The 113296-nt window shown below is 67.4% G+C and carries 96 protein-coding genes, 1 tRNA gene, 4 pseudogenes and 1 riboswitch (2 of these 102 running past the window's edge); of the genes and pseudogenes, 64 read left to right on the forward strand and 37 right to left on the reverse strand.

Annotated features, from left to right (window positions below):
- A protein-coding gene (locus tag ACTTAG_RS05390; protein ID WP_444464509.1) for a prephenate dehydratase crosses the window boundary here: on the reverse strand, positions 1-327 show its start. Its footprint begins 513 nt before the window's first position; 327 of the gene's 840 nt are visible here — the first part of the coding sequence; it begins with the start codon at positions 325-327; the stop codon falls past the left edge of the window.
- A gap of 198 nt (positions 328-525) precedes the next feature.
- On the opposite strand from ACTTAG_RS05390, the gene ACTTAG_RS05395 reads away from it, so the two are divergent.
- The 6 genes from ACTTAG_RS05395 (at position 526) to ACTTAG_RS05420 (ending at position 8256) form a co-directional block, all read left to right on the forward strand.
- On the forward strand, positions 526-1122 hold the full coding sequence (locus ACTTAG_RS05395) for a c-type cytochrome (protein WP_444464510.1): 597 nt from the start codon (positions 526-528) through the stop codon (positions 1120-1122).
- Positions 1123-1246: 124 nt separating this feature from the next.
- On the forward strand, positions 1247-3139 hold the full coding sequence (locus tag ACTTAG_RS05400) for an extracellular solute-binding protein (protein WP_444464511.1): 1893 nt from the start codon (positions 1247-1249) through the stop codon (positions 3137-3139).
- Between the two features lie 47 nt (positions 3140-3186).
- Complete coding sequence (locus ACTTAG_RS05405; protein WP_444464512.1) at positions 3187-4338, forward strand: microcin C ABC transporter permease YejB; 1152 nt, start codon at positions 3187-3189, stop codon at positions 4336-4338.
- Positions 4338-5444, forward strand: a complete 1107-nt coding sequence (locus tag ACTTAG_RS05410) for an ABC transporter permease (RefSeq protein ID WP_444464513.1) — start codon at positions 4338-4340, stop codon at positions 5442-5444. Before ACTTAG_RS05405 ends, ACTTAG_RS05410 begins: the two co-directional genes overlap by 1 nt.
- Positions 5441-7033 carry an ABC transporter ATP-binding protein gene (locus tag ACTTAG_RS05415; RefSeq protein WP_444464514.1) on the forward strand — a complete coding sequence of 531 codons (1593 nt, stop codon included), beginning with the start codon at positions 5441-5443 and terminating at the stop codon, positions 7031-7033. The genes ACTTAG_RS05410 and ACTTAG_RS05415 overlap by 4 nt, the downstream gene beginning before the upstream one ends.
- Positions 7030-8256 (forward strand): glycosyltransferase, encoded by a 1227-nt coding sequence (locus tag ACTTAG_RS05420; protein ID WP_444464515.1) that lies wholly within the window; start codon positions 7030-7032, stop codon positions 8254-8256. Before ACTTAG_RS05415 ends, ACTTAG_RS05420 begins: the two co-directional genes overlap by 4 nt.
- On the opposite strand, the gene ACTTAG_RS05425 is transcribed toward ACTTAG_RS05420, so the two are convergent.
- Positions 8257-9165: a LysR substrate-binding domain-containing protein gene (locus tag ACTTAG_RS05425; RefSeq protein WP_444464516.1), complete on the reverse strand. Its 909-nt coding sequence runs from the start codon at positions 9163-9165 to the stop codon at positions 8257-8259.
- A 126-nt stretch (positions 9166-9291) separates the two neighbouring features.
- Here ACTTAG_RS05425 and ACTTAG_RS05430 point away from each other — a divergent pair.
- The 3 genes and pseudogenes from ACTTAG_RS05430 to ygiD all read left to right on the forward strand — a co-directional run.
- Positions 9292-9375: pseudogene (locus tag ACTTAG_RS05430) on the forward strand (hypothetical protein); the annotation flags it as partial.
- A gap of 106 nt (positions 9376-9481) precedes the next feature.
- Positions 9482-9865 (forward strand): DoxX family protein, encoded by a 384-nt coding sequence (locus ACTTAG_RS05435; protein WP_444465201.1) that lies wholly within the window; start codon positions 9482-9484, stop codon positions 9863-9865.
- The gene (gene ygiD, locus ACTTAG_RS05440; RefSeq protein ID WP_444465202.1) at positions 9772-10602 is read left to right on the forward strand and encodes a 4,5-DOPA dioxygenase extradiol; all 831 of its coding nucleotides are present in this window, start codon (positions 9772-9774) and stop codon (positions 10600-10602) included. Before ACTTAG_RS05435 ends, ygiD begins: the two co-directional genes overlap by 94 nt.
- A gap of 3 nt (positions 10603-10605) precedes the next feature.
- On the opposite strand, the gene ACTTAG_RS05445 is transcribed toward ygiD, so the two are convergent.
- Complete coding sequence (locus tag ACTTAG_RS05445) at positions 10606-11535, reverse strand: L-lactate dehydrogenase (protein WP_444464517.1); 930 nt, start codon at positions 11533-11535, stop codon at positions 10606-10608.
- A gap of 273 nt (positions 11536-11808) precedes the next feature.
- Between ACTTAG_RS05445 and ACTTAG_RS05450 the strand changes: the two genes are divergently transcribed.
- The 12 genes from ACTTAG_RS05450 to recN all read left to right on the forward strand — a co-directional run bounded on the left by ACTTAG_RS05450 (position 11809) and on the right by recN (position 25862).
- The gene (locus ACTTAG_RS05450) at positions 11809-12978 is read left to right on the forward strand and encodes a peptidoglycan glycosyltransferase FtsW (RefSeq protein WP_444464518.1); all 1170 of its coding nucleotides are present in this window, start codon (positions 11809-11811) and stop codon (positions 12976-12978) included.
- 11 nt (positions 12979-12989) lie between these two features.
- Positions 12990-14093 (forward strand): UDP-N-acetylglucosamine--N-acetylmuramyl-(pentapeptide) pyrophosphoryl-undecaprenol N-acetylglucosamine transferase, encoded by a 1104-nt coding sequence (locus ACTTAG_RS05455; RefSeq protein WP_444464519.1) that lies wholly within the window; start codon positions 12990-12992, stop codon positions 14091-14093.
- Positions 14090-15496: a UDP-N-acetylmuramate--L-alanine ligase gene (murC, locus tag ACTTAG_RS05460; protein ID WP_444464520.1), complete on the forward strand. Its 1407-nt coding sequence runs from the start codon at positions 14090-14092 to the stop codon at positions 15494-15496. Before ACTTAG_RS05455 ends, murC begins: the two co-directional genes overlap by 4 nt.
- 24 nt (positions 15497-15520) lie before the next feature.
- Positions 15521-15760, forward strand: coding sequence for a DUF2484 family protein (locus ACTTAG_RS05465; RefSeq protein ID WP_444464521.1), 240 nt, complete (start codon positions 15521-15523; stop codon positions 15758-15760).
- 191 nt (positions 15761-15951) lie between these two features.
- Complete coding sequence (murB, locus tag ACTTAG_RS05470; RefSeq protein WP_444464522.1) at positions 15952-16872, forward strand: UDP-N-acetylmuramate dehydrogenase; 921 nt, start codon at positions 15952-15954, stop codon at positions 16870-16872.
- A 112-nt stretch (positions 16873-16984) separates the two neighbouring features.
- Positions 16985-17863 carry a D-alanine--D-alanine ligase gene (locus ACTTAG_RS05475; protein WP_444464523.1) on the forward strand — a complete coding sequence of 293 codons (879 nt, stop codon included), beginning with the start codon at positions 16985-16987 and terminating at the stop codon, positions 17861-17863.
- The gene (locus ACTTAG_RS05480) at positions 17851-18825 is read left to right on the forward strand and encodes a cell division protein FtsQ/DivIB (protein WP_444464524.1); all 975 of its coding nucleotides are present in this window, start codon (positions 17851-17853) and stop codon (positions 18823-18825) included. The genes ACTTAG_RS05475 and ACTTAG_RS05480 overlap by 13 nt, the downstream gene beginning before the upstream one ends.
- Positions 18822-20150, forward strand: a complete 1329-nt coding sequence (gene ftsA, locus ACTTAG_RS05485; protein WP_444464525.1) for a cell division protein FtsA — start codon at positions 18822-18824, stop codon at positions 20148-20150. Before ACTTAG_RS05480 ends, ftsA begins: the two co-directional genes overlap by 4 nt.
- A 203-nt stretch (positions 20151-20353) precedes the next feature.
- The gene (gene ftsZ / locus ACTTAG_RS05490; protein ID WP_444464526.1) at positions 20354-22051 is read left to right on the forward strand and encodes a cell division protein FtsZ; all 1698 of its coding nucleotides are present in this window, start codon (positions 20354-20356) and stop codon (positions 22049-22051) included.
- 216 nt (positions 22052-22267) lie between these two features.
- Positions 22268-23185, forward strand: coding sequence for a UDP-3-O-acyl-N-acetylglucosamine deacetylase (gene lpxC, locus ACTTAG_RS05495; protein ID WP_444464527.1), 918 nt, complete (start codon positions 22268-22270; stop codon positions 23183-23185).
- 151 nt (positions 23186-23336) lie between these two features.
- Positions 23337-24182: an outer membrane protein assembly factor BamD gene (locus ACTTAG_RS05500; protein ID WP_444464528.1), complete on the forward strand. Its 846-nt coding sequence runs from the start codon at positions 23337-23339 to the stop codon at positions 24180-24182.
- A gap of 30 nt (positions 24183-24212) precedes the next feature.
- The gene (gene recN, locus ACTTAG_RS05505) at positions 24213-25862 is read left to right on the forward strand and encodes a DNA repair protein RecN (protein WP_444464529.1); all 1650 of its coding nucleotides are present in this window, start codon (positions 24213-24215) and stop codon (positions 25860-25862) included.
- A 167-nt stretch (positions 25863-26029) separates the two neighbouring features.
- Here recN and ACTTAG_RS05510 read toward each other — a convergent pair whose 3' ends face one another.
- Both ACTTAG_RS05510 and ACTTAG_RS05515 read right to left on the reverse strand, forming a co-directional pair.
- Positions 26030-26422, reverse strand: coding sequence for an SgcJ/EcaC family oxidoreductase (locus tag ACTTAG_RS05510; protein WP_444464530.1), 393 nt, complete (start codon positions 26420-26422; stop codon positions 26030-26032).
- Complete coding sequence (locus ACTTAG_RS05515) at positions 26419-27804, reverse strand: FAD-binding oxidoreductase (protein WP_444464531.1); 1386 nt, start codon at positions 27802-27804, stop codon at positions 26419-26421. The genes ACTTAG_RS05510 and ACTTAG_RS05515 overlap by 4 nt, the downstream gene beginning before the upstream one ends.
- A gap of 159 nt (positions 27805-27963) precedes the next feature.
- Between ACTTAG_RS05515 and ACTTAG_RS05520 the strand changes: the two genes are divergently transcribed.
- Both ACTTAG_RS05520 and ACTTAG_RS05525 read left to right on the forward strand, forming a co-directional pair.
- Complete coding sequence (locus ACTTAG_RS05520; protein WP_444464532.1) at positions 27964-29349, forward strand: bifunctional enoyl-CoA hydratase/phosphate acetyltransferase; 1386 nt, start codon at positions 27964-27966, stop codon at positions 29347-29349.
- On the forward strand, positions 29349-30518 hold the full coding sequence (locus tag ACTTAG_RS05525; protein ID WP_444464533.1) for an acetate/propionate family kinase: 1170 nt from the start codon (positions 29349-29351) through the stop codon (positions 30516-30518). Before ACTTAG_RS05520 ends, ACTTAG_RS05525 begins: the two co-directional genes overlap by 1 nt.
- A gap of 182 nt (positions 30519-30700) precedes the next feature.
- On the opposite strand, the gene ACTTAG_RS05530 is transcribed toward ACTTAG_RS05525, so the two are convergent.
- The 3 genes from ACTTAG_RS05530 to cobS are packed head-to-tail and all read right to left on the reverse strand — an operon-like array spanning position 30701 to position 35365.
- Positions 30701-32500, reverse strand: a complete 1800-nt coding sequence (locus ACTTAG_RS05530; RefSeq protein WP_444464534.1) for an aminopeptidase P family protein — start codon at positions 32498-32500, stop codon at positions 30701-30703.
- A gap of 6 nt (positions 32501-32506) precedes the next feature.
- The gene (gene cobT / locus ACTTAG_RS05535) at positions 32507-34381 is read right to left on the reverse strand and encodes a cobaltochelatase subunit CobT (RefSeq protein ID WP_444464535.1); all 1875 of its coding nucleotides are present in this window, start codon (positions 34379-34381) and stop codon (positions 32507-32509) included.
- A 9-nt stretch (positions 34382-34390) separates the two neighbouring features.
- The gene (gene cobS / locus ACTTAG_RS05540) at positions 34391-35365 is read right to left on the reverse strand and encodes a cobaltochelatase subunit CobS (RefSeq protein WP_444464536.1); all 975 of its coding nucleotides are present in this window, start codon (positions 35363-35365) and stop codon (positions 34391-34393) included.
- A 153-nt stretch (positions 35366-35518) separates the two neighbouring features.
- Here cobS and ACTTAG_RS05545 point away from each other — a divergent pair, with 153 nt between their 5' ends.
- The gene (locus ACTTAG_RS05545) at positions 35519-35890 is read left to right on the forward strand and encodes a DUF4177 domain-containing protein (RefSeq protein WP_444464537.1); all 372 of its coding nucleotides are present in this window, start codon (positions 35519-35521) and stop codon (positions 35888-35890) included.
- Positions 35891-36027: 137 nt separating this feature from the next.
- Positions 36028-36651 carry a J domain-containing protein gene (locus tag ACTTAG_RS05550; protein ID WP_013066582.1) on the forward strand — a complete coding sequence of 208 codons (624 nt, stop codon included), beginning with the start codon at positions 36028-36030 and terminating at the stop codon, positions 36649-36651.
- Between the two features lie 132 nt (positions 36652-36783).
- Here the strand turns inward: ACTTAG_RS05550 and ACTTAG_RS05555 are convergent, their stop codons facing one another.
- Positions 36784-37704, reverse strand: a complete 921-nt coding sequence (locus ACTTAG_RS05555; protein ID WP_444464538.1) for a manganese-dependent inorganic pyrophosphatase — start codon at positions 37702-37704, stop codon at positions 36784-36786.
- A 255-nt stretch (positions 37705-37959) separates the two neighbouring features.
- Between ACTTAG_RS05555 and groES the strand changes: the two genes are divergently transcribed.
- Both groES and groL read left to right on the forward strand, forming a co-directional pair.
- A complete protein-coding gene (gene groES, locus ACTTAG_RS05560) occupies positions 37960-38247 on the forward strand; it encodes a co-chaperone GroES (protein WP_444464539.1) in 288 nt (95 codons plus the stop codon).
- A 48-nt stretch (positions 38248-38295) separates the two neighbouring features.
- Entirely contained in the window at positions 38296-39933 is a 1638-nt protein-coding gene (gene groL, locus ACTTAG_RS05565; RefSeq protein WP_444464540.1) for a chaperonin GroEL, read from the forward strand.
- A 51-nt stretch (positions 39934-39984) separates the two neighbouring features.
- Here groL and ACTTAG_RS05570 read toward each other — a convergent pair whose 3' ends face one another.
- Positions 39985-40398, reverse strand: a complete 414-nt coding sequence (locus tag ACTTAG_RS05570) for a c-type cytochrome (protein WP_444464541.1) — start codon at positions 40396-40398, stop codon at positions 39985-39987.
- Positions 40399-40586: 188 nt separating this feature from the next.
- Between ACTTAG_RS05570 and ACTTAG_RS05575 the strand changes: the two genes are divergently transcribed.
- On the forward strand, positions 40587-43154 hold the full coding sequence (locus tag ACTTAG_RS05575) for a Hint domain-containing protein (RefSeq protein ID WP_444464542.1): 2568 nt from the start codon (positions 40587-40589) through the stop codon (positions 43152-43154).
- Positions 43155-43653: 499 nt separating this feature from the next.
- Here ACTTAG_RS05575 and ACTTAG_RS05580 read toward each other — a convergent pair whose 3' ends face one another.
- Together ACTTAG_RS05580 and ACTTAG_RS05585 are read right to left on the reverse strand one after the other, a co-directional pair.
- On the reverse strand, positions 43654-44397 hold the full coding sequence (locus ACTTAG_RS05580) for a helix-turn-helix transcriptional regulator (protein ID WP_444464543.1): 744 nt from the start codon (positions 44395-44397) through the stop codon (positions 43654-43656).
- Positions 44398-44588: 191 nt separating this feature from the next.
- Positions 44589-47423, reverse strand: a complete 2835-nt coding sequence (locus ACTTAG_RS05585; protein WP_444464544.1) for a sensor domain-containing protein — start codon at positions 47421-47423, stop codon at positions 44589-44591.
- A 357-nt stretch (positions 47424-47780) separates the two neighbouring features.
- On the opposite strand from ACTTAG_RS05585, the gene ACTTAG_RS05590 reads away from it, so the two are divergent.
- Complete coding sequence (locus ACTTAG_RS05590) at positions 47781-50108, forward strand: methyl-accepting chemotaxis protein (RefSeq protein WP_444464545.1); 2328 nt, start codon at positions 47781-47783, stop codon at positions 50106-50108.
- A gap of 36 nt (positions 50109-50144) precedes the next feature.
- Here the strand turns inward: ACTTAG_RS05590 and ACTTAG_RS05595 are convergent, their stop codons facing one another.
- Positions 50145-53930, reverse strand: coding sequence for a PAS domain-containing protein (locus tag ACTTAG_RS05595; protein ID WP_444464546.1), 3786 nt, complete (start codon positions 53928-53930; stop codon positions 50145-50147).
- Between the two features lie 185 nt (positions 53931-54115).
- Between ACTTAG_RS05595 and ACTTAG_RS05600 the strand changes: the two genes are divergently transcribed.
- Positions 54116-54190: transfer RNA gene (locus ACTTAG_RS05600), tRNA-Gly, on the forward strand.
- On the opposite strand, the gene rsgA is transcribed toward ACTTAG_RS05600, so the two are convergent.
- Complete coding sequence (gene rsgA, locus ACTTAG_RS05605) at positions 54179-55423, reverse strand: ribosome small subunit-dependent GTPase A (RefSeq protein WP_444464547.1); 1245 nt, start codon at positions 55421-55423, stop codon at positions 54179-54181. The genes ACTTAG_RS05600 and rsgA overlap by 12 nt on opposite strands.
- A 369-nt stretch (positions 55424-55792) precedes the next feature.
- On the opposite strand from rsgA, the gene ACTTAG_RS05610 reads away from it, so the two are divergent.
- Positions 55793-56365, forward strand: a complete 573-nt coding sequence (locus ACTTAG_RS05610) for a DUF2087 domain-containing protein (RefSeq protein ID WP_444464548.1) — start codon at positions 55793-55795, stop codon at positions 56363-56365.
- Between the two features lie 121 nt (positions 56366-56486).
- Here ACTTAG_RS05610 and purU read toward each other — a convergent pair whose 3' ends face one another.
- Positions 56487-57371, reverse strand: coding sequence for a formyltetrahydrofolate deformylase (gene purU / locus ACTTAG_RS05615; protein ID WP_444464549.1), 885 nt, complete (start codon positions 57369-57371; stop codon positions 56487-56489).
- A 394-nt stretch (positions 57372-57765) separates the two neighbouring features.
- The gene (gene fdxE / locus ACTTAG_RS05620) at positions 57766-58089 is read right to left on the reverse strand and encodes a ferredoxin FdxE (RefSeq protein WP_444464550.1); all 324 of its coding nucleotides are present in this window, start codon (positions 58087-58089) and stop codon (positions 57766-57768) included.
- A gap of 162 nt (positions 58090-58251) precedes the next feature.
- On the opposite strand from fdxE, the gene ACTTAG_RS05625 reads away from it, so the two are divergent.
- Entirely contained in the window at positions 58252-58830 is a 579-nt protein-coding gene (locus ACTTAG_RS05625; protein ID WP_444464551.1) for a peptidoglycan-binding domain-containing protein, read from the forward strand.
- Between the two features lie 52 nt (positions 58831-58882).
- On the opposite strand, the gene ACTTAG_RS05630 is transcribed toward ACTTAG_RS05625, so the two are convergent.
- From ACTTAG_RS05630 to ACTTAG_RS05665, 8 genes are all read right to left on the reverse strand, one after another.
- Entirely contained in the window at positions 58883-60403 is a 1521-nt protein-coding gene (locus tag ACTTAG_RS05630; RefSeq protein ID WP_444464552.1) for a DegQ family serine endoprotease, read from the reverse strand.
- A 121-nt stretch (positions 60404-60524) separates the two neighbouring features.
- Complete coding sequence (locus ACTTAG_RS05635; RefSeq protein WP_444464553.1) at positions 60525-60716, reverse strand: DUF2065 family protein; 192 nt, start codon at positions 60714-60716, stop codon at positions 60525-60527.
- Positions 60716-61618 (reverse strand): protease modulator HflC, encoded by a 903-nt coding sequence (gene hflC, locus ACTTAG_RS05640; protein WP_444465203.1) that lies wholly within the window; start codon positions 61616-61618, stop codon positions 60716-60718. The genes ACTTAG_RS05635 and hflC overlap by 1 nt, the downstream gene beginning before the upstream one ends.
- Positions 61615-62793: an FtsH protease activity modulator HflK gene (hflK, locus tag ACTTAG_RS05645; protein ID WP_444464554.1), complete on the reverse strand. Its 1179-nt coding sequence runs from the start codon at positions 62791-62793 to the stop codon at positions 61615-61617. Before hflK ends, hflC begins: the two co-directional genes overlap by 4 nt.
- Positions 62794-62858: 65 nt before the next feature.
- Entirely contained in the window at positions 62859-64211 is a 1353-nt protein-coding gene (gene gorA, locus ACTTAG_RS05650; RefSeq protein ID WP_444464555.1) for a glutathione-disulfide reductase, read from the reverse strand.
- Between the two features lie 46 nt (positions 64212-64257).
- On the reverse strand, positions 64258-64752 hold the full coding sequence (locus ACTTAG_RS05655) for a hypothetical protein (protein ID WP_444464556.1): 495 nt from the start codon (positions 64750-64752) through the stop codon (positions 64258-64260).
- A complete protein-coding gene (gene rpiA / locus ACTTAG_RS05660) occupies positions 64721-65506 on the reverse strand; it encodes a ribose-5-phosphate isomerase RpiA (RefSeq protein ID WP_444464557.1) in 786 nt (261 codons plus the stop codon). Before rpiA ends, ACTTAG_RS05655 begins: the two co-directional genes overlap by 32 nt.
- Positions 65507-65600: 94 nt before the next feature.
- The gene (locus ACTTAG_RS05665; protein ID WP_444464558.1) at positions 65601-66641 is read right to left on the reverse strand and encodes a Hint domain-containing protein; all 1041 of its coding nucleotides are present in this window, start codon (positions 66639-66641) and stop codon (positions 65601-65603) included.
- Positions 66642-66841: 200 nt separating this feature from the next.
- Between ACTTAG_RS05665 and ACTTAG_RS05670 the strand changes: the two genes are divergently transcribed.
- A complete protein-coding gene (locus ACTTAG_RS05670) occupies positions 66842-68221 on the forward strand; it encodes an L-serine ammonia-lyase (protein ID WP_444464559.1) in 1380 nt (459 codons plus the stop codon).
- A 204-nt stretch (positions 68222-68425) separates the two neighbouring features.
- On the opposite strand, the pseudogene purD reads toward ACTTAG_RS05670, so the two are convergent.
- Positions 68426-69689, reverse strand: a pseudogene (purD, locus tag ACTTAG_RS05675) (phosphoribosylamine--glycine ligase).
- 85 nt (positions 69690-69774) lie between these two features.
- Here purD and xseA point away from each other — a divergent pair.
- On the forward strand, positions 69775-71238 hold the full coding sequence (gene xseA, locus ACTTAG_RS05680; RefSeq protein WP_444464560.1) for an exodeoxyribonuclease VII large subunit: 1464 nt from the start codon (positions 69775-69777) through the stop codon (positions 71236-71238).
- Between the two features lie 112 nt (positions 71239-71350).
- Here the strand turns inward: xseA and ACTTAG_RS05685 are convergent, their stop codons facing one another.
- Together ACTTAG_RS05685 and ACTTAG_RS05690 are read right to left on the reverse strand one after the other, a co-directional pair.
- Entirely contained in the window at positions 71351-71761 is a 411-nt protein-coding gene (locus ACTTAG_RS05685; RefSeq protein ID WP_444464561.1) for a hypothetical protein, read from the reverse strand.
- A 70-nt stretch (positions 71762-71831) separates the two neighbouring features.
- Positions 71832-73175: an alkane 1-monooxygenase gene (locus ACTTAG_RS05690; RefSeq protein ID WP_444464562.1), complete on the reverse strand. Its 1344-nt coding sequence runs from the start codon at positions 73173-73175 to the stop codon at positions 71832-71834.
- A 352-nt stretch (positions 73176-73527) separates the two neighbouring features.
- On the opposite strand from ACTTAG_RS05690, the gene ftsY reads away from it, so the two are divergent.
- The 3 genes from ftsY (at position 73528) to ACTTAG_RS05705 (ending at position 76297) form a co-directional block, all read left to right on the forward strand.
- Positions 73528-75003, forward strand: a complete 1476-nt coding sequence (gene ftsY / locus ACTTAG_RS05695; protein ID WP_444464563.1) for a signal recognition particle-docking protein FtsY — start codon at positions 73528-73530, stop codon at positions 75001-75003.
- Between the two features lie 285 nt (positions 75004-75288).
- On the forward strand, positions 75289-75903 hold the full coding sequence (locus tag ACTTAG_RS05700; protein WP_444464564.1) for an inner membrane-spanning protein YciB: 615 nt from the start codon (positions 75289-75291) through the stop codon (positions 75901-75903).
- Positions 75904-76048: 145 nt separating this feature from the next.
- Positions 76049-76297 (forward strand): hypothetical protein, encoded by a 249-nt coding sequence (locus ACTTAG_RS05705; RefSeq protein WP_444464565.1) that lies wholly within the window; start codon positions 76049-76051, stop codon positions 76295-76297.
- A gap of 4 nt (positions 76298-76301) precedes the next feature.
- On the opposite strand, the gene rlmJ is transcribed toward ACTTAG_RS05705, so the two are convergent.
- Both rlmJ and ACTTAG_RS05715 read right to left on the reverse strand, forming a co-directional pair.
- On the reverse strand, positions 76302-77099 hold the full coding sequence (rlmJ, locus tag ACTTAG_RS05710; protein WP_444464566.1) for a 23S rRNA (adenine(2030)-N(6))-methyltransferase RlmJ: 798 nt from the start codon (positions 77097-77099) through the stop codon (positions 76302-76304).
- 480 nt (positions 77100-77579) lie between these two features.
- Complete coding sequence (locus ACTTAG_RS05715; RefSeq protein ID WP_444464567.1) at positions 77580-77783, reverse strand: DUF1127 domain-containing protein; 204 nt, start codon at positions 77781-77783, stop codon at positions 77580-77582.
- A 302-nt stretch (positions 77784-78085) separates the two neighbouring features.
- Between ACTTAG_RS05715 and ACTTAG_RS05720 the strand changes: the two genes are divergently transcribed.
- The 7 genes from ACTTAG_RS05720 to ACTTAG_RS05750 all read left to right on the forward strand — a co-directional run bounded on the left by ACTTAG_RS05720 (position 78086) and on the right by ACTTAG_RS05750 (position 85235).
- Positions 78086-79150, forward strand: coding sequence for an Mrp/NBP35 family ATP-binding protein (locus tag ACTTAG_RS05720; protein ID WP_444464568.1), 1065 nt, complete (start codon positions 78086-78088; stop codon positions 79148-79150).
- Positions 79151-79809: 659 nt separating this feature from the next.
- Positions 79810-80397, forward strand: a complete 588-nt coding sequence (mraZ, locus tag ACTTAG_RS05725) for a division/cell wall cluster transcriptional repressor MraZ (RefSeq protein ID WP_444464569.1) — start codon at positions 79810-79812, stop codon at positions 80395-80397.
- 1 nt (position 80398) lies between these two features.
- Positions 80399-81415 (forward strand): 16S rRNA (cytosine(1402)-N(4))-methyltransferase RsmH, encoded by a 1017-nt coding sequence (gene rsmH, locus ACTTAG_RS05730; RefSeq protein WP_444464570.1) that lies wholly within the window; start codon positions 80399-80401, stop codon positions 81413-81415.
- Positions 81412-81810 (forward strand): cell division protein FtsL, encoded by a 399-nt coding sequence (ftsL, locus tag ACTTAG_RS05735; RefSeq protein WP_444464571.1) that lies wholly within the window; start codon positions 81412-81414, stop codon positions 81808-81810. The genes rsmH and ftsL overlap by 4 nt, the downstream gene beginning before the upstream one ends.
- A complete protein-coding gene (locus ACTTAG_RS05740) occupies positions 81807-83606 on the forward strand; it encodes a peptidoglycan D,D-transpeptidase FtsI family protein (protein ID WP_444464572.1) in 1800 nt (599 codons plus the stop codon). The genes ftsL and ACTTAG_RS05740 overlap by 4 nt, the downstream gene beginning before the upstream one ends.
- Before the next feature lie 169 nt (positions 83607-83775).
- Positions 83776-84981: a GTP-binding protein gene (locus ACTTAG_RS05745; protein ID WP_444464573.1), complete on the forward strand. Its 1206-nt coding sequence runs from the start codon at positions 83776-83778 to the stop codon at positions 84979-84981.
- A 2-nt stretch (positions 84982-84983) separates the two neighbouring features.
- Entirely contained in the window at positions 84984-85235 is a 252-nt protein-coding gene (locus tag ACTTAG_RS05750) for a DUF6525 family protein (protein ID WP_444464574.1), read from the forward strand.
- Here ACTTAG_RS05750 and ACTTAG_RS05755 read toward each other — a convergent pair.
- Genes ACTTAG_RS05755 through exbB form a run of 3 tightly spaced genes read right to left on the reverse strand, consistent with a single transcriptional unit; the run spans position 85225 to position 87217 of the window.
- Positions 85225-86028, reverse strand: a complete 804-nt coding sequence (locus ACTTAG_RS05755) for an energy transducer TonB family protein (RefSeq protein ID WP_444464575.1) — start codon at positions 86026-86028, stop codon at positions 85225-85227. The genes ACTTAG_RS05750 and ACTTAG_RS05755 overlap by 11 nt on opposite strands.
- Positions 86025-86444 carry a TonB system transport protein ExbD gene (gene exbD, locus ACTTAG_RS05760; protein ID WP_444464576.1) on the reverse strand — a complete coding sequence of 140 codons (420 nt, stop codon included), beginning with the start codon at positions 86442-86444 and terminating at the stop codon, positions 86025-86027. The genes ACTTAG_RS05755 and exbD overlap by 4 nt, the downstream gene beginning before the upstream one ends.
- The gene (gene exbB, locus ACTTAG_RS05765) at positions 86444-87217 is read right to left on the reverse strand and encodes a tonB-system energizer ExbB (RefSeq protein ID WP_444464577.1); all 774 of its coding nucleotides are present in this window, start codon (positions 87215-87217) and stop codon (positions 86444-86446) included. The genes exbD and exbB overlap by 1 nt, the downstream gene beginning before the upstream one ends.
- A gap of 226 nt (positions 87218-87443) precedes the next feature.
- A riboswitch (cobalamin riboswitch) is annotated at positions 87444-87629 on the forward strand.
- A 96-nt stretch (positions 87630-87725) separates the two neighbouring features.
- Here exbB and ACTTAG_RS05770 point away from each other — a divergent pair.
- The 5 genes from ACTTAG_RS05770 to ACTTAG_RS05790 all read left to right on the forward strand — a co-directional run bounded on the left by ACTTAG_RS05770 (position 87726) and on the right by ACTTAG_RS05790 (position 92282).
- Entirely contained in the window at positions 87726-88103 is a 378-nt protein-coding gene (locus ACTTAG_RS05770) for a cysteine-rich small domain-containing protein (protein WP_444464578.1), read from the forward strand.
- Between the two features lie 145 nt (positions 88104-88248).
- The gene (locus ACTTAG_RS05775) at positions 88249-89226 is read left to right on the forward strand and encodes an SLAC1 anion channel family protein (RefSeq protein ID WP_444464579.1); all 978 of its coding nucleotides are present in this window, start codon (positions 88249-88251) and stop codon (positions 89224-89226) included.
- Positions 89227-89248: 22 nt separating this feature from the next.
- Complete coding sequence (locus ACTTAG_RS05780) at positions 89249-90412, forward strand: HlyD family efflux transporter periplasmic adaptor subunit (RefSeq protein WP_444464580.1); 1164 nt, start codon at positions 89249-89251, stop codon at positions 90410-90412.
- Positions 90409-91581 carry an FtsX-like permease family protein gene (locus ACTTAG_RS05785; protein ID WP_444464581.1) on the forward strand — a complete coding sequence of 391 codons (1173 nt, stop codon included), beginning with the start codon at positions 90409-90411 and terminating at the stop codon, positions 91579-91581. Before ACTTAG_RS05780 ends, ACTTAG_RS05785 begins: the two co-directional genes overlap by 4 nt.
- 8 nt (positions 91582-91589) lie before the next feature.
- Positions 91590-92282, forward strand: a complete 693-nt coding sequence (locus ACTTAG_RS05790; protein WP_444464582.1) for an ATP-binding cassette domain-containing protein — start codon at positions 91590-91592, stop codon at positions 92280-92282.
- Positions 92283-92293: 11 nt separating this feature from the next.
- On the opposite strand, the gene ACTTAG_RS05795 is transcribed toward ACTTAG_RS05790, so the two are convergent.
- Positions 92294-92923 carry a LysE/ArgO family amino acid transporter gene (locus tag ACTTAG_RS05795; protein ID WP_444464583.1) on the reverse strand — a complete coding sequence of 210 codons (630 nt, stop codon included), beginning with the start codon at positions 92921-92923 and terminating at the stop codon, positions 92294-92296.
- 71 nt (positions 92924-92994) lie between these two features.
- Here ACTTAG_RS05795 and ACTTAG_RS05800 point away from each other — a divergent pair, with 71 nt between their 5' ends.
- The 4 genes from ACTTAG_RS05800 to fghA are packed head-to-tail and all read left to right on the forward strand — an operon-like array spanning position 92995 to position 96188.
- On the forward strand, positions 92995-93918 hold the full coding sequence (locus tag ACTTAG_RS05800; protein WP_444464584.1) for a LysR family transcriptional regulator ArgP: 924 nt from the start codon (positions 92995-92997) through the stop codon (positions 93916-93918).
- A 36-nt stretch (positions 93919-93954) separates the two neighbouring features.
- Positions 93955-94221, forward strand: a complete 267-nt coding sequence (locus ACTTAG_RS05805) for a metal/formaldehyde-sensitive transcriptional repressor (RefSeq protein ID WP_444464585.1) — start codon at positions 93955-93957, stop codon at positions 94219-94221.
- Positions 94222-94239: 18 nt separating this feature from the next.
- Complete coding sequence (locus ACTTAG_RS05810; protein ID WP_444464586.1) at positions 94240-95349, forward strand: S-(hydroxymethyl)glutathione dehydrogenase/class III alcohol dehydrogenase; 1110 nt, start codon at positions 94240-94242, stop codon at positions 95347-95349.
- A gap of 8 nt (positions 95350-95357) precedes the next feature.
- Positions 95358-96188 (forward strand): S-formylglutathione hydrolase, encoded by an 831-nt coding sequence (fghA, locus tag ACTTAG_RS05815; protein WP_444464587.1) that lies wholly within the window; start codon positions 95358-95360, stop codon positions 96186-96188.
- Between the two features lie 69 nt (positions 96189-96257).
- On the opposite strand, the gene ACTTAG_RS05820 is transcribed toward fghA, so the two are convergent.
- Both ACTTAG_RS05820 and ACTTAG_RS05825 read right to left on the reverse strand, forming a co-directional pair.
- Positions 96258-96974 (reverse strand): Bax inhibitor-1/YccA family protein, encoded by a 717-nt coding sequence (locus ACTTAG_RS05820; protein ID WP_444464588.1) that lies wholly within the window; start codon positions 96972-96974, stop codon positions 96258-96260.
- 121 nt (positions 96975-97095) lie between these two features.
- Positions 97096-98055 (reverse strand): NADPH:quinone oxidoreductase family protein, encoded by a 960-nt coding sequence (locus ACTTAG_RS05825; RefSeq protein ID WP_444464589.1) that lies wholly within the window; start codon positions 98053-98055, stop codon positions 97096-97098.
- A gap of 345 nt (positions 98056-98400) precedes the next feature.
- On the opposite strand from ACTTAG_RS05825, the gene ACTTAG_RS05830 reads away from it, so the two are divergent.
- From ACTTAG_RS05830 to ACTTAG_RS05840, 3 genes and pseudogenes are all read left to right on the forward strand, one after another.
- Positions 98401-98763 (forward strand): helix-turn-helix domain-containing protein, encoded by a 363-nt coding sequence (locus tag ACTTAG_RS05830; RefSeq protein ID WP_013066617.1) that lies wholly within the window; start codon positions 98401-98403, stop codon positions 98761-98763.
- 69 nt (positions 98764-98832) lie between these two features.
- Positions 98833-99656: pseudogene (locus ACTTAG_RS05835) on the forward strand (inositol monophosphatase family protein).
- A gap of 99 nt (positions 99657-99755) precedes the next feature.
- Positions 99756-101094, forward strand: a pseudogene (locus ACTTAG_RS05840) (8-oxoguanine deaminase).
- A gap of 112 nt (positions 101095-101206) precedes the next feature.
- Here ACTTAG_RS05840 and guaD read toward each other — a convergent pair.
- Positions 101207-102490 (reverse strand): guanine deaminase, encoded by a 1284-nt coding sequence (gene guaD, locus ACTTAG_RS05845; RefSeq protein ID WP_444464590.1) that lies wholly within the window; start codon positions 102488-102490, stop codon positions 101207-101209.
- 129 nt (positions 102491-102619) lie between these two features.
- On the opposite strand from guaD, the gene mgtE reads away from it, so the two are divergent.
- From mgtE to ACTTAG_RS05875, 6 genes are all read left to right on the forward strand, one after another.
- Entirely contained in the window at positions 102620-104002 is a 1383-nt protein-coding gene (mgtE, locus tag ACTTAG_RS05850) for a magnesium transporter (RefSeq protein ID WP_444464591.1), read from the forward strand.
- Positions 103999-104559, forward strand: coding sequence for a 5-formyltetrahydrofolate cyclo-ligase (locus ACTTAG_RS05855; RefSeq protein WP_444464592.1), 561 nt, complete (start codon positions 103999-104001; stop codon positions 104557-104559). Before mgtE ends, ACTTAG_RS05855 begins: the two co-directional genes overlap by 4 nt.
- Positions 104560-105184: 625 nt before the next feature.
- Complete coding sequence (locus ACTTAG_RS05860; protein WP_444464593.1) at positions 105185-106915, forward strand: AAA family ATPase; 1731 nt, start codon at positions 105185-105187, stop codon at positions 106913-106915.
- Complete coding sequence (locus ACTTAG_RS05865; RefSeq protein WP_444464594.1) at positions 106902-107939, forward strand: hypothetical protein; 1038 nt, start codon at positions 106902-106904, stop codon at positions 107937-107939. The genes ACTTAG_RS05860 and ACTTAG_RS05865 overlap by 14 nt, the downstream gene beginning before the upstream one ends.
- Positions 107923-109713, forward strand: a complete 1791-nt coding sequence (locus ACTTAG_RS05870) for a patatin-like phospholipase family protein (RefSeq protein WP_444464595.1) — start codon at positions 107923-107925, stop codon at positions 109711-109713. Before ACTTAG_RS05865 ends, ACTTAG_RS05870 begins: the two co-directional genes overlap by 17 nt.
- 9 nt (positions 109714-109722) lie before the next feature.
- Positions 109723-110076, forward strand: coding sequence for a zinc ribbon domain-containing protein YjdM (locus ACTTAG_RS05875; RefSeq protein WP_444464596.1), 354 nt, complete (start codon positions 109723-109725; stop codon positions 110074-110076).
- 50 nt (positions 110077-110126) lie between these two features.
- On the opposite strand, the gene ACTTAG_RS05880 is transcribed toward ACTTAG_RS05875, so the two are convergent.
- Positions 110127-110708, reverse strand: a complete 582-nt coding sequence (locus ACTTAG_RS05880; RefSeq protein WP_444464597.1) for a CHAP domain-containing protein — start codon at positions 110706-110708, stop codon at positions 110127-110129.
- Positions 110709-111034: 326 nt separating this feature from the next.
- On the opposite strand from ACTTAG_RS05880, the gene ACTTAG_RS05885 reads away from it, so the two are divergent.
- Both ACTTAG_RS05885 and ACTTAG_RS05890 read left to right on the forward strand, forming a co-directional pair.
- Complete coding sequence (locus ACTTAG_RS05885; RefSeq protein ID WP_444464598.1) at positions 111035-111850, forward strand: TIGR00282 family metallophosphoesterase; 816 nt, start codon at positions 111035-111037, stop codon at positions 111848-111850.
- A 132-nt stretch (positions 111851-111982) separates the two neighbouring features.
- Positions 111983-113296 carry the 5' portion of an SLC13 family permease gene (locus tag ACTTAG_RS05890; RefSeq protein ID WP_444464599.1) on the forward strand. Its footprint extends 471 nt past the window's final position, so the window shows 1314 of its 1785 coding nt (coding positions 1-1314); it begins with the start codon at positions 111983-111985; its stop codon lies beyond the right edge, outside the window.

Below are 113296 nucleotides of genomic sequence, written 5' to 3' on the forward strand. Positions count from 1 at the left end.
CAGCACCAGATGCGCCCGCACATGTTTGATCTCGCTCAGCTTCGTGCCCGGCAGGCTCATCAGCGCGATGCGCACGCGCAGGAAATGCTCATCCAGGATATGCAGACCCGATTCCGGCAGCAGACGGTGAATGTCGGCGACGCGGCCATAGGTCGAATTTTCCACCGGCAGCATCGCCAGCTCCGCCCGGCCCTCGCGCACGGCCTCGATCACGTCCTCGAAGGTGGCGCAGGGCAGCGGTGTCAGTCCCGGCCGCGCCACATTCGCTGCCTCATGCGAATAGGAGCCCAATTCGCCCTGAAAGGCGATCACGCCGTTTCCTGCCATCTTCCCGCCTCCGGTGTTCGATCCGGCCCCTTGATGTCGCAAAGACCGGGCCAAGAAAAGCGCCGATATGCCGTCAAGGCCCTGATCCGCGCCTTTTTATCGCGGCCCAAACCCAAATTCGCGCGCGAATGAACCTTGAAATGTGCAAGGCGAAGCGCGTAGATGCGCCAACCGCAGATGCCAACCGCCGGGGGAGCCATGCTCGTCAAGACGCACATCACGAAGATTGGGGTCACGCTTTTCGCCGTGGCCCTGTTCTACGGGTTCATCTACATGCTTTCCAACTCGCTCTTTGCGACGCGGCCGGCCACCGCCGTCGCGGTCGGTGCGGACGGGAAGGCGCTGCTGCCCTCGGTCGACGAGGCGGCCATGCCCGCCAAGGCGCCCGTCGCCGCCGCGGCGGCCCCCGCGGCCGAAGCCGCCGCCCCGGCCGAGCCCGAGGCGCCGCCCGCCCCCGCCTATGTCGAGGTCGATCCGGCGATGATCACCGGCGACGCGAAAGCCGGCGAAGAAAAGTTCAACAAGACCTGCAAGGCCTGCCACAAGATTGATGGCAAGAACGCCGTCGGCCCGCATCTGAACGGGGTGATCGGCCGCGCCACCGCCACCGTCGAAGGCTTCAAATATTCGACCGCGATGAAGAACCATGGCGGCAACTGGACGCCGGATCGTCTGGACATCTATCTGGTCAGCCCGAAGGCCGAAGTGCCCGGCACCAAGATGTCCTTCGCCGGTCTGCCCGAAGCTGCCGACCGCGCCAATGTCATCGCCTATCTGAACTCGCTGCCGCGCTGAGCGTTGCAGACCGCATCGAAGGGCCGTGCCGCAGGGCGCGGCCCTTTCATTTTGCGCTCTCACATCTTTGCAACTTGCCCCGGCGCGGCCTTCGCCCTTTAGTGGGGCAAAAGGGGAGAGAACCATGGCGAAAGCGGCGGTGCAGGTGGTGGTGCGGGATCGGCGAGCGGCGATGGGGCGCGCCCTTGCGGGCGGGCTTCTTGCGATGCTTCTGGCAACGGGTTTGGCGGGGCCGTTGCGCGCCGGGGACACGATCACCGCTGCGGCCATCGCCACCCTTGGCACGGTGAAATATCCGCCCGATTTCAAGCATCTGGACTATGTGAACCCGGAGGCGCCGAAGGGCGGCGAGATTTCGGAATGGACCGGCTACGGCTTTGACAATTTCAACCCCTACACGATCGAGGGGCGGGCGGCGCCGCTCGCCTCGGCGCCGCAGGAAAGCATGCTGACCGGCACCTCGGACACGGTTGGGGAGGCCTATTGTCTGCTGTGCGAAAGTTTCGAATACCCGCCCTCGCGCGATTGGGTGATCTTCACCCTGCGCGAGGGGGTGACCTTTTCCGACGGCACGCCGATGACGATCGAGGATGTGCTGTTTTCCTATGAAACCATGCGCGACAAGGGCTTGTCGAGCTTCCGCGCGGTCGTGGCGCAGCAGATCGCCGCGGTCGAGGTGCTGGACGCGCGCCGGATCAAATTCACCTTCAAGCCCGATTACCTGCGTCGCGACATCATCCAGTCGGCGGGCGGGTTCCCGGTGTTTTCCCGGGCGCAGTTCGAACGCGACAAGATCGACCTGGCCAAGCCCGTGCCGGTGGCGCTGATCGGCTCGGGGCCCTACATGCTGGACAGCGTCAAGATGGGCCAGACCGTGGTCTGGAAGCGCAACCCCGCCTATTGGGGGGAAAAGCTGCCGATCAATGTCGGGCGCAACAATTTCGACCGCATCCGGGTCGAATATTACGGCGATTACCAATCCGCCTTCGAGGGGTTCAAGGCGGGCAGCTACACCTTCCGCAACGAGGCGAGCTCGATCATCTGGTCGACGCAATATGATTTTCCCGCGCTCAAGGCCGGGCATGTGGTCAAGGCGCAGCTGCATGATGGCAGCGTGGCAAGCGGGCAGGGCTGGGCGATCAACCTGCGCCGCGAAAAGTTTCAGGACATCCGCGTGCGCCAGGCGCTGGGGCTGATGTTCAACTTCGACTGGTCGAACGAGACGCTGTTTTACGGGCTTTATGCGCGGATCAATTCGCCTTGGGAAAACTCGGATCTGGCGGCCTCGGGCCCGCCCTCGGCGGAGGAGCTGGCGCTGCTTTCGCCGCTCGCCAAGGATCTGCCCGAAGGCGTGCTGACCGAACCGGCGGTGCTGGCGCCGGTCTCGGGCAAGCGCCAGCTGGACCGGGCGAACATGCGCAAGGCGGCGGCGCTGCTGGATGCGGCGGGCTGGGTCGTGGGCGCGGACGGGATGCGGCGCAATCCGAAGGGCGATCTTCTGCATGTCGAATTCATCAACGACAGCCAGACCTTTGATCGGGTGATCAATCCTTATGTGGAAAACCTGCGCGCTCTGGGGGTGGATGCGGTGCATTTGCGCGTCGATGATGCGCAGCATCAGGAACGCAAGGCCCGGCATGATTTCGACCTGATCACCGGCCATTTCGGCCAGGATCTGCTGCCCGGCGCCGATCTGCAGCAATATTTCGGCTCGGCTGCGACCGGGGATGCCTTCAACCTGGCGGGCATTGCCAATCCGGCCATCGACACGCTGATCCGCAAGGTCGAGGAAGCGACGAGCCGGGAAGAGCTGATCCCCCGCGTCCATGCGCTGGATCGGGTGCTTCGGGCGCTTCATTTCTGGGTGCCGCAATGGTTCAAGGACAGCCACACCGTCGCTTATTACGACATCTACGAGCACCCCGAGACGCTGCCGCCCTATGCGCTGGGCGAGCTGGACTTCTGGTGGTATAACGCCGAGAAGGCTGCAAAACTGAAAGCGGCAGGGGCACTTTAAGGCTTCAGGCCCGCCAGAATGTTGCAAAAGTGCAAGGCAAGGGAACGATGGGCGCCTATATCCTGCGGCGGTTGATGCTGGTTTTGCCGACGCTGTTCGGCATCATGCTGATCAATTTCGCGCTGACGCAATTCGTGCCGGGCGGGCCGATCGAAAGCATCATCGCCCGGGTGCAGGGCGAGTCCGATGCGACGCGCAACCTGACCGGCGGCGCCGACGCGGGGCAGGGCCAATCGGCCGAGGACATGGGCTATCAGGGCGCGCGGGGGATTTCCCCCGACCTGCTGGCGCAGCTTGAAGTGCAGATGGGCTTTTCGCGCATCACCTGCGCCGAGGGTTTCACCGGGGAGCCGAACTTGAAAGACCCGGCCTGCACGCGCGAAAAGATCCCGGCGCATGAGCGCTTTTTCAAGATGATGGGCGATTACCTCGTCTTCGATTTCGGCGAAAGTTTCTTCAAGAACAAGTCGGTGGTCGATCTGGTGATCGAAAAACTGCCGGTCTCGATCTCGCTGGGCCTGTGGTCCACGCTTCTGGCCTATCTGATCTCGATCCCGCTGGGCATCCGCAAGGCGGTGAAGGACGGCACCAGCTTCGACACCTGGACCTCGGCCGCGATCATCGTCGCCTATGCCATTCCGACGCTTGTGTTTTCCGTTCTGCTGATGGTGCTCTTCGCGGGCGGCAGCTACTGGAAGATCTTCCCCCTGCGCGGGCTGACCTCCGATGATTTCGACACGCTTTCGATGGGGGGGAAGGTGCTCGATTACCTCTGGCACATCTGCCTGCCCACCATTGCGATCACGCTTTCCAGCTTCGTCACGCTGACGCTTTTGACGAAGAACTCCTTCCTCGACGAGATCAACAAGCAATATGTGATGACCGCCCGCGCCAAGGGGCTGACCGAATCCCGCGTGCTTTACGGCCATGTCTTCCGCAACGCCATGCTGATCGTCATCGCCGGGTTTCCCGGCCTCTTCCTGTCGGTCCTCTTCTCCGGCTCGCTGATCATCGAGACGATGTTCTCGCTCGACGGGCTGGGCCTTCTGGGCTATCAGGCCGCGGTCGAGCGCGACTATCCCGTTGTTTTCGGATCGCTTTATGCCTTCGGGCTGATTTCGCTGGTGATCGGCATCGTCTCGGACATCACCTATACCCTTGTCGATCCGCGCATCGACTTCGAGCGGAGGGCCGGTTGATGGCTTTGTCGCCCCTTGCCCAGCGTCGGCTTCGCAACTTCCGCGCCAATCGCCGCGCCTTCTGGTCGCTGATCGTCTTTTCGACGCTGTTCATCCTGTCGCTTTTTGCGGAACTGATCGCCAATGATCACCCGATCATGGTGCGCTACCGCGGCGAATTCTTCTTTCCGGTCTATCAGTTCTACCCCGAAACCGCCTTTGGCGGCGATTTCCGCACCGAAGCGATCTACACCGACCCCGCCGTGCAATGCCTGATCGTCACCGGCGGGCGGCAAGAATGCTGGGATACCCCCGAGGAGACGCGCAAGGAAGCCGAGACCACCGGCACCGTCGCGGGCGAAGCCATTGAAAAGGGCTGGATGATCTGGCCGGTCATTCCCTATCACTACCGCACCATCAACGATGTCGGCACCGCGCCCTCGGCCCCCGACCGGAACCACTGGCTGGGCACCGACGACACCGCCCGCGACGTGGCGGCGCGGGTGATCTATGGCTTCCGCATCTCGGTCGCCTTCGCGCTGATCGTCGCCTCGGTCTCCTCGGTTCTGGGCATCGCGGCGGGGGCGGTGCAGGGCTACTTCGGCGGCAAGGTCGATCTGATCTTCCAGCGGCTTCTGGAAATCTGGTCCTCCACCCCGTCGCTTTACGTCATCATCATCCTGTTTGCGATCCTTGGCCGCAGCTTCTGGCTGCTCGTCGGCGTCACGATCCTGTTCGGCTGGCCCGCCCTGACCGGCGTTGTCCGGGCCGAGTTCCTGCGCGCGCGCAATTTCGAATATGTCCGCGCCGCCCGGGCCTTGGGGGTTTCTGATCGCGTCATCATGGTCCGCCACATCCTGCCGAATGCGATGGTCGCCACCATCACCATGCTGCCTTTCGTCATCACCGGGGCGATCTCGGGCCTCGCCACGCTGGATTACCTTGGCTACGGGCTGCCATCGTCCGCGCCCTCGCTTGGGGAACTGGCGCTGCAGGCGAAACAGCATCTGCAGGCGCCCTGGCTTGCTTTCACCGCCTTTGTCACCTTCGCCACCATGCTCTCGCTGCTGGTCTTCGTGTTCGAGGGCCTGCGCGACGCCTTTGACCCGCGCAAGGTGTTCAAATGACTGCCGTTCTGTCCGTCGAAAATCTGCGCGTGAGCTTCCGTCAGGAGGGCCGAGAGATCCCCGCCGTCAAGGGCGTCAGCTTCACCGTGGCCAAGGGCGAAACGGTGGCGCTGGTGGGCGAATCCGGTTCGGGCAAGTCGGTCACGGCGCTGTCCACGGTGGCGCTGCTGGGGGGCAATGCGCGGGTTCAGGGCTCGGTCAAATATCTGGGCCGCGAGATGGTGGGCGCCGATGAGCCCACCCTGCGCGACGTGCGCGGCAATGACATCAGCTTCATCTTTCAAGAGCCGATGACCTCGCTCAACCCTTTGCATTCGATCGAAAAACAGATCGGCGAAAGTCTGGCGCTGCATCAGGGGCTGACCGGCGCCCCGGCGCGGGCGCGGATTGTCGAATTGCTGACCCGGGTGGGCATTGCGGCCCCCGAAAGCCGTCTGGCCGACCTGCCGCATCAGCTTTCGGGCGGGCAGCGGCAGCGGGTGATGATCGCGATGGCGCTGGCGAACGGGCCGGAGCTCCTGGTGGCGGATGAGCCCACCACCGCGCTGGATGTGACGATTCAGGCGCAGATCCTGGAGCTTCTGGCGGAACTGAAACGCGATCTGGGCATGAGCCTTCTGTTCATCAGCCACGATCTGGGCGTCGTGCGCCGCATCGCCGACAAGGTCTGCGTGATGAGCCAGGGCGAGATCGTCGAACAGGGCCCGACCGAAGCGATTTTCGCCAATCCGCAGCACCCCTATACGAAGAAGCTGCTGGCGGCCGAACCTGTGGGCCGGGCCGAGCCGGTGCCCGAGCAGGCCGAACCGCTGCTGCAGGCCGAGGGGCTGAAGGTCTGGTTTCCGATCAAGCGCGGGCTCTTGCGCCGCACCGTCGGCCATGTGAAGGCGGTGAACGACGCAAGCCTGTCGGTGCGGGCGGGGGAAACCCTTGGCATCGTGGGGGAATCCGGTTCGGGCAAGACGACGCTGGCGCTTGCCCTGATGCGGCTCATTGAAAGCGAGGGCCCGATCACCTTTGCCGGGCAGGAGATTTCGCGCTGGCAATCGAAACAGCTGCGTCCGCTGCGCCGCGACATGCAGATCGTGTTTCAGGACCCGTTCGGCAGCCTGTCGCCGCGCATGACGATCGAACAGATCATCGCCGAGGGGCTGACCGTGCATGGGGTCGAACCAGGCCGCAACCGGCGCGAGATGGTGGCCGAGATCATGGCCGAAGTCGGGCTCGATCCGGCGGCGATGGCGCGCTATCCGCATGAATTTTCCGGCGGGCAGCGCCAGCGCATCGCGATTGCCCGGGCGATGATCCTGCGCCCGCGGGTGGTGGTGCTGGATGAGCCCACCTCGGCGCTGGACATGACGGTGCAGGTGCAGATCGTCGATCTCTTGCGCGATCTGCAGCGCCGCTACGGGCTCGCCTATCTGTTCATCAGCCACGATCTGCGCGTGGTGCGGGCGATGGCCCACAAGATCATGGTGATGAAGGCGGGCGATATCGTCGAAGCCGGACCCGCCGCACAGATTTTCGAACGCCCCGTTACCGATTATACCCGCGCGCTGATCGCCGCGGCTTTGGGAAAACCCGCATGAAAATCCTTTTCGTCCATCAGAATTTCCCCGGACAATTCCCCCATCTGGCCCCCGCGCTGGCGGCCCGCGGCCATGAGGTTCTGGCGCTGACCGCCGAAACGAACAACCGCCCCTCGCCGGTGAAAGTGGTGAAATACCGCAAGCCCGCCGAGGTGAAACTGGAGCCGCGGTTGACGAAAATGTATGCCGATGTCTGCGAGCGGGGCATGCGCGCGGCCTTTGCGGCGCGGCAGTTGCGCGACCAGCACGGCTATGTGCCCGACGTGATCTTCGGCCATCCGGGCTGGGGCGAGACGCTTTTCCTGCGCGAGGTCTGGCCCGAGGCGAAGCTGCTCGTCTATGCCGAGCTGATGTACAAGACCACCGGGCTGGATACCGATTTCGACCCGGAATTCGCCAAGCCCGGTCTGGAAAGCCGGATTTCCACCACCGCACGCTCGGCGCATCTGATCCAGTCGATCGTGCAGGCCGATGCGGCGCTCTCGCCCACGGAATTTCAGGCCTCGACCTTTCCGCCCGAATTGCGCGCCAAGATCACCATCTGCCATGACGGGGTGAACACGGCGCGGCTGACGCCCAACCCCGCGGCCAGCTATACCGTGCCGGGCACCAGCCTGACCCTGCGCCCGGGCGACGAGGTGGTGACCTTCATCAACCGCTCGCTTGAACCCTATCGCGGCTATCACAGCTTCATGCGCGCCCTGCCCGAGGTGCTGGCGGCGCGGCCCGCGGCGCAGGTGCTGATCATCGGCGAAGAGGGGCAAAGCTATGGCGCCGCCCCGCCCGAGGGGTCGTGGAAGCAGAAGTTTCTGGATGAGGTCAAGGATCGGCTGGATCTGGGCCGGGTGCATTTTCTGGGGCGGGTGCCCTATGCCGATTTCGTGTCGATCATGCAGATCGGCCGGGTTCATGCCTATCTGACCTATCCTTTCGTGCTCAGCTGGTCCTTGATGGAGGCGATGTCGGTGGGGGCGATGGTGGTGGGGTCGGATACCGCGCCCCTGCGCGAGGTGATTTCCGATGGCGTGAACGGGCGGCTGGTCGATTTCTTCGACATCAAGGGCTGGTCGGCGGCGCTGACCGATGCGCTGGCCCGTCCCGAAGCCTATCAGGAGATGCGCGAACGCGCCCGGGCCTCGGTGGTGGCGAAATACGATCTGGAAAGCCATTGCCTGCCGCAGCTGATCCGCTTTGTCGAAACCGCGGGCGGCACTTTGGGCTGATCAGCCCGGGGCATGCAGCACGCCCGCCTGTCGGATGTCCTCGGCGGCGAAGTCGATCAGCGCCCGCACCTTGCGCGGCAGCACCCGGCCTTCCAGATAGACGGCGCTGACCGGGCTGGGCGCGCTGGCAAAGCCGGTCAGGATCGGCACCAGCGCCCCGTTGGCCAGCGCCGCGCTCAGCGCGAAATAGGGCGCATGGGCGATGCCCAGACCCGCCACCGCCAGTTCCGAGGCCGCCCGCGCCGAATTGACGTGAAAGCGGCCCTGCACGGTCACGACATGTTCGGCCGTTCCGGCGTGAAACAGCCAGCGGCGCGGGTTTTGCCGGTTGGTATCGACGATGCAGCCGTGCTGCGCCAGATCCTCGGGCCGCTCGGGCGTGCCATGGGCGGCCAGATAGGCGGGGCTGGCCACCGTGATCGACCGGCTTTCGCCCAGCCGCCGCGCCTTCAGCGACAGCATCTCGGACCGGCCGATGCGAAAGGCCAGGTCGATCCCCTCGCGCGCCAGATCGGCAAAACTGTCGCTCAGCCGCAGATCGAAGCTCAGCCCCGGATGGGCGGCGGCAAAGCGTGCGAGCATCCCGCCCAGATAGATCTCGCCCAAAGTCACCGGCGCCGAAAGGCGGATCAGCCCCGAAAGCCCGCGCGAGCCCTCGGCCACCCCGGCCAGAAGATCATCGAGATCATCGAGCAGCGCCGGGGCCCGGGCCAGCAGATCCTCGCCCGCCGGCGTCAGCCCGACGCGCCTTGTGGTGCGCTGCAAGAGCCGCACACCCAGCCGCGCCTCCAGCTCCGCCACATATTTCGAGGTCAGCCGGTTCGACACCCCCAGCTGGTCGGCCGCGGCGGTGAAAGACCCGGTCTGCGCCGTGGCGACAAAGGCGCGCAATTCCTCGGTGATGTCCATCCGGCCCCCATTTGGAACAGATCAAGGATAGTCATTCCGGATGTTCGCTATTTTGTGGAGGATGCGCAAGGCGTATTCCGGCTGCAGCAAGGCCGCGTCGGGCGGCCCCGAACAGGAGTTTTCCAGATGACCACGACCCCCGCCGCCGATTACGCCGCCACGCTGTTGCGCCTCACCTCGGGTGTGACCTTTCTGGCCCATGGGCTGCTCAAGCTGACCGTCTTCACCATTCCGGGCACGGTGGGCTATTTCGAAAGCCTTCGGCCTGCCGGGCGTCTTCGCCTATCTGACGATCGCCGCCGAACTTGGCGGCGGGCTGGCGCTGATCCTCGGCGTCGCGACCCGGGCGGTGGCGCTGGCGCTGATCCCGGTGCTTCTGGGCGCGACCTGGGTGCATGCGGGCAATGGCTGGCTCTTCTCGGGCACGGGCGGCGGCTGGGAATTCCCGCTCTTCTGGGCGATCATCCAGCTGGTGATCGCGCTGCTGGGGGGCCGGGGCCTTTGCGCTGCGCCTGCCGGGGCTGGAACGCCGCCTTGGCATCTTCGCCTGACCGCCTCTCACCGCCCGCGGCGCCAACCCGCGGGCGGTCCGCCAAGGAGAAAGCCATGCCCCCCGTTCAAACCCTCTCGGCCCTGCGGGACCGTTTCGCGCCCTCGGACCGGATGCCGCTCGTCTTTCTGGGCCACGGCAGCCCGATGAACGCGATCGAGGATACGGCCAACAGCCGCGCCTGGACCGCGCTTGGCCGCAGCCTGCCGCGGCCAAAGGCGATCCTTGTCGTCTCGGCGCATTGGATGACGCGGGGCACGACGCTCGTCGATGTCTCGGCGCTGCCGCGCACGATCCATGATTTCTACGGCTTCCCGCAGGCGCTTTTCGATCAGCGCTATCCGGCCCCGGGCGCTCCGGCGCTGGCGCGCGAGGTGGTCTCGCTTCTGGCCAGCCACCGCGCCGAGGGCGATGACAGTTGGGGGCTGGATCACGGCGCCTGGACGGTGCTGAAATACCTTTACCCCGAGGCCGATGTGCCGGTGTTTCAGGTCTCGGTCGACATGGGCCGCGATCTGGCCCATCAGCTGGAGATCGGCCGGACGCTCTCCGAGCTGCGCAACCGCGGCGTGCTGATCCTCGGCTCGGGCAATGTGGTGCACAACCTGCGCGCGGTGACATGGGGTGATGACGCGAAACCCCTTGATTTCGCACAGGACTTCGATGCGCTCTTCACTGATCGCCTGCAAGGTCGCGATTTCGCTGCCCTTGCCGACCGCGCCGGGCTGGGGCCGCTGCTGCAGCAGGCCCATCCCAGCCTCGATCACTACCTGCCGACGCTGACCATCGCGGGCGCCTCGGATGCGGGGGACGATCTGACCTTCCTCACCGACACCATTGATCTCGGCTCGATCTCGATGCGCTCCTTTGTCTTTCATCCGCGCTAGGGGCTACCACAGCCCCTCGGCGCTTTCCTTCAGCACCTGGGCCGAACGGTGCAGCGCCGCCCATTCACCCGCGTCAAGCGAGGGGATCAGCGTCGAGACCACCCCGGCCGCGCCGATCACCCGCGGCAAAGACAGCGCCACATCGGCAATTCCCGCCACCTCGGGCGAGCGGATCGAGACCGACATCACCGCGCGCTGATCGTCGCGGATCGCCTGCACCAGCCGCGCCAGCCCCGCGCCGATGCCATACCAGGTCGCGCCCTTGCCCGCGATGATCCGATAAGCGGCCTGCCGCACGCCTGCGTCGATCCTTGCCCGCACCTCTTCGGTGATCGCCACGCCCAGCTGCGATGCAATCCGGTCCAAAGGCTCGGCGCCGACGCGGGCGCTGGACCAGGCCAGCACCTCGCTGTCGCCATGCTCGCCCAGAACGAAGCCATGCACCGAATGCGCGGCCACCCCCAGATGCCCGGCCAGAAGCGCGCGAAACCGCGCCGAATCAAGCAGTGTGCCGGTGCCGATCACCCGCTCGGCCGGCAGGCCAGAGGCCCGCTGCGCCACCTCGGTCATGATGTCGACGGGGTTCGAGGCGACGATCAGCAAAGCCCCGGGCGCCTGCGCGCGCACCTTCGCGATGACCTCGGAAAACACTTCGGCATTGCGGGACAAAAGGCTCAATCGGCTCTCGCCCGGCTTTTGCGCCACGCCTGCCGCCAGAATCACGATGCCCGCCCCCGCCAGCACCTCGTAATCGCCCGCGCCCAGCTTCACCGGATGCGCAAAGGGCACGGCATGGCCGATATCCTCGGCCTGCGCCTGCGCAAGCGCCGCATTGCGATCGACAAACACCACCTCGGACGCGCCGCCGCGCATCGCAATGGCAAATCCCGCCGCCGAGCCGACCATGCCCGCGCCCACGATTCCGACCTTCATCGCCCGACTCCCGTTTTGTGATGGCGCTACCATGGCACGCCCGCGCCCCCGCGCAACCCCGTTTCCGCCGCCCCGGTTTTCCTTGGCGCAAATACGCCCGGGGGGTGCGGGGGCGGAGCCCCCGCGGGTCGCCCCGGCCCTGCCGGGGCGAAAGCCCCCGCCCCTCCGGCCCGGCAAAAGCTCTGGTCAGAAGGGGCAACTTGGGCTAGAGTCGGCGCCAAGACCCGGCAATCGGGCGTTTCGGCAGATCCAGGCAAACGAGCGGCTTTCGCGATGACGGAAATGGTTTTCGGCACCGTCCCCTTGCGGGCGACGGATCCCGTGCTTCCACGCTGGTGGCGCACGATCGACAAATGGGCGCTGACCGCGGTCTTCGCGCTCTTTGGTGTCGGCATGCTTCTGGGTCTTGCGGCCTCGGTGCCGCTGGCCGAAAAGAACGGGCTTGAACCCTTCTATTACGTCAAGCGCCAGGCGCTGTTCGGCGGCGTCGGGCTTGCCGTGATGATCGCGCTGTCGATGATGAGCCCGCAGCAGGTCCGCCGCATCGGCGTCGTGGGCTTCGCGATGGCCTTTCTTACCCTGATGGCGCTGCCCGTCATCGGCACCGATTTCGGCAAGGGGGCGGTGCGCTGGATCTCGCTTGGCTTCGCCTCGCTGCAGCCTTCGGAATTCCTCAAGCCCGGCTTCGTCATCGTCTCGGCCTGGTTCATGGCCGCCGCGCTGGAAGTGGCGGGCCCGCCCGGGCGGCTATATTCCTTCATCCTCACCGCGCTGATCGTCGTCACGCTGGCGCTGCAGCCCGATTTCGGCCAGGCCTCGCTGATCCTCTTCTCCTGGATGGTGATGTATTTCGTCTCCGGGGCGCCGATCCTGCCGCTGGTCGCGGCGGGCGGGCTCTCCGCGGCGGGCGGCTTTCTGGCCTATAACATGTCCGAACACGTCGCGCGCCGGATCAACGGGTTCCTCTCGGCCGAGGTCGATCCGCGCACCCAGATCGGCTATGCCACCAACGCGATCCAGGAGGGCGGCTTCTTCGGCGTCGGCGTCGGCGAGGGCTCGGTGAAATGGTCGCTGCCCGACGCACATACCGATTTCATCGTCGCCGTCGCGGCCGAGGAATACGGCCTTGTTCTGGTTCTGGGCATCATCGCGCTTTATGCCGTCGTCGTGCTGCGCTCGCTCATCCGGATGATGGCCGAACGCGACCCCTTCGCGCGGATCGCGGGCACGGGCCTTGCCTTCGCCTTCGGCGTGCAGGCGTTGATCAACATGGGGGTTGCGGTGCGGCTTTTGCCCGCCAAGGGCATGACGCTGCCCTTTGTCAGCTATGGCGGCTCCTCGGTGATCGCCAGCGGTATCGCGCTTGGCTTCCTGCTCGCGCTCACCCGCACCCGGCCGCAAAACGAGATCGCCCGGATTCTCGGCAATCGTCCCGCCGCCTGAGGGAGGGTGACATGGATCACGCAAAACCGCCTCTGCTTCTGATCGCTGCCGGGGGGACCGGGGGGCATATGTTCCCGGCCCAGGCCTTGGCCGAGGCGATGGTCCGCCGCGGCTGGCGGGTGAAGCTTTCGACCGATGCCCGCGGCGCCCGTTACGCGGGCGCCTTTCCGGCGCAGGTGCCGGTGGAACAGGTGGCCTCGGCCACCTTTGCCCGTGGCGGCGTCTTGGCGAAACTCGCCGTGCCGTTCCGGCTTGCGGGCGGCATGCTCAGCGCGATCGCGCGCAATCTGCGCGACCGGCCCGCCGTGGTGATCGGCTTTGGCGGCTATCCGACGATCCCCGCGCTCGCCTCGGCGCTGCTTCTGGGCGTGCCGCGCGCGATCCACGAACAAAACGGCGTGATGGGCAAGGTCAACCGCGTCTTTGCCCGCCGCGTCCAGGCCTTTGCCTGCGGCACTTGGCCCACCGATCTGCCGCCCGGCGTGCAGGGCACCCATACCGGCAACCCGGTCCGCGCCGCCGTCGTCGAACGCGCCGGTGCCCCCTATATTCCGCCGGGCGATTATCCGATGTCGGTTCTGGTGATCGGCGGCTCGCAGGGGGCGCGGATCCTCTCGGACCTTGTCCCCGCCGCCTTTGCCGCGCTGCCCGAGCCCCTGCGCCGCCATCTGCGCATCGCCCATCAGGCCCGCCCCGAAGATGCCGCCCGCGTCACCGAAGCCTATGAACGCGCGGGGATCGACGCCGAGATCGCGCCCTTCTTCGCCGATGTCCCCCGCCGTCTGGCGGAATGCCAGCTGGTGATCTCGCGTTCGGGGGCCTCATCCGTCGCCGACATTTCGGTGATCGGGCGGCCCGCGATCCTTGTGCCCTATGCCGCCGCCACGGGCGATCACCAGACCGCCAATGCCCGCGGCCTGACCGATGCGGGCGCCGCCATCCTGATCCCTGAGACCGCCGCCTCGGTCGCCACGCTCTCCAGCCAGATCGCGCTTGTTCTGGACAATCCCGAAGGCGCGGTGCAAATGGCGCGGGCAGCGCTGGCCGAAGGCATCCCCGATGCCACGGCGCGGCTCGTGACCATCGTCGAAAAGCTTGCAGGACCCCGCCCATGAACGCGACCAAATTGCCCGGAGAGCTGGGCCCCATCCATTTTATCGGCATCGGCGGCATCGGCATGTCGGGCATTGCCGAAGTGCTGATGACGCAGGGCTTTTCGGTGCAGGGCTCGGATGCGAAGGCCAGCAAGATCACCGACCGGCTGGTGGAGCTGGGCGCGACCTTTTTCGAAGGTCAGCGCGCGTCGAACATCGGCGAGGCGGCCGTGGTGGTGATTTCCTCGGCGATCAAGTCGGGCAACCCCGAGCTTGAAGAAGCCCGCCGTCGGCATCTGCCCGTCGTGCGCCGCGCCGAGATGCTGGCCGAACTGATGCGGCTGCGCTCGAACATCGCCGTGGCGGGCACGCATGGGAAAACCACCACGACGACGATGGTGGCGACGTTGCTCGACAAGGGCGGCTTTGATCCGACCGTGATCAACGGCGGCATCATCCATGCCTACGGCTCGAACGCGCGGGCGGGGGCGGGCGAATGGATGGTGGTCGAGGCGGATGAAAGCGACGGCTCCTTCAACCGGCTGCCCGCGACGATCGCCATCGTGACCAATATCGACCCCGAGCACATGGAACACTGGGGCACGATCGAAAATCTGCGCCGGGGCTTTTACGATTTCGTCTCCGGCATCCCGTTCTACGGTCTGGCCGTGTGCTGCACCGACCACCCCGAGGTGCAGGCGCTGGTGGGCAAGATCACTGACCGCCGCGTCGTGACTTTCGGCTTCAACGCCCAGGCCGATGTGCGGGCGGTGAACCTGCGCTTTGAAAATGGCCGCAACTGCTTTGACATCCAGCTGCAGGCCGAAGGCGCGGTGATCGAGGGCTGCACCCTGCCGATGCCGGGCAATCACAACGTCTCGAACGCGCTCGCCGCCGTCGCCGTCGCCCGCCATCTGGGCATGAAGAAAGACGAGATCCGCGAGGCGCTGGCGAATTTCGCGGGCGTGAACCGGCGCTTCACCAAGGTGGGCGAGGTGCTGGGCGGCGTCACCGTGATCGACGATTACGGCCACCATCCGGTTGAAATCGCGGCCGTTCTGAAAGCGGCGCGGCAGGCGGTTTCCGCCACGCCCGGCGCGCGGGTGATCGCGGCGCATCAGCCGCACCGCTACACCCGGCTGCAGAACCTGTTCGATGATTTCTGCACCTGTTTCAACGAGGCCGATGTCGTCGCCATCGCCGATGTCTATGCGGCGGGCGAAGAACCGATCCCGGGTGCGTCGCGCGATGATCTGGTCTCGGGTCTGATCCGCCACGGCCACCGCCACGCCCGCGCGCTTCTGAACGACGAAGACCTGGCCCGGCTCGTCAGGGAACAGGCGCGGCCCGGCGATATCGTGGTTTGTCTGGGGGCGGGGACGATCTCGACCTGGGCGAACGGATTGCCCGCCAAACTCGGATAACGCCAGCACCATCGGAGGACAGCCATGACGCTTTCGCTTGCCACCGCTTGTCTCTGGGCGGTGATCGCCTCCCTCATCGCGCTTGGTCCGCGTCGGTTTCACTGGCCCGCCGCCTGGGCGCTGATCGCGGCGGGGGTGCCGATCCTGGGCTGGGTCACCTATGAAAACGGCCCGGTCTGGGGGCTTGCGGTGCTGGCGGGCGGGCTGAGCGTGCTGCGCTGGCCGGTGCGGCGGCTTTTCGCCGCGATGCATCGGCGCGACTGAGAGCGGGGCAGGGGGGCGCTGCCCCCCTCTTGGCCTCTCGGCCAATTCACCCCCCGGGATATTTGCACCAAGGTGAAAGCAGATCCCGGGTTCCCTTTCACCTTGGTCGAAATATCCCGGGGGGTGAGGCGCAGCCGAGGGGGGCAGCGCCCCCCCTTGCCCCATTGGGTTGCTCTCGCTATGGCAGGGTCATGGACAAGCTGAGCTACACCCCGCGCGGCGCGCTGACGCCGAATTACCCCCTGGCCGATCTGACCTGGCTGCGCGTCGGCGGCCCGGCCGACTGGCTGTTTCAGCCCGCCGACGAGGCGGATCTGTGCGCCTTTCTGGCGGCGCTGCCCGCCGATGTGACGGTCTTTCCGATGGGGGTCGGCTCGAACCTGATCGTGCGGGATGGCGGGCTGCGCGCCGTGGTGATCCGGCTGGGTCGCGGTTTCAACGCCATCACGGTCGAGGGCGACACCGTCACGGCGGGGGCGGCGGCGCTCGATGCCCATGTCGCGCGCAGGGCGGCCGAGGCTGGGCGCGATCTGACCTTTCTGCGCACCATCCCGGGCGCGATCGGCGGCGCGGTGCGGATGAATGCGGGCTGCTATGGCGCTTATGTCGCCGATGCTCTGATCTCTGCCCGGGTCGTGTTGCGTTCGGGCGAAGTGATTGAAATGGAGGCAAAAGACCTGCATCTGGCCTATCGCAGCTCCACCCTGCCCGATCAGGCGGTGATCGTTTCGGCGAGCTTCCGCGCCGCGCCGGGCGATCCTGCGGCTTTGGCCGCGCGGATGGAGGAGCAGATCGCCAAACGCGATGCCAGCCAGCCGACGCGGGAACGTTCGGCCGGATCGACCTTTCGCAACCCCTCGGGGGCGTCCTCGACCGGGCGCGCTGATGACAGCCAGGAGTTGAAGGCCTGGAAGGTGATCGACGACGCGGGGATGCGCGGGGCAAGGCTGGGCGGCGCGCAGATCAGCCCGATGCACTCGAATTTCCTGATCAATGCGGGGGGGGCGACGGCGCGCGATCTGGAAACTTTGGGCGAGGAGGTGCGCAAAAAGGTTTTGCAGACGCAGGGAATTTCGTTAGAATGGGAAATCATGCGCGTGGGCGAATATTGAGGTCGTCGCGCAATCCATAACAAGATGCGGCAGAACAGTCCGGGGGAGAACCCCGGCAAATGCGAAAGTGGCGGGCATGTCGAGCAGGACGGTCCCCCTCGTGGCGGTACTCATGGGCGGACCCTCGGCCGAGCGCGAGGTGTCCTTGTCCTCCGGGCGCGAATGCGCCACAGCCCTGCGGGCGGCGGGATACGACGTAGCTGAAATCGACGCGGGGGCGGACCTTGCGGAGCGTCTTCGGGCGCTCAAGCCTGATGTCGTCTTCAACGCGCTGCATGGCCGCTGGGGCGAGGATGGCTGCGTGCAGGGCATCCTGGAATGGCTGCGCCTGCCCTATACCCATTCGGGCGTTCTGGCCTCGGCGCTGGCGATGGACAAGACCCGCGCCAAGGCCGCCTACAAGGCCGCGGCGCTGCCGGTGGTCGAAAGCCGTCTGGCCTGCAAGGCCGAGGTGAGGGCGCATCACGTCCTGCCTGCGCCCTATGTCGTGAAACCCAACAACGAAGGCTCCTCGGTCGGGGTCTATCTGGTGCTTGATGGCGCCAACCAGCCGCCGCAGCTTTCGGACGAGATGCCCGAGGTGGTGATGGTGGAAACCTATGCCCCGGGGCGCGAGTTGACCTGCACGGTGATGGGGGACCGGGCGCTGTGCGTGACCGAGATCCTGACCACCGGCTGGTATGACTACGCGGCGAAATATACCGCGGGGGGCTCGCGCCATGTTTGCCCGGCCGATCTGCCCGCCGAGATTGCCGAAACGATCCGCGATTACGCCCTGCGCGCCCATGCGGCGCTGGGGTGCCGCGGGGTGAGCCGCACCGATTTTCGCTGGGATGAAAGCCGCGGCGCCGCCGGGCTGATCCTTCTGGAAACCAACACGCAGCCCGGCATGACGCCGACCTCGCTCGCGCCCGAACAGGCGGCGGCGGCGGGGATGTCCTTTGCCGATCTGTGCCGCTGGATGGTGGAGGATGCCTCATGCGACCGTTGATCGCCGAGCCGCGCTATCCGCAACAGGCCGCCTCGCAAAAATCCGGCCCGCAGAAATTCGGCGCGCCGAAACCCGCCGCGGTGGCGAAGCCGCAAAAGACCCCGCGCCGCACCGTCGCGCCGACCCGGCTGGCCTTCCGGCTGGAACGGCTCTGGCTGACCCCCTTCGTGCGGCTTGTCACCCGCGTTGGCGTGCCGGTCTTTTGCGTCACGCTGGGGCTGGGGCTCTGGCTGGGCGATGCCGACCGCCGCGCCGATCTGGTCGAGCGCTATCAGGATCTGCGCACCCAGATCGAGAACCGCCCGGAATTCCAGCTGTCGACCCTGTCGATCGAGGGTGCCTCGCCCGAGGTCGAAGGCGCGGTCCATGCGCTGTTGCCGGTGCGGCTGCCCGCCTCGCGCTTCGCGCTGGATCTGGATGGCTACCGCGCCGCGATCTTGCGGCTGGATGCGGTGAAGACGGTGGCCTTGGTGGTGCAGCCGGGCGGCACGCTGTCGGTGCGGGTGACCGAGCGCGAGCCGGTGATCTTGTGGCGCACGGCGCTGGGGCTGCAGATGCTCGATGAAAGCGGGCATCGCACCGCCTCGCTGACCCGGCGCGACGCCCGCCCCGATCTGCCGCTGATTGCGGGCGAGGGGGCGGACCGCGCCGTGCCCGAGGCGCTGGCGATCCTGGCGGCGGCGAAGCCGATCCTGCCGCGGGCGCGCGGGCTGATCCGCATCGGCGAGCGGCGCTGGGACATCGTTCTGGACAATGACCGGCGCATTCTGCTGCCCGAAAAAGACCCGGTGCAGGCGATCGACCGGGCGCTTGCGCTCAATGCCGCCGAAGATCTTCTGAGCCGCGATTTCACCCGGCTCGACCTGCGCAATGCAACCCGGCCGACGATCCGTCTCAGCGCGCCTGCGCTCGTGACGTTTCAGCAAACGGCCGCGCAACCCAGAGCAGAGGCCTCGCCATGACCGAGTTCCACAAGACTCAGCGTGCCATGCGGACGATGCGCACCACCGCGATGGCGCGTGGGGTGATCGCGTTGCTGGATATCGGCACTTCGAAAGTGTCCTGCCTTGTGCTGCGCTTCGAGACCCCCGAAGCCGCCAATGACATGGTGACGCCGCTGTTCCGGCAATCCGCGATGCGGGTGATCGGGGCGAAGACCATCGCCTCGCAAGGTGTCCGCTACGGCGAGATCGACGCGATGGCGGAAACCGAACGGGCGATCCGCACCGCGGTGCAGGCGGCGCAGAAGATGGCGAACACCCGCGTCGATCACGTCATCGCCTGTTTTGCTGGTGGCGATCCGCGCAGCTACGGTCTGGCCGGCGAGGTCGATGTGGCGGGCAGCCATGTCGAGGAGCAGGATGTGGCGCGGGTGCTGGCCGCCTGCGACATGCCCGACATCGGCTGGGGCCGCGAGGTGCTGCATGCCCATCCGGTGAATTTCGCGCTGGATCACCGCTCGGGGCTGTCCGATCCGCGCGGCCATGTCGGCGCGAAACTGGCCACCGACATGCATATGCTGACGGTCGATGCCGCCTCGGTGCAGAATATCATCACCTGCATCCGGCGCTGCGATCTGGAACTGGCGGGGATTGCGTCTTCGGCCTATGTGGCGGGGCTTTCGGCGCTGGTCGAGGACGAACAGGAACTGGGCGCGGCCTGCATCGACATGGGCGGCGGCGCCACCGGTGTCTCGATCTTCCTGAAGAAGCACATGATCCATGCCAATACGGTGCGGATGGGCGGCGAGACCGTGACCCGCGACATCGCCGCCGGGCTGCAGGTGCCGATGGCGCTTGCCGAACGGATCAAGACCTTTCATGGCGGCGTGCATGCGACCAGCATGGACGACCGCGAGATGATCGAGCTGTCATCGAATTCCGGCGACTGGGAAAAGGATCGCCGCCAGATCAGCCGCACCGAGCTGATCGGCATCATGCGCCCGCGGGTCGAGGAAATCCTGGAGGAGGTCCGGGCGAGCCTTGATGTGGCGGGTTTCGATCATCTGCCCAGCAAGCAGATCGTGCTGACAGGGGGGGCGAGCCAGATCCCCGGGCTTGACATGCTGGCGGCGAAGATCCTGGGCCAGAACGTGCGTCTGGGCCGACCGATGCGGGTGCAGGGCATGCCCGAGGCGATGCGTGGCCCGGGCTTTGCCGCGATGGTCGGTCTGGCGCTGTTTGCGGCCTGCCCGCAGGACGAATGGTGGGACTTCGAGATCCCCCTGGACCGGATGGGCGGACGCTCGTTCAAGCGGGCGATCCGCTGGTTTCGGGACAATTGGTGATTCAATCCAGAGGGGAGAGGCGATTCGCTTCCCCCAGATGATGATCCATGCGCGAAATACCGCTTGATGCGGCAGTCTGGCCTCCACATTTTGTGGATTCTTTGTGTTTTTTGAGTGACGGACCTCTCAAAGCTGGATACACTTGGCGGTAATTTCGGGGACAGTCGGCCGACGAAGGCCGCGGGAAACACAGGCGGACTCCAATGACCTTGAATCTGAGCATGTCAGAGCACGAAGACCTCAAGCCGCGGATCACCGTCTTCGGTGTCGGCGGGGCGGGTGGCAACGCGGTCAACAACATGATCGACAAGGCGCTGGAAGGCGTCGAGTTCGTCGTGGCCAATACCGATGCGCAGGCGCTGCAGCAGTCGCGTTCGCGCGATCGCATCCAGATGGGCGTGAAGGTGACCGAGGGTCTCGGCGCCGGGGCCCGTCCCTCGGTCGGTGCGGCGGCGGCCGAAGAAAGCATCGAGGCGATCGTCGATCATCTGGTCGGTGCGCATATGTGTTTCATCACCGCGGGGATGGGCGGCGGCACCGGCACCGGCGCGGCCCCGATCATCGCGCAGGCCGCCCGCGAACTGGGCGTGCTGACCGTGGGCGTCGTGACGAAACCCTTCCAGTTCGAAGGGCCCAAGCGCATGCGTCAGGCCGAGGCCGGGATCGAAGCCCTGCAAAAGGTTGTCGATACGCTGATCATCATTCCGAACCAGAACCTGTTCCGTCTGGCGAACGAAAAGACCACCTTCACCGAAGCCTTCGCGCTGGCCGATGACGTGCTTTACCAGGGCGTCAAGGGTGTGACTGATCTGATGGTGCGGCCCGGCCTGATCAACCTCGACTTTGCCGACGTCCGCGCGGTGATGGACGAGATGGGCAAGGCGATGATGGGTACGGGCGAGGCCGCGGGCGATGACCGCGCCGTTCAGGCCGCCGAAAAGGCGATCTCGAACCCGCTGCTCGATGAAATCAGCCTGCGTGGCGCCAAGGGTGTGCTGATCAACATCACCGGCGGCTACGATCTGACGCTGTTCGAACTGGACGAGGCCGCGAACCGCATCCGCGAGGAAGTGGACCCGGATGCCAACATCATCGTCGGCTCGACGCTCGATCCGTCGATGGAGGGGATGATGCGGGTTTCGGTCGTGGCCACCGGCATCGACGCCGTGGTGACGCAGGAAATCCCGGTGCCGCGCCGCTCGATGGCCGAGCCGCTGAAAACCGCCCATGTCGAGCCCGCCCCGGCCCGCCCGGCGCTGGCCGTGACCTCGGCGCAGCCGGTGACAATGGCGCAACCGGCGCCCCAGCCCGTCGCCGCGCAGCCCGCGCCGCAGCCGGTGGCGGCGCCGCAACCCGCCGCGCAACCGGTCTATGACCGCACCCTGTTCGAGGCCCCGGTGGCCGCCGCCCCGGCGCCGCAACCGGTCGCCCAGACCGCGCCGCAACCGCTCAGCGACGAACTGCCGCCGCCCGCCTATCAGCCCCGCGCCGCCGCCCCGGCCGCGCGCGAGCCGATGATGATGGACGACGAGGCCAGCTTCGTCGCGCCGCGTCCGCGCGCCCCCGGTCAGCCCTCGCCCGAGGCGCTGGCCCGGCTGCAGGCCGCGGTGAGCAAGGTTCCGGCGGGGACGCAAGCGCCTGCCGCGGGCTATCACCGCCCGATGGCGCAACCGGTCGGCAGCGCCGCCCGCGCCCCGGCGCCGCAGGGGGGTGCGGAAAAACCGCGCTTCGGCATCAATTCGCTGATCAACCGGATGACCGGCCATGCCGAGGCCACCGCCGCGGCGCCGACTCAGCGTCACATGCCTGCTGCGCCGCAGCATCAGCCCTACGACGACGAGCAGGACCCCGAGCAAGACCGCATCGAAATCCCGGCTTTCCTGCGTCGTCAGGCGAATTGACGCATCACAAACTGTCGCAGAAGGGCCGGTGCATTCCGGCCCTTTTTGCTTTCCTGTCAATGGTTTGAGGTCTGTTCGGCGGGGTTTTGCCCAACCGCCGCGCTTCTGTTTCAGTTTGTTGCAAAAGGTGAGTTGTGTGTTTGGTCAACGGTTCTTAACTGATCCTCGGAACTCCCCGCCAGGGTCGGCAAGGGGAAAAGAAAGGCAAGCACGATCGTGCAAACCACGCTTGGCGCATCTGTCACCTTCACCGGAATCGGCCTGCATTCGGGCAAGCCGGTGCGGATGATCGCGCATCCCGCGCCCGCCGATCACGGCATCGTCTTTCGCCGCACCGATGTGGCGGGCGTCGATCCGCGCATCCCGGCGGCCTGGGATCATGTCACGCCCTCGAAACTCTGCACGCTGATCGTGAATGCCGATGGCGTTTCGGTCTCGACGATCGAGCATATCATGGCGGCGCTGGCCGGTCTCGGGATCGGCAATGCGCTGATCGAGATCGACGGGCCGGAAGTGCCGATTCTCGACGGTTCCGCGGCGCCTTTCGTGAAGGCGATCCGCCGCGTCGGGCTGCGCCGTCTGGACGCCGATCTGCGCGCGATCCGGGTGCTCTCCCCGGTCGAAGTGCGCGAGGGCGAGGCCGTCGCGCGGTTGGAACCGGCCGCGACGCTGGAGATCGACTTTGCCATCGACTTTGCCGATGCCGCGATCGGAAAGCAGGCGAAAAGCCTGAAGATGGCCAATGGCGCCTTCGTGCGCGAGCTGATGGACAGCCGCACCTTCTGCCGTCAGGCCGATGTGGATTTCATGCGCGCGAATGGTCTGGCCTTGGGCGGCACCTATGAAAACGCCGTCGTCGTCGATGGCGATGCGGTGCTGTCGCCCGGCGGGCTGCGCCATTCCGACGAGGCCGTGCGCCACAAGATGCTGGATGCGATGGGCGATCTGGCGCTGGCCGGGGCGCCGCTTCTGGCGCGTTACGTCGGCAATCGCGCCGGTCATGCGCTGACCAACAAGCTTCTGCGCGCGCTTTTTGCCACGCCCGAAGCCTGGATCTGGGAAACCTGCTCGCCCGAACAGGCGCATCGCCTGCCCGGCGCGGGCGTGCTGCGCGGGGCGATGGCGGCGCGCTGATCATCACGGCTGCGACACTCCCCGCCCGGCGCCGCGAAAGGCGTTTTGCGCCGCCGTTTTTTCTGTGCTAGGACGGACGCGACAGCGGCCCCCGCGGGGGTCAAAGGCGGCAGACCGGACGCAGTTCCGGTGACGAACGGAAGAGGCAGGGATGGCAACGGGCAGAACGGCGGCGCGACGGGTCGGCAGTCTTGCGCTGCTTGCGGCTTTGGTGGCCTGCGGTCCGACGCAAAAGGAACCGCCGCTGGAAAATTTCACCGCCGAGGAAATCTACAAGCGCGGCGAATACGAACTCGAGGTCGGCAACCCCCGCCGCCCCGCCGAGGCCTTGCGCTATTTCTCGGAAGTGGAGCGGCTTTACCCCTATTCCGAATATGCCAAGCGCGCCTTGATCATGGAGGCCTATGCAAGCCACAAGGCCAAGAAATACGAAGACGCCCGGTCTTCGGCGCAGCGCTATCTGGACACCTATCCGGGCTCTGAAGACGCGGCCTATGCGAAATATCTGCTGGCGCTGAGCTATTATGACCAGATCGACGAGGTCGGCCGCGATCAGGGCCTGACCTTCCAGGCGCTGCAGGCCTTGCGCGCGGTGATCGAGGAATATCCCGACAGCGATTACGCCCGGTCGGCGGCGCTGAAATTCGATCTGGCTTTCGACCATCTGGCGTCGAAGGAAATGGAAATCGGCCGGTTCTACCTGAAAAAGGGTCATTATACCGCCGCGATCAACCGTTTCCGCGTCGTGGTCGAGCAATATCAGACCACCACCCACACCCCCGAGGCGCTGATGCGGCTCGTCGAATGCTATCTCTCGCTGGGTCTGACCGACGAGGCGCAGACGGCGGGGGCGATCCTTGGCCACAACTTCCAGGCCTCGCCCTTCTATGACGACGCCTACAAGCGTCTGAAGAAGCTGGGACTTGAACCCGAGGCCAAGGGGTCGAGCTGGCTTTCGGCGATCTATCGGCAGGTCATCAAGGGCGAATGGCTCTGATCCCGCACGGGACCGGGGCAGGGGGCTGAGATGCTGCGCACGCTTGATATTCGTGACATGCTGCTGATCGACCGGCTGCAGCTGGACTTCGGCGCCGGGCTGAATGTGCTGACCGGCGAGACCGGGGCGGGCAAGTCGATCCTGCTCGATTGTCTGGGATTCGTGCTGGGCTGGCGCGGCCGGGCGGAGCTGGTGCGGCAGGGCGCGGCGCAGGGCGAGGTGGTGGCGGTCTTCGATCTGCCCCCGGGCCATCCGGCGCGCGCGGTGCTGGAGGAGGCGGGGATTCCCTCCGAAGACGAGCTGATCCTGCGCCGGGTGAATGCGCTCGATGGCCGCAAGACCGCCTTCATCAACGACCGCCGGGCCTCGGGCGAGGTGCTGCGGGCGGTCTCCAACACTTTGGTCGAGCTGCACGGGCAACAGGACGATGGCGGGCTTTTGAACGCGCGTGGCCACCGGGCGGCGCTGGACGCCTTTGCCGGTCACGACGATCTGGTGACGGCGGTTCGCAGCGCCTGGGCGGCGCGGTCTGCGGCGGCGAAGCGGCTGGCCGAGGCGCGCACGGCGCTGGCCGCGGTGAAGGGCGAGGAGGATTTCCTGCGCCATGCCGTGGCCGAGCTGGAAAAACTCGCGCCCGCCCCGGGCGAGGAGGCCGATCTCGACACCCGCCGCCGTCTGATGCAGGCGGCCGAGCGCATCCGCACCGATGTCCTGCGCGCGCATCAGATCCTTGGCCCCGAGGGCGCCGAGGGGGCGCTGCGCGATGCCGACCGCTGGCTTTCGGGCGCGGCCGACAAGGCCGAGGGCCTGCTCGACGGCGCCCTGGCGGCGCTGGAACGGGCGCTGATCGAATTGGGGGAAGCCTGTTCCGGGGTCGAGGCGGCGCTGGAGGCGATGGCCTTCGATCCGCGCGCGCTGGAAGCCTGCGAAGAGCGGCTTTTCGCGCTGCGGGCGGCGGCGCGCAAACATGGCGTGCAGCCCGACGATCTGGCCGATCTGACCGGCAAGCTCTCGGCGCGGCTGGCGGCGCTTGACGCGGGCGAAGAGGGGATTTCCCGGCTTGAAGCCGATGTCGCCACGGCCGAGACGGCTTTCGCGCTGGCGGCCGAGCGGCTCTCGGGCGCGCGCGCCGCGGCGGCGGGGCAGCTGGATGCGGCGATGGCGGCGGAACTCGCGCCGCTGAAGCTCGAACGCGCGGTCTTTGCCACGAAGATCCGCCGCGGCGAGCCCGGGCCCGAGGGCTGGGATACGGTCGCCTTCACCGTGGCGACGAACCCGGGGGCGCCTGCGGGGCCGCTTGACAAGATCGCCTCGGGCGGGGAGCTGTCGCGCTTCCTTCTGGCGCTGAAAGTGGTGCTGGCGAAGGGCGCCGATGCGCTGGTGCTGATCTTCGACGAGATCGACCGCGGTGTCGGCGGCGCCACGGCCGATGCAGTCGGGCGGCGGCTGGCGCAGCTTTCGGAAACCGCGCAGGTTCTGGTTGTCACCCACAGCCCGCAGGTTGCCGCGCGCGGATCGCATCATTTCCGCGTCGCGAAATCGGTGGCCGACGGCATGACCACCTCGCGCGTCGAAGCCTTGCCGCCGCCCGAGCGCGTCGATGAAATCGCCCGGATGATCTCGGGCGCCGAAGTCACCGACGCCGCCCGGGCCGCGGCGCAATCGCTGCTGCACGGCTGAGGCAGGGGGGGGCGCTGCCCCCCGTCCGCAAGCGGACTCCCCCCGGGATATTTGCCCCAAGGTGAAAGGGGAGGGGGGGGCCGCCTGCATTTCACCTTGGTTGAAATATCCCGGGGGGTGAATTTGCGCGCCAGCGCAAAGAGGGGGGCAGCGCCCCCCCGTCTTCCTTACGATTCCACCACGAATTGCGCGGTGACGATCTGCCAGCCCTGCCCGCCCGCGCGTTCGAGCGTGGCACAGAGGACCGCGCCGATCCGGCCCGCATCCTGCCCGGCCTCGTCCACCAGACCCGAGAGCACGAAGCGCTGCATGAGCACCGTCACCTCGGTGCCGATCGGGCGCAGCCTTGTGCGGCCGGTCACCAGCCGGGCGCGCTGAAAGGCCCCGGCGAATTCGCCCGCCATCAGTTCGGCGATCGCCGCCCGACCCTGTGCCGCCCCGCCGGTCAGGCTGAGGAGTTCGCCATCCTCGGCGAAAAGCTGCGCCATCCCGAGCGCGTCGCGCGCGCCCCACAAAACGGCAAAGGTCCGCGGCAGCTCGGCCGGTTGCGAGAGCGTCACGACAGCTCTCCGGGCTGCGGCACCAGCTTGCCGGGGTTGAGGATGTTCAGCGGATCCAGCGCCGCCTTGATCGCCCCCATCACCGCCCAGGCTGGCCCGTGTTCTTCCGCCATCATCGCGCGCTTGCCAAGGCCGATGCCATGTTCGCCGGTGATCGTGCCGCCCATCGCCAGCGCCATCGCGGCGAGATCATGCGCGACCTGTTTCGCCGTCGCCAGTTCCGCCGGGTTGTCCCGGTCCAGAAGCAGGATGGCGTGGAAATTGCCGTCGCCGACATGGCCCAGGATCGGCCCGGTCAGCCCCGCCGCGGCAATCAGCGCCCGCGCCCGCGCCACCGCCTCGGCCAGCCGCGAGATCGGCACGCAGACGTCGGTCACCAGCCCCATGCAGCCCGGCCGCGAGGCGATGCAGGCCGAATAGGCGCCGTGCCGCATCTTCCAGAGCCGGTTGCGCTCCTCGGTCGTCGTCGCCCACTGGAAATCGGCGCCGCCCATCTCGGCCACCACCTCGCCGAAACGCTCCGAGGCCTCGGCCACGCCCGCCTCGGAGCCGTGGAACTCCACCATCAGATGCGGCGTCTCGGGCAGGGCGGTGCCGTTCATCTTGTTGAAGATGCGGGCGATGTCCTCATCGACGAATTCGATCCGCGCGACCTCGATGCCGAGCTGAATCACATGCTGCACGGTTTCCACCGCCGCATCAAACCGGTCAAAGGCGCAGACCGCCGAGGAAACCGCCTCGGGCTGGCCATGCAGGCGCAAGGTCAGTTCGGTGATCAGGCCCAGCGTGCCTTCGGAGCCCAGCATCAGCGCCGTCAGATCGTATCCACTGGCGGATTTCGCCGCGCCCGAGCCGGTGCGGATCACCCGCCCGTCGGCCAGAACCACGGTCAGCCCCGCCACATTGTCCCGCATCGAGCCATAGCGCACCGTCGTCGTGCCAGAGGCCCGGGTTGCCGCCATCCCGCCAAGGCTGGCATTCGCCCCCGGATCGACGGGAAAAAAGAGCCCCGTCGCGCGCAGATCGGCATTCAGCGCCTCGCGGGTGATGCCCGGTTCGACCCGCACCAGACGGTCTTCGGGGCGGATTTCCAGCACCCGGGTCATGCGGCTGAAATCGACCACGATCCCGCCCGCAACCGCCAGGGCATGCCCTTCAAGCGAGGTTCCCGCCCCCCAGCCCACCAGCGGCACCCGATGGGCCGCGCAAATCTTCGTGAGGGCCGCGACCTCTTCGGTCGTCTCGGGGAAGACCACCGCCCCGGGCGGGGTCAGGGGGAACCAGGTCTCAGATCGGCCATGGCTTTCGCAATCTGTCCTTTTTTTGCTGATCCGATTGCCGAAAATTACCTGCGCCTCTTGCCAGAATGTCGCGTCTGCCATCTGCCCCTCCCGGTGTCGCCCCGTCTTAAGCGCATCGGCGCCGTCCCGAAAGGGGCGAAAAATCGCAGTCGGCAGGCGTTGAACAATGTCTCTGGCGGATGCACCACTTCGCTCGGACAGGAGAACGCCGCAGAGTCGCGGCGAAGGAAGGAGTCCGCGATGATTTTCGAAAGCCGCATGTATCACGAAATCGAGCCGGGGATGAGCGCCGAGCTGCGCCGGCTCTGCACCGCCGATGATATCTATGCCTTCGTCGCTGCCTCGGGGAACCACAACCCGATGCACCTCGAGCATGTTGACGAAGACGGGCAAAAGGAAAAGCCGCTGGCGCCGGGGCTGTTCGTGGCCGCGCTGATCTCCTCGCTTCTGGGCTCGATCCTGCCCGGGCCGGGCACGCGCTACCGCGACCAGCAGCTGACCTTCCATGATTATGTCACCGCGGGCGAGGAACTGGTCGCCAAGGTCACGGTGACGGGCAAGGAGCCCGAGGGCGTGATCGTGCTGGAAACCGAAGTGCGGCGGGTCGAGGGCGGCGCGCTGATCTGTTCGGGCATGGCGCGGGTTCTGGCGCCGAAAACCTATATCCGCTACGAGGAAATCGACGCGCCGGGGCTGATCGTGCAGCGTCACCGCCATTTCGAGGCGCTTTTGGAAAAGGCCGAGGCGCTGCCGGAACTGGCGACGGCGGTTGTCTGCCCCGAGGAGCAATCGGCGCTGGAAGGCGCCCTGATCGCGGCCGAGCGCGGGCTGATCAAGCCCATTCTGATCGGCAATCCGGCGAAGATCGAGGCGGCGGCGAAGGCGCTGTCGAAATCGCTTTCTGGCTTCGAAATCGTCGAGATGCTGAGCCACCGCGAGGCCGCGCGGTCGGCCGTCGATCTGGTGCGCGCGGGCCGGGCGCAGGCGATCATGAAGGGGCATCTGCACACCGATGACCTGCTGCGCCCGATGCTCGACAAGGAAAAGGGGCTGCGGATCGGGCGGCGCTTCACCCATATCTTCGTGATGGATGTGCCCGGTGTCAGCCATCCGCTTCTGGTCACCGACGCGGCGATCAACATTGCCCCCGATCTGGCGACCAAGGTCGATATCGTGCAAAACGCCATTGATCTGGCGATTTCGCTGGGCATGGAGACGCCGAAGGTGGGCGTGCTGAGCGCGGTGGAAACGGTGAACCCGGCGATGCCCTCTTCGATCGACGCGGCGCTTTTGTCGAAGATGGCCGAGCGCGGGCAGATCAAGGGCGGCGTGGTCGATGGGCCGCTCGCCATGGACAATGCGGTCGATATCGGCGCTGCGCGCACCAAGGGGCTGCGCGGCCCGGTGGCCGGTCATGCCGATGTGCTGGTGGTGCCGGGGATCGACGCGGGCAACATGCTCGCCAAGCAGCTGGCCTATATTTCCCATGCCGAAGCCGCGGGCGTCGTGCTGGGCGCGCGGGTGCCGGTGATCCTCAACTCGCGCTCGGACAGCGCGATGGCGCGGCTGGCGTCGGCCGCCGTCGCCTCGATCCACTGGAACCGGATCGGCGGGGGGAATGCCTGATGACACGTGCCATTCTGACGCTGAACGCGGGCTCTTCCTCGCTCAAGCTCGGGCTCTTCGACGAGTCGCTGGCGCCCTTGGCCACGGCCCATGTCGACCGGCTGGGCGCGCCCGAGGGCTCGCTCAAGCTGAAGGATGCGGAGGGCAATGCCATGCCCGTGCCGCATCTGGGGCCCGATGATTTCGCCACCCACACGCTGGCCCTGCGCTCGGCCTTGGGGGCGTTTCGCACCGACCTGCCGGGGCTGGAGATCGTGGCGATCGGGCATCGGATCGTGCATGGCGGCACCGCGCATGCCGAGCCCGAAAAGGTGACGGATGTGCTGATGGACCATCTGGAGCGGCTGAACCCCTTTGCGCCGCTGCACCAGCCGCACAACCTCGCGGGCGTGCGCGCCGCGATCGAGGCCTTTCCGGGCGTGCCGAACGTCGCCTGTTTCGACACCGCCTTTCACCGCGGCCATCCCTTTGTCGATGACACCTATGCGCTGCCGCGGCACTATTACGAAAAGGGCGTGCGGCGTTACGGCTTCCACGGGCTGAGCTACACCTATATCGACGGGGTGTTGGCGGCCGAGGAGCCCGACTTGCGCGCGGGCCGGGTTGTGGTGGCGCATCTGGGCTCGGGCGCCTCGATCTGCGCCATGCACAACGGCCAGTCGATCGCCTGCACGATGGGCTTTTCGACGCTCTCGGGCCTGCCGATGGGCACGCGTGCCGGGGAACTGGACGCGGGCGTGGTGCTTTACCTGATGGATCAGGAAAAGATGAATGCCGAGGACATCACCGAGCTTTTGTTCAAGCGCTCGGGGCTGATCGGCATGTCGGGGGTGTCGAATGACATGCGCACGCTGGAAGCCTCGAAGAACCCGCATGCCAAGGAGGCGATCGACTATTTCTGCCACCGGGTGAAGCGCGAGATCGCCTCGCTCGCGGCGGCGATGGGCGGGATGGATGCGCTGGTCTTCTGCGGCGGCGTGGGCGAGAATTCCTCGCATGTGCGCGCGGCGGTCTGCGAGGGGCTCGACTGGGCCGGGATCGTGATCGACGAGGCGGCGAACCTTGCGCATGCGCGCGAAATCTCGACCGGGCGGGTGGCGGTGCGGGTGATCCCGACGAACGAGGAAATCGTCATCGCGCGCGCGGCCAAGGACGCGCTGCATATCTGAACCGGGCCGGGGGCGCTGCCCCCGGACCCCCGAAGAAGGGGGGCTGCGCGCCCCCTCTTGCCTGCGGCAATTCACCCCCGCGGCGTATTTTGCCAAGGAAAACCAAGGGCTGTTTTCACCTTGGGGCAAATATCCCGGGGGGAGTCCCGCAGGGACGGGGGGCAGAGCCCCCCTTTTCGCCCTTAGAGCGGGGCGCAGGCCGTGCTCAGCCAGTCCCGCGCGGCCGGGCCCACAAGCGGGCCGATCCGGTCCAGAACGCCCGCATGATAGCTGTCGATCCAGGCGCGTTCGGGCCGCGACAGCAGCTCCACGACGATCAGGCGGCGGTCGATCGGCACCCAGGTCAGGGTCTCGAACGCCAGATGATCGCGGCCGTCGCCGATCTTCGGGGCCTCGGTCACCAGGATCAGGTTCTCGATCCGGATCCCCCACTGGCCTTCGCGGTAATGGCCGGGTTCGTTCGACAGGATCATGCCCGGCGCAAGGGCCACGTCGGAGATGCGCGAGATCCGCGCCGGGCCTTCGTGCACGCAAAGCGCCGCGCCGACGCCGTGGCCCGTGCCGTGGTCGTAATCCATCCCCGCCTGCCAGAGCGCCACCCGCGCCAGCGCGTCCAGGTCGCGCCCGGCCAGACCGCGCGGGAAACGGGCGCGGGAAATCGCGATCATGCCTTGCAGCACGCGGGTAAAGGCCTCGGCCGCGCCCTCGGGCACGGGGCCCACGGCGAGGGTGCGGGTGATGTCGGTGGTGCCGTCGGGGTATTGCGCGCCGGAGTCGATCAGCAAGAGTTCCCCGGGGCTGACGCGGCGGTTCGTCGCCTCGGTCACGCGGTAATGCACGATGGCGCCATTCGGCCCGGCGCCGCAGATCGTGTCGAAGCTGATGTCCAGAAGCTGCCCCGTGGCGCGGCGGTGCTGTTCCAGCCGCGTGACCACGTCGATTTCGGTCAGCTTGCCCTTCGGCGCCTCGGTGTCGAGCCAGCACAGGAACTCGACCACCGCCGCGCCGTCGCGCAGATGGGCGACGCGCATCCCGGCCACCTCGGCGGCGGTCTTGCGGGCCTTGGGCGCGATGCAGGGGTCTTCGGCCCAAAGAACGGCTGTGCCGGCCTCTTCCAGCTCGCGGCCGACCTGATGCGGCGCCGAGGCGGGATCGACCAGAACCGGCCCGGGCAGGCTGCGCAGCGCGGCGTCAAAGGCCGGGACCGGGCGCAACGTCACCTCGTTGCCCAGATGGGCGCGGACCTCGGGCGGGAATTTCGCGGCTTCGGCGTAAAGCGTCAGATGGCCATTGGCCTGCAGCACCGCAAAGGCCTGCACCACCGGGTTGCGCGGAATGTCGGCGCCGCGGATGTTCAGCGCCCAGGCGATGGAATCGGGCAGCGTCAGCACCGCCGCCTGTGCGCCCTGTTTTGCCAGCGCCGCCGCCAGACGGGCACGCTTTTCCGCGCTGCTCTCTCCGGCGACGTCCAGCGGATGCACGCGGGCGGGCGCGCAGGGCGGGGCCGGGCGGTCGGTCCAGATCGCGTCGATCAGGTTCGCCGTCTCGACCAGCTCCACGCCCGAGCCATCGAGCGCCTTGCGCAGATCCTCCACCTCCTTGCGGGTATGCAGCCAGGGGTCGAAGCCGATCCGCCCGCCTTCGGGCAGGTGCTCCAGCAGCCAGGGACCGGCCTTCACCTCGGGCCAGGGGACGGGGGTGAAGGCGGTCAGGTCGACCTCGGATTTCACCTGCACCCGGTAGCGGCCGTCGATGAAGACCCCGGCGATCTCGGGCAGAACGAGGCAGAACCCGGCCGAGCCGGTGAAGCCGGTCAGCCAGCCCAGCCGCGCGTCGCTCTCGGCGACATATTCGCCCTGATGCACGTCGGCGCGCGGGATCAGGAAGCCGGTCAGCCCGGCGCCGCGGATCGCCTGCCGCAGCGCTGCCAGCCGCGCCGGGCCGTTCGCGCGGGTCGAGCGGGTGGTGAAATCCTGAAACATGCCCGCTTACCCCGTTTTCTTCATCCCCAGCACCCGGGCCCGCGCCCGCGGATCGCTGTCGAACAGCGCCGCCAGCTGTTCGGTCATCGCGCCCGCCAGCTGCTCGACATCGGTGATGGTGACGGCGCGCGAATAATAGCGCGTCACGTCATGGCCGATGCCGATGGCCAGAAGCTCCACCGCGCGGCGGCGTTCCACCATCGCGATCACGTCGCGCAGGTGTTTTTCCAGATAAATCGCGGGGTTGACCGAAAGCGTGGAATCATCGACCGGGGCGCCATCGGAAATCACCATCAGGATTTTCCGCGCCTCGGGCCGCGCCATCGACCGCTTCCACGCCCATTCCAGCGCCTCGCCGTCGATGTTTTCCTTGAGCAGGCCTTCCTTCATCATCAGGCCCAGGTTCGCGCGCACCCGCCGCCACGGCGCATCGGCGGATTTGTAGATGATGTGGCGCAGGTCATTGAGCCGCCCCGGCCCCTGCGGGCGCCCCTCGGCCAGCCATTTCTCGCGCGATTGGCCGCCCTTCCAGGCCCGGGTGGTGAAGCCCAGAATCTCGACCTTGACCGAGCAGCGTTCGAGCGTGCGGGCCAGAACATCGGCGCAGATCGCGGCGATGGAAATCGGCCGCCCCCGCATCGAGCCCGAGTTGTCGAGCAGAAGCGTCACGCAGGTGTCGCGGAATTCGGTGTCCTTTTCGACCTTGAAGGACAAGGGCGTCGTCGGGTTCGCCACGACGCGGGCGAGCCGCCCGGCATCGAGTGTGCCTTCTTCGCGGTCGAATTCCCAAGAACGGTTCTGCTGCGCCTGCAGGCGGCGCTGCAGCTTGTTCGCCAGCCGCGCCACCGCGCCTTTCAGCGGTTCCAGCTGCGTGTCCAGATAGGCGCGCAGCCGTTCCAGTTCGGCCGTTTCCGCCAGATCCTCGGCGCGGATTTCCTCGTCGAATTCCGTTGTAAAGACGGTGTAATTCGGATCGGCATTCGAATGCGGCGCGGGCGGCGGCGGCTCTTGCGGCGCGTCGGCCTGCGGCATGTCCAGCTCTTCGCCGGTCTCGTCCTCGGCCAGATCGTCCTGGCTGACGGTGGTCTGGCGCTGATCCTGCTGCTGGTCCTGACTTTGCTCGGGGCTCGCCTCGCCGTCGTCGTCCTGCTGGTCCTGATCCGAGCGGTTGTCCTGATCGGCTTCGGGGTCTTCCTCGCTCTCCTGATCGGCCTCGTCGTTTTGCTGCGCGTCGGGATCGTCGCCCAGCTGATCGCCATAGCCCAGATCGGCAATCACCTTGCGCGCAAGGCGGGCAAATTCGGCCTGATCGGAAAGCGCCGCCTCGATGCCCTGAAAGTCTTCGCCCGCCTGATCCTCAAGGAAACCGCGCCAGAGGTCGAGCACATGGTTCGCGGCCTGCGGCAGCTTCCGCCCCGTCGCCATTTCGCGCACCATGTAGCCCGCGGCGACGGCCAAGGGCGCCTCGGCCTGGGTGCGGATCTGGCCATAGCCCTTTCGCTCGGCCTCATGGCCGATCTTGAAGTCGATATTGGTCAGCGTGCCGGGCATGTCGCGCGCGCCCAAAGCCTCGCAGCGCGCGGTTTCCATCGCCTCGTAAAGCGATTTCGCCATGTCGCCCGAGGGCGCATAACGCGCCGCCACGGCCGTATCGTGGTGGCGCTGGCGCAGGGCGAGGGCATCGCCGGTGCCGCGCGCCATCATGATCTCGTCGCGGGTCATCCGGCGCGAAACCTGCGGCAGCCGCATCTGATCGCCCGCGACGCCGGGCGGATCGACGCTGAAACTGATGCTCAGGTCGGGCGCATCGGCGAGCGTGCGTGTGGCCTCGGCCAGAGCCTTCTTGAACGGATCGGCGGGGTTGTCACTGGGCTTCGTCATCGCCCCCCCTTAACGCCCCGCGATGACGGCGGCGCTTTCGGGCAGTTCCTCGTCGAACAGGCGCTGGTAGAACTCGGCCACGGTGGCGCGTTCGAGTTCATCGCATTTGTTCAGGAAGGTCAGCCGGAAGGCATAGCCCACGTTGCGGAAGATGTCGGCGTTCTGCGCCCAGGCAATGACGGTCCGGGGCGACATCACCGTGGACAGGTTCCCGGCCATGAAGGCGGTCCGGGTCAGATCGGCCACGGTCACCATGCGGTTGATCGTCTGGCGGCCCTTTTCGGTGTTGTAATGCGGCACCTTGGACAGGACGATCGCGGCCTCGGCGTCGTGGGACAGGTAGTTCAGCGTGGCGACCAGCGACCAGCGGTCCATCTGGCCCTGGTTGATCTGTTGCGTGCCGTGATAAAGCCCGGTCGTGTCGCCCAGACCCACGGTGTTTGCGGTGGCGAAGAGCCGGAAATAGGGGTTCGGCGTGATCACCTCGTTCTGGTCCAGAAGCGTCAGCTTGCCGTCGGCCTCCAGAACGCGCTGGATCACGAACATCACATCGGCCCGGCCCGCGTCGTATTCATCGAAGACGATCGCAGTCGGGTTGCGCAAGGCCCAGGGAAGAATCCCCTCGTGGAAGACCGTGACCTGCTTGCCGTCAACAAGCTTGATCGCATCCTTGCCGATCAGGTCGATACGCGAGACGTGGCTGTCAAGGTTCACCCGCACGCAGGGCCAATTCAGCCGCGCCGCCACCTGCTCGATATGGGTCGATTTGCCGGTGCCGTGATAGCCCTGGATCATCACGCGGCGGTTGTAGGCGAAACCGGCCAGAATCGCCATCGTCGTGTCGGGATCGAATTTGTAGGTCGGGTCCAGATCCGGCACGCGCTCTGTGCGCTCGGCGAACGCCTTCACCTTCATGTCGCTGTCGAGGCCGAAGACCTCGCGCAGGTCGATTTCCTCGGTGGGCTTGGCGGTCTGGTCGAGCATCGGGCGTCCTTTCGTGCAATGGCCCAATTTGTGGCCCAATGGGCAGGGCGGCGCAAGAGGCGGATTGTGCCGGAAACAAGGGCCCCGTTCACCCCTTCGTTGCTTGACCGGCGCGGCGCAAGGCGTATCAGTGCGCGCAAAACGAGGTGCGCCATGCAGCTTTACGAATACAAGGTCGTTCCCGCGCCGGTGCGGGGCGAAAAGGACCGCGGGCTGAAGACCGGGGCCGAGCGTTTTGCCCATGCCTTGGGCGAGGTGATGAACGATCTGGCGCGCGAGGGCTGGGAATATTGGCGCGCCGAGACGCTTCCGGCCGAGGAACGGGCGGGGCTCGCCTCGAAGGTGACGGTGATCCATCATCTTTTGGTGTTTCGCCGGGCGCTGCCCGAGGAAGAGCTTGAGGACGGGGCCGACGACGACACGGGCGAGCTGACCTTTTCGACCGAGCGGCGCAACCGGCTGACCGCCTTTGCCCCCGAGGGGCGGGCGCCGCGTCTGGGCCCGGCGGCGGACGAGACCTTCTGAATGCGACGCAGGGGCAGCTTGCCCCTTGGCTTGGCGGGGAAATGCTCTATCCTCTGCCCCCCGAGTCGGTCAGCGGACCCAGAAGCCGCACCGCAGCGAAACCCGGCCCCCTGATCTGGCCCCATGAGCAAGACCCGATGAGCAAGACCGACCCTTTCGGCTTCAATATTTCTGCCGCGGCCGACAAGAAAAGTCGGACCAAGGGCAAGCGCGGCATGTCCGGCGCCTTCGAAACCTCGACCCGGCAATGCGATCACCCCGATTGCAAGGAGCCGGGCCAGTATCGCGCGCCGAAAAGCCCGAAGGTGCTGGATGACTATTTCTGGTTCTGCAAGGACCATGTGCGGGAATACAACCTGCGCTGGAACTACTTTCAGGGCCAGTCCGACGAGGAATTCCAGCAGTTTCTGGACAATGCCAATGTCTGGGAACGGCCGACGAAACCCTTTGGCCGCTCGAAAGAGGAAAAGGGCTGGGCGCGGCACGGCATCACCGACCCGATGGAGTTGCTCGGCGCCAATGCGACGCAAAACCCGGGCCGCACCGTGGTCGGGCGCAAGCTGCCGCCGACCGAGCGGCGCGCGCTTGAGCTTCTCGATGCCAAGGACACGATGACGAAGACCGAGATCCGCGGCTGCTACAAGGCGCTGATCAAGGTGCTGCATCCCGACATGAACGGCGGCGACCGCAGCCAGGAAGAGATGCTGCAACAGGTGGTCTGGGCCTGGGATCAGATCAAAGACAGCCGCAACTTCAAATGAGCGGCGCCCGGGGGCGGGGCCTGAAACGGAACTGCCCCGGACATGAAACGCCCCGGAAACGAAACGGCAAAATGAAACGGGGGGGCAAGCCCCCCCGCGACAGGCCCGGTAACCGGGCGATTTGCGGTCCGATCAGACCTTCAGCGCCGGGATGATCTGCTTTTTCCGGCTCATGATGCCCGGCAGAACCACGGTGTCGCCGGTCACGGTGCAGGGGAAGCTGGCTTCCGCGATGCGCTTGACGAAATCGTTCGGCACCAGCAGCGTCGCTTCTTCCTTCAGGATGTCGACGACGAACAGCAGCACCTGATCGGCGCCGTCTTCTTTCGCCACATCGACCATCGAGGCCATCAGGCTGTCCTTGCGGTCCAGGATCAGCTTCGGCGCGGTGGTTTCCAGCACCGAAACGCGCAGCTCCTTGCCGTCGACGGTGTATTCTTTCGAATCCATGCGCAGCAGTTCCGCGTCCGAGAACTCCGACACGTCCGACTTGGCTTCGAACATCGCTGTGGCCAGTTCGTTGATCGACACGCCCAGATCGGCGGCCAGTTTTTCGCAGACGGCCTTGTCATGCGCGGTGGTGGTGGGGCTGCGGAATTCCAGCGTGTCCGACAGGATGCACGAGAGCATCGCGCCCTTGATGCCGCGCGGGGCTTTTGCCACGGCCTCGCCCATCAGGTCGAACATGATCGTCGCGGTGCAGGCCAGCGGACGGATGGTGATGTCGATCGGGCCCTTGGTTTCCAGACCGCCGACCAGCTTGTGGTGGTCGATGATGGCCAGGATGTCGGCCTTGTTGATGCCCTCGGGCAATTCGGCCGGGTTGTTGGTGTCGACGATGACGACCTTTTCACCGGCATCGACGCCCGCGATGATCTCGGGTTTCGGCAGATCCCAGTGTTTCAGCACGAAGGCGGCTTCGGTGTTGGGCTCGCCCAGCAGCACCGGCTTGGCGGGCTGGCCCAGCACGTCGTTGAGATACCAGGCCCAGATGATCGGCGAGCCGGTCGAGTCGGTGTCGGGGGATTTGTGGCCGAAAACCTTGATGGTCATGCGTTCCTCGGGGGGTTGGATGGGGGGGGTTGGATGGGATTTCGGCGCCTTATAGGGCTTGCGCCCCGGCTTGTCACGTCTTGGACGCGCCATTTTGCACCTGCAGCATCACGCGCGCGTGATCGCGGGCGGCGCAAATTTTTCCGATCCCGGGTGTTGACAGGGCAGGGGGGCGATGACTAACTCCCCTGCCGTTAGCACTCGCCACCCGTGAGTGCTGAAAGCATCAACCTGGAACCTTAGGGAGTGACCCAGATGGCATTCAAACCGCTGCATGACCGCGTGCTGGTCAAACGCGTTCAAAGCGAAGAAAAAACCAAGGGCGGCCTGATCATCCCCGATACGGCGAAGGAAAAACCGGCCGAAGGCGAAGTCGTCGCCGTGGGCGCGGGTGCGCGCAAGGACAATGGCGAGCTGATCGCCCCCGCCGTCGCCGTGGGCGACCGCATCCTGTTCGGCAAATGGTCGGGCACGGAAGTGACGCTCGATGGCGTCGAAATGCTGATCATGAAAGAGTCGGACATCATGGGGATCATCTCGTAATCGACGAGAAGACCCTGATCCCCAACGATATTTGAAGGAGCCGAAAGAATGGCAGCCAAAGAAGTCAAATTCTCGACCGACGCCCGCGACCGGATGCTGAAAGGCGTCAACATCCTGGCCGATGCGGTCAAGGTCACGCTCGGCCCGAAAGGCCGCAACGTGGTCATCGAAAAGTCCTTCGGGGCCCCGCGCATCACCAAGGACGGTGTTTCGGTCGCCAAGGAAATCGAACTGGCCGACAAGTTCGAAAACATGGGCGCGCAGATGGTGAAGGAAGTCGCTTCCCGCACCAACGACGAAGCCGGTGACGGCACCACCACCGCGACCGTTCTGGCGCAAGCCATCGTGCGCGAAGGCATGAAAGCCGTCGCCGCGGGCATGAACCCGATGGATCTGAAGCGCGGCGTCGACATGGCCACCGCCAAGGTCGTCGAAGCGATCAAGGCCGCCGCCCGCCCGGTGAAAGACAGCGACGAAGTCGCGCAAGTCGGCACCATCTCGGCCAACGGCGAAGCCCAGATCGGCCGCTTCATCGCCGACGCGATGCAGAAAGTCGGCAACGAGGGTGTGATCACCGTCGAAGAAAACAAGGGCATGGACACCGAGGTTGAAGTCGTCGAAGGGATGCAGTTCGACCGCGGCTACCTGAGCCCCTATTTCGTGACCAACCCCGACAAGATGGTCGCCGATCTGGAAGACGCCTACATCCTGCTGCACGAGAAGAAACTCTCGTCGCTGCAGCCGATGGTCCCGCTGCTGGAAGCCGTGATCCAGTCGACCCGTCCGCTGATCATCGTTGCGGAAGATGTCGAAGGCGAAGCTCTGGCGACCCTCGTGGTCAACAAGCTGCGTGGCGGGCTGAAGATCGCCGCCGTCAAGGCCCCGGGCTTCGGCGATCGTCGCAAGGCGATGCTGCAGGACATCGCGATCCTGACCGGCGGTCAGGTGATCTCGGACGATCTGGGCATGAAGCTGGAAAACGTCACGCTCGACATGCTCGGCCGTGCGAAGAAGGTCACGATCTCGAAAGAGAACACCACGATCGTCGACGGTCATGGCGACAAGGCGGAAATCGCTGCCCGCGTTTCGCAAATCCGCACCCAGATCGAGGAAACCACCTCGGACTACGACCGTGAGAAGCTGCAAGAGCGCGTCGCCAAACTGGCGGGCGGCGTTGCGGTGATCCGCGTCGGCGGCATGACCGAAGTCGAAGTGAAAGAGCGCAAGGACCGTGTGGACGACGCGCTGAACGCGACCCGTGCGGCCGTGCAGGAAGGCATCATCGTCGGCGGTGGCGTGGCTCTGGTGCAGGCGGCGAAGAAGCTGCATGACCTGACCGGCGCCAACTCGGATCAGGATGCGGGCATCTCGATCGTGCGTCGCGCGCTGGAAGCGCCGCTGCGTCAGATCGCCGAAAACGCGGGCGTCGATGGCGCCGTTGTCGCGGGCAAGGTGCGTGAATCGACCGACCCGGCCTTCGGCTTCAACGCCCAGACCGAAGAATATGGCGACATGTTCGGTTTCGGCGTCATCGACCCGGCGAAAGTGACCCGCACCGCGCTGGAAGATGCGGCCTCGATCGCCGGTCTGCTGATCACCACCGAATGCATGATCGCCGAGAAGCCCGAGCCGAAAGCGGCCCCGGCCGGCGGCATGGGCGGCATGGGCGGCATGGACATGATGTAATCTTTCCCGCAGGGAAAGACCGAAGGGCGCCCGCAAGGGCGCCCTTTTTCGTCATTGCTGCATGGATTTGATATATTCCATCAGCCGCACCAGCCGGATGGGCGTCGGGGTCTGGATGCCGTCGCCACTGTCGTAAAGCACCACCGGCCCGTCGAGCAGCGCCTCGAAGGGCGGCATGTCGCCCGCCTCGGCCCCGATCATCTCGCCATGTTCGCGGTGGCCGACGATCTTCGACATCACCCGCGCCCCGGGGAAGTTGCCGTCGTTCATCATCGTCAGATCGGCCAGCGACACCGGATGCAGCTTCAATTCCTGCGCGATCGGGCCCGGCTCGCCGCCCGCGCCGTGGCAGCCCGCGCAATAGTCGGCGTAATCCCGCGAGGCCGCGGGCGCGCCCAGATCAACCGGCCCGCCACAGGCCACCAGCGCCATCGCCCCCGCACATCCGATCAGTATCGCACGCATCGCACACCTCCCTTTTGATCCAGTCAATCACGCCGCGCCGCCGCGCGCCCTGATTCAGCGCAACTTCGCCCCGCCTTCCGGTCCGCTGCAACATCTAAAATGCGGGGCAGTTATGCCTTTGAATTCAGGAATCATTCGCCTAACCGTGCGATCCTTGCCGACAGGCGGTGGTGCGCAGCGGGGCAGAGGTGACGAGCTACACCTTCACGGGATACAATTTCTCCGACTATGTGCCGGTGAGTGGCGCGCCCGCGGTGGGCGCGACCTTCCGCATCCGCTCGACCTTCAGCGCCCCCACCGATGCGATCACCTTCACCGTCACCGATGACGATTCCACCCTGTCGGGCGCGGCGGGCAGCAGCCTTGATGCCAGCCTGCAGACCGGCACCGTCACCAATGCCGCGGGCACGACGCTCTATTCGGGCCCGCTGCGCGTCGGCTGGGAGGCGACCTTCACCCTGCCCGACGGCACCACCTTGCATGTCTGGGACGTCTGGAGCGGCACCAGCGGCGGCAGCCGCATCGGGCTGATCGCCGACGGGGAAATTCCGCCCGGCGTGACCTTCCAGATCACCACCTATGTCGAGACGACCGCCACGGGCTCCTGGCCGCTTTATGCCGCGATCGACGCGCCCGCGACCGATTCCGCGCTGGCGCAGACGATCACCGGCGGCACGCTGGCGGATTCGCTTTACGGCGGGGCGGGCAATGACACCGCTACCGGCGGGGCGGGCAATGACACCATCGACATGGGCGATGGCAACGACAGTTTCGGCTCCTATGCGACCGAGGCGGGGGCCGACAGCATCCACGGCGGCGCGGGTAACGACAGCCTGAACGGGGGGGGCGACAACGACCAGATCTGGGGCGACGAGGGCAACGACACGCTGACCGGCGGGGTGGGCGATGACACCCTGATCGGCGGCGCCGGGGATGATCTTTTCATCATCGTCGATGACCACAATTACGACAATGTCGACGGCGGCACCGACTTCGACTGGATCGGCTTTGGCAACTACACCTCGACCCAGGGCGTGGTCGTCAGCTTCAGCGGCAGCGATTCCGGCACTTGGGATTTCGTCGGCACGACCGGCGCGGGCGTCTTCAATACCGTCGAGGGGATTTCGGGCACCGATTACGCCGATACGATCAACGCCAGCCTCGATGCGAATGGCGCCTATCTGCTGGGCTGGGGCGGCAATGACCTGATCACCGGCGGCTCTGGCAATGACTCGCTCGAGGGCGGGGCGGGCAATGACACGATCTCGGGCGGCGGCGGCGCGGATTACATCTTCGTCCGCCGGAGCGACGGCACCGACCTGATCATCGGCGGCGAAACCGGCATCGACAGCGATTTCATCGCCTTCGACGCGACAGGCGCGCTGACCGGCGTCTCTGTCACCTTCTCGGGCAACGAGGCGGGCAGTTACAGCTTTTCGGGCGGCGGCTCGGGCAGCTTCACCCAGATCGAATGGATCCAGGGCTCGACACTTTCCGACACGGTGAACGCGGCCGCGACCACGGGCGGCGTGACGGTGAACGGCGGCACCGGCGATGACAGCCTGACCGGCGGCAGCGGCGCCGATCATCTGGTGGGGGATGCGGGCAACGACACGCTGACCGGCGGGGGCGGCGCCGACACGCTTTCGGGCGGCGAGGGCGACGATTGCGTCTCGGGGGGCTTGGGCGACGATCTGCTGACCGGCTGGACCGGCAATGACACGCTTTCGGGGGGCGCGGGCAACGATTATCTGAACGCGATTTCGGGCGCCAACCGGCTTGATGGCGGCGATGGCGCCGACACGGTCATCGGCGGCTCCGACAATGACACGCTGATCGGCGGGCTGGGCAATGACAGCCTGACCAGCGGCACCGGCTTTGACGAGATCGTGCTGGGCGCGGGCGGCGGCACCGACACGCTGAGCGATTTCGATTTCACCCCGAACGGCTGGCAGACGACCGACCAGCTTGACACCTCGGGGCTGACCGGCGGCAGCGGCCCGGGCGGGCAGGTCATCGCGCGCGACGTGGTGGTGGGCGTCGATCCGCAGGGCTTTGCGGTGCTGACCTTCCCCTCGGGCGAGCAGCTGGTGCTGACCGGGGTCAGCCCCTCCAGCGTCAGTTCGGTGGCGCAGCTGCATGCGATGGGGGTGCCCTGTTATGCGGCGGGCACGCGGATCGACACCCCCGACGGCCCCCGCCCGATCGAGGCCATCGGGGCGGGCGATCTGGTGGTGACGCGCGATCACGGGGTGCAGCCGGTGCTGTGGCGGGCGCAGCGCCGGGTCAGCCCGGCCGAGATGGCGGCGCGGCCGGTGCTGCGCCCGGTCGAGCTGCGGGCAGGGGCCCTGGGCAATCTGCGGGCCTTGCGGCTTTCGGCGCAGCATGGCCTGGCTTGCGGCGGGGCGCTGGTCCGGGCCGCCCATCTGGCCGAGGCCGCCCCCGATCTGGCGCGGGCGCTGCCCGGCCGCGCGGCGATCGTTTATCACCATCTGCTGCTGCCCGCCCATGCGCTTTTGCGCGCCGAGGGGATCTGGGCGGAAAGCCTCTGGCCCGGGCCGATGGCCTGTGCCGCGCTCTCGCCCGGGGATCGTTGCGCGCTGCTGCGCCGCTTTCCGGCGCTGGCCCCGGGGCTTCTGGGTCTGGCCCCGGTCGAGCGGGCCTATGGCGGCCGCGCCCTGCCGCTGTTGCGCCGCCGCGAGGTGCTTGCGCTGGGCCTTGGCAGTGCCACCGCGCACCGGCGCCTGCCGGTCTGAACCCGGGGCTGCGGCGGCGCTGCCGCATCTGGGGCGGCAGCTTTGCCGCATGGGGATTTTTCCCCAGTGGAATCCGCGGGGGCGCTGTTGCTAAGACAGCTGCATCATCGGCACGGTCCGGTCTTTGCGGGGAGTGTTTCGGTATCTGTCAGCCCGGCCCGCCGCTGCTGCGGTGGTCGTCGCGCCCCGGCGCGGCGAAGTGGAGCGCCCCGCGCCACTGCCGATGGCCGACCTGTGAGCGGTGAGAGCACCCGCACAAGGCTGCACCATCCGCCCGACCGGGCGGCGGCGCAAGGGATGCGAGGCTCATCCCTCCTGTGCTGCTTCTGCCGATGCGACCATCGGGCAGGGCCGACGGATGCGAAAAAGTCATTGGTTAATCAACAGGGTCCCCGGAAAAGGCGATGGGGAGGAGCCACTCTCTCCGCCCCATCGCGGATGGCATAGCAAAGCCGGGCGGCGCGGGGAACTGGGGGAATTTCCCCATGTTGCCGATCGGCTACAAGGGCAGAAGCTGCAGCAGCACCGCCTTGGCCAGCGCCTGGTCGCGGGTGCGCGACTTCAGCTTCTTCTTGGCCGAGGCGATATGCTTTTCGAAGGTCTTTTCGGAAATCTTCAGCCGCCAGCAGATTTCGGCCGGGCGCAGCCCGCGGGCCAGCCAGCTCAGGCAGTCGATTTCGCGCGGGGAAAGGCGCACCAGCAGGTTCGTCCGGTCGCCCCGCACCGCCACGTCCAGCAGGTTCGAGGCCGCCGTCAGCAGCTCGCCCTCGCCCGCCCAGTGGCGGCGGAAGGCGGCGGTTTCGGGCGGCGTGTCGATCCACAGCCCCATGCCGGAAAAACCCAGCGGATTGCCGTCAAGCAGCAGCGAGGCGCCGCAGGTCATGCCCAGTTCGTGTTCCGTCTCGAACTGGCGGCGCTGCGCCGCGGGCAGCGTGGCCAGAAAGGGGCCGATCTCGTCGGGCAGCCATTCCACCATGCGCTGGCCATGGTCCATGGCGGTGATGGAATGGTCATTGTCGATCAGCGCCCCGACGCCGATCTCCCGTTCCCATTCGGGGCTGTAGGTATGGTGGTGAAACAGCCCCGCCGTATAGCCCAACTCGCCCACATCGCTGCGAAAGGCGCTGAAACCATAGAAAAATCCCTTCACCCCGTGATCGGCCGCAAAATCGCGGAAGCGGGCAAGCGGGTCGGGGTCGGTGTGCAGCGCCTCGGCCAGATCAAGCAGCAGATCGGACCTCATGCCGACCTCCGGCCGGGGGCGCAGCGGGCATGACGCGGGGGGCGGGCGGCGAAACGGGGCGACATCGGAACGAAACGGGACAGGTCCGGCAGGGTGGGGTTGTGCCCATCATCGCCACGCCCGCACAGATTGCAACGCGGAACTGCCCGCTGCGGCGAAGGCCCGCAGAGGGGCGGCGGTCGGGGCGGCAGTCAGGGCGCGGGGCGCAAGGCCGCCTCGGCGCTGGGGACCGGACCCGGATCGGCCTTGAAAAACCGCGCCTCGAAGGCGGCCTGCGGCAGCGGCCGCGCGAACAGATAGCCCTGCCCGAAATCGCAGCCAAGCGCGATCAGCGTCTGCAGCGCGGCTTCGGTTTCGATCCCCTCGGCCAGCGCGACGAAGCCGAATTTCTTCGCCAGACCGATGATCGCCTCGACGATCTGGCGGGCGTCGCCATCGGCCTCGATGCCGCGCACGAAACTGGCGTCGATCTTCAGCGTCGTCACCGGCATCCGGCGCAGATAGGTCAGGCTGGAATAGCCGGTGCCGAAATCGTCGATCGCCAGCGCAATCCCCATGGCGCGCAGCCGCTGCAGCGCCTCCATCGCGCCGGGAATGTCGACGGCCAGCTGATCCTCGGTCAGTTCGATCTGCAACCCGAAGGGCGGCGCGACATCGCCCGAGGTCTTCCAGCCCACCCGCACCAGCGCCGCATCGAGCACCTCGGCCCAGTCCTGCGCGGCAAGGCTTGAGGCGGTTTGGTTGATCGACAGCGTCCAGTCGGCATGGACCAGCCCCGCCCAGCGCCAGCGCGCCTGCACCGCCACCGCCCGGCGCAGCACCATCCGGTCGATCGCGGGCATCAGCCCGGCCTTGGCCGCGACCGGCAGGAACGCGCCCGGCATCACCAGCCCCTGCCCGGGCCGGTTCCAGCGCACCAGCGCCTCGCAGCCGCGCGGGCGCTTGTCATCCAGCGCGAAGATCGGCTGGAAATGCAGCTCGAACTCGTCGTTTTCCAGCGCGCTGACCAGCGCCATCCGGGTTTCCAGCTCGCGCAGCGCCTCGGCCCCCATCGAGGGTTCGTAGACCATCACCGCCCGGCGGTCCGATTTCGCCGCATACATCGCCAGATCGGAATTGCGCAAAAGCGCATCGCGGCTGTCGCCATGGCGGCCATAGCAGGCGATCCCCGCCGAGGCCGAGGGCCGGTAATTGTGCAGCCCCGGCAGATCCAGCGGCCGCGCCAGATGGTCGAGCAAGGCGCCCGCCCGCGCCCGCGCCGCCGCCTCGTCGGCATGGCCGATCAGCACCACGAATTCATCGCCGCCGATCCGCGCCGCCAGTTCGTTTTCGCCCAGAGCCGCGCGCAGCCGGTCGGCGATCACCGTCAGCAGCAGATCGCCCGTCTCGTGGCCAAGCGAGTCGTTCACCGACTTGAACTTGTTCAGATCCAGATACATCAGCGCAAAGGGCTGCCCCGCGCGCGAGGCGAAGCCGATCCAGTCGTCGATCCGTTCGGCCAAGAGGCGGCGGTTCGCCAGCCCGGTCAACTGGTCGAATTGCGCCATGCGCTGGTTGTCCGCCTGGGTCTGGCGCAGAAGCGTCAGATCGGCCAGCATCGCGACATGGCCCAGATTGGTGCCCTCGGCATCGGTCAGCCGGGTGATCCGCGCCCAGCAGGTCAGCTGGCGCGCGTCGCGGCTGGTCAGCGCCACCTCGCCCTGCCAGGCGCCCTCGACCAGCGCCGCCTGCAGCCAGGGCTCGGCCGCGTCCACCGCCTGTCCGGCCTGCCAGCGCGTGCCGTTGCGCGGCCGGATCAGCGCATCCAGCCGCAGCCCCGCCGTCCCCGCCAGCCCGAGGCCGCTCATCGTTTCGAAGGCCGGATTCGCCCGCACCACCCGCAGCCCCGGATCGGTGACCACGATCGCATCCGAGGATTGCTCGAACACCCGGTCGGCAAGCCGTTCCACCTCGCGGCTGTGCAGCTCCGCGGTGACGTCGCGGGACCGGGTGAAGACGCCGATCACCCCGCCGTCGCCGTCGAAGACCGGGCGGCGTTCCGTCAGCAGATGCACCGGGGCGGGCAGATCCGCCAGCCCCGCACCGCCTGGTTCCGCGCTGCCCGGCTCCGAACTGTCTGGCGCAGCGGGGATCGTCCGCGCCGCTTCCTCGACCACCATCGCGGTGCGTTTGGCGATCACCCCGGTTTCGAGCCCGTCCAGATGCCGCGCCAGCGCCGCATCCATGAACTGCGCCCGCCGCCGCCCCTGAATCTCGGCGGGGCTGCAGCCGAAGGGCTGGGCAAAGGCCCGGTTGGCGATCACCACCCGGCCGTCGGTATCGGTCAGCACGACCGGATCGGTGGTGCTTTCGATCAGGAAGCGCAGCAATTCGGGATTGCCCGCCGAAGCGCCGAACAGGGCGGGAAACAGCACCAGCCACCAGCTTGCCGCGGCCTCTTCCGGGGCAAGCGGGGCGCCCAGAACATGCGCGGTGAAGCTGTGCCGCAGCCCGTCCGCGCCGATGATCTGCAACCGCAGCGGCGCCGCGGGGCCGGTTTCGTCCGGGCCCGCCGCATGGGGCAGCCGGACCGCCGCATCCAGCGCCTGCGTCAGCGCCCGCATCTGCGCCCGCGCCAGCCGACCGCGCAGCAGCCCGGAATGATCGCCGCTGGCGTCGTCGCCCAGCAGCACCCGCGCCGCCGCGTTCCAGTCGAGGATGCGCAGCGCATGGCTCAGCCGCAGCACCGGCACCGGCAGGCGACGCAGCAGGTCGCCCGGGCTGTGCAGCCCGCCGTGGGCAGGATGCAGCGCCAGCTCCAGCGCCGCCGCCTGTTCGGCGCAGCTCACCCGCAGCCGGTCGAGCGCCGCCTGCACCTCGGCCCCGGCGCCGGTCCGTGCCAGGATCTCCGCCAGCGCCGCGAAGCGGTCGTCGATCTCCGCCAGCGGGTCGTTGACCGTCCCGGTGGCGGCCCGGCTTGGGTCCCGATGCCGCGGCGTCTTGGCCGGGCGGGCAGGGTCCGAAGGAGAGGATTGTTTCCAAATCATCGAAAGACGCTCCTTTGGCGTCCACAAAGAGAGGTTGGGCAGATATCTTTCCTGCCATCAAGGGCGAACTGCGCCGGTCTGTCAACTTTGCAGTTGCGGCGGGGGCGAATCTCTCGTCAGGGATGTGCTGGGACGGTCTGTCTGGCGGGTATTTCGGGCCGGGTCTGCCGCATTTTAGGCAATAAACGCTGCGCAAAACCGGCTTTTCCGACGCGGGGGCGGCACGGCCCGCGCACTTTTGCGAAAGATTAGGGAACTGGCCCCATGCTCGCCTTGGTTGCAAATGGGTGCATTCAGATGTCGGAAAACTCTCTCCCCCGGAATTCGCTGCGCCGCGTCATGGTGACGACGCTCGGCATGCCGGCCCTTCTCGCCCTTGTCTTCGGGTGTTTCCTGATCGTTGAACGCTGGACGGCGCTGGGCGATGCCCGGCAGGTGCAGCGGCTGATGGATCTGGCCGAGGCGGCGGCCGCGGTGGCGCATGGCCAGCAGCTTGAACGCGGCATGACCAGCCTGTTCCTGAACGGCACGGCGGCCGCGGTGCCCGACACGCTGATCGCGCAGCGCGCCAAGACCGATGCGGCGCGCGAGAGGCTGGTGGCGCGGGCCGGGAAGATCGGGCTTGACCGGGTGCCGCCGCAGGTGGCGGCGCTGATCACCGAGCTGTCGGGCGATTTCGAGCGCAGTGCCGCCCTGCGCGCCGCCGTCGATGATCGCAAGATCCCCGCGCCCGAGGCGATCGACTATTACACCGAAATGAATGCCGACGTGCTGCAACTGGTCGAGGTGGTGGCCAGTGCCAGCGCCGATGCGACGGTCAATGCCCGCATCACCTCCTATGCCGCCTTCATGACCGCCAAGGAACGGGCCGGGCTGGAACGCGCGCTGGGCTCGGGGGCGTTCCGCAAGGGCAGTTTCGACACCGCGACCTTGCTGGTGATGCGCGCGATGGTGGCCCAGCAGGAGCAGGCGTTCCAGTTCTTCGAGGCTTTCGCCTCGGCAGAGGATCGGGCCATGCTGACGCGCCTGAATGACTTGCCGGCGGCGGCCGAACTGGCGCGGATGCGCGACATCGCCTTTCGGTTTCCCGAGACGCAGGACGCTGGCGGGGTGACCGGAGAGGCCTTTTTCGCGGCGACGACGGCGCGGATCGAGGCGATGAAACAGCTGGAAACCGAGATCGGCGCCCATATCGCCGCGACGGCGGCGGCCCGGGCGCAGATGGCGCTGATCGGCTTTCTCGGGGTGGGGGGTCTTGTCGCGGCGGCGCTCCTCGTGTCGATGCTGACGGGGGCGCGGTCGGTGCTGCGGACCGAGGCGGATGTGGGCGCGCTGGTGCAGGCGGCGGAGGTGATGGCAGAGGGGCAGCTGGACGTGGACCTGCCCGCGCCGCGCCTGCGCGAGACGGCGCAGATGGGCCGTGCGCTTGACAGTTTCCGGATCAGCATTCTTGAAGGGCAGGAGATCGCCCGCAAGGCCGAGGAAGACCGCGAGGCGCATCGCCAGCAAGAGGCGCAGCGCGAGGCGGCGGCCCGGGCGGGCAAGGAAGCGCGGCTGGCGCGCGAGGCCGCGCAGGCGCAGCGGGACGCCGAGCGCGACCGGCAGATCGCCGCCGAGATTTCCGCGGTGGTGACGGCCTGTGCCGAGGGCGATTTCTCGCGCCGCATCCCGCTGGAGGACAAGGCGGGCGTGCTGGCCCAGATCTGCGCCGGGCTGAACCGGATCGGCGAGATCACCGATGCCGGCATCGCCGAGGTCAATGTCGCGCTGCGCCATCTGGCCGAGGGCGACCTGACCTATCGCCTGCACGACGGCTTCGTCGGGGTCTTTGCCGAAATGGCGCGCTCGGTCCAGGCGGCCAATGACAGCATCGCGCGCACCGTGCTGGCGATCGAGGCGGCTTCGGTGACGATCGACGGGTCGAGCAGCGAGATCAGCACCGCCGCCAATGATCTGGCGCGGCGCAGCGAACAGAATGCGGCGATGCTGGAACAGACCGCCTCGGCGCTGGAGGAAATGTCGGGCTCGATCGGCTCGATGGCGGGGATCGCCAATGACGCCAAGGACCGGATGCGCGAGATTTCCCTGCGCGCCGAAACCGGCAATGGCATCGCGGCGCGGGCGATGGAGGCGATGGAGAGCATCCGCCAATCCTCCGAACGGATCGAACGGGTGTTGCAGGTGATCGACGATATCGCCTTCCAGACCAATCTTCTGGCGCTGAACGCGGGGGTGGAAGCCGCGCGGGCGGGCGAGAGCGGGCGCGGCTTTGCCGTCGTCGCCTCGGAGGTGCGGGCGCTGGCGCAGCGCTCTTCCGAGGCCTCGCGCGAGATCGCGCAGATCATCGGCACGGCGACGCAGGATGTGGGCCGCGGGGTCGAGATGGTCGATCAGACGGCGGGGGCGCTGGGGCAGATCGTCGGCACGATCCGCGAGGCGCTGGAGCGGATCGAGCATATCGCGGGCGCGGTGGGCGAGACCGAGGTGGGCATCGCCGAAATCTCCAAGGCGACGAGCGAGCTGGACCGGGTGACACAGCAAAACGCCGCGATGTTCGAGGAAACCAATGCCGCGCTGGGCGCGCTGCGGATCGAGGCCGATGCGCTGGTGGCGAATGTGGCGCAGTTCCGAACCGAAAGCGACCCCGGCAACGGCGCGGCTGCGATGCCGGGGCGGGCCGCCTGAGCGGTCGCGGCCGGCCCGGGGCGCCGGGCTGCGCCGTCAGGCACCGCCTGCCGCGGCGGCGGCGCGGGCGCGCTGGCGGGTCATGTAATCGCCCAGCGCCGCCTCGTCGAGCGGCGGCGCGAACAGATAGCCTTGCAAGATGTCGCAGCCCATCGCGCGCAGGGTCTCGGCCTGGGCTGCGGTTTCGACCCCCTCGGCGATGCTGGTGATGCCGAGGCTGCGGGCGATCTGCACGATCTGGCGCACCAGATCGGCATCGGGGCCGCCGCGGCGCAGCGCCGCGACGATGCGCCGGTCGATCTTCAGCGCCGCGGGCCGGATCTCCATCAGCCCGAGGATCGAGGTCTGCCCCGAGCCGAAATCGTCGATCTCGATCTCGATCCCGTCGCCGCGCAGCCGTGCCAGCGTGTCGCGAAAGCCGCCGCCCGCCTCCTGCCAGTCGATGGTTTCCAGCAGTTCCAGCGCCACCCGGGTCCGGCCGCGCCCGACCTGTCGCGCCGCCGCCACCAGCCCCGGATCGCGCAGCCGCGCCGCGCAGACGTTGAAGCTGATCCGCGGCAGCACCGTCCCCGCCGCCAGCAGCCGTTCCTGCAGCAGCGCGGTCTTTTCCATCATCACCCGGTCGATTTCGGGCAGGATCTGCAACTCGCGCGCCACCCGCAAGAAGGCCTCGGGCGCCAGCAGCCCGCGGTCCGGATTGCGCCAGCGCACCAGCACCTCCACCCCGGCCAGCGACAGATCCGCCGCCAGAAGCTGCGGCTGGAACCAGGGCTCGAATTCGTCCTGTTCGAAGGCGCGGCGGAATTGCGCCGCCATCTGCCGGTCCAGATGCATCTGTTCGGCCAGCGCATGGGCGAAGATCTCGACACGGTTGCGCCCCGCCGCCTTCGCCCGATAGAGCGCGGCATCGGCGTAAAGCTGCGGATCCTCGGCCAGTTCGGTGATGTCCGTCGCGATCACCACGCCGAAACTGGCGCTGATCCGGCACGGATGGCCGCGGTAGCGCAGCGGCTGGTCCAGCCCCCGGCGCAATTGCTCGACCAGCGCCCGGGCCCGGGGCTCGCCGCTGCCCGCCCCCAGCACCAGACAGAATTCGTCGCCGCCAAGCCGGGCGGCGAAATCCTCCGCCTGCAGGGTGGTGCGCAACAGATCGGCGACCCGGATCAGCACCTGATCGCCCGCCTCATGGCCGAGCGTGTCGTTGACATGCTTGAAATGGTCGAGGTCGATCTGGATCAGCACGCAGTCGCGCGGACCGCCCGCGCCCGCCGCGCGCAGCCGCGTCTCGATGTGGCGGTCGAAATAGCGCCGGTTCGGCAGCCGCGTCAGCCCGTCATGCAGCGCCAGATGCTCGTTTTCCCGCCGCATCCGGTCGGCCAGCGCATAGGCGCGTTCCAGCTCGGCCTCGCGGGTGACATCGGCGGTGGCGTCGTAAAGCGCCCCGGTCCAGACGATCGTGCCATCGGCCGCGGCATGCGGCGTCGAGGCGGCCGAAAGCCAGATCAGCCCGCGCAGCGGATGGTCATAGCGAAACCGCATCCGCCAGGGCGAGAGCGTCTGGCCGCTTTGCGCGATGGTCTCGTGCATCTCGGCGCGGTCCTCGGCCACCACCCGGTCAAGCAGGGCGCCGCCCAGCGCCTCGATCCCGGCACGGTCATGGCCGACCAGCTCGTTGAACCGGGTGCTGCTGTAGGGGAAGTCGTCGCGCCCGTCGGGGTGGCGCCGATATTCGAACAGCCCCACCGGCACCAGATCCAGCAGCGAGGCGATGCGGGCATGGGCCTGTCGCACCTCCGCGGCGCTGGCGGCGGCCCGGGCCTCGGCTTCCAGCCGCTCGGTGATGTCCAGCGCCTTGCCGAACCAGCGCACGGCGCCATCGGGTTCGACCAGCGGCGCCGCCCAGAGATTGACCCAGCGCATTCCGCCCCCGGGCAGCCGGACCCGGTGCCGCGCCTCGAGATCCGACAGCGTCTCGCGCGAGCGGGCGAAGGCGGCGCGGACGGTTTCGAATTCCTCGGGCGGGATGTTGCGAAAGACCGGCGCGCCGCCCGCGGCCATCTCGGCTTCCTCGACCTCCAGCAGTTCGGCGAATTTGCGGGTGAAATAGGGAAACCAGATCCGCTCGCCGTCGCGGCGCATCTCGAACAGCGCGCCGGGCACGTTTTGCGTGATCGTGTCGAGCCGCTCATGCGCCCGGCGCAGGTCTTCCAGCGTTTCGGCCAGCCGGGCCTGCATTTCGCTTTGCTCGGTGACATCCAGCACCGCGCCATACCAGATCACCGCCCCGTCGGGCTGGCGCACCGGCATCGAGGACAGCTGCATCCGCCGCAGCCCCCGCGCGGGATGGTTGAGCCGGTAAAGGAAGACGAGCGGCGTCAGGCTGTCGCGCGAGGTCCGGATCGCCTCGGCCAGCGCCGGGGCATCCTCGGGGTGGATATTGGTGGCGGCGGCGGCGCCATCGGCCTCGATCACGGCGCGATCGACGCCCAGAAGATCGGGCAGGCGGGCGCTGAAATAGGGCAGGTCGACCCGGCCCGAAGGATGTTCGCGATGCTCGAAAAGCGCCCCCGGCGTGTTGTCGGCCAAGGTGTTGAGCCGCTCATGCGCAAGCCGGGTTTCCTCGGCCGCCTCGGCCAGCCGCCGTTCGCTTTCCTTGCGCGCGGTGATGTCCTGCAGCGCCCCGACGATCCGCACCGGCTGGCCGTCCTCGAACTGCACCTCGCCCAGCGACAGCACCCAGATCCGGCTGCCATCGGCGCGGATCAGCGGCAGCTCGAACTGCCACGGGGTGCCGTCGCGCATCCCCGCCTCGACCGCGGCGGCGACCAGCGGCCGCGCCTCGGGGGCGTAATAGTCGATCGCTTTGTCAAGCGGCGGCACCGTGCCCGGCGGGACGCCATGGATGCGGCAGGTCTCGTCGGACCAGTAGATTTCCTGGGTCCGGATGTCGAGTTCCCAGCAGCCGAAGCCCGCCAGCGCCCCGGCCTTTTCCAAAAGCCCCTGCGCCCGGCGCAGCTGCCCCTCGCGCGTTTTTCGGGCGTCGATGTCGCGGCGCAGGCCCTGCATCCGGTCCGGCCGGCCGTTGGCGTCGCGGCCCAGCAACCGGCCGAGATCGCGCACCCAGATCCAGCGGCCGCTCTTGTGGCGCACCCGCAGCTCGGTCTCGTACCATTCGGTTTCGCCGGCGAAATGGCGTTGCAGCTCGTGGTTCGCGCGGGCCAGATCGTCGGGGTGACACAGCTGCAGCCAGGTCTGGATGCTGAGCGGGGCCAGTTCGGCCAGCCGGTATCCGGCGATCGCGGCCCAGCGGTCGTCGAACTCGGCCGCGCCGGTCTGCACGTTCCAGGCCCAGCTGCCCTGCCGGTCCTCGTCAGGACAAGGGCAGGCAGCGCTCCGGCCCGGGTCGGCTTGCAGGCTGGCGGGCGTTTCGGTCAGGGTGGCGCGGCCGGGCCGGGCGGGGTCGAGCCGCAGCAGCGTCAGATCGCAGGGCAGGGGCGGGGTCCCGGGCGCGGCGGCCAGCACAAGGCGCAAGGTGGCCGCGGTCTGCGCCGAGGCGAGCCATGCGGCCAGAGCCCTGCGGCTTGCCGGGTCGAACAGATCGGGCAGGGCCGTTCCCAGCGGCGGAACGGGGTCGGCTGCGGTGCCATGGGGCAGGGCGCCGTCTGGCCCGGAGGCCGCGCGGGTCAGCAGGCCGCGGTGATCGGCCAGCGCGGTGATCCGGCCTGCGGCGTCGAAATCAATCACGACGGGCGACGTCGGGCCGCCACAGGCAAGGGGAGCGGCCTGCCCGGCGGCTCCTGCGTCATCCGGCACATTGAGCATCGCTGGCCCCCCGCGCCCTGCACGGCCCATGCAGGTCCATTCCTCCGGCCTCAGGGGAGCATAATTTGGTTAACGAATGGTTAATATTTGCCGCATCGCTCGGCCTCCCGCAGGGGGCGCGGGGCTGTGCGGTCTTGCGCCAGGCTCTTGCCAGCCGGTGCTGCGGGTTGTAAGAGGCGCTCAGCGCGGGTGTTGTGTAATGGTAAGACCCTAGCCTTCCAAGCTAGAGACACGGGTTCGATTCCCCGTCACCCGCTCCATCCGACCCCTGTCCGGGTCGAATTCCTCAATACCTTCTGGCGCTGCCGCGGACCTTCGGGAAATCGCGACCGACTCTCTGGCCGATCGCTTCCCGCCGGAAGGGTTTGAGCCTCGCGGACCGCGGCGGCACCCCGGTTGCCGGAAGGGCCGAAGGCGCGGGTGGCGGCCCCTGCCTCAGCGGGGCCGCCCGCCTGTTCATTCCCCCCCCGCAGCCGGGCCTTGTCGCGCAAGGCGCCTCGGGTCAGACGGCCAAAGGCGCGGTCGCGGGCATGGGCCTCGGCCAGGGTTTCGGAATTGATCCGGTCCTCGCGCTGCAATTTTTGCCAGCGTGCCAGCCGCGCCGGATCGACCGCGCCCGCCGCAATCGCCGCCTGCACGGCGCAGCCGGGCTCGGTCTGATGCGTGCAATCGTGAAAGCGGCAGTCCCGCGCCAGCGCATCAAGATCGTCAAAGGTCGCGGCAATGCCCGCCTCGGCCCCGCTCAGGCGCAATTCGCGCATCCCGGGCGTGTCGATCAGCCAGCCCCCCGCCGCCAGCGGGCGCAGATGCCGCCCCGTGGTGGTGTGCCGCCCCTTCGCGTCGTCGGCCCGGATCGGCGCGGTGGCCTGCGCCTCGCCCGTCAAGGCATTGGCAAGCGTGGTTTTTCCGACGCCAGAGGAGCCGAGCAGCGCCACCGTCTGCCCCGTTCGTGCCCAATCGGAAAGCCGCTCTCCCGGGGCGCGGGCGTCGAGCGTCACCACCGCGACGCGCCGGTCGATCGCCTCGGCCTGCGCCTGCCAGAGCGCGGGATCGGGGCTCTCGTCGGCCTTGGTCAGCACGATCACCGGGGTGACTTCGGCCGCGCGGGCCAGCGCCAGATAGCGCTCGATCCGGGCCGGGTTGAAATCGGCGTTGCAGGAGGTGGTGATGAAAAGCGTGTCGACATTGGCGGCGATCAGTTGCCGGTCTGCCCCGGTGCCTGCCGCGCGGCGGGCAAGGGTGGAGCGACGCGTCAGCAGGCGGATCAGCCGCGTGCCATCGCACAGCGCCCAGTCGCCCACGGCGATCTCGGCCGTCGAAAGCCCCGGCGGCGGGACAAGGGACAGCGGCCCGGCGGCGCCCAGCGCCTCGATCCGGCTGCGATGCACCGCCGAGACGCGGCAGGGGGTGAGGGTGGAAATCTCGTCAAGCGTGAGTTGACGCAGGAAATCGGACGCCCAGCCAAGCACGGCGAGCGGGTAAGTGTCGGTCATGATGATCCTCGCAGGACACTGAAAGACAGGCGCGAAAGCGCCGATGACATTCAGGGGGACGCGGCAAAGGCGGGAAACCCGCTCAGAAAGCCCCGGCCCGGAGGCGCGCAAGATCCGACAAAAACCCCTCCTGTGCTGCGATACGACCCCTTGATACGCCGCTTTGCCCGAGTCGCCCAGCCCTTCCCGCCCGTCTTGCGAAACCGCGGCTTTCGTGTTACCCGCGTCCCACGGTCGGCAGTTCACCGAGGCGTCGCTGTCCCGCAAGGGAAGCTAAACCTGCCAGCGTTCCGTGACAGACCCGGCTTTCCCGGGGCCTTGTCGCAAGTCAGCGACCAGCGATTGTTCAATGGCCCCCGAGGAACGATCATGCCGAGACAGTCCATTCCGCTAGCCATCGCGGATCTTTCGCAATTTTCCCGCGCCCTGGGCGCACAGCTGGCCGCCCGGCCGGACAAGGCCCCCTCGCATCTGAGCCTGATGAACATGCTGGCGCGGGCGGCGGGGTTTCGCAACTTTCAGCACCTGCGCGCCGGGGTCGACCCCGATGCCGCGCTGCCACCGCCGCCCGAGACCCCGCCCGAGACCCCACCTGTGCCGGTCGATCTGCGCCGCATCGCCAAGGTGGCGGGGTATTTCGATACCGAGGGGCGGCTGGCGCGCTGGCCCTCGAAGCGGGCGCAGCAGATCCTGTGTCTTTGGGCGCTTTGGGCGCGGCTGCCCGCGGCCACGCCGATGTCCGAGCGCGAGATCGGCGAGCGGCTGAAGGCGCTGCATCTTTTCGGCGACCCGGCGATCTTGCGGCGCGATCTGGTCGATCTGGGTCTGTTTCGCCGCGACCGCGACGGGTCGAACTACCTGCGGCTGGAACAGGCCCCGCCCGCCGAGGCGCGTCTGTTGATCCGCGATCTGGCGCCGCGCGGCCGCTTTCAGCGACCATGAAACCGCCGCTGCGCCTCGGCCTCGATGTCGCGGCGCAGCGGCACAACCGCTGTGAACGCCGTCCCTCGGGGGGGGGCGGCGCCCCCCGTTCTCCGAGGGGGCCCCGGCTCTGGCCCGCCGCTTAGCCCATCCGCTCGGAGGTATAGCCGCCGGGCGAGGCCGGGAAGACCACGGTCTTGTTGCCGTTGATGAAAACGCGATGCTGCACATGGGCGTGGATCGCGCGGGCCAGCACCAGCGCTTCGACATCGCGGCCAAGGCTGACGTAATCCTCGGGGCTTTGCGCATGGGTGATGCGGACGGTTTCCTGCTCGATGATCGGGCCTTCGTCCAGATCGGCGGTGACGTAATGCGAGGTCGCCCCGATCAGCTTCACGCCGCGTTCATAGGCCTGCTTGTAGGGGTTGGCGCCCTTGAAGCTGGGCAGGAAGGAATGGTGGATGTTGATGATCTTGCCCGACATCTTCTGGCAGAGCTTGTCCGACAGGATCTGCATGTAACGCGCCAGAACCACCAGCTCGGCCCCGGATTCCTCGACGACATCCAGCAGATGCGCCTCGGCCTCGGGCTTGTTCTCCTTGGTCACCTTGATGTGGTGGAAGGGGATGTCGTGGTTCACCACCACCTTCTGATAGGTCATGTGGTTCGAGACGACGCCGACGATCTCGACCGGCAGCGCGCCGATGCGCCAGCGGTAAAGCAGGTCGTTCAGGCAATGGCCGAAGTTCGAGACCATCAGCAGGACCTTGACCTTTTTCTCGGCGTCATGGATCGCCCATTCCATGTCGAATTCCCGTGCCACCGGCTCGAAGCCCGCCTTGAGGCTGTCGAGCGTCGCGCCGGTCTGCGACACGAAGGTGACGCGCATGAAGAACTGCCCGGTCAGCAGGTCGTCATACTGGTTCGAATCGGTCAGGTTGCAGCCGCTGTCGGCCAGATAATTGGCAATCGCCGCCACGATCCCGCGGGTCGAGTGGCAGTTCACGGTCAGCACATAGGTGGTCATTCCCGGTTCCTTTCGCGGCCCCCTGAGGGTGTCCTGGAGGCGTCTAGCACATATTCCCCGCCCCGCGCCAAGGGGCCTGCCGGGATGCGACCGCGGATCGTCAAAAAGCGTCAGGCGGCTTGTCGCAATTGCGCCGGGGCGCCGTCATCCCGCCCTGGCGCTTGCGGGGGGCGGGATTTCGCCGCGCAGGCGCGGCGACCCGCCGGGGGCTCCGCCCCCGGACCCCCGGGATATTTTCGCCAAGGTTAAAGGGCAGGGGGGGGCGCATCCCGATCCCTGTCGCAAAGGCGGCTTTGGCTTTTCCTGGTGCAAATACGCCGGGGGTGCGGGGGCGGAGCCCCCGCCCGGGTCGCCCCGGCCCTGCCGGGGTGAAATCCCCTCCCGACGCGGGCGGTCAGATCTGCTTTTCGGGCAGATGCACCACCAGCCCGTCGAGCAGCGCCGTGACCTTGATCTGGCAGGTCAGCCGCGAGGTCGCGGGGTTCGGCTCATAGGCGAAGTCGATCATGTCGGTTTCGGTGGGCAGGGGTTTCGGCAGCCGGTCCACCCAGGCCGGATCGACATAGGCATGGCAGGTCGAACAGGCGCAGGCGCCGCCGCAATCGGCGTCGATGCCCGGCACGCCATTGTCGCGCGCGGCTTCCATCACCGTCAGCCCCGGTTTCGCCTCCACCTCGTGACGGGTGCCGTTGTGTTCGATGAAGATGATCTTCGCCATGAAATCCTCGTGTGCCTGTGGCTGCGCTGGTCCGCTTTCCCTTTAGGACAAAGGCGCCCGCTTTGCCAGAGCCGCTTGGCCGCATCCTTGCTGCCCCGCGCGCCCCCTTTGCCCCGCATCGCAAAGCCGCTATGGTCGCGCCGACACCGACCCGGACCCGCCATGACCTTTTCCCTGCCTTGCCCGCCCCTTGCCCTGCTGACAGTATGCGCGGTGCTGGCGGGCTGCACCGGGGCAGAGGCCCCGCCAGGTCAGGACAGACCCGTCCCCGAGCCCGCGCCGATCATCGCCCCGCCGGCCAATTCGCTGGCGGGCGAATGGCTCAAATCCCGCCCCGGCCCCGAGGCGAAGGGCTGTTTCACCGAGGAACGCCGCCCCGCCATCGTCGAGACGGTCACCGAACATGTGCTGGTCGACCCCGAAGAACGCGATCCGAAGACCGGCGCCGTCACCAACCCCGCGCGGTATCGCACCACGACGCAGGCGCGCATCGTCTCGGGCGGGGGGCGGATGTGGTTCGCCACGGTCTGTGCCGCGCAGATGACCACCGCGCGCATTGCGGTGTTGCAACGCGCGCTGTGGGTGCGCGGGCTTTATGCCGGACCGCTCGATGGCCAGATGAGCCCCGCCACGCGCGAGGCGATCCGCCGCTATCAGACCCAGCGCGGCCTGCTCAGCGCCGAGCTTTCGTTGCGGGCGGCGCGCGAAATGGGCGTCGTCTCCTGGCTCGAAACGCCCTGACGAAAAGGCGCCCCGCAGGGCGCCTGTTCGTGTTCTCAAAGCCCGGTATGGCTTATTGCAGCGGCACCGCCACGAAGCGCGGCTCGCCGCCGCGGCGGATGAGCAAGAGCACCGATTTGCGCCCGCCCTCCTTCGCCTCGGCCACCCGCGCCTGCAGATCAGCGAGCGAGGCCACCGGCTGCTGCCCGGCCTCGACGATCACATCGCCGCGCCGCAAGCCCTTGTCGAAAGCCGCCCCGGCCTCGTCGATCTCGGTCACCATCAGCCCGGTCAGATCCTCGGGCAGGTTCAGCTCGGCGCGCATCGCATCGGTGATCGGCGACAGCACCATGCCCAGCACCGACCCGCCCGCCAGCGCCGGGGCCGGGCCCTCCGCCGCCGCCTCGCTGCTTTCGGCCAGTTCGCGCTGACCGAGCGTCACCTGCAGCGTCACTTCCTTGCCCGCGCGCATCACCACCACATCGACCGCCTCGCCCACCGGCGCATCGGCGACGCGGCGGGTCAGCGATTTCGTGTCCTTCACCGGCGCGCCGGCAAAGCTGATGATCACGTCGCCCGATTTGATCCCGGCCTCTTTCGCCGGGCCCTCGGGCACTTCCGACACCATCGCGCCTTCGGGTTCGGGCAGGCTCATCGCCTCGGCCATGTCGGGGGTCAGGTCCTGGATCTTCACGCCCAGCCAGCCGCGCCGGGTGGCGCCGAATTCCTTCAGCTGGCCCACGACCTTCGACACGACGTTCGAAGCCATCGAAAAGCCGATCCCGATCGAGCCGCCATTGGGCGACAGGATCGCGGTGTTCACCCCGATCACCTTGCCATCCATGCTGAACAAGGGCCCGCCCGAGTTGCCGCGGTTGATCGCGGCATCGGTCTGAATGTAATCGTCATAGGTGCCCGACAGTTCGCGGTTGCGCGCCGAGACGATGCCGACCGAGGTCGAGAAGCCCTGACCCAGCGGGTTGCCCATCGCCATCACCCAGTCGCCTTCGCGCATCGTGTCGCTGTCGCCGAAGCTGACGAAGGGCAGGGGCTCCTTGCTTTCGACCTTCAACAGCGCGATGTCGGTTTTCGGATCGGTGCCGACGATCTTCGCATCGAGCTTCTTGCCATTGGCGAATTCGATCGAGATCTCGTCGGCGACGGTATTGCCGCTTTCGCCCTTGATGACGTGGTTGTTCGTCACGATGTAGCCGTCTTCGGAAATCACGAAGCCCGAGCCCAGCGCATCGGCGCGGTGTTGCCGCTGCGGCCCGCCCTGCGGCCCGTTCGGCATGCCGAATTCCTTGAAGAACTCCTCGAAGGGCGAGCCGGGCGGAAAGCCCGGCATGCCGCCCGCCGGTTCCGAGACCGTGGTCGAGGTGGTGATCATCACCACCGCCGGTTTCACCTGCACCACCAGATCGGCGAAGCTTTCGGGCACCGGACCCGCCAGCGCCGGGGTCATCGCCACGGGCGAGAGGGCCAGCGCGGTCGACAGCAGCGCCGCCATCAGGATCGGCCGGGCGAGGCGCGGGGGGGCGAGGCGCTGGGGGGCCAAGCGCGGGGGGGTCAGGGAAGGGGCGGTCTTGGTCATGCGGATCTCCCATGGTCCTTGGCCGGTGTTCCGGCTTGGGCTTTATAAAAGCGTAGGGGCTTTGGCTTTCAATGGAAAGCCCGTCGCGCGGCGTCACTTCAGTGTGAGAGCGCCGCGAGGCTCATGTGAAGGCATGCACCAGCGCCACGACCCCCACCCCCGCGGCCACCGCCGCAAGGCCGATCCGGCGCCGCCCCTCGGGGCCGAGGCTGGCCAGAAGCGCCAGCACCTCGACAATGCGCGAAGGGGCCAGCACAAGTGCCAGCCCCTCGATCACGAGCACAAGGCCCAAGGCGGTGAAAACCGCCGCCATCAGTTCCCGGCCGCCGCGGCGGTGCCGCCCGATTCGAGCGATTTCACGAAGCGCTCATAATCGAAATAGAGGCTGTCCGGCTCGGTCACGAGCGAGGAAGACCCCGGCTTCAGGCTGTCGGCATAGAATTGCAGCGCCCGGGTGAAGGCGAAGAAGCTTTCGTCCTTGCCGTAGGCTTCGGCATAGATCCGGTTGCGTTCGGCATCGGCCTGACCGCGCACGATTTCCGCCTGCTTGCGCGCTTCCGAGGTGAGTTCGACCACCTCGCGGTCGGCCGTGGCCCGCACCCGCTGCGCCGCTTCGCCGCCCCGCGCGCGTTCATCCGCCGCTTCGCGTTCGCGCTCGGCCCGCATCCGCGCATAGGTCGCGGCCAGGTTCTGCTCGGGCAGGTCGGTGCGGGTCAGCCGCACGTCGATCACATCGACGCCCAGCGCATTCGCCTCGCGTTTCGCGATGTCGCGGATCTTGTTCATCAGCGCCGTGCGGTCGTTCGACAAAACGGCCGTCGAGGGCACCGAGCCCATGATCTCGCGGATCGCATTGTTCAAGATGCCGTCCAGCCGGTTCTTGGCAAAGCTTTCGCCGCCATCGCCCACCGCTTCGCGGAATTTCACCGCATCGACGATGCGCCAGCGCGCAAAGGCATCGACCACCAGACGACGGTCATCCAGCGGCGTGACCTCCAGCGGCTGCGTGGTCAGGCTGATGATCCGGTCATCATATTTCACCACATTCTGCACGAAGGGGATCTTGAAGCCGATCCCCGGTTCGCTGCGCGCCGCGGTGACTTCGCCAAATTGCAGCACCAGCGCCTTTTCGCGTTCGTCCACGGTGTAGATCGACGACAGCCCAAGGCCCACGGCGATGATGCCGATCGGGATCAGGAATTGTGCCTTCATCAGTTCGCCCCCCCGGTCGTCGTCTGCACGGGCCGCAGCTGGTCGAGCGGCAGATAGGGCACGGCGCCCGATTGCCCGTCGATCACCACCTTGTTCACGCCGCCCAGCGTCGTGCTCATGGTTTCGTAGAACATCCGCCGCTTCGTCACATCGGGGGCCTTGCGGTATTCCTCGTAGACCGAGATGAAGCGCGCGGCCTGACCCTGGGCGTCGTTGACCACCGAGGCGCGATAGGCCTCGGCCTGCTGCACCAGCTGCGCGGCCTGACCGCGGGCGCCCGCCGTCACCTGGTTGGCATAGGCGTCGGCCTCTTTCTCCAGCTTGTCGCGTTCCTGCTGCGCGGCCTGCACGTCGCGGAAACTGTCGATCACCTCGCGCGGCGGGTCGGCGCGGTTGAAGTTCACCCGCACGATGTTGATGCCTGCCTGATAGCTGTCCAGCGTGCCCTGCACGGCGGCGCGCAGATCGGTGGCGATCACGCCGCGGTCGCGGTTCAGGATCGGCGCCAGTTCCGAGCGCGCGATGATGTCGCGCATCGCGGATTCGCTGACGGCGCGGATCGTGTCTTCCGGGTCGGCAAGGTTGAACAGGAATTTCGACGGGTCCGAAACGTTCCAGACGATCTGGTAGCTGACATCGACGATATTCTGGTCGCGCGTCAGCATCAGCCCGGAATCGGTGACGAAATCGCTGCTGCGGTTCGCCGAGAACACGCCGTCGCTGCTTTCGGAGGTGCCGATGGCGCGGGCGCGGCCGGTGCCGACCTCGGTGGTGCGTTCGTCGGTGACCGGGATCACCACTTTCGTCACGACGGGCCAGGGCGCGAAGTTCAGACCCGGGTTGCCGGTGGCCTGGTATTTGCCGAACATCAGCTCGATCGAGCGTTCGTTCTGCTGCACCGTGTAAAACGAGGTCCAGGCCCAGACCGCGGCCAGCGCCACCGCGCCGATGGCGATCGTGCCCAGCGTGAAGGCCGGGCCGTCATCGCGCCCGCCGCCGCCGGGGCGGCCGGGGCCGCCGCGTCCGCCCATCAGGACGCGCAACTGCTCGGTGCCCTTGCGCACGATCTGGTCGATTTCGGGAATGGGGGCGCTGTCATTGGGCCGGCGCGGGCCGGGGCGGCGCGGCGGCTCGCGGTCGTCACCGCCACCCGAGCCCCAGGGTCCTCCGTTGGTCATGCTGTCCTCTTTCGAATGTCCTTGCCCCGAAGTGGGGATTGTTTGCGCAATGTCAACCGCTTCGCTCAGGAATGACGGGTGGGGGCGCGCATCGTCACCAGTTCCTCGGCCATCGTCGGATGCACGGCACAGGTGGCGTCGAACTGTTCTTTCGTCGCGCCCATCTTCATCGCGATGGCCGCCATCTGGATCATCTCGCCCGCTTCGGGGGCCACGATGTGGCAGCCCAGCACCTTGCGCGTGTCCTTGCAGACGATCAGTTTCATCAGAACGCGATCCTCCGCCCCGGCAAAGGCCGAGCGCATCGGCTTGAAGGCGCTGGTATAAACCTCGATCGGGCCAGCCTTGCGGGCGGCTTCCTCGCTCAGCCCGCAAGTGCCGAATTCGGGCCGGGTGAAGACCGCCGAGGCGACAAGATCGTGATCTGTCATCCGCGGTTGCGCGCCAAAGACCGTATCGGCAAAGGCATGCCCCTCGCGGATCGCGACGGGGGTCAGGTTGATCCGGTCGGTCACATCGCCCACCGCAAAGATCGAGGGGACATTGGTCTGCGACCATTCATCAACCAGCACCGCGCCATTCGGGGCCAGCTTGACGCCCGCGGTTTCCAGCCCAAGCCCGGCGGTGTTCGGCACCCGGCCGGTGGCATAGACCACGGCATCGAATTCCTGCGACCGGCCATCGCCGCAATGCGCGACGACGCCGGTTTCGGTCTTCGTCACCCGGTCGATCACCACGTTTTCATGCACATCGATGCCGCGCGCCTTCATCTGCGTCACGATCAGATCGCGGCATTCGGTGTCGAAACTGCGCAACAGGGGCGAGCGGTTCCATTGCGCAACCGCGACCCCCAGCCCGTTGAAGACACAGGCGAATTCCGACGCGATATAGCCGCCGCCGACGATCAGGAGGCGTTTGGGCAATTCGGGCAGATGAAAGAGGTCGTTCGAGGTCAGCACATGTTCGGCGCCGTCGAACTGCGGCACGAAGGGGCGCCCGCCGACCGCAATCAGGATGTGTTTCGCGCTGATCACCCGGCCATCGGCCAGTTCGACCTCGTGCGGGCCCTTCACCGTGGCGCGGCAGTCGTGCACCGTCACCCCCGCGTTCTGCTGCCCGGCGCGGTAGATGCGTTCAAGCCGGTCGAGTTCGGCATGCAGCTTGCCCTTGAAGGCGCCCCAGTCGAACCCGCCCAGGCTTGCGTCCCAGCCATAGGCGCGGGCCTCGGCCACCGCCGCGGGCATGCTTGACGCGAAAACCATCAGCTTTTTCGGCACGCAGCCGCGGATGACGCAGGTTCCGCCCATCCGATCTTCCTCGGCCAGCGCCACGCGCGCGCCATAACCGGCCGCGATACGGGCCGCCCGCACGCCGCCCGATCCCCCGCCGATCACGAAGAGGTCGAAATCGAATGCCATCTGCCGTCCTTTCCAAGCCGCGACCGCAAGGGCCGCGCCTCAGGACTTAGCCCCGCGGCGCCGTTCCGGCAAGGGCAGGCGCCCGCGCCGCCAGTTCCGCCTGCCAGGCGGCGTTTTCCTCGGCCGTCATCACCCAGCCCGGCACCGACAATTCACGCTTGCGCATGGGCGCCTTGCCCGCCGGGGCCGCGGCGCCCTCGCCGGTGATCTCGGCATAGGGGACGGTGGCGTATTTGCCGAAAAGCTTGCCGATCTCGACCCGGTCGGCGCGGAAGACCAGCACCGGACGCGGCACGGAAAGCACCACCCAGGCCAGATAGAAGCACAGGCTGGCGCCCACCGCGCCGACGAGCGCGTTCAGGATCATGTCATCGCGGAACCCTTCGCCGAAGAAGGCCGCCAGCGTCAGGATCGGCGTGATGATCTGCACCACCCCGATCAGCCCGATCACCGCCCCCATCACCAAGGGCAGCACCGACCGGCCGGGGATCACCAGATCCGGGCGGGTCTCAGTCGAGGTCGGCGAAGATGTTCTCGTCATCGGCAAATTCGATCCGTTCATGGGCCACGGTGCCCGCGTTGATATCGCGCAGCTCGACCTGACCCTCGGCGCCGCCAATGATCACCATGTCGCAGATGTCGATGAACAGCCCGTTCTCGACCACGCCCGGGATCTGGTTGAGCGCCACCGCCAAAGACCGCGCATTGCCGATGCGGTTGAGGTGCAGATCGACGATATAATTACCCTCATCGGTGATGTAGGGCTGCGTGCCATTCAGCCGCAGCGTCGTCTGCCGCCCCAGAACATCGGTGGCGATCAGCATTTCCTCGATCAGTGCGCGGGTGGTCTGCCAGCCGAAGGGCACGACCTCGACCGGCAGCGGAAAGGCACCGAGGTTCACCACTTCCTTGGACGCATCGGTGATCACGATCATCCGGTCCGACGCCGTGGCGACGATCTTTTCTTGCAACAGCGCCCCGCCGCCGCCCTTGATCAGCTGCAGCTGCGCATCGAATTCATCGGCGCCGTCGATCGTCACATCAAGCCATTTCGCCTCGTCCAGACCGACGACCGAAATCCCCACCTGCCGCGCCAGATCGGCGGTGCGCGAACTGGTCGGCACGCCGACGATGCGCAGGCCTTCCTCGCGCACCCGCTCGCCCAGACAGCGCACCATCCAGGCGGCGGTGGAGCCGGTGCCCAGACCGACCTTCATCCCGTCTTCGACGAAATCGACGGCACGGCGCGCGGCGGCGAATTTCGCCTTGTCGATGGGGGAAAGCTCGGCGGGCATGGCAGCTCCTGCGGACGGAAAATCGGGTGTTCCGCGCCGTTATAGCCAAGCGACCAAGCCCATGCGAGGGATTTTTCGCCGCCCCGCCCCCGCGTCAGACCCGCAGGGCCCGCAGGCCGTCCGCGACCGGATCGCCGCCGCGATGGCGCAGGATCAGCCGCTCCACCTTGCCCGGCGGCACGATCGGCCGCGCGGGCAGCGCCAGCTGCGGCGCCCCCGCCAGGGCCCGGCGCAGATCGCGGGCCTGTTCGGGTTCCATCACCGAGAGCGCCTGCGGCCCGATCAGCAGCGTTTCGGTGCGGGCGTTTTCGGCAAAGATCACCTCATGCGCGGGCAAGAGCAGATGCACCCAGTCAACCCGCTCGCGCGGCGCGCGGGCGATGCCGGGCAGCCCGACCAGCGCCTTGGCCGCCACCAGCACCTCCTCGCCCGCCAGCGGGCCAAAGACGGGGCGCAACAGAACCCGGTGCTGCCCCGAGAGATAAAGCGCCCGGTCATTGCCCAGCACCCCCGCGGCAAAGCGGATCGGCGCCGAGGCGCCCCTGCCGTTCACCCGCCAGCGCCCGACCCAGTCCACCGCGCCATAGCCGTTGTCGGAGGTCTGCAGCCGGTCGCCGGGCACCACCGTCTCGACCGGTTTCGGGCCGCGTTTGGTGGCGATCAGCGTTCCGGCGGCAAAACAGACCGCCATCCCCGCATAGGGCACGACCGGGTCTTGCGATTCGATGCCGACGATGCGGTAGGTGACCCCGGGCGTCAGCCGCGCCGTCGCGGCGATGCCATGCACATGCGCTTCGAATTCAAGCACATAGATGACGATGTTGTCGGCCGGATCGGTCGATCCCTCGGGGCGGATGACATAGGAATATTCGGTCTCGACCTCGCCCGCGGCGCCCGACCCATAGGCGACGCCGTCAAAGACCATCGGCGCCACCAGTTCCTGATCGCCGTCCGCATCCTCGAAATTGGCGTCGTTGTCATCAAGCGTGACCATGCGCAGCGTGGCCCCCGGCGCAAGGCTCAGCGTGGTGACATTCACGGCAGCATCATTCGCCGTGGCATCCGATCCAAACGGATCGGGCCCCGTGACGAGAAGGTCCGAAAGCTGCCAGGCGCCGATCGTATGGGTGGCCATGAAAAGTCCCGCGTTTGGCGCAGTCTCGCCCGATGCGGTGAATTTCCCCTTAACAACTGAATTTGTTTGGTTAATTTTCGCGTGGCCGTCGGGGCGGGGCCGCGGCCGGGGCGGCCGCACCGCTTGCGCGCGCGGATATGTCGCTTTCGCGCTGTCGTTTCCGGTCCGGGCAGGGCAGCATGGCGCAAAGGGAGGGCGCCATGTTCCTGAGTGTTTTCGACATCTTCAAGGTGGGGGTCGGCCCGTCCTCGTCGCATACGATGGGGCCGATGGTGGCGGGGGGGCGGTTTCTGGAGATGCTGCGGGCCTCGCCCTTTCATCCGCGCCATCTGCGGGTGCGGCTTTACGGCTCGCTCGCCTTCACCGGCAAGGGCCATGCGACCGACCGCGCGACGATCCTGGGTCTGGCCGGGTTCCTGCCCGAGAGCTACGAGGCCGAAAAGGCCGAGGCGGCGCTGGCGGCGAACCGCGAGACGCATCTGCTGACCCCGCCGGGGCTTGGCCCGCTGCAATTCGATCCCGATCACGATCTGATCTTCGATTACGGCCACCCTTTGCCCGGGCACGCGAACGGGATGGTGATCGAGGCCCGCGACGCCGAGGGCGACGTGATCCTGCGCGAGACCTTTTATTCGATCGGCGGCGGGTTTGTCCTGACCGAGGCGGAACATGCGGCGGTCGATGACAAGGCGCTGTCTGCGCCCTCGCCGGTGCCCTTTCCGTTCCGCAAGGCCGAGGAGATGCTGGCGATGGCCCATGCCTCGGGGCTGACGATCGCGCAGATGAAGCGCAGGAACGAACGGCGGTTCCGCTCGGACGCGGAGATCGAGGCGGGGCTGGCGCGGGTCTGGCAGGTGATGAACGATTGCCTGACGCGGGGACTTGAAACCGAGGGCGTGCTGCCGGGCGGGCTGCGGGTGAAGCGGCGCGCGAAGGCGATCCATGCGGCGCTGCTGGCCGAACGGGGGATGAACCTTGTGGCGCCGCATACGATCAACGACTGGATTTCCTGTTACGCGATGGCGGTGAACGAGGAAAACGCGGCCGGCGGGCAGGTGGTGACGGCGCCGACGAATGGCGCGGCCGGGGTGGTGCCCGCGGTGATCCGCTATTGGCTGGATCACGTGCCCGGAGCCTCAAGCAGCCGGGTCGGGGATTTCCTGCTGACCGCTGCGGCGATTGGCGGGATCATCAAGACCAATGCCTCGATTTCGGGCGCCGAATGCGGCTGTCAAGCCGAGGTGGGCTCGGCGGCAGCAATGGCGGCGGCGGGGCTGGCGGCGGTGCTGGGCGGCAGCCCCGAGCAGATCGAGAACGCGGCCGAGATTGCGCTGGAACATCACCTGGGCATGACCTGCGATCCGGTGAAGGGGCTGGTGCAGGTGCCCTGCATCGAACGGAACGGGTTGGGCGCGATCAAGGCGATTTCGGCGGCGAGCCTGGCGCTGCGCGGCGACGGCACCCATTTCGTGCCGCTCGATGCTGCGATCGAGACGATGCGGCAGACCGGCCGCGACATGCACGAGCATTACAAGGAAACGTCGCTTGGCGGTCTGGCGGTGAACGTGCCGAACTGCTGAGGGGGGGGGGCGCCCTCCTTGGGCGGGCAAGCCCGCCGCGCGTCGGGCGCTTCGGGGGCGCTGCCCCCGCCCGCAAGCGGGCTCCCCCGGGATATTTTCGCCAAGGTGAAAGGGAGCCCCGGGCCTGCTTTCACCTTGGTCCAAATATCCCGGGGGGTGAATTGGCCGAAGGCCAAGAGGGGGGCAGAGCCCCCCCGCTTCGCCTCAAAGCGCGCGCCAGCCGATGTCGCGGCGGCAGAAGCCCTCGGGCCAGTCGATCGCATCGACCATTTCGTAGGCGCGTTTTTGCGCCTCGGCCAGGGGTCGCGGCGCGGGCGGTGACGTTCAGCACGCGCCCGCCGGCGGCGAGGATCTTGCCATCCTGCGCCGTCGTCCCGGCATGGAAGACCATCTGCAAGGAGCTCTCGGGCAGGGCGTCAAGGCCCTTGATCTCGCTGCCTTTCACATAGGCGCCCGGATAGCCGTTCGCGGCGAGGACCACGGTCAGCGCGGTATCTTCGGCCCATTGCGCGGTGATCTGATCAAGCCGCCCCTCGGCGCAGGCCTGCAGCAGATCGAGCGCCTGACCACCAAGGCGCAGCATCAGCACCTGACATTCCGGATCGCCGAAGCGGACGTTGTATTCGACCAGCCGCGCCTGGCCGGTCTCGATCATCAGCCCGGCGTAAAGGACGCCCTGGAACGGCGTGCCGCGGCGGGCCATTTCCGCGACCGTCGGGCGGATGATCTCGGCCAGCACCTGCTCCTGGATCGCCGCCGTCAGCACCGGGGCTGGGGAATAGGCGCCCATGCCGCCTGTATTCGGGCCGGTGTCGCCGTCGCCCACCCGCTTGTGATCCTGTGCGGTGCCGATGGGCAGCACATTCACCCCGTCCGAGAGGAGGAAGAAGCTGGCTTCCTCGCCCGCCATGAATTCCTCGATCACCACCTCGGCGCCCGCCGCGCCAAAGGCGCCGCCGAAGATTTCGTGCAGGCCTGCCTCGGCCTCGGCCAGCGTCATCGCCACGATCACGCCCTTGCCCGCGGCCAGACCATCGGCCTTGACCACGATCGGCGCGCCTTGCGCCTGCACATAGGCCAGCGCGGCATCAAGCTCGGAAAACCGTGCCCAGGCGGCGGTGGGGGCGCCGCAGGCGTCACAGATTTCCTTGGTGAAGGCTTTCGAGGCTTCAAGCCGTGCCGCCGCCGCCGAGGGGCCGAAGGTCAGCACGCCCACCGCCCGCAGCGCATCGGCCACGCCCGCGGCCAAGGGCGCCTCGGGGCCGATGATGACGAAATCGACCGCGTTTTCCTCGACACAGGCCAGAACGGCGGCGGCGTCGCAGGGGTCGATCGCGGCCAGTTCCGCCAGCTGCCCGATGCCCGCATTGCCCGGCGCGACGATCAGCCGGTCGCATTTCGGGTTCTGTTTCACCGCCCAGGCCAGCGCATGTTCACGCCCGCCGCTGCCCAGAATGAGAATGTTCATGCCCGCGCTCCCGTTGGCTGGCGAATGGCCCTTGGCCTTGGCTTTCGCGCCTTCTAAGGTTTCGCGACAGATCAGGCAAGGCAACATGGATATCCTCGACGACGGCCCCGACCCTTCCGAAACCACCCCTTCGGGCAATATCCCGGACTTCACCGTCTCGGAAATCTCGGGCGCGGTGAAGCGGGTGATCGAGGGCGAATTCACCCGCGTGCGGGTGCGCGGTGAGGTGGGGCGGGTCAGCCGTCCCGGCTCGGGGCATCTTTACTTCGACCTCAAGGACCCGAATGCGGTGATTGCCGCGGTCAGCTGGAAGGGGCAGGTGGCGCGGATGCAGATCCGCCCCGAGGAGGGGATGGAGGTCATCGCCACCGGCAAGCTGACCACCTTTCCGGGGCAGTCGAAATATCAGCTGATCGTCGAGGATGTCGAACCCGCGGGGCCGGGGGCGCTGATGGCGATGCTGGAGGCCCGGCGCAAGGCGCTGGCGGCCGAGGGGCTTTTCGATCCCGCCCGCAAGAAGCCGATCCCGTATCTGCCCGGGGTGATCGGGGTGGTCACCTCGCCCTCGGGGGCGGTCATCCGCGACATCCTGCACCGGCTGCGCGACCGCTTTCCGCGCCGGGTGCTGATCTGGCCGGTGGCGGTGCAGGGCCAGGCCTGCGCGGCCGAGGTGGCCGCCGCGATCCGCGGCTTCAACGCTTTGGCGCCGGGGGGCAAGGTGCCGCGCCCCGATCTGATCATCGTCGCGCGCGGGGGCGGCTCGCTCGAAGACCTCTGGGGATTCAACGAGGAAGCGGTCGTGCGCGCGGCGGCGGAAAGCCGGATCCCGCTGATTTCCGCGGTGGGGCATGAAACCGATACGACGCTGATCGACTTTGCCGCCGACCGGCGCGCGCCCACGCCCACCGCTGCGGCGGAAATGGCGGTGCCGGTGCGCGCCGAACTGGCCACACGGCTGAGCGAGATGCAAGCCCGCATCGCCCGGGCGACGCAGCTGCGGCTGAGCACCCGGGCGCAGCGTCTGGCCGATCTGTCCCGCGCGCTCGGCCGCCCCGAGGCGATCACCCGGCCGCGCCGCCAGCGCTTCGATCTGGTGGCCGACCGGCTCTTGCCCGCGCTGCGCATGGTCGTCGTGCGCAAGCGCGCGGCCTTTGCGCCGCTTGAGGCGCGGATCTCGCCGCGGCTGTTGCAGACCTATCTGCGGGTCGAGCGCGACCGGCTGGCGGGGCTCTCCGACCGGCTTGGCCGCGCAGAGCAGGCCCGGCTGACGCGGGCGCAGGACCGGTTCGCGCGGCTCACCGCGATGCTGCAGACGCTTGGCTATCAGGAAACCCTGCGGCGCGGCTATGCGGTGGTGCGCGGCCCGGCCGATCAGGTGCTGACCACCGCTGCCGCGGCCGCGCCGCTCGCGCCCCTTGAAATCGAGTTTCAGGATGGCCGCCTGCGCGTCCTCCCCGCCGACGCGCCGCCGCCTGCGCCCGCCCCGAAACCGGCGCCCAAACCCCGCAAAGCCGCGAAAACCCCGCCCGATCAGGGCTCGCTGTTCTGAGGGGCCTTCCCGGGACGACCCGGCGCAAGGGCGTATTTGCACCAAGAAAAAGCCCATGTTTTTTCTTGGCTCAAATACGCCTCTTGCCAAGGCCGGGGCCGGGCGCGCGCTGTCAGACCCCGACCTCGGGGCCGGGGCAGTTGAGCGGGGCCGCGCTCGTCTTCAGCGAGACGAGGGGGGCGGCGTCGCGCTTGCCCTCGAACCAGGCGACGAGCGCCTCGCCCTGCAGATGGAAGGTCCAGCATTGCAGGCCCACATAGGCGTTGTGGTAATCGAAGCAGATCTGCTCGCCCTGCTGGAACCACTCGCCTTCCTCGCAATCGCCCTCGGCGAAGGCCCAGACGACCTTGCGGCCGGGGCGGTATTCCTCGATGCCGTAGGTGGTGTCCCCGGCCGAATAGGTGATCGTCTTGCCCTGGGTCAGCGCGTCGAACTGCGCGGCGGTGAGCGGCGGGCCGATGTCTTCGGCCGGCGCGGCCAGAGGGGCCAGCGCGAGGGCAAGCGAAACGAGAACTGGGCGCATCGGGGTCTCCCTTTGCGCCCAGCTTGCCGTATCGGGGCAGGCGTGGGAAGCCACGCCTGCGTGAGGTTTTTCAGGCGTCGGCCTTTTCCCGTTCCGCAGGCGCCGCGGGATCGGCGGCGGGGGCAAGGCTGACCTGCGGGGCAGGGGCCTCGGTCGCTCCGTTTTCGGTCTCTGCGTTATCGGTCGCGACCGGGGGCATGTCGCCCTCGGCCCCGGGGGCTGCGGCGGGCGGCGTGGCGGGTTTGGGCGGGGCATAGACGTTTTCGCCCTTGCGCACGGCCAGAACCCGATGGTCCATCAGCTTGGCGAATTGCGAGGGCACGAGCGCCAGCATCGCCATCACCGGCAGGCTGTGGGGCAGGATCGGACGGCCCTGCGCCTGCAGATCGCCCAGTTGCAGCGCCGGATAGGGGCGCGCGGGATGGGCGTGGTGATCGGAATGGCGCGGCGCGTTCAGCATCATCAGCGCCGAGCCGGTCTGGATCGCATCCCAGCTGTGCGCGGCCGAGACCGGCTCGTATTCGCCCGGCGCGGTTTCCTTGCGCACAAGGCCGTAGTGCTGCACGTAATCCGACAGCATCAGCTGCGCCTGCGTCAGCGCGCAGAGGAACAGGAAGCTGGCAAACCCGGCCGAACCAAAGAGCAGCCCGGCGCCGATCACGAACCACAGGCCCCCCAGCACATAGGTGGCATAGGGGTTGATGCGGTTGAGCCGTTCCTTGATCGTGGGCTTGCCCGGATTGGCCTTCACCCGCGCGTCGATGATCGCCTTTTCCTTGGCATAGCCTGCCTTGAACGATTCCGACCAGCTGCGCGAGGCGTAGTTCCAGTAGCTTTCGCCCAGCGTCGCCGTGGCCGGATCGGCGGGCGTCGCGACCGAGACATGGTGCACCAGCCGATGCGCCGAGACATGGTGGCCGTAAAGCAGCGAGATATAGACCCACTTGCCCAGATTGAACAATTTCCGGTCGGTGCGGTGGATCAGCTCATGCGCATTGGCATTCGACACCTGCCCGAACCAGAGCGCGGCGGCGATCATCAGGCCAAGCGTGCCCATGGTCGAGATGCCCGCAAAGCCCGCGAGCGAGGCGACGACGATCGGCAGCAGGACGAAATGGGTGACGGCCAGCGCCGAGGACAGCTTGTCGGCGGTGGGGAACTCCGCGCCCTCGGGGGCGTCGGGGGCGGGCTTGGGCGCGCGGCGGTCGAGCACGAAGATGCCGACCGTGATCCAGGCGATGGCAAGCCAGGAGAAGACGCCTCCGAACAGCGCGCCAAGGAAGATCAGCGGCACGGGGACGAAGGCGAAAAGGGCGAAAGTATCGACCCCGGGGGTTTCGCGACCGATCTTGCGCAGGTTGCGCAGGGCGGCCATGAATTTCGCAAAGGACAGTTCAGCGGGCTTTTCAGTCATGATGCGGTTTACTCCGGCATGAGATGGCTCCGACTTGAGCGCGCAATGTATCGAGCTTTGCGGAAACCGCAGGGCGACGACTTGCCGCAAGGCGGCTTTTTCGCCTGCGCCGGGGCGGGGGCGCGGCATTTTCCGGGGTTTTGCCCGGTTTTGCGCCGGTTTGACGGGCTTTTGCGTGGCGCCGCCGTGGCCCTCCGTGCCGGAAGGCGCGGACCCGGACCGGACAGCGGGGCGTCGCGGCGCCGGTTTCCGCCCCGGTCCCGGCGCGAGTCGGGCCGCTTTTGCCGGGTCCGGGCTTCTCCCTTTCCTCTTTCCGCCCGATCCGGTAGGGATTTGCAAAACGGAGGCTCCGATGTCGTTCTTCAACAAGCTGAAGTCCCGGCTGACCCGCTCGTCCTCGAAGATCGAGGAGGGGCTTGACGCGATCGTCGCCGAGGCGCCCGACACCACGCCCGAACCGGCACCGGCCCCCGCGCCGGAGGCGGTCGCAGAACAGGCGCCGGGTGTCGAGCCGGAGGCGGCCGTCGAGGCGGAGCCGGAAGCGGTCGTTGAGCCGGAGGTGGTTGTCGAGCCGGAGCCAGAGGCGGTTGTCGAGCCGGAGCCAGAGGCGGTTGTCGAGCCGGAGCCGGAGGCGGTTGTCGAACCGGAGCGGCAAGCCGCGCCGGAGGCGGACCCTGCGCCCTTGGCAGAGCCCGAACCGGAAGCCGAGATGGAACCCGAGCCCGAGCCCGAACCGGAACCGCTTCCTGAACCCGAACCGGAGCCGGAACCCGAACCGGAGCCGGAACTGCTTGCGGAACCGGAACCCGCGCCGGAACCGGAGCCCGAGCCCGCGAAACGGGGCTTTTTCGGTCGTCTGCTCGGCCGCTCCGGCGCCGAACCGGAGCCCGAACCGGAGCCCGAACCGGAACCGGAACCGGAACCCGAACCGACGCCGCCGCCGGTGCGGCAAGGCCTGCTTGGCCGCCTGGTCAGCCGTCCCGACGTGCCGCGCCGGGTGCTGGACGATGCGATGCTGGAAAGCATCGAGGATCTGCTGATCGCCGCCGACATGGGCGTGGATACGGCGCTGCGGGTCAGTGCGAACCTGGCCGAGGGGCGGATGGGGCGCAAGCTCTCGGTGCCCGAGCTGAAGGATCTGCTGGCCGCCGAAGTGGCGCGGATCATGGAGCCGGTGGCGCGGCCGATGCCGATCTATGCGCGCCGCCCGCAGGTGGTGCTGGTCGTCGGCGTGAATGGTTCAGGCAAGACGACGACGATCGGCAAGCTCGCCGCGCAGTTCCGCGCCGCCGGAAAGTCGGTGATCATCGCCGCGGGCGACACGTTCCGGGCGGCGGCGGTCGAGCAGCTGAAGGTCTGGGGGGACCGCGCCGGGGTGCCGGTGATGACCGCGCCCGAGGGGGCGGACCCGGCCTCGCTGGCCTATGACGCGCTGGTGCGGGCCAAGGCCGAGGGGGTGGATCTTCTGATGATCGACACCGCCGGGCGGCTGCAGAACCGCACCGACCTGATGGAGGAGCTGGCGAAGATCGTGCGGGTGATCCGCAAGCTGGACGAATCTGCGCCGCATAACACGCTTTTGGTGCTGGATGCGACGACCGGGCAGAATGCGCTGATGCAGGTCGAGGTGTTCCGCAAGATCTCGGACGTCTCGGGGCTGGTGATGACGAAGCTTGACGGCACGGCGAAGGGCGGCGTGCTTGTCGCCTTGGCCGACAAGTTCGGCCTGCCGATCCATGCGATCGGCCTTGGCGAGCAGATCGACGACCTTTCGCCCTTCGACCCCGAGGAATTCGCCGCCGCGCTGGTGGGGATCGAACAGGACTGAGGTTGGGGCGGGGGGGGGCGGTTGCGCCTTCGTTGGGCGGGCAAGCCCGCCGCGCCTCAGGCGCTTCGGGGGGCGCTGCCCCCCGCTTTGCGCTGCCGCGCAAACCCCCCGGCGTTTCGCCCAAGGAAAAGCAGGGCTGCGGCGCGAAGGACACAATCGCGTCAGGAATCCGTTCGCCCGGCAAAAACCCCCTGTCCTTGCGGCCCGGCTTGCCTATGTAACGGGCGCGGGTCACCCGATGGGAGAGGTGGGCCGGAGCGCGGACAGCCGCGAAGGGGGGATGGCATGACAGATCGCAGACCGGTGCCGCAGGGGCTGAAGCTGGCGCTTGATTTCGGGCCGCTGGTGGTGTTCTTCGCGGCCTTCTTCCTGCTGCGTGACCATCCTGTGACGCTTGGCGGGCAGACCTATGGCGGTTTCGTGCTGGCCACGGCGGTCTTCGTGCCGGTGCTGATCGCCTCGATGGCGGTGCTGTGGCGGCTTTCCGGGCATCTGGCGCCGATGCAGGTGGCGACGCTGGTGCTGGTCACCGTCTTCGGCGGGCTGTCGGTCTGGTTCAACGATCCGCGCTTTTTCAAGATGAAGCCGACGCTGATCTATCTGCTGTTCGCGGCGCTTCTGGGCTTTGGCCTGGTCCGCGGCAAGCCCTGGCTGCAGCTGGTGATGGATGGCGCGATCCCGATGCGGGCCGAGGGCTGGACCATCCTGACCCGGCGGCTGGTGGCGTTCTTCCTGTTTCTGGCGATCGCCAACGAGCTGATCTGGCGCAATTTCTCGGACGCGACCTGGGTCAATTTCAAGACTTTCGGGCTGACGATCCTGCTGATGGGCTTCTTCATCGCGCAAAGCCGTCTTTTCGCCCGCTTCGCCCCCGAGGAGGGCGGCAAGCCAGAAAGCTGAGCCCGAAAGCTGAGCCGGGCAAAATATCTGCAACTTTAGCTGGTCGGCGAATTGCCGCAATCCTGCCGTGTTTCGGCGGAAGTCTGTGCCCATCACGGCCGGATCGCCCGGTCGCGCTGACCATCCTCGGCAACAGGAGCCAGACATGTCCACCGTCGCAACCAATGCCCCCGAAACCTCCTCTGAAGTCGGCTTCCACCACGAGCCGCTGGCGCTTTTGCTGGTCGTGCTCTTCGGCCCGGTGGGGCTGCTTTACACCTCGGTCCGGGGCGGGGTGGCGCTGATCCTGGTCGCGCTGGTGGGGGCGATCTTCACCATGGGCTTTGCGCCGCTGGCGGTCTGGCCGGTCTGCATTCTCTGGGTGCTGATCGCCGGGATGATGCGCCGCTACTGAGCCCTCAAAGCTTGGCGAAGCGGCGCCCGATCCGCGCCGCTTCCTCGGCCAGGCCCCAGGGCGGGTTCAGCACGACCATGCCCGAACCCACCATCCCATGCCCCTCGCGCGCCGGGGGGAACCGCACCTCGGACAAAAGCGCCTCGGGGTGATCCGCCACCAGCGCGCGCACCATCGCGCGCTGCGCCGGGGCCACCGCCACATGGGGGGCGAGGATCGGATACCACAGCGCAATCACCCCCACGTTCCATTTCCGCGCCAACTGCCCCACAAGCTTCGGCACGGTCTCGTAATCCGATTTCACCTCCCACGACGGGTCGATCAGCAAGACCCCCCGGCGCGGCGTCGGCGGGCACATGGCCAAGGCCATCTGCAGCCCGTCCTTTTGGTGAAAGATCCCGCCATGCGCCGCCATCGCCGCCTTCAGCGCGGCGAATTCCTGCGGATGCAGCTCGCACAGCTGGAGCGAATCGACCGGCCGCAACAGCGTCGCCGCCAGAAGCGGCGAGCCCGGATAGGCCGCGCGGCCGTGTTCCTTGCGCACCGCCGCAAGCGCCCGGCTGTAGGGATGATCGGGGCCAAACCAGCGCTCCGCCTCGGCGCGCGCGATCCCCGCCGCCGCCTCGCCCGTTTTCGCCGCCTCGGCGCCATCGAGCGCATAAAGCCCGCGCCCGGCATGGGTTTCCATATAGGACAAGGGCTTGTCCTTGCGCGTCATGTAGTCAAGCAGCGCCGCCATCAGCGCATGTTTGTGCACATCGGCCAGATTCCCGGCGTGATAGGCATGTTGATAAGACAGCATCGCGTCCCCCTTTGCGCCTTCCTGACCCGGTCGGAAGCGGGGCGCAAGCGCTCTGCTTTCACCTTGGTCGAAATATCCCGGGGGGAATTGGCCGAAAGGCCAAGGGGGGCAGCGCCCCCGCCTTCCTCGCAAAAGAAAACGGCGGCGCTCAGGGAGGAGGAGAGAGCGCCGCCGCCATAACCTCGGCCCAGGGAGGAGGAGAGGGCCTTGGTGTATCCGGTGCCGCCCGGGAGGAGGTGGGCAGCACCACACCGCACCCCAGGGAGGAGGAGAGGGGGGCGGTATCCGGTCGAAGGAACGGCGGCCTCTGGGAGGAGGACGAGGCCGCCGCCTTCTATCGAAGCCCCAGGGAGGAGGAGAGGGGCTTGATCGGTGTCCGGCAGATGGGGCCGGTATGGGGTGGCGGCATCCTCAGGGAGGAGGAGAGAGGATGCCGCCGATCTCCGAGACCAAGGGAGGAGGAGAGGGTCTCCGGAAGTTTTATTTGCCGTAGGCCGCTTCCAGCGCGATGCGGGTCAGCATCGAGCGGTGCATTCCCAGATCGCTCAATTCGCGTTCCGACAGCGAGCGCAGTTCCGCCAGCGTCTGGCGATAGACCTTGCGCCGCGCCAGGGCCTCGCGGATCGAGGCCACAAGGCTGGAAAAACCGCTCTCGGTCGTCCGTATGTCGCTGACCAGTGCCATCGGTCGTCTACTTTCTTGGTGTCGTCTCGGGGTTTAGCGGGGGACCGTCCGGCTGTCGCTGTGGTGCACCGTCGCTGTTGGGGCTAACATGGCCCGAATGCTGCGGCTGCACAATGGCCCCCGCGGGCAATGCTGCCTTGCGGAAAATGCATAACGGATTCTGACCTGACTCCGCCTGAAAACTGGATCAATTCCACAGTCGGGCGCGCAAATATCGTGCAAATCTTGCGTGAGGGGGACCCGCCCCCTTGCAGCCCGCGGCAAATGCGCCACAGTCCCTGCCAAATCGACAGGAGAGACCCATGACCCTCACGAAGGAATCGGTGCTGGACGCGCTGCGGAAGACCTCGCTGCCGGGGGGCGGCGACGCGGTCGGGCGCAATCTGGTGCATGCGCTGGCCGTCGAATCGGGGGTAGTGCGCTTCGTCCTTGAAGGCGCGCCCGAGGCGGAGTTGCTGGCGATCCGGCCGGTTCTGGAAACGGCGATCCGGGCGCTGGACGGGGTGAAGAGCCTGTCGGTGGTGATCCCGGCCGGGCCGTCGAAGGCGCCGGGCGGCGGGGTGAAGATCGGCGGGCACGCGAAGCCGCAGGATGGCCCGCTGCCGGTGCCGGGCGTCGCGCATGTGATTGCGGTGGGCTCGGGCAAGGGGGGGGTGGGCAAATCCACCGTCGCCTCGAACCTCGCCGTGGCTTTGGCGCGGGCGGGCAAGCGGGTGGGGCTGCTTGACGCCGATCTTTACGGGCCGAGCCAGCCGCGGATGATGGGGGCGACGGAAAAGCCCGCCTCGCCCGATGGTCAGACGATCCTGCCCGTGCGCGCGCATGGGGTGGTGTTGATGTCGCTCGGGCTGATGCTGCGCGAGGACGAGGCGGTGATCTGGCGCGGTCCGATGCTGATGGGGGCGCTGCAGCAGCTGCTCGGTCAGGTGAAATGGGACCACTTCGGGCCCTTGGATGTGCTGGTGATCGACCTGCCGCCGGGCACCGGGGATATTCAGCTGAGCCTGTGTCAGAAGACGGTGCTGGATGGCGCGGTGATCGTCTCGACGCCGCAGGACATCGCGCTGCTGGATGCGAAGAAGGCGCTCGACATGTTTGCCAAGCTGAAGATGCCGGTGCTGGGGCTGATCGAGAACATGTCCACCTATGTCTGTCCGAACTGCGGCCACGAGGCGCATCTGTTCGGCCATGGCGGGGTGGAAAACGAGGCGGCGCGGCTGGGCCTGCCGTTCCTCGGATCGCTGCCGCTGGCGCTGGAGGTGCGCGAGGCGGGGGATGCGGGCCGTCCGGTGGCGCTGGGCACGGGCGCTGCGGCCGAGGCCTATGCGGCGATCGCGGCGAAGCTGATCGCGGACGGCGTGGCCTGATTTCGCCTCGGGCTGGTGCCCGAGGCGACCCGGGCGGGGGCTCTGCCCCGTCGTCCATTGGTTCTTGAACCAATGGCGCACCAATGGACGACCCCCGGGATATTTATGGCAAGATGAAAGGGCAGTCGCAGGGCTGCCCTTTGGCGTTCTGGGGTTTGGGGGCAGGGTGGGAAATCATGGGAGAGATTGGGTGGGCGGGTGCCGCCGCCCGAATCACTTGCCCGTGTTTGGTCGTGATCGGAGCGTTCCTGCCGCGCTTTGGTCGGGATTTCCCGGGTTTCGGCCGGTAGCGCGGGAATTTGCCCCACCGGACGGGATGGCAGATCTGTCACAGGGGTGTTGCCTACATGTTGTGGTTGATCTGGATCAAATCCGCTACAGCTTTGCGTTTGCCTCAAAAGTTATCCACAAGCTGTTGAGTTTTCATCCCTTTCGGAGCAACATGAAGGGAAGGGATTCCATCGTCTCCCAAAATTTCCCTTGAAATCCCATGTGGGACCATGGCATCACTGCTTCACGGAAGACGGGCAAGAGGCAGCAAGACCTCAACGGCGCAAAGACCGAAGTTTCATACAGGCACCCGCTTCACGAAAGAGAGATCCGGCGCGCGAGCGAGCAGACATCCCCCAGGTGGCGCGCGCAGACCGGACAGCCCAGAGATGGGACGAGGGCGGCGGATCGAGCAGTGGCAGCAGCTCGGTCCGCCGTTTTCCTTCAAGACCACCGCGGGGAAGGGGACAGGAGTTGCCGCCTTGGCGGGCATGTTCATCGGCGAATACACCTTCAAGGTGGACAGCAAGGGTCGCGTGTCGATCCCCGCGCTGTTTCGTCGTGAGCTCGAGGAGGGCGACCCCGAAGCCGCCGTGACGAAACGCCCCCGGCTGGTCATCGTCTACGGTGCCGACACCCAGAAAATGCTGCAGGTTCATTCCTTTGCGGGCTTCCAGAAGCTCGCTGCCGCGATCAACGCGCGCCCCTACAGCGACCCGAACCGCACCCTTCTGCAACGCTTCGTTCTGAACAAGGCGCATCCGACCGAGATCGACCCCGATGGCCGTCTGGTCCTGCCCGCGCAGCTGCGCGAACGCTTCCAGCTGACCGGCGACGCCTATTTCGCCGGCATGGGCGAGACCTTCGAGATCTGGAACCCCGAGACCTTCGCCGCCGTCGATCAGGCCCGGCTGGAAAAGCTGATGGCGACGATGGGGGCCGATTTCGACCCGCTCAGCCTGCTCAACGGGGAGTGAGATGCAGACATCTGACGCGCCCCACATCCCCGTTCTGCTGCGACCGCTCCTTCAGGCGGTCGCGCCTGTCTTGGGGACATGGCTCGATGGCACCTTTGGCGCCGGGGGCTATGCGCGCGGCCTGCTGGCGGCGGGGGCTGCCCGGGTGATCGGCATCGACCGCGATCCGCTGGCCTTCGAGATGGCGGCGCCCTGGCGGGGGGACTATGGCGACCGGCTGGTGCTGGTCGAGAACACCTTTTCCAATCTGGATGCCGTGGCCGCCGAGATCGCGCCCGAGGGGCTGGACGGCGTCGTCCTCGATCTCGGCGTCTCCTCGATGCAGCTCGATCAGGCCGAGCGCGGTTTTTCCTTTTTGCGCGACGGGCCGCTCGACATGCGGATGTCGCAATCGGGGCCCTCGGCCGCCGATCTGGTGAACACGGCCGACGAAGGGGCGCTGGCCGACATCCTCTATCATTACGGCGAGGAACGCGCCTCGCGCCGGATCGCCCGCGCCATCGTCGAGACCCGCAAGAGCGCGCCTTACGAGAGCACGAAGCAGCTGGTGGCGACGATCGAGCGCTGCCTGCCGCGGCCGAAACCGGGGCAAAGCCACCCCGCCACGCGCAGCTTTCAGGCGCTGCGCATCGCGGTGAATGACGAATTCGGCCAGCTGATCGCGGGGCTTGAAGCCGCCGAGCGGGCGCTGAAACCGGGGGGCAAGCTGGCGGTCGTGACCTTCCATTCGCTGGAAGACCGGGTGGTGAAGCGCTTCTTTCAGGCGCGCTCCGGCCGGGCGCCCGGGGGCTCGCGCCATGCGCCCGAGGCCGCGCCCGAGGCGGCGGCTTTCGATCTTGTGACCCGCAAGGGCGTAGGGCCCGACGACATCGAACTTGCACAGAACCCGCGGGCGCGCTCTGCTATCTTGCGGGTCGGCGCGCGCACCGATTCCCCCGCCGGCAAAGCCGATCGCACCAGCCTTGGCTTGCCGGCCCCGCTTTTCGAAACCGACCGCAGCCGGGGCCGTCCCAAATGAAGACCATCTCCTATATCCTTGTTTCCTTGTGTGTTCTTGGTCTTGCCTTCTGGGCCTATCACGTCAATTACGCCACCCAGGACCGCGAACAGGAACTGCGCGCGCTGAATGCCGAGATCGCCGATCTGCAGGAGGGGCTCAGCGTGCTGCGCGCCGAATGGGCCTATCTGAACCGCCCAGAGCGGCTGCGCGAGCTGGTGAACCTGAACTTCACCGCGCTGGGTCTGTTGCCGATGACCCCCGATCAGTTCGGCACCGCCGCCATGGTCGCCTATCCCGCGCCCGAGGGCACCGATCCGCTGGCGATTGATCAGGCCGTCGCGCAGGCGATCGAGGTTTCGGCCCCGCCCACCGATGATGAAAGCTCCCGGATTGTCGAGGAGGAGGCGCAATGAGCCCCCGCACGCCGCTGCGCCCGCTGGCGCGGATTCTGGATGCCCGCGCCCGCGGTGAAAACCCCGACCTGATCGAGCGCGACAATATCCGCGCCCGCGGCGAGGCCGGGCGCGAAGCCGCCCGCGCCCGCGTCGCCTGGCGCATCTGGTTGGTGTTCGGCATCTTCTGCGTCTGTTTTGGCGCCGTGGGTGTGCGGATGGGGACGCTCGCCGCCTCCACCCCCGAGGAACCGCAGCGCGCCGACACGGCCCCCGCGATCCTCGCGCAGCGCGCCGACATCACCGACCGCGAGGGCCGGGTGCTGGCGACGAACCTTGTCACCCATGCGCTTTACGCGCAGCCGCCGATGATGGTCGATCCGGTCGGCACGGCGAAGAAACTGGCGAAGATCTTCCCCGATCTCGATGCGAAACGGCTGGCCGCCGATTTCACCGGCACGCGCAAATTCGTCTGGATCAAGAAGAAGATCTCGCCCGAGCAGCTGCAGCAGGTGCATGACATCGGCGAGCCGGGCCTGCTTTTTGGCCCGCGCGAGATGCGGCTTTATCCGAACGGGCGGCTGGCGGCGCATGTGCTGGGCGGCGCGCGCTTTGGCAACGAGGGCGTGGACAGCGCCGAGATCATCGGCACGGCGGGGGTCGAAAAGGCCTTTGACGGCTGGCTGCGCGATCCGGCCAACAATGGCGCGCCGCTGAAGCTCTCGATCGACCTGACGGTGCAACAGGCGGTCGAGGAGATCCTGGCGGGCGGCATGAAGCTGATGAATGCCAAGGGCGCCACCGCGGTGCTGATGGATGTGCATTCGGGCGAGCTCGTCGCGCTGGCCTCCTTGCCCGATTTCGACCCGAACGACCGCCCGGCGCCGCTGGCCAAGGGCGATGCTTCGGACAGCCCGCTTTTCAACCGGGCGGTGCAGGGGGTCTATGAGCTGGGCTCGACCTTCAAGATCTTTGCCGTGGCGCAGGCGCTGGAACTGGGGCTGGTGAACCCGACGACGATGCTTGACACGAAATCGCCGATGGTCTGGGGCCGCTTCCGCATCCGCGATTTCCACAACTATGGCCCGGCGCTGTCGATCACCGATATCGTCGTCGAAAGCTCGAACGTCGGCACGGCGCGGATCGCGCTTCTGATCGGCGGGCAGCGGCAAAAGGCGTTTCTGGAAAGCCTCGGCTTTCTGGCGCCGACGCCGGTCGAGCTGTCCGAGGCGCCCTCGGGGCGGCCGCTCGTGCCCGCGAAATGGTCCGAGATCACCTCGATGACGGTGGGCTATGGCCATGGGCTGGCGGCCTCGCCGCTGCATCTGGCGGCGGCCTATGCGACGATCGCCAATGGCGGCACCAAGGTCAGCCCGACGCTGGTGCATGCCAGGACCCATGCGCCGGGGCCGCGGGTGATGTCGACCGAGGCGGCGCGCACCTCGCTGGCGATGATGCGCGCGGTGGTGACGCGCGGCACGGCGAGTTTCGCCAATGTGCCGGGCTATGAGGTCGCGGGCAAGACCGGCACCGCCGACAAGGTGAAGCCGGGCGGCGGCTATTACGACAACAAGGTGATTGCCACCTTTGCCTCGGCCTTTCCGGCGTCGGACCCGAAATATGTGCTGGTGCTGACGCTGGACGAGCCGTCGTCCTTTGCCGCGAACGAGACGCGGCGGACGGCGGGCTGGACCGCGGTGCCGGTCGCGGCCGAGGTGATCCGCCGCGTCGCGCCGATCCTGGGCCTGCGCCCGGCCGACAGCGTGCCGCAGGTGCTCGACGGGATCCAGCTGGTGAAGGCGGGCAAGAGCCACTGAGGGCGAAGCGGGGCGCTGCCCCGCACCCCGGCGTATTTGCGCCAGGAGAAGCATCGGGGAAAAACACGGGGTCGGGCCGCAAGGTCCGGCCCTTTGCTTTGGCGGGCTTGCGGGGCGGCGGGCTTCGGGGTATTTGAGTTATAGTATAACGTAACTCAAATGGACGGCCATGACCCTTCCCCCTTCCGATCCCCGCCTTCCCGTGACCGTGCTTTCGGGCTTTCTGGGCGCGGGCAAGACGACGCTTCTGAACCATGTGCTGAACAACCGCGCCGGGCGGCGCGTCGCGGTGATCGTCAATGACATGTCCGAGGTGAACATCGACGCCGATCTGATCCGCGAGGGCACCGAATTGAACCGCGCCGAAGAGGCGCTGGTCGAAATGACCAACGGCTGCATCTGCTGCACGCTCCGCGATGATCTGCTGAAAGGGGTGCGGGCCTTGGCCGAGGCGGGGCGGTTCGATTACCTGCTGATCGAGGGCACGGGGGTGGCCGAGCCCTTGCCCGTCGCCACCACCTTCGATTTCCGCGACGAGCGGGGCGAGAGCCTCTCCGACATCGCCCGGCTCGACTGCATGGTGACGGTGGTCGATGCCGTGAACCTGACCAAGGACTTCAGTTCAAACGACTTTCTGGCCGATCGCGGCGAGACGGCGGGGGCGGAGGACGCCCGCACGCTGGTGACCCTTCTGACCGAGCAGATCGAATTTGCCGATGTGGTGGTGCTGAACAAGGTCACGGATGCCGGGCCGGAACGGCTGCGGATCGCGCGGCAGATCGTCAAGGCGCTGAACCCCGATGCGCGGCTGATCGAGACCGATTTCGGGCAGGTTCCGGCCGAGGCGATCTTTGATACCGGGCTTTTCGATTTCGCCCGCGCGGCCGAACATCCGCTTTGGGCGAAAGAGCTTTACGGTTTCGCCAACCACACCCCGGAAACCGAGGAATACGGGATTTCGAGCTTCGTCTATCACGCCCGCGCGCCCTTTGATCCGGGCAAGATCGAAGCGGCCTTGGGCGGTGCCCTGCCCGGGGTGATCCGCGCCAAGGGCCATTTCTGGCTGGCGACGCGGCCCGATTGGGCGGTGGAATTCAGTCTTGCCGGGGCCTCGGCCACTGTCACGCCCTTGGGGCGCTGGTGGGCCTCGGTCCCGCCCGAACGGCTGCCGTCGCATCCCGATGCGCAGCGCGAAATTGCGCGGCACTGGGCCGAGCCCTGGGGCGACCGGCGGCAGGAAATCGTCTTCATCGGCGTCGATCTCGACCGCGACATGATCTGCGCGCGGCTGAATGCGGCGCTGGTTCCGGCCACGGACTTCACCCCCGCGGCCTGGGCCGATCTGCCCGATCCCTTCCCGCGCTGGGGGGCGTGAGCATGCGGCGCAATCTGGCGACCCCGTTGCGCCAGCGCGTGCGGCAAGATCCGATGGCGGCCTTTGACCGGCTGCCCGCCCCGGCCCGCGCCTGGCTGCATCAGGCGGTTTTGCCCTGGTCGGCGGCCTCGGTCGGGCGGCTCTGGGCGCGGGCGCTGGCCGAGACCGGCTGCCCGCAGACCGCGCTGGCCCGGCTGAGCGCGGCCGAGGCGCGGATGCTGGCGCGCGAACGCCCGGGCGGGCTCAGCGACTGAACCGGACCGCGACGGAAAAGGAATAGCTTGCCTTGTCAAGCCCTTGCGGGGCGGCGGGGAATTTCCCCGCCTTGCGCACCGCCGCCAGCGCCGCCGCATCAAGCGCGGCATTGCCCGAGGAGCGCCCGACCGAGGCCCCCAGCAAGGCGCCGTCGCGGCTGATGCTGAGCGCCAGACCGACCGTGCCCGAGGCCCGCCCCGCGGCGGCCGGATAGCTTTTGCGCCGCTCGATCCGCGTGCGGATCGTCGCGCCCCATTTCGTGAGCAGGCTTTTCGCCGTCCCGCTCGACACTGTGGCCTGCGCCTCGGCCCCACCCGTGCCCGCCTGCGCCGCGCCGCCCGATCCCGCAGCGCGCGAGGCGGCGCGGCTTTCCGTTTGCGCCGGGGCAGGTTTGGCCTGTTTCGGCCGTTCGGCCCTTTCGCGCCGCTCCGGCTTGGGCTTGGGCGGCTCGGCCTTCGGTGTCTTCACCGCGATCTTCGGCGGTTCGGGGGGCAACAGCACCGGATCGGGAAGCTGCAGCTGCGGAATGTCGATCACCGGCGCGCTCAGCGGCAGCGCCATTTCGGGCGCGGGCAGCTGGATCTGCGGCGTCAGATCGACAAAGGTCGCGGCGATCGCTTCGAGCGTGTCCAGATCCTCGCCGCCCGCCCCCGCCGCCACCAGCGCCGAGGGGGCGGCCTCGGTCTGCGACAGCACCGCCACCGCCAGCCCGTGCAGCGCCACAGACACGGCCAGACCCCAAAGCAGCGCCCGGCCGGGGCCCTCGGGGCTGTCGGCAAGGGCGAGGCTCACGGCGCGGCCTCTTCCAGACCGACAAGGCCGATTTTCAGATAGCCGCCCGCGCGCAGCTGGTTCATCAGCCCCATCATCTCGCCGTAAGGCACGGATTTGTCAGCGGAAATGAAGATGCGGGTGCCCAGATCGCCCTTTGTCGCCGCGGCCAGCCGCGCGGGCAGGTCGGTCGGGCTGACCGGATCGCGGCCCAACAGCAGCCCCTTTTCCGCGTTGAGCGACAGCACGACCGGTTCGGGCGGGCGCGGCTGCGGCTGCCCCGAGGCGACGGGCAGATCGACCGGCACATCGACGGTGGAGAGCGGCGCGGCCACCATGAAGATGATCAACAGCACCAGCATCACGTCGATGAAGGGGGTGATGTTGATCTGCGCCCCGGGGGCGAGATCGTCGCTGTCGGAGAGCCGGAGCGCCATTATTCCGCCACCAGATGCAGGGGCGTGACGCTGGCGGGCACCAGCCGCGCCCGGTCCAGATCGCGGGAAAGGGTGCGTTCGACCAGCGCCGCCGCATCGGCCAAAGCGGCGCGGTAGCCGCCGACCGCGCGGGTCAGGTGGTTGTAAAGCAGCACCGCGGGAATGGCGGCGACCAGGCCAAGCGCCGTGGCCATCAGCGCCTCGGCGATGCCCGGGGCGACGACGGCCAGGCTCGACGACCCGCTTTCCGCAATGCCGACAAAGGCGTTCATGATCCCCCAGACGGTGCCGAAAAGCCCGATGAAGGGCGCGGTCGAGCCGATCGAGCCGACCGCCGTCACCCCCGATTGCAGCGCCCGCGCCGCGCCCGCTTCGATCCGGGCAAGCTCGATCGCGACGCGTTCCTTGATCCCCGCATCGGGCAGCCCTTCGGAGGCGCGGATCTCGGCTTGCGCCGCCGCCTGCATCCGGGCCAGCATCCCTTTGGGCAAAGCGGCGCCAAGGCTGCCGCGCGCGCTGAGCGCCCGGTAATCGCGGCCCAGGCGACGTTTCGCCAGCGTCAGCTGCACCAGCTTGCCTGCCCAGATCGCCCAGGCCAGCACCGAGGCGAAAAGCAGCCCCAGCATCACCGCCTTCACCAGCACATCGGCATGGGCGAACATGGCAAGCGGCGTGAGCGCCTCGGACGCCGCGGCGCTGCGCAGCGCCTCGGCGAGGCCGGTCAGGCCGACCCGGTCCAGAAACAGGATCAGCGCGTCATCGGAGGGGGGCATGGCAGTCCTCGCATGGGTTCGGGCAGGGGGCGGGCAGGGGGGCCGCAAGGGGCGAAAGGGCGACTGGCGAAAGGCTGGCGGCGTCTTTCTCCTGCGCCAGCAAAGTGAAATTGTCAAGTATTGCGGGCCCGGTTTGTGCCGGTGCCGGTCCGATCCGGCGCGCCCGCCACCGCAAGATGCCCGGATCGAAACCTCCCCGGGTGGTTGACAGCGGCGCGGGCGCGCGTCATCTTGACGCTGCCTTGGGTCCGCGGCTGATCCCGCGGCGAAAAGGGAAGCCGGTGCAAGTCCGGCGCTGCCCCCGCAACTGTAAGCGGCAAGCCCGAAGCATGGCCACTGATCGCAAGATCGGGAAGGCGCGGCGGGCGTTCGAGCCGCAAGCCAGGAGACCTGCCAGGTCAACGACCATCCCGGGCGGCGGGCCCGGAGGCAGCGTGCCCCGGCCTGTCCGGAGCCTGTCCCCCTACCGCTTTCCGGCCCCAACCCTGAACCGCTGCGAAGGAACGGTATGGAGCCGAAAGACACGACGACGAACGAGGCCTTCAAGGGTTTCACCAACAGCAACTGCCCGTTTCTGCCCTGTCATCCGGGGGTGAAGCGGGCCTTCAATTGCCTGTTTTGCTACTGCCCGCTGATCGCCTATGAATGCCCCGGGCCCTATCAGACCTACACCGACCGCAACGGTCTGGTGCGCAAGGATTGTTCCGCCTGCACGCTGCCCCATGACGGATACGAGCAATCGTGGAACTTCATCCAGAAATGGCTGGAATATCCGCGCCCGTGGTCGGGCCTGCCGCAAACCGATCCGCCGACCCAGCGCCCGAAACCCGCGGCCGAGGCGGTCGCGGCCGTGGCAGACGTGCATCGGGGGGCGGATCAGGGCTGAGATCGGCCCCGCACCCCCGTCAGGCCCGGCCGGTCACAAGGCCGTGACCGGCGCCGCGCGGGGCTGTGTGACTGCGTCACCGACGCCGGGCGCGGCAGGCGCTATCGCCGCGGCAGTCTTCAGACGCAGCAAAGGATCGCGTGCCGTGACCTCGTTCCCGACGACCCCCGCCGAACATGGCCGACTGGCCCATTTCCCGATCACCTTCTTTGCCACCACGATGGGCCTTGGCGGATTTGCGCTGGCGCTGCGGGCGGCGGCCGGGCCGCTGGGCCTTGGCCCGATGCCGTTTCGCGCGGCACTTGGCGCCAGCCTTGTGGCCTTCGGGCTGATCGTGCTGATCTATCTGCTCAAGGCGGCGCGGCACTGGGGCGCGGTCGTCGCCGAATGGCATCATCCGGTGCGGCTGGCGTTTTTCCCGACCACCTCGGTCTCGATGCTGCTTCTGGCCACCGCGCTTCTGTCCGAGGCCCCCGCCGCGGCCGAGGCGCTCTGGCTTGCGGGCACCGCGCTGCAGGGCGTGCTGACGCTGTCGGTGATCACCAGCTGGATCGGCACGCGGTCCTTCCTGCATGGCCATCTGAACCCGGCCTGGTTCATTCCGGCGGTGGGCAATGTGATCGTGCCGATCACCGGGGCGCAGCTGGGCTACATGGAAGTGTCGTTCCTGTTCTTTGCCGCCGGGATGATGTTCTGGCTGATCCTGCTGACGCTCGTCTTCAACCGGCTGGTGTTTCACGATCCGATGCCGGTGCGGCTGCAGCCGACGCTGGTGATCATGATCGCCCCCCCTGCGGTGGCCTTCATTTCCTGGGTGCGGATGACGGGCGGCGTCGATGCCTTTGCCCATATCCTGATCAGCCTTGGCTATGTCTTTGCCGCGCTGGTCGTGGTGCAACTGCCGCGCATCCTGCGGCTGCCCTTTGCGATGTCGTTCTGGGCGCTCAGCTTTCCGGTGGCGGGGCTGACGATCGCGTCCTTCCTTTATGCCGAAAAGACCGGCTCTGCGGCGCATCTGGTGATCGGCACCGGGCTTCTGGGGCTTTTGACGCTGATCATCGCCGGGCTGGTGGGGCGCACTGCGCTGGCCATTGCGCGCGGGCAGATTTGCGTGCCTGAATAAGGCAGCCCACAGGAAGACCATGATGACCGAAGACCCCGCGACGATGCTTCCCCTCGACACCGGTCCGGCCACGGCCCGGCTTGATCTGCCCGCGCCCCGATCGGGCCGGGGGCCCTGGCTGGCGCTTGTCGGGCTGATCGTGCTGGCGGGGGCGGGGGCGGTCTTCTGGGCGACGCGGCCCGGCCCGGCGGCGGTGGTTCCGGCCGCGCCCGCCCCCGAGGCGCCCTTCGCGGCCACCGATGTGGTGGGGCTTGCCCGGCTGATGCCGCGCGGCGATGTGGCGGTGGTGGCGGCGCCCTATGGGGCGGGCGATGCCCGGGTGGCCGAAGTGCTGGTGGCCGAGGGCGCGCAGGTGATGCGGGGCCAGCCCGTCGCGCGGCTTGACAATGAAACGGCGCTGCAAAGCGCGGTTCTGGCGGCAAAGGCGGATCTCGCGGTGCGCGAAGCGGCGCTGGTGCAGGTGAAGGCCACCGTGGCCGCCAGCCGCGACGAGGCGCAGGCGGCGCTCGATCAGGCGCGCTCGGCCGCGACCGAGGCGGCGGCGAGCCTGACCCGGACCGAGGCGCTGCATGCCCGCGGCGTGGCGACGACGGCGACGCTGGATGCGGTGCGCGCCACCGCCGAGGAAACCCGGCTGGCGGTGATCCGGGCCGAGGCGACGCTGACGCGCTACACCGCCGTGGCGCTGGCGGCCCAGCCCGACGTGACGGTGGCCGAGCGCAATCTGGCCGCGGCGCGCGCCAGCCTGGCGCGGGCCGAACTGGATCTCGAACGCGCGGTCGTGGTGGCGCCGATCACCGGCACGGTGCTTGATGTCATCGCCACGCCGGGGGCCAAGCCGCCCTCGGAAGGTATCCTGACGATGGGCGATCTGGGGCAGATGATGGCCGAGGCCGAGATCTGGCAGGACCGGATCGGCCTTGTGCAGCCGGGCCAGCGCGTCAAGCTGCTCTCGCGCGCCTTTGCCGAACCGCTCGCGGGCCGGGTCGAACGCATCGGCCTGACGGTGGGGCGGCAGGGGCTGATTTCCGACGACAGCGCCGCCAATACCGATGCGCGGGTGGTCAAGGTGCTGATCGCGCTTGATCCTGCCGCCTCGGCCCTTGCGGCGGGCTTCACCGATCTGGAGGTCGTCGCCCATATCGACACCGCCGCCCCCGGCACGGCCCCGCAGGCCGCGCCATGAGCCGGTTGCTGCAGTGGCTTTTCGGGCGCCTGCCGGTGGGCTGGCTGCAGCTGACGCACAACCGCACCCGGTTCTTTTCGGCGCTGGCGGGGGTGGCTTTCGCCAATGTGCTGGTTTTCGTGCAACTCGGCATCATGAATTCGATGTCGCAGGCGACGGTGCGCCCCTATGCCTATTTCAGTGCCGACATCCTGATTTCCGCCCCCGATGCCAACACCCTGACCGATGGCGCCAATGTCGCGCGGCAATGGCTTTGGCAGGCGCTGGCCGATCCCGAAGTGGCCGAGGGCATGGGCCTGTTCGTCGCCAACGTGCCCTGGGATCGCGGCATGACCGACATCAGCCTGACCACCTTCGGCGTCGATCCGTTCCAGCCGCAATTCCTGGCCGAGACGCTGGCACCGACGGCGGGGTTTCTGCAACTGCGCGACGGCGCGGTGCTTGACCGTCTGGCGCGCGGCTTCAAACGGGCGGATGCCGCCGCGATCACCCCGGCCAGCCCGCTGTCCTTCGAGACCGAAAACCGCACGCTGACCGCCTGGACCACCTTCGCGGGCGGCGGCGGCTTCGGCTCGGACGGCTACATGCTGGTGTCCGATCAGACCTTCTTGCGGCTCTTTCCCGCCCGCCGCGCGGCCGCGCCGGATCATATCCTGTTGCGCGTGACCCCCGGCGCCGATGTGGCGGCGGTGGTGGACCGGCTGCGGGCGCAGCTCTCCGACCCCGGGCTGCGCATCCGCGCCTATGCTGACGCCCGGGCCGAGGATCTGCGCTATCAGCAGACCCGCCGCCCGACCGGCGTCGTCTTCGGCTTTGGCGTGCTGATCGGGGTGCTGGTGGGGCTCGTCATCGTCTATCAGGTGCTGTCCTCGGACGTGGCCGACCATCTGCGCGAATATGCGACCTTCAAGGCGATGGGCTACCGGCCGCGGTTCTTTCTGGGCGTGGTCTTCGAAGAGGCGCTGGTGCTGGGGGTGCTGGGCTTCCTTCCGGGGATGATCCTTGGCGGGTCGATCCTGGCGCTGATGGGCAAGGTCACCACCTTGCCGCTGCGGATGACCCCCGACATGGCGGTGATGGTCTTTCTGGGCACGGTGGTGTTTTCGGCGCTTTCGGGCGCCATCGCGACGCGCCGTCTGGCCGCCGCCGATCCGGCCGATCTGTTCTGAGGGGCGCGATGACCGAGATCACCGTTTCCGCCGCAGGGCTTGATCACTGGTTCGGCCAGGGCGAGACCCGCAAACAGGCGCTGTTCGACATCTCGCTCGCGCTGCCGCGGGGCTCCTTCACCGTGCTGATGGGGCCGTCGGGGTCGGGGAAAACCACGGTGCTGACGCTGCTTGGCTGTCTGCGCGCGGTGCAGGCGGGCTCGGTCCGGCTGTTGGGGCACGAATTGCACGGCGCGCCCGAGCCCCATCTGGTGGCCTTGCGGCGCCGTCTGGGCTTCATCTTCCAGATGCACAACCTGCATGAAAGCCTGACCGCGGCGCAGAATGTGATGATGGGGCTGCAGGTGCATCCGGGCATTGCCGATGCCACGGCGCGGGCAGCGGCGGCGCAGGTGCTGGGGCTGGTGGGGCTGTCCGACCGGGTCGATTACCTGCCTGCGAAACTCTCGGGCGGGCAGAAGCAGCGGGTGGCGGTGGCCCGCGCGCTGGTGGGCAATCCGGCGCTGGTGCTGGCCGACGAGCCCACCGCCGCGCTGGACCGGGTCTCGGCGGCCGAGGTGGTCGATCTGCTCAAGCGCATGGGGGCGGCACGGGGCACGACGACGCTGCTGGTCACCCATGACAACCGGATTCTGGACCGCGCCGACCGCATCCTGACGCTGGAAGATGGCCGCATCGTCAAGGTCGAGGATCGCGGCTGAACCTGCGCGGTTCAGGGCATCATCGTCCAGACGTGACGCACCAGCCCCGCCGCAAGCGCGAGCATGATCAGCCCCACCAGAAGGTCAAGCACGCGCCAGGCGGCAGGTCGGGCGAAAACCGGCGCCAGCAGCCGCGCGCCGTAACCCAGCGCGGTAAACCACAGCGCGCTCGCCAGCCCCGCGCCAAGGACAAAGGCCAGATGCGCCCCCGCAGGCTGCGCCGCGCCGACCGAGCCCACCAGCAGCACCGTATCCAGATAGACATGCGGGTTCAGCAGCGTGAAACCCGCCACCCGCGCCAGCGCCCCCGCGCGCGTCAGCGCCGCGCCGCCGGGCCCGGCCTCCAGCCGTTCGGGGTGCAGCGCCCGGCGCAGGGCCGAGACCCCATACCAGCCCAGAAACACCGCCCCGCCCAGCGACAGCGCCGTGACCAGCCGCGGCGCCTGACCCAGCACCGCGCCCAAGCCCGCCACCCCGGCCGCGATCAGCGCCAGATCGCAGGCCGAGCAAAAGACGACGACAAGCGCCACATGTTCGCGCCGCAACCCCTGCCGCAGCACGAAGGCATTCTGCGCGCCGATGGCGACGATGAGGCCAAGCGACAGGGCGAAACCGGTGAGGAGGGGGGCAATCTGGGTCATGAGCCTTCCTTGCCCGGGCTTGGCGGTGTAGTCAAATTCAGGATGCTAAAGCAGATGAAGGATGGCTTAAGATGCTCGATTATCCCTTGCTGGCGGCGCTGGCGGCGGTGATCCGCGAAGGCGGGTTCGAGCGGGCGGCCTCGGTGCTGGGCGTCACGCCCTCGGCGGTGTCGCAGCGCATCCGGGCGCTGGAGGAGCGGGTGGGGGCGGCGCTGGTCGTGCGCAGCCAGCCGCCGGTCCCGACCGAGGCGGGGGCGCGGCTTTGCGCCCATGTCGAGCGGGTGCGGCTGCTGGAAGGGGAGCTGGCGGCCGATCTTCCGGGGCTGGCGGGGCAGGGGCCGCCCGCGCTGCCCATCGCGGTGAATGCGGATTCGCTGGGCAGCTGGTTCCTGCCCGCCGCGGCGCGGTTTTCCGAAGCGACCGGGGCGCTTTTGCATCTTCTTTTGGATGACGAGGCGCATACGGCGGCGCGGCTGCGCTCGGGCGAGGTGCTGGCGGCGGTGACGGCGGACCCGGCGGCGGTGCCCGGCTGCCGGACCCGGCCGCTGGGCGCGCTGCGCTATGTCGCCTGCGCCAGCCCCGCGTTCGTGGCCCGGCATTTCCCGCAAGGTGTCACCGCCGCGGCGCTGGCCCGGGCGCCGGTGCTGCAATTCGACCGCAAGGACGGGCTGCAGGCGCGCTGGCTGCGCCGTCATCTGGATCTGCCGCTGGCGGCGCCGACGCATCAGGTGCCCTCGACGCAGGGGTTTCTGGACGCCTGCCTGCTCGGGCTGGGCTGGGCGCTGCATCCTTTGCCGCTGGCCGCGGCGCCGCTGGCGGAAGGGCGGCTGGTCGAACTTCTGCCCGGCGCCGGGCTGGAGGTGCCGCTGCACTGGCAACATGCGCGGCTGGGGGCGCGGCTGCTGGAGGCGCTGACCCGCGAGGTGGTGACCGAGGCCCGGCGCGCTCTGATCGCGCCGGATGCGGGAATCGCTGGTCTTGCGGGGAAAGGCTGATATACTCCCCCGCAGTATGCTCCAGGGGAGACACCGATGCCGAACAACCCCGAGGACAAGAAGCGCATTCTGGCGCGGGTGAAGCGGATCACTGGCCAGTGCGAGGCGCTGGCGCGGGCTTTGGAAAGCGGCTCGGACTGCGGCCCGATCCTGCAGCAGATCGCCGCCGTGCGCGGTGCCGTGAACGGGCTGATGGCCGAGGTGCTGGAGGCCCATATCCGCGACGAATTCGGCCCGCCCGAGGGAGAGGGCGGCGCCAGAACCGGGGAATTGCTGGCGCTGGTGCGCAGCTATCTCAAATAGACCAACAGGGAGAATACCATGAAATCGCGTGCCGCCGTGGCCTTTGCGCCGGGCAAACCCCTTGAAATCGTGGAAATCGACGTCGCGCCGCCGAAAGCGGGCGAGGTTCTGATCCGCATCACCGACACCGGCGTGTGCCACACCGACGCCTTCACCCTTTCGGGCGACGACCCGGAGGGCCTGTTCCCGGTCGTGCTGGGCCATGAAGGCGCGGGCGTCGTGGTCGAAGTGGGCCCCGGCGTCACCTCGGTCAAACCGGGGGACCATGTCATTCCGCTTTACACCGCCGAATGCGGCGAATGCCTGTTCTGCAAATCGGGGAAAACGAACCTGTGCACCGCGGTCCGCGCGACGCAGGGCAAGGGCGTGATGCCCGACGGCACCTCGCGCTTTTCCTATAATGGCCAGCCGCTGTATCACTACATGGGCTGCTCGACCTTTTCGGAATATACCGTCGTGGCCGAGGTCTCGCTGGCGAAGATCAACGAGCACGCCAACCATGAACATGTCTGCCTTCTGGGCTGCGGCGTGACCACGGGCATCGGTGCCGTGCACAACACCGCCAAGGTGCAGGAAGGCGACAGCGTTGCCGTCTTCGGTCTGGGCGGGATCGGGCTGGCGGTCATTCAGGGCGCGCGGCAGGCGAAGGCGGGCCGGATCATCGCCATCGACACCAACCCGGCGAAATTCGATCTGGCGCGGCAGTTCGGCGCCACCGATTGCGTCAACCCCAAGGATCACGACAAGCCCATTCAGCAGGTGATCGTCGAGATGACCGGCTGGGGCGTCGATCACAGCTTTGAATGCATTGGCAATGTCAATGTGATGCGGGCGGCGCTGGAATGCGCGCATCGCGGCTGGGGGCAATCGGTGATCATCGGCGTTGCCGGCGCGGGGCAGGAGATCTCGACCCGGCCGTTCCAGCTGGTGACCGGGCGCAAATGGATGGGCACGGCCTTTGGCGGGGTCAAGGGGCGCAGTCAGCTGCCCGGCATGGTCGAACAGGCGATGAAGGGCGAGATTGAGCTCGAGCCCTTTGTCACCCATACGATGGGGCTCGATCAGATCAACGAGGCCTTCGATCTGATGCACGAAGGCAAGTCGATCCGCTCTGTCATCAAGTTCTGAGGATCGCGATGGAACGTCTTGAAACGCATGGATGTTTCGGCGGCACGCAGGAGGTGTGGAAACACGCCTCCGCCACCTTGAGTTGCGAGATGACCTTTGGCCTTTACACCCCGGCGCATGACCCGGGGGAGCGGCTGCCGGTGGTCTATTGGCTCTCGGGGCTGACCTGCAACGAGCAGAATTTCATCACCAAGGCGGGGGCGCAGGCCCATGCGGCGCGGCATCGGGTGATTGTCGTTGCCCCCGACACCAGCCCCCGCGGCGAGGGGGTGGCCGATGATCCGGCCTATGATCTGGGGCAGGGGGCGGGGTTTTATCTGAACGCCACTCAGGCGCCCTGGTCCGCCCATTACCGGATGCACGATTATGTCGTGACCGAACTGCCCGCGCTGATCGAAGCCGCTTTCCCGGCCTCGGATCGGCGCTCGATCATGGGGCATTCGATGGGCGGGCATGGTGCCTTGGTCGCGGCCTTGCGCCATCCGGGCCGCTACCGTGCCGTTTCGGCCTTTTCCCCGATCGTCGCGCCTGCGCAGGTGCCCTGGGGGGAAAGGGCCTTCTCCGCCTATCTGGGGCCCGACCGGGCGGCCTGGGCGGAATGGGATGCGACCGCGCTTTTGGCGGGGGCGGCGGAACGGCTGCCGATCCTGATGGATCAGGGCGAGGCCGACAGCTTCCTTGAAGGCCAGCTGAAACCCTGGCTGTTCGCCGAGGAAGCGGCGCGGCTTGGCCATACGGTGACGCTGCGCCGTCATCCGGGCTACGACCACAGCTATTACTTCATCGCCAGCTTTCTGTCCGATCACTTCGCCCATCACGCCGCCGCGCTGCAGGGCTGAGCCAGAAACGGAAAAAACCCCGCGGCGGACCGCGGGGCCTTTCCCGGAGGTTGGTTCGGGTCGTTCAGATCATTCGCGGTTGCCGAGGAACTGCAGCAGGAACATGAACAGGTTCAGGAAGTCGAGATAAAGCTGCAGCGCGCCAAGGATCGCGGCCTTGCCAAGGAAATCGGCATCCGACTGCGCCAGCTGCAGATAGGTGTTCTTGATGTTCTGCGTGTCATAGGCGGTCAGACCCGCAAACAGCAGCACGCCGATCACCGAGATCGCGAATTGCAGCGCCGACGAGGCGATGAAGATGTTCAGGATCGAGGCCACGATCAGACCGATCACGCCCATCATCAGGAACGAGCCGAAGGCCGACAGGTTGCGCTTCGTCGTGTAGCCGTAAAGCGAGAGCGCCGCAAAGGCGATGGCGGTGATCAGGAAGGTCTGGGCGATCGACACGCCGGTATAGACCTTGAAGATCGAGGCGAGCGACAGGCCCATCAGCGCCGAATAGCCGAAAAAGACCATCTGCGCGGTCGAGGTCTGCATCTTGTGGATCATCGCCGAGAAGGCGAAGACGACGACGAGCGGCGCGAACATCACCACCCATTTCAGCGGCGTGCCGAAGATCGCGGCCAGAAGCTGGTCGTTCAGGCTGACGCCGAAGGCGACCGCCCCGGTGACGATCATCGCCACCGACATCAGGCCATAGACCTTGTTCATATGGGTCCGCAGACCCTCGTCGATGTAACTCGCACGGCCAGCCGCGGTGCTGTGCATCGTGTTGTAATTAGCCATGTGGTTGTCTCCAGTCTGTGCGGCGTCACGCGCGAGCGCGCACCGTCGGGTCCGATATTGGAAAGGACCGGGGGGGTTTCAAGAACCCGGCGGCAGAAAATCGGCCGCCGGAGGGGTGGGGTCACCCCATCGTGACGACGATCTTGCCGGTGGAGCGGCGGGCGCGCAACATCTCCAGCGCCTCGGCGGTCTGCGACAGGGGGAAGCGGGCCGAGATATGCGGGCGCAGGCTGCCATCGGCCGCGAGCGCGAACAGCTCCGCCATCGAGGCTGAAAGCGCCGCGGGGTCGAGATCGAGATAGCCGCCCCAGTAAAGCCCATGAATCTCAAGGTTTTTCACCAGCGCATGGTTGAGCTTGAGCACCGGCGGCGCCCCCGCGGCAAAGCCGATCACCAGAAAGCGCCCGCCCGGTTTCAGCGCCGCGAAGGCCGCCTCGCCCAGGGCACCGCCCACCGCGTCATAAACGACATCGGCCCCGCCCAAGGCCTTCAGCGCGGCCTTCAGATCGGGGGTCTCGGCATCGAGCGTCTCGGCCGCGCCCGCCTGTGCGGCGATGGCGCATTTCTCGGCCCCGCGCGCGACGGCGATCACCCGCGCCCCCATCCGCGCGCCCAACTCCACCGCCGTCAGCCCGACGCCCCCCGCCGCGCCCAGCACCACCAGCGTCTCGCCCGCGCGCAGCCGTCCGCGCAGGGTCAGCGCCAGATGCGAGGTGCCATAGGCGATCTGAAAGGCGGCGGCGGTGTCGAAATCCAGACTGTCGGGCAGGGGGGTGCAGCGGTCTTCGGCAAAGACCCCGGCCTCGGCCAGCCCGCCGTGACCGGCATGGATGGCGACGCGGGTGCCCGGCGCAAGCCGCGTGCCCGGACCGGCGGCCGTCACCGTGCCCGCGGCTTCAAGCCCCGGCACGAAGGGCAGCGGCGGCGTCGCCTGATAGCGGCCTTCAAGCATCAGAAGGTCGGCGAAGTTCAGTCCGCAGGCGGCGATCTTCACCGCCAGCTCGCCCGGGCCGGGGGCGGGCAACGGCAGATCGGCAAGGCCGGGCGGGGTGGTCGGATCGGTGTGAAGGAACGCGCGCATCTTGTCCTGCTGGGCTGTGTCGATGGGTCAGCCTAGCCCGGCCGAGGCGGTCAGGCCAGTGCCGGGATGGTGGTTGATCCGCGAATCAGCCGGAGCGCGAGGCTGTCCCTTGACGCAACGGAAGCTGCAATTTGCAATGCAACTTGCAAATTGCCATTGGTCAAAAGTCATGCCAAATCGCAACTCTTGACGTTTCATGGTTAACAAGATCAAGATCTGCGACATATGGAAGCATATCTGCCTGAAATGCACCTGTCTTTTTGGATAGGTTCCAGATTTTGCAACCAAAGCAGGCGAGTGCGCTATGCTAGCTTCACCCATCCGAAGAGTTCCGGGGAAGAATGAATGAAGCATCCGGTCGATGTCCATGTGGGCAAGCGTATCCGTCACCGCCGCTGGCTGGTGGGGGTCACGCAACAACAACTGGCCGACAAGGTCGGCATCAAGTTCCAGCAGATTCAGAAATACGAAACGGGGATGAACCGTGTCTCGGCCTCGCGGCTTTGGGACATTGCCGACGCGCTTGACGTGCCGGTGTCGTTCTTCTTCGAAGGATTGTCGGGCGAAGACCCGAACACGGCCGCGCAGGAGGGGGATCTGTTCTCCGACAAGGAAGCGCTGGCCCTGGTGCGTTCGTATTACGCGATCCCCGAGGCGCAGCGGCGCCGTCTGTTCGAACTGGCGAAGGTTCTCTCCGACGTGGCTTGATATGGCCGCACAATCGGGGTTGAAAAGACGGGGAGCGGTGACGCTCCCCGTCTTTTTTCCGGAGTCCCCATGCCGCCCCATCTGAGCGAGGCCGACAAGGCCGATCTGATCGCCACCGCCGAAGCCCTGGCCGATGCCGCGCGGGTGGCGACGCTGGCGCATTTCCGCACCCCCGGCGGGATTGCCGCCGAGACGAAGGAAGCCGTGCGCTTCGATCCGGTCACCGTGGCCGACCGGGCCGCGGAACAGGCGATGCGCGAGATCCTGGCGCGGCGGCGGCCCGCCGACGGGATCTGGGGCGAGGAATTCGGGGTGACGCGGGGGACATCGGGTCTGACCTGGGTGCTCGATCCGATCGACGGCACGCGGGGGTATCTGTCGGGGACGCCGACCTGGGGGGTGCTGATCGCGCTGTCGGAAGAGGGCGGCGACAAACCCGGGGCGCCGCTGATGGGGCTGATCGACCAGCCCTATATCGGCGAGCGGTTTTTCGGCGGCTTCGGGCAGGCGCGGGTGACCGGGCCGCTGGGGCAGGCCGATCTGCGCACGCGTGGCCCGCGGCCGCTCTCCGAGGCGATCCTGTATTCCACCTTCCCCGAGGTCGGCACGCCCGAGGAGGGCGCGGCCTTTGCTCGGCTGGCGCGGCAGGTGAAGCTGACGCGCTATGGCACGGATTGTTACGCCTATGGGCTCATTGCGGCGGGGCAGATTGATCTGGTGGTCGAGGCGGGGCTGCAGCCCTATGACGTCGGCGGTCCGATTGCGGTGATCGAGGCGGCGGGGGGGGGATCGTGACCGACTGGACCGGCGGCCCGGCGCATCAGGGCGGGCGGGTGCTGGCGGCGGCCAATGCCGCGGTGCATGCGGCGGCGATGGCGGTGTTGCAGGGCTGAGGGGGAAGGCGGGGGCTGCCGCCCCCGCACCCCCGCCCGACGGGGCCCTCGGGCCCCTTCGGACTTCCCCGAGGGGATTGCGTTGCGCGGGAGGCTGGGATGCGGGAAGTTCTGATCCGGGGGGGCCGAGGTCGTCGTCACCATGGATGCGGCGCGGCGGGAATTGCACGGCGCCGATGTGCTGATCCGCGGCGGCGAGATTGCGGCTGTGGGGCAGGGGCTTGTGACGGCGGGCGAGGTGGTGTCGGCCCGGGGCTGCGTGGTCACGCCGGGGCTGATCAACACGCATCATCATCTTTACCAGACGCTGACGCGGGCGGTGCCGGGCGGGCAGGATGCGCTTTTGTTCGGCTGGCTGAAGACGCTCTATCCGATCTGGGCGCGGATGGGGCCCGAGGAAATCTTCACCTCGGCGCAGATCGGGCTGGCGGAACTGGCGCTGTCGGGCTGCACGCTGTCCTCGGACCATCTTTATCTGTATCCCAACGGCGCGCGGCTGGATGACACGATCGCCGCCGCCGCGGAACTGGGGCTGCGCTTTCACCCCACCCGCGGCGCGATGTCGATTGGCGAAAGCGCGGGTGGCTTGCCGCCCGACAGCCTTGTCGAGCGCGAAGAGGCGATCCTGAAAGATTGCATCCGTGTCATCGACGCCCATCACGATCCCCGCCCCGGGTCGATGCTGCGGGTGGGTGTCGCCCCCTGTTCGCCGTTTTCGGTCTCGCGCGAGCTGATGCGCGATGCGGCCGTGCTGGCGCGTGACAAGGGGGTGATGCTGCACACCCATCTGGCCGAGAATGACGAGGATATCGCCTATTCGCTGCACCAGTTCGGCTGCCGTCCTGGCCAATATGCCGAGGATCTGGGCTGGACCGGCGCCGATGTCTGGCATGCCCATTGCGTAAAGCTCTCAGGTTCGGAAATTGAACTTTTCAGCCGCTCCAGGACCGGGGTTGCCCATTGCCCATGTTCGAATTGTCGCCTTGGCTCGGGCATTGCCCCGGTGCGGGCGATGCGCGATGCGGGGGTGAAAGTGGCTTTGGGCGTCGATGGATCGGCATCGAATGACGCGGGCAACCTGATCGCCGAGGCCCGGCAGGCGCTGCTGTTGCAACGGGTGCAAAACGGCGCCGAGGCGATGTCGGTGCGCGAGGCGCTGGAGATCGCCACGCTCGGCGGCGCGCAGGTTCTGGGCCGCCCGGAGCTGGGCAGCCTTGAGCCCGGCAAACGCGCCGATCTGGCGATCTGGGATGTCTCGGGGCTGGAAGCCGCGGGCGCCTGGGATCCGGTGGCGGCGCTGCTTCTGTCCGGCCCGACGCGGGTGAAGCATCTCTTCGTCGAAGGCCGCCCGGTCGTCCGCGAGGGCCAGATCACCACGCTCGACCTGCCGCGCGTCATAGAGCGTGCAAACGCGCTCGCCCGCGCCCTTGCGCGCTGATTTCATCTTGCTTCAAATATCCCGGGGTGAGACGGGCAAGGCGGCCTTCCGGGGGAAGGACGCCCCGTCGAACGGGCAGAGCCCCGCGTCCTCGTTGAAGCCGGGCCCCCGGCTATTTCATCCGCCGCCCGGCCACCCAGACCCCGGCGATGGCGCGGTCATCCCCCATCATGATCGTCGGGAAAAGCGCCTCCCAGAAATCGCCCGCCCGTTCGGCGCGCTGGGCAATCGCGGGGGTCGAGGCGAGATCGACCGCGATCAGATCGGCCTCCATCCCCACGGCGATATTGCCCACCGCCTGGTCGATGCGCAAAACCTGCGCCGCGCCAAGGGTCGCCAGATACCACAGCGCGGCGGGATGCAGCGCCCCGCGCCGCAGCTGCCCGATCTCATAGGCCGCGGCCATCGTGCGCAGCATCGAAAAACTCGATCCCCCCCCGGTGTCGGTCGCCAGCCCGATCCGCAGCCCGGCCGCCGAAAGCCCCGCCGCATCAAAGAGCCCCGAGCCGATGAAGCTGTTCGAGGTCGGGCAATGCGCCAGCCCCGCGCCGACATCGCGCAGCCGGGCGATCTCGCGCGGTTCCAGATGGATCGCATGGCCGTAAACGCCGTTTTCCCCAAGCAGACCAAAGGTTTCGTAGGTGTCCAGATAATCCCGCGCCGCCGGATAAAGGCTTTTCACCCAGGCGATTTCATCGAGCTGCTCGCTCAGATGCGTCTGCATCAGGCAGTCGGGATGCTCGGCCCAGAGGCTGCCCAAGGCCAGCAGCTGATCGGGGGTCGAGGTGGGCGAGAACCGCGGCGTGATCACATAGCCCAGCCGGTCCCGCCCGTGCCAGCGCGTCAGAAGCGACTTGCTTTCGTCATAGGCGGCCTGCGCCGTGTCGCGCAGCCCGGCGGGCGCGGTGTCGCGGTCCATGCAGGTCCGCCCCGCCAGCGCCCGCATCCCCCGCCGCGCCGCCTCGCCCATGAAGGCATCGACCGAGGACGAATGGATCGTCGCATAGGAACACATCGAGGTCGTGCCATGCGCCAGCGCCAGATCCAGATAGCGCGAGGCGATCTCGGCCGCATAGGCGGGATCGGCAAAGCGCATCTCCTCGGGGAAGGTGTAGCTGTTGAGCCAGTCGATCAGCCGCTTGCCCCAGCTGGCGATGATCGCGGTCTGCGGGTAATGCACATGCGCATCGACAAACCCGGCCGAGATCAGCCGCGCGCCCAGATCGGTGCGCCGCGCCTGCGGGTGGCGTGCCAGAACCGTCTCGGCCGAGCCCACGGCGACGATCCGCCCCGCGTCAATCGCCACTGCGCCCTGACGGTCATGCACCGCCGCCCCCGGCCCCTCGCGCAGCGCGTCGCCCGAAAACCGCAGCACCTGCCCCAGCAAAATCTCCACGCGCCACCTTCCTTTCCCGTGTGCCCCCATGCTAGGGCCGCGATCAGGCTTCGGCAATCACGGCTTTTTTGTCGCAGCCGGCTGCGATAAGGTGGCGGCAAACCAGAACACGGCACAGCAGGGGGCGGCATGGCACAGGAACGGGCAGAAGAGCACGATGCCGAAGACCTGCCCGCGCTGACCGGCGATCTGGTCGACCGTGTCCTGGCCGCGACCGAGGCGGGCGATGCCGTGCTTCTGGCAGAGCTGCTCGAACCGCTGCATGGCGCCGATATCGCCGACCTTCTGGAACAGGTCACCACCGCCGAGCGGCGCGAGATCTTGCGGCTTTACGGCCGCGAGATGGACGGCGAGATCCTGACCGAGATCGACGAGTCGATCCGCGAGGAGGTGATCGAACAGATCCCCGCCGATGTTCTGGCCGAGGCGGTCCGCGAGCTTGATTCCGACGACGTCGTCGATCTGATCGAGGATCTGGAGGAGGTGCAGCAGGAAGCCATCCTGGATGCGCTGGATGAAACCGACCGGGCCGCCGTCGAACAATCGCTGACCTGGCCCGAATATTCCGCCGGCCGTCTGATGCAGCGCGAGGTGGTGGTGGCGCCTGCGCATTGGACCGTGGCCGAGGCGGTGGCCTTCCTGCAGCGCGAAGACGACCTGCCCGATCAGTTCTATCACGTCATCCTGGTCGATCCCGCGCATCATCCGGTGGGCTATGTGACGCTGGGCAAGGTGCTGTCCTCCAAGCCCGACACGAAGCTGACCGCGATCACCGAGGACAGTTTCCGCACCATTTCCGCCCGGCAGGAAGAGGGCGACGTCGCCTATGCCTTCAACCAGTATCACCTGATTTCCGCGCCGGTGGTCGATGACGACGGCCGTCTGGTGGGCGTGATCACCATCGACGATGCGATGAACGTGCTGGACGAGGAGCACGAGGAAGACATCCTGCGGCTGGCGGGGGTGGGCGAGGAGAGCTCGATCTCCGATTCCGTGCTGGAAACCGTGCGGCAGCGGCTGCCCTGGCTGGTGGCGAACCTGTTCACCGCCTCGCTTTCGGCGATCGTGATTTCGCAATTTCAGGCGACGATTTCGGCGCTGGTGGCGCTGGCGGCGCTGATGCCGATTGTCGCCTCGACCGGGGGCATCGCGGGCACGCAATCGCTGGCCGTGGCGGTGCGGGCCTTGGCGACGCGCGATCTGACGGCCTCGAACGCGCGCCGGGTGGTGCTGCGGGAAATCGGCGCGGGGCTGGTGAACGGGCTCAGCCTTGCGCTGCTGCTGGGCGTCGCGGGCGGGCTGATTTTTGGCCATGTCGATCTGGGCGTGGTGCTGGGTCTGGCGATGATCGTCAATCAGCTGGTGGCGGCGCTGGGGGGCGTGATGGTGCCGCTGACGCTGGAACGGATGGGGCTTGATCCGGCGCTGGCCTCGGGCACCTTTGTGACGACGCTCACCGATGTGATGGGCTTTTTCGCCTTTCTTGGCCTCGCGACCTGGGTGCTGATATGACCGATCTGGCGGCGCGCAAGGCTTTGGCGCGCAAGGCCGCCTTCTCCGCGCGCAAGACCGCTTTCGCGGCGGGGCAGGGCGACGCCTGCGAGCATCTTCTGGCGGCGCTGATGCGGTTTTCGGGGGCGCCGCTGGCGGGCTATCTGCCGATCCGCACGGAAATCGACCCGCGCCCGGCGATGGCGGCCTATCGCGGCGCCATCGGCGTGCCGGTGATTCTGGGCGAGGGCCAGCCGCTGATCTTTCGCGCCTGGACGCCCGAGGCGCGGTTGATCCCCGGCCCCTTCGGCGCCTTCGTGCCCGAGACGGGGGCCGAGGTTACCCCCCGCGTGCTGATCGTGCCGCTGGTGGCGTTCGACCGGCGCGGGTTCCGGCTGGGCTATGGCGGCGGTTTTTACGACCGCACGCTGGAACGGCTGCGCGCCGCGGGCCCGGCGACGGCGATCGGCTTTGCCTTTGGCGCGCAGGAAATCGAGGCGGTTCCGGTCGAGCCCACCGACCAGCCGCTGGATCTGATCGTGACCGAGCACGGCCCGATCTTTCCCCATCCCGGCTGACACAACCGAAGCGCGGTTTTCGGACGCTTTCGGACGCGCGCGCAACCCTTCGGGTGCGTCGGGCCGCGAATCTGTTATGCTGGGGCAACGATCTTTCATCGGTTCTTGTCCCATGCGTTTCATCGAACGTCCGCGCGAGGCCCCGAAATCGCTTGCCGCCCCCGAGTTCCAGCGGATGCGGGAGGCCTATCTGGCATGGCTGAAGCTGGACGAAAAGCGCAGGGCGCAGACGCGGCCGCCGGATCGGCATTTGCCTAATCGATTAGTGGCACCTGATGACCTGACAGACTTCTTCGGAAGGAAATGTCCCTTTTGTGAAGCTCAAAGTGTCATCTACATACCTAGGTATCCTTTTAGACCAACCTCCGATGCGTTGTCCAAGGATGGTCAGGCGGATGCTTTGGCCTATGGTTGGTTAGCAGATGCGTGGCAGAATAGTTATAGAATTTGCCTAGACTGTCGCCCGAGTCAGGTGAACCTGTTTCCGGTTGCAGGGCTTCGCGCGCCCTTACCCTCGGTCGCGCTTTACGAGCGTTATGTCACCGAGGGAACCGGGGTTTGGCCTCTTGACCCCGCCGAGGGCGAGGATGGCAGCCGGGAAGAGCCTCTGCTCCTCGATCCCTGTATGGATCGCCACATCGAAGACCATCTGCGCGCCAACCCGGATGGCTCATGGACGCCGATTTCGGATCGGGGCGCGGCGACGATTGATCACTTTAACCTCAACCGACAAAGGCTTGTTGCGGAACGCGGAAAAGCCGTTGTGGACTGGTCCATCCTGACTGCCCCGCAAGACTTCCTCGCCGCCGACCGCTCCGCCGAGGACTTCACCGGCTTCCTCACCAACCTTGCCCGCCAACAAACTGGCGAGCTTCCTCCGCCCGAGATCTTCAAGACCGGCGCCGCGCCGACCGATCTGCCCGAAGGGTTGATGCTGTCGCTCGACATGATCTCGACCGCCATCAGCCCCGATCTTCTGACCATCGCGCCCCCCGAACCCGCCCCCTACAGCACCCCGCCGACGCTGACCCGGGTCGAGATCCGCGGCTTCAAGGGGATCGAGGCGCTCGACCTTGATCTGCCGATCCCCGCCGACGGGCATGGCGCGGCGCGGCTGATCCTGGGGGAAAACGCGGCCGGAAAATCCTCGCTGCTGGAGGCCATCGCGCTGGCGCTGGCCTCGGCTTCCGACCGCAAGGCGCTGAATATCAAGGTGCAAAGCCTGCTTCTTGACCCCGCGCAGATGGGCAGCCCGATCGCGGCGCGCAAATCCGGGCTGGTGCGGCTGACCTTTCAGGACGCGGGCGGCGGGCAAAGCCAGCTGCTTCTCAAACTCACCCGGCGCGGTTTTGCCACCGAAGGCCCGCGGCCCGAAAACCTGCCCGTTTTCGCCTATGGCGCCTATCGCCACTACCTGAAGGACAGCCACGACTGGACCCCCGGCCGCGGCATCCTCACGCTGTTTCGCAACGACAAATTGCTGTCGAACCCGGGGCGCTGGCTGCTCGACCTGCCCGAGGACCGCTTCAACGAGGTCGTGGCCGCCCTGCGCTTCATCTTCGGCCCCGGCGGCGATTTCGAGCGGATCGAGCGGCGGGACGGCGCCTGCATGGTCGTCACCCGCAAGGAGGAGGACGAGATTTTCACCCCGCTCGACGCCGTTTCCTCGGGGTTTCGGACCATGCTGGCGCTCTCGTGCGACGTGATGCGCTGGCTGATCGACGCGGCGACGCCCTGGCGCTTTCCCAGCCTGAAATCGGCGCGGGGGCTTCTCCTCATCGACGAGGTGGAGGCGCATCTGCATCCGCGCTGGAAGGTGCAGGTGATGGACGGGCTGCGCCGCGCCCTGCCGGGGATGACGCTGATCGCGACGACGCATGATCCTTTGTGCCTGCGCGGGATGGCGGCGGGCGAGGTGCTGGTCTTGCGCCGCATCCCCGGAGAGGCCGCGGGCAGTGCGCTGCCGGTCAAGGTCGATGCGCTGACCGCGCTGCCCGATGTCGGGCAATTGACGATCGAGCAGCTCTTGAAATCCGATTTCTTCGCGCTTTACGACACCGATGATCCGCGGGCGGGGGCGGCTTTGGCGGATTTGGTCGATGCTTTGGGCGGGCTTGCCCCCACCGACCCCGAGAAGGCGGCGAAACAGGCGCGGCTGCTCGCGCAGTTTCGCGGCGAGGTCACGGCGGCGCTGCCGGTCGGGCGGTCCGAGGTCTCGATGCTGGTGCAAGAGGCCGTGGCCGATTACCTGCGCGGTCAGGCCAGCCGGACCGATGCGCAGCGCCGCCGCCTGCGCGACGCGACGCGGGCGCGGATCGTGGCGATCCTGAAAGGGGACCGCGATGCGTCACGTTGAGCGCACGGGGCCGGTGCCCAAGGCGATGGACGGGCCCGAGAGCCCGGCGGCCCGCGAACGCGCCAAGGCAGCCGAACATGTCGCGGCGCAGCGCGCGGCGCTGGCGCGGGGCGAAAAACGCGGCAAGGGGTTTGACTATCGCGTCTACAAGGACGAGGGCGTGCGGGCTGCGCTGGAACGTCTGTTCCACGGCAAATGTGCTTATTGCGAAAGCGATTACGCGGCGCAGGCGCCGGTGGATATCGAACATTACCGGCCGAAATCCGGGGTCGAGGATGCGCCCGATCACATGGGCTACTGGTGGCTGGCGATGGATTGGGCGAACCTGCTGCCGTCTTGCATCGACTGCAACCGGCGCCGCTATCAGCTCTTGCCGCTGCCCACGACCGGATCGCTTGCCGATCTGCGCGCGGGCGCCAATACCGCGCTGAAGACCGGCAAGGAAACCGCCTTTCCGGTCTTTGCGGGCACGCGGGCCTTTGGTCTGACGCCCGATCCCGAGGCGGAAACGGCGCTCGAACGGCCCTATCTGCTCGACCCCTGCCGCGATGATCCGGGGCCGCATCTGAGCTTTCTGGTCGATGCGCCCGAGCCTTTGGCGCTGGTTCTGCCCGCCCGCACCGCCCCGGGCGAGGGGCTGCCCCTGCCGCAAATCGGCGCCGAGATCGGCCCCGATGCGGTGGCGCCCCATGTGTCGGCCCGCGGCGCGGTGTCGATTCAGGTTTACGGGCTGAACCGGCTGGGGCTGGTGCAGGCGCGCACCCGGATCTTGCGGCAGCTTGAAGTTCTGGGCGCGCTGGTGATCGAGGCGCATGCGCTCGCCGAGGATCTGGCGCAAAGCCCCGATCCCGCGGCGCGGGCGGCGGCGCGGATGGTCGCCGATTTCGCCGACCGGCTGGCCGCGGCGATCCGCGCCATGGCCGCGCCCGATCAACCCTATTCGGCCATGGTGGGCCAGTGGATCGACCACTGGACCGACCGGCTTGGCCCTGTCACGGAGGAAACCCATGTCACAGACGACTGACCTTCCGAGTTGCGATCTGGTGCTGAAAGGGGGGATCACCTCGGGGGTGGTCTATCCCAAGGCCTTGAAGAAACTGTCCGATCATTACCGCTTTTCGGAAATCGGCGGCACTTCGGCGGGGGCGATTGCGGCCGTCTTCGCGGCGGCGGCGGAATATGGCCGCGACAAGGGCGGCTTTGACAAGATCGAGGGGCTGGCCGAGGAGCTGTCCACCACCGTTTTGGAAAAATTCCAGCCGGTGCCGGAGCTTGCGCCGCTGTTTCGGCTTTTGCTTGCGGCGCAGAGGGGCAAGCAGCTGCCGATCCTCTGGGCGCTGATGCGCGGCTACCCGCGCGAAATGGCGCAGGGCGCGGCGCTGGGGCTGATCATCGTGGTGCTGGCGCTGTTCGCCTCGGCCACGGTGGTCTGGGGCTGGCTGCTGGTCGGCCTTGTGGTGATGGTCGCGGGGGGGCTGGGCTGGCCGCTTTGGGAGGCGAAGACACAGGCGACCGAGGGGCTGGCGGCCAATGATTATGGCCTCTGCCCCGGGCGCACGCAAAAGGGCTGGAAGCCCGACACCGGGCTTTCGGACTGGATGGCCAAGCGCATCGACGAGATCGCCTTTGGCGCCGTTGGCCCCGCGCCCTTGACGGTGAAGATGCTGGCGGAACGCGGCATCCGGGTGCAGACGGTGACCACCGACATCACCACGCACCGCCCCTTCGTGCTGCCGATGCGCAACAACCTGCATGCCTTCGACCCCGAGGAATTCGCCCGGATTTTCCCCGACCGGATCGTGGTGCATATGGTGGCGCAATCGACGCCCGTGGGCCCCGAATGGCAGGACCCGACCGGGCGGCTGCGCTATTTCCGCATCGAGGACCTGCCCGTGGTGGTGCTCGCGCGGATGAGCCTGTCCTTTCCGCTGCTGATTTCGGCGGTGCCGCTGCACCGGGTCGATCACACGCTGGTCAAGGCCGAGGGCGCGGCCAAGCTGCGCCGCTGCCTGTTTTCGGATGGCGGGCTGTCGTCGAATTTCCCGGTGCATTTCTTTGATCATGTGCTGCCGCTCTCGCCCACTTTCGGGATTTCGCTGGGCGAATTCGAGCCGCTGCGCGAAGCCGATCAGCCGAAATGGGGGCCGCGCATCAGCCTGCCCACCGATCCCAAACAGGGGCGGCTCTTGCCGACGCATCGGATTTCCGGTCTGGCGGGCTTTGTCATGGCGCTGTTCAACAGTGCCAAGGACTGGCAGGATTCGCTGCAATCGGTGCTGACGGGCTACCGCGAGCGCATCGTCACGGTGAACCTGACCGAGGACGAGGGCGGGCTGAACCTGCAGATGGCGCCCGAGACGATCACAAGGCTGACCGGCTTTGGCGAAACCGCGGGCGAGGCGCTGGCCACCGATTTCAGCCTGCCCGATCACCAGATGCGCCGCTTCCTGACCGAATTGCCGGCGCTGGAACGGGTGTTGATGGATTTCGCCGATCACTGGCGGGCCGCCGATCCCGCGGGCGTGCCGATCTACGAAACCCTGCTGCGCGACCATCACGGCGAAAGCTACGACCTGCCCGAGGCCCTGCGCGCAAAGCTGATCGCCCGGGCGCGGCGGATCGCCGATCTGGGGCAGGCCTTCTTCGAGGACCCGCTGAGCGCGGCGGAACAGGGGAAGCTGCCCGCCACCTCCTCGCGGATGCGCCATATCGCGGATATGGACACCACCCCGCGCAGTCAGGAACCCGATCCGGCTGCGGCCTGGCCGCATCTGGCCAAGCGCCCCGCCAGCGTGTAAGGGCGGGGCATGACCGATGACACCTTGCCGCCGTGCCCCGAATGCGCCAGCGCCTTCACCTATCAGGTGGATGCGCTTTTCACCTGTCCCGAATGCGGCCATGAATGGGCCCCCGGCGGCGAAAGTGCCGAGGCGGGCGCGCTGGGCGTGATCCGCGATGCGGTGGGCAATGTGCTGGCGGATGGCGACACGGTGACGGTGATCAAGGACCTGAAGCTCAAGGGCAGCTCGCAGGTGGTCAAGGTCGGCACCAAGGTGCGCGGCATCCGGCTGGTGCCGGGCGATCACGACATCGACTGCAAATTGCCCGGCGTCGGCCAGATCGGGCTGAAGTCGCAATTCGTCAAGAAGGTTCAGGATTAAGAAAGGGCGCCTCAGGCGCCCTTTTTCCTGCCGGAAGGAGAGGGGGGGCCTCAGCCCCGGTCCTTGGAGATGAAGCCTGCCACCGGATAGACCCGGCCCGGCGCCGAGGCCTGGCTCATCACCCGCACCTGGCTCCAGTCGTTGTTCTTCGACACGTCATGCACGGTCATGCCCAGCGAGATCCGGTTGCGCTGCCAGTTCGCATGGTCGATCTTGATCTCGCGCGGCGAGACCACTTCGGACACCACCGCGACATGGCCCATCGGCATCTTGCGGGTGGCGGAAAAGGCCATGACGGCGCCGACTTCCGGGGTGTGGCTGCGCTCATACCGCCCCGAGGCCTTCGACCACCAGGTGCCCGCATTGCCCTGCAGCTCGATCCCCGAGACATTGCGCGCGAAGGGCACGCACCAGACCCGGCCGCCGCGGGCGCGCAGCTCGCTGGCCAGCGCCACGGCATTGTCGCGCCGCACCGGGTCAAGACCTTCGGGACGATCCTGCGCCGAGGCGAAATTCATCCGCGTCGCCTGTTCGCCACCGCCGAGGCCGCCGCAGGCCGACAGCGCGGCCAAGGCGGCAATGGCCAGGGGAAGCCGGACCAGATGGCCGGAGAGTTTGAGCGTGATGTTCATCAGACCTTGAAACGAAATGTGAGTGTGTGGCGCCGACAAGGGCGTCTTCGGAGGGGAGCCATAGCCGGGTTCGGCAACAGAGTTAAAGCTTCCTGAAGATGCGGCGTGGCAAACGGGCGGAATCCTGCCATCACGGGGTTTTCGGGACAGCGGATTTCCGCCGAGGCTGAAATTTTTCGCTGGCTCCCCCGATGGGTCGGTGCGGGAGTCCCGGCCCGAAAACCGGTCCGGTTCGGGGCGGATTCGGGGCGCGATTTCGGGGTGCGATGGCGCATTCGTGCAAGGCAAGTGTTGCTTTCCGGCGGGGCTTTTGCCAAAGAAAACCGATGAAGATCTTGTTTCTTGGCGATGTGATGGGGCGCGCGGGACGTGCGGAGGTGGCCGAGCGGCTGCCGAAGCTGCGCGCGGACTGGGGTCTCGATTTCGTCGTGGTGAACGGCGAAAACGCCTCGGGCGGCATGGGTCTGACCGGCGAGCATGCGAAATTGCTGCTGGCGGCGGGGGCCGATGTGGTGACGCTGGGCGATCATGCTTTCGATCAGAAGGACATGATGCGCTTCATCGAAACCGAGCCGCGGGTGATCCGGCCGCTGAATTACGCCAAGGAGGCGCCGGGCAAGGGCGCGCGGATTTTCGAGGATCGGCGCGGCCGCAAGGTGCTGGTGACGCAGGTTCTGGGGCAGGTCTTCATGAAACGCCCCTTCGACGATCCGTTCTCGGCCATGGACACGGTCTTGCGCACCCATCCGCTGGGCGGGCTGGCGCAGGCGATCGTGGTCGATGTCCATTGCGAGGCGACCTCGGAAAAGATGGCGATGGGGCAATATTGCGACGGCCGGGCCAGCCTTGTCGTCGGCACCCATACCCATGTGCCCACCGCCGATGCGGTGATCCTGAAAGGCGGCACGGCGTATCTGAGCGATGCGGGGATGTGTGGCGATTACGACAGCATCATCGGCATGGAAAAGGCCGAACCGATGCGCCGTTTCCTGACCGGCATGGCCCGCGACCGCTTCACCCCCGCGGCGGGGCCGGTGACGCTGTCGGGCGTCTATGTGGAAACCGACGACCGCTCGGGCAAGGCGCTGAAAATCGCCCCGGTGCGCCTGGGCGGACGCCTGCCCGAGGCGCTGCCGATCTGAACCCTTGCGCCCGGATGCCAGACAAATCAGCACTTTTTCGCTGCACCCCAGCCAATGATGCCGCCCGCGTCGATCCGTGCTTGCCCGAGGCCCTCGGGCGGCTAGTATCGCGGGCAAGGAAAGAGGCCTGAAATGATCGACCTTGGACTGAGCCAGACGGCGGAAGCCTACTTCACCCTTGCGCTGATCGTGGCGATGTTCGCGCTGTTCATGAGCGAGATTTTCGCCACAGAGGTCGTCGCCATCGGCGGGGCGGCGCTGGTGCTGTTTCTGGGCATCGTGCCCTACAAGGAGGCCACGGCGGTTTTGTCGAACAACGCGCCCTGGACCATCGTGATGATGTTCATCCTGATGGGGGGGCTGGTGCGCACCGGCGCGCTGGACTGGCTGACGCGGCTGGCGGAACGCCATATCGACGACCGCCCGGTGCTGGCCGTGGTCGGCATCTTCGCCGCCATCGCCGCGGCCTCGGCCTTTCTGAACAACACCCCGGTGGTGGTGCTGATGATGCCGGTGATGATGGCGCTGGCGCGCCGGATGGGGGTTTCGCCGTCGAAATTCCTGATCCCGCTGTCCTATGCCGCGATCCTGGGCGGCACGATGACGCTGATCGGCACCTCGACCAACCTGATCGTTGACGGCGTTGCGGTGGGCAAGGGGCTCGAGGCCTTTTCGATGTTCGAAATCTCGGGCCTTGGCATCGTGCAGGTGATCGTTGGCGGGCTTTACATGCTGCTGCTCGGGCGGCACATCCTGCCCGACCGCATCTCGATGGGCGCGCTTCTGGGCGAGAAGCGCAAGATGAAATTCTTTACCGAAGTGGCGATCCCCGAGGGCTCTTCGCTGATCGGGCAGGGCGTGAACGAGATCGACCTGTTCAAACGCGAGGGCATGCGGGTGATCGACGTCTTGCGCGGCGATGCCAGTTTGCGGCGCGACCTTGCGGCGGCGGTTCTGGCGGCGGGTGACCGGGTGGTTTTGCGCACCGAAATGGCCGAGCTGATGAGCCTGCAGCAGAACACCGACCTGCGGCTGGTGGACAAGCTCTCCTCGGTGCAGACCGAAACCGTCGAGGTGCTGATCTCGCCCGGCTGCCGGATGATCGGGCGCTCGCTCGGCGATCTGCGGTTGCGGCGGCGCTATGGCGTCTATGTGCTGGCGGCGCATCGGCGCAACCAGAACATCGGCCGCAAGCTCGATGATCTGGTGGTTGTCGTCGGCGATACGCTACTGCTGGAAGGCGCGCCCGAAGACATCGCGCGTCTGGCCGCCGACATGGATCTGGTCGATGTGACCAAGCCCACGGTGCGGCCGTTCCGCCGGTCCAAGGCGCCGATCGCGGTGGGCGCGATGGTGGCGGTGGTGATCCTGTCGGCCTTCGACGTCGCGCCGATCCTGCTTTTGTCGACGGTGGCGGTGGCGGCGATCCTGCTTACCCGCGCCATC

This window comes from Rhodobacter capsulatus (genome assembly GCF_052363185.1).
GTDB classification, from domain to species: domain Bacteria; phylum Pseudomonadota; class Alphaproteobacteria; order Rhodobacterales; family Rhodobacteraceae; genus Rhodobacter; species Rhodobacter capsulatus_E.

Coding starts and splice junctions, on each gene's coding strand:
- exbB (WP_444464577.1), bottom strand. CDS start 87,217: ATGCCCCCCTCCGATGACGCGCTGATCCTGTTTCTGGACCGGGTCGGC.
- ftsA (WP_444464525.1), top strand. CDS start 18,822: ATGACCGAGTTCCACAAGACTCAGCGTGCCATGCGGACGATGCGCACC.
- ACTTAG_RS05580 (WP_444464543.1), bottom strand. CDS start 44,397: ATGAGGTCCGATCTGCTGCTTGATCTGGCCGAGGCGCTGCACACCGAC.
- ACTTAG_RS05395 (WP_444464510.1), top strand. CDS start 526: ATGCTCGTCAAGACGCACATCACGAAGATTGGGGTCACGCTTTTCGCC.
- fdxE (WP_444464550.1), bottom strand. CDS start 58,089: ATGGCGAAGATCATCTTCATCGAACACAACGGCACCCGTCACGAGGTG.
- ACTTAG_RS05820 (WP_444464588.1), bottom strand. CDS start 96,974: ATGGCTAATTACAACACGATGCACAGCACCGCGGCTGGCCGTGCGAGT.
- ACTTAG_RS05550 (WP_013066582.1), top strand. CDS start 36,028: ATGAGCAAGACCGACCCTTTCGGCTTCAATATTTCTGCCGCGGCCGAC.
- groL (WP_444464540.1), top strand. CDS start 38,296: ATGGCAGCCAAAGAAGTCAAATTCTCGACCGACGCCCGCGACCGGATG.
- ACTTAG_RS05715 (WP_444464567.1), bottom strand. CDS start 77,783: ATGGCACTGGTCAGCGACATACGGACGACCGAGAGCGGTTTTTCCAGC.
- purU (WP_444464549.1), bottom strand. CDS start 57,371: ATGACCACCTATGTGCTGACCGTGAACTGCCACTCGACCCGCGGGATC.
- ACTTAG_RS05455 (WP_444464519.1), top strand. CDS start 12,990: ATGGATCACGCAAAACCGCCTCTGCTTCTGATCGCTGCCGGGGGGACC.
- ACTTAG_RS05530 (WP_444464534.1), bottom strand. CDS start 32,500: ATGTTTCAGGATTTCACCACCCGCTCGACCCGCGCGAACGGCCCGGCG.
- ACTTAG_RS05685 (WP_444464561.1), bottom strand. CDS start 71,761: ATGCGCCCAGTTCTCGTTTCGCTTGCCCTCGCGCTGGCCCCTCTGGCC.
- ACTTAG_RS05585 (WP_444464544.1), bottom strand. CDS start 47,423: ATGATTTGGAAACAATCCTCTCCTTCGGACCCTGCCCGCCCGGCCAAG.
- ACTTAG_RS05570 (WP_444464541.1), bottom strand. CDS start 40,398: ATGCGTGCGATACTGATCGGATGTGCGGGGGCGATGGCGCTGGTGGCC.
- rlmJ (WP_444464566.1), bottom strand. CDS start 77,099: ATGCTGTCTTATCAACATGCCTATCACGCCGGGAATCTGGCCGATGTG.
- cobT (WP_444464535.1), bottom strand. CDS start 34,381: ATGACGAAGCCCAGTGACAACCCCGCCGATCCGTTCAAGAAGGCTCTG.
- ACTTAG_RS05860 (WP_444464593.1), top strand. CDS start 105,185: ATGGATCGCCACATCGAAGACCATCTGCGCGCCAACCCGGATGGCTCA.
- mgtE (WP_444464591.1), top strand. CDS start 102,620: ATGGCACAGGAACGGGCAGAAGAGCACGATGCCGAAGACCTGCCCGCG.
- ACTTAG_RS05465 (WP_444464521.1), top strand. CDS start 15,521: ATGACGCTTTCGCTTGCCACCGCTTGTCTCTGGGCGGTGATCGCCTCC.
- ACTTAG_RS05670 (WP_444464559.1), top strand. CDS start 66,842: ATGTTCCTGAGTGTTTTCGACATCTTCAAGGTGGGGGTCGGCCCGTCC.
- rsgA (WP_444464547.1), bottom strand. CDS start 55,423: ATGACCGACACTTACCCGCTCGCCGTGCTTGGCTGGGCGTCCGATTTC.
- ACTTAG_RS05805 (WP_444464585.1), top strand. CDS start 93,955: ATGCCGAACAACCCCGAGGACAAGAAGCGCATTCTGGCGCGGGTGAAG.
- exbD (WP_444464576.1), bottom strand. CDS start 86,444: ATGGCGCTCCGGCTCTCCGACAGCGACGATCTCGCCCCCGGGGCGCAG.
- ACTTAG_RS05525 (WP_444464533.1), top strand. CDS start 29,349: ATGACACGTGCCATTCTGACGCTGAACGCGGGCTCTTCCTCGCTCAAG.
- ACTTAG_RS05655 (WP_444464556.1), bottom strand. CDS start 64,752: ATGACGAGAACATCTTCGCCGACCTCGACTGAGACCCGCCCGGATCTG.
- recN (WP_444464529.1), top strand. CDS start 24,213: ATGCTGCGCACGCTTGATATTCGTGACATGCTGCTGATCGACCGGCTG.
- mraZ (WP_444464569.1), top strand. CDS start 79,810: ATGGGACGAGGGCGGCGGATCGAGCAGTGGCAGCAGCTCGGTCCGCCG.
- rpiA (WP_444464557.1), bottom strand. CDS start 65,506: ATGCCCGCCGAGCTTTCCCCCATCGACAAGGCGAAATTCGCCGCCGCG.
- ACTTAG_RS05515 (WP_444464531.1), bottom strand. CDS start 27,804: ATGGCAGACGCGACATTCTGGCAAGAGGCGCAGGTAATTTTCGGCAAT.
- ACTTAG_RS05830 (WP_013066617.1), top strand. CDS start 98,401: ATGAAGCATCCGGTCGATGTCCATGTGGGCAAGCGTATCCGTCACCGC.
- ACTTAG_RS05690 (WP_444464562.1), bottom strand. CDS start 73,175: ATGACTGAAAAGCCCGCTGAACTGTCCTTTGCGAAATTCATGGCCGCC.
- ACTTAG_RS05855 (WP_444464592.1), top strand. CDS start 103,999: ATGACCGATCTGGCGGCGCGCAAGGCTTTGGCGCGCAAGGCCGCCTTC.
- ACTTAG_RS05400 (WP_444464511.1), top strand. CDS start 1,247: ATGGCGAAAGCGGCGGTGCAGGTGGTGGTGCGGGATCGGCGAGCGGCG.
- ACTTAG_RS05810 (WP_444464586.1), top strand. CDS start 94,240: ATGAAATCGCGTGCCGCCGTGGCCTTTGCGCCGGGCAAACCCCTTGAA.
- ACTTAG_RS05475 (WP_444464523.1), top strand. CDS start 16,985: ATGGGCGGACCCTCGGCCGAGCGCGAGGTGTCCTTGTCCTCCGGGCGC.
- ACTTAG_RS05705 (WP_444464565.1), top strand. CDS start 76,049: ATGTCCACCGTCGCAACCAATGCCCCCGAAACCTCCTCTGAAGTCGGC.
- ACTTAG_RS05415 (WP_444464514.1), top strand. CDS start 5,441: ATGACTGCCGTTCTGTCCGTCGAAAATCTGCGCGTGAGCTTCCGTCAG.
- ACTTAG_RS05700 (WP_444464564.1), top strand. CDS start 75,289: ATGACAGATCGCAGACCGGTGCCGCAGGGGCTGAAGCTGGCGCTTGAT.
- ACTTAG_RS05880 (WP_444464597.1), bottom strand. CDS start 110,708: ATGAACATCACGCTCAAACTCTCCGGCCATCTGGTCCGGCTTCCCCTG.
- rsmH (WP_444464570.1), top strand. CDS start 80,399: ATGCAGACATCTGACGCGCCCCACATCCCCGTTCTGCTGCGACCGCTC.
- fghA (WP_444464587.1), top strand. CDS start 95,358: ATGGAACGTCTTGAAACGCATGGATGTTTCGGCGGCACGCAGGAGGTG.
- ACTTAG_RS05720 (WP_444464568.1), top strand. CDS start 78,086: ATGACCCTCACGAAGGAATCGGTGCTGGACGCGCTGCGGAAGACCTCG.
- hflK (WP_444464554.1), bottom strand. CDS start 62,793: ATGACCAACGGAGGACCCTGGGGCTCGGGTGGCGGTGACGACCGCGAG.
- ftsL (WP_444464571.1), top strand. CDS start 81,412: ATGAAGACCATCTCCTATATCCTTGTTTCCTTGTGTGTTCTTGGTCTT.
- murB (WP_444464522.1), top strand. CDS start 15,952: ATGGACAAGCTGAGCTACACCCCGCGCGGCGCGCTGACGCCGAATTAC.
- ACTTAG_RS05745 (WP_444464573.1), top strand. CDS start 83,776: ATGACCCTTCCCCCTTCCGATCCCCGCCTTCCCGTGACCGTGCTTTCG.
- ACTTAG_RS05610 (WP_444464548.1), top strand. CDS start 55,793: ATGCCGAGACAGTCCATTCCGCTAGCCATCGCGGATCTTTCGCAATTT.
- ACTTAG_RS05545 (WP_444464537.1), top strand. CDS start 35,519: ATGCAGCTTTACGAATACAAGGTCGTTCCCGCGCCGGTGCGGGGCGAA.
- ACTTAG_RS05480 (WP_444464524.1), top strand. CDS start 17,851: ATGCGACCGTTGATCGCCGAGCCGCGCTATCCGCAACAGGCCGCCTCG.
- ACTTAG_RS05555 (WP_444464538.1), bottom strand. CDS start 37,704: ATGACCATCAAGGTTTTCGGCCACAAATCCCCCGACACCGACTCGACC.
- ACTTAG_RS05445 (WP_444464517.1), bottom strand. CDS start 11,535: ATGAAGGTCGGAATCGTGGGCGCGGGCATGGTCGGCTCGGCGGCGGGA.
- ygiD (WP_444465202.1), top strand. CDS start 9,772: ATGCCCCCCGTTCAAACCCTCTCGGCCCTGCGGGACCGTTTCGCGCCC.
- ftsY (WP_444464563.1), top strand. CDS start 73,528: ATGTCGTTCTTCAACAAGCTGAAGTCCCGGCTGACCCGCTCGTCCTCG.
- ACTTAG_RS05500 (WP_444464528.1), top strand. CDS start 23,337: ATGGCAACGGGCAGAACGGCGGCGCGACGGGTCGGCAGTCTTGCGCTG.
- ACTTAG_RS05785 (WP_444464581.1), top strand. CDS start 90,409: ATGAGCCGGTTGCTGCAGTGGCTTTTCGGGCGCCTGCCGGTGGGCTGG.
- ACTTAG_RS05665 (WP_444464558.1), bottom strand. CDS start 66,641: ATGGCCACCCATACGATCGGCGCCTGGCAGCTTTCGGACCTTCTCGTC.
- ACTTAG_RS05405 (WP_444464512.1), top strand. CDS start 3,187: ATGGGCGCCTATATCCTGCGGCGGTTGATGCTGGTTTTGCCGACGCTG.
- ACTTAG_RS05450 (WP_444464518.1), top strand. CDS start 11,809: ATGACGGAAATGGTTTTCGGCACCGTCCCCTTGCGGGCGACGGATCCC.
- murC (WP_444464520.1), top strand. CDS start 14,090: ATGAACGCGACCAAATTGCCCGGAGAGCTGGGCCCCATCCATTTTATC.
- ACTTAG_RS05420 (WP_444464515.1), top strand. CDS start 7,030: ATGAAAATCCTTTTCGTCCATCAGAATTTCCCCGGACAATTCCCCCAT.
- ftsZ (WP_444464526.1), top strand. CDS start 20,354: ATGACCTTGAATCTGAGCATGTCAGAGCACGAAGACCTCAAGCCGCGG.
- ACTTAG_RS05520 (WP_444464532.1), top strand. CDS start 27,964: ATGATTTTCGAAAGCCGCATGTATCACGAAATCGAGCCGGGGATGAGC.
- ACTTAG_RS05630 (WP_444464552.1), bottom strand. CDS start 60,403: ATGACCAAGACCGCCCCTTCCCTGACCCCCCCGCGCTTGGCCCCCCAG.
- ACTTAG_RS05790 (WP_444464582.1), top strand. CDS start 91,590: ATGACCGAGATCACCGTTTCCGCCGCAGGGCTTGATCACTGGTTCGGC.
- ACTTAG_RS05595 (WP_444464546.1), bottom strand. CDS start 53,930: ATGCTCAATGTGCCGGATGACGCAGGAGCCGCCGGGCAGGCCGCTCCC.
- ACTTAG_RS05740 (WP_444464572.1), top strand. CDS start 81,807: ATGAGCCCCCGCACGCCGCTGCGCCCGCTGGCGCGGATTCTGGATGCC.
- ACTTAG_RS05870 (WP_444464595.1), top strand. CDS start 107,923: ATGTCACAGACGACTGACCTTCCGAGTTGCGATCTGGTGCTGAAAGGG.
- ACTTAG_RS05425 (WP_444464516.1), bottom strand. CDS start 9,165: ATGGACATCACCGAGGAATTGCGCGCCTTTGTCGCCACGGCGCAGACC.
- ACTTAG_RS05590 (WP_444464545.1), top strand. CDS start 47,781: ATGCCGGCCCTTCTCGCCCTTGTCTTCGGGTGTTTCCTGATCGTTGAA.
- cobS (WP_444464536.1), bottom strand. CDS start 35,365: ATGCTCGACCAGACCGCCAAGCCCACCGAGGAAATCGACCTGCGCGAG.
- ACTTAG_RS05750 (WP_444464574.1), top strand. CDS start 84,984: ATGCGGCGCAATCTGGCGACCCCGTTGCGCCAGCGCGTGCGGCAAGAT.
- ACTTAG_RS05635 (WP_444464553.1), bottom strand. CDS start 60,716: ATGGCGGCGGTTTTCACCGCCTTGGGCCTTGTGCTCGTGATCGAGGGG.
- ACTTAG_RS05795 (WP_444464583.1), bottom strand. CDS start 92,923: ATGACCCAGATTGCCCCCCTCCTCACCGGTTTCGCCCTGTCGCTTGGC.
- ACTTAG_RS05875 (WP_444464596.1), top strand. CDS start 109,723: ATGACCGATGACACCTTGCCGCCGTGCCCCGAATGCGCCAGCGCCTTC.
- ACTTAG_RS05885 (WP_444464598.1), top strand. CDS start 111,035: ATGAAGATCTTGTTTCTTGGCGATGTGATGGGGCGCGCGGGACGTGCG.
- ACTTAG_RS05625 (WP_444464551.1), top strand. CDS start 58,252: ATGACCTTTTCCCTGCCTTGCCCGCCCCTTGCCCTGCTGACAGTATGC.
- ACTTAG_RS05410 (WP_444464513.1), top strand. CDS start 4,338: ATGGCTTTGTCGCCCCTTGCCCAGCGTCGGCTTCGCAACTTCCGCGCC.
- ACTTAG_RS05825 (WP_444464589.1), bottom strand. CDS start 98,055: ATGCGCGCGTTCCTTCACACCGATCCGACCACCCCGCCCGGCCTTGCC.
- ACTTAG_RS05770 (WP_444464578.1), top strand. CDS start 87,726: ATGGAGCCGAAAGACACGACGACGAACGAGGCCTTCAAGGGTTTCACC.
- gorA (WP_444464555.1), bottom strand. CDS start 64,211: ATGGCATTCGATTTCGACCTCTTCGTGATCGGCGGGGGATCGGGCGGC.
- ACTTAG_RS05865 (WP_444464594.1), top strand. CDS start 106,902: ATGCGTCACGTTGAGCGCACGGGGCCGGTGCCCAAGGCGATGGACGGG.
- ACTTAG_RS05780 (WP_444464580.1), top strand. CDS start 89,249: ATGACCGAAGACCCCGCGACGATGCTTCCCCTCGACACCGGTCCGGCC.
- xseA (WP_444464560.1), top strand. CDS start 69,775: ATGGATATCCTCGACGACGGCCCCGACCCTTCCGAAACCACCCCTTCG.
- groES (WP_444464539.1), top strand. CDS start 37,960: ATGGCATTCAAACCGCTGCATGACCGCGTGCTGGTCAAACGCGTTCAA.
- ACTTAG_RS05800 (WP_444464584.1), top strand. CDS start 92,995: ATGCTCGATTATCCCTTGCTGGCGGCGCTGGCGGCGGTGATCCGCGAA.